The sequence below is a fragment of the Duganella sp. SG902 genome, assembly GCF_013376005.1.
Classification (GTDB): domain Bacteria; phylum Pseudomonadota; class Gammaproteobacteria; order Burkholderiales; family Burkholderiaceae_D; genus Rugamonas.
Window position 1 is genome coordinate 458,043 of record NZ_JABMJK010000003.1, and the last position, 115,343, is coordinate 573,385.

The 115,343-nt window shown below is 64.7% G+C and carries 91 protein-coding genes, 4 tRNA genes and 2 riboswitches (2 of these 97 cut by a window edge); of the genes, 34 read left to right on the forward strand and 61 right to left on the reverse strand.

All coding sequences use genetic code 11. The features are described from left to right. From FHW83_RS08695 to FHW83_RS08720, 6 genes are all read right to left on the reverse strand, one after another. Positions 1 to 254 carry the 5' portion of a MoxR family ATPase gene (locus FHW83_RS08695; protein WP_176645943.1) on the reverse strand. The gene continues 748 nt to the left of window position 1, outside the view, so the window shows 254 of its 1,002 coding nt (coding positions 1–254); the start codon lies at positions 252 to 254; its stop codon lies beyond the left edge, outside the window. 5 nt (positions 255 to 259) lie between these two features. Continuing rightward, positions 260 to 901, reverse strand: coding sequence for a DUF4159 domain-containing protein (locus tag FHW83_RS08700; RefSeq protein WP_373997183.1), 642 nt, complete (start codon positions 899 to 901; stop codon positions 260 to 262). An 88-nt stretch (positions 902 to 989) separates the two neighbouring features. Beyond that, complete coding sequence (locus FHW83_RS08705; protein ID WP_176645944.1) at positions 990 to 2,327, reverse strand: TldD/PmbA family protein; 1,338 nt, start codon at positions 2,325 to 2,327, stop codon at positions 990 to 992. Between the two features lie 3 nt (positions 2,328 to 2,330). Further along, on the reverse strand, positions 2,331 to 3,968 hold the full coding sequence (locus FHW83_RS08710) for a TldD/PmbA family protein (RefSeq protein WP_176645945.1): 1,638 nt from the start codon (positions 3,966 to 3,968) through the stop codon (positions 2,331 to 2,333). Positions 3,969 to 4,080: 112 nt separating this feature from the next. Further along, on the reverse strand, positions 4,081 to 5,418 hold the full coding sequence (locus FHW83_RS08715) for a TldD/PmbA family protein (protein WP_176645946.1): 1,338 nt from the start codon (positions 5,416 to 5,418) through the stop codon (positions 4,081 to 4,083). A gap of 18 nt (positions 5,419 to 5,436) precedes the next feature. After that, positions 5,437 to 7,074, reverse strand: coding sequence for a TldD/PmbA family protein (locus tag FHW83_RS08720; protein WP_176645947.1), 1,638 nt, complete (start codon positions 7,072 to 7,074; stop codon positions 5,437 to 5,439). Between the two features lie 309 nt (positions 7,075 to 7,383). On the opposite strand from FHW83_RS08720, the gene FHW83_RS08725 reads away from it, so the two are divergent. Then, entirely contained in the window at positions 7,384 to 8,196 is an 813-nt protein-coding gene (locus FHW83_RS08725; RefSeq protein WP_176645948.1) for a class I SAM-dependent methyltransferase, read from the forward strand. 12 nt (positions 8,197 to 8,208) lie between these two features. Here FHW83_RS08725 and FHW83_RS08730 read toward each other — a convergent pair whose 3' ends face one another. From FHW83_RS08730 to FHW83_RS08795, 14 genes are read right to left on the reverse strand one after another with little or no spacing between them, the layout of a single operon-like run. After that, positions 8,209 to 9,687, reverse strand: a complete 1,479-nt coding sequence (locus FHW83_RS08730; protein WP_176645949.1) for a methyl-accepting chemotaxis protein — start codon at positions 9,685 to 9,687, stop codon at positions 8,209 to 8,211. A 57-nt stretch (positions 9,688 to 9,744) separates the two neighbouring features. Then, positions 9,745 to 10,488, reverse strand: coding sequence for an ABC transporter substrate-binding protein (locus tag FHW83_RS08735; RefSeq protein WP_176645950.1), 744 nt, complete (start codon positions 10,486 to 10,488; stop codon positions 9,745 to 9,747). Between the two features lie 12 nt (positions 10,489 to 10,500). Then, positions 10,501 to 12,180, reverse strand: coding sequence for a methyl-accepting chemotaxis protein (locus FHW83_RS08740; RefSeq protein ID WP_176645951.1), 1,680 nt, complete (start codon positions 12,178 to 12,180; stop codon positions 10,501 to 10,503). A 10-nt stretch (positions 12,181 to 12,190) separates the two neighbouring features. Further along, a complete protein-coding gene (locus FHW83_RS08745; RefSeq protein WP_176645952.1) occupies positions 12,191 to 12,700 on the reverse strand; it encodes a chemotaxis protein CheW in 510 nt (169 codons plus the stop codon). A gap of 13 nt (positions 12,701 to 12,713) precedes the next feature. Continuing rightward, positions 12,714 to 14,402 (reverse strand): methyl-accepting chemotaxis protein, encoded by a 1,689-nt coding sequence (locus tag FHW83_RS08750; RefSeq protein ID WP_176645953.1) that lies wholly within the window; start codon positions 14,400 to 14,402, stop codon positions 12,714 to 12,716. 30 nt (positions 14,403 to 14,432) lie between these two features. Further along, complete coding sequence (locus FHW83_RS08755) at positions 14,433 to 15,695, reverse strand: EAL domain-containing protein (protein ID WP_176645954.1); 1,263 nt, start codon at positions 15,693 to 15,695, stop codon at positions 14,433 to 14,435. Positions 15,696 to 15,697: 2 nt separating this feature from the next. After that, positions 15,698 to 16,771 (reverse strand): chemotaxis response regulator protein-glutamate methylesterase, encoded by a 1,074-nt coding sequence (locus tag FHW83_RS08760; protein ID WP_176645955.1) that lies wholly within the window; start codon positions 16,769 to 16,771, stop codon positions 15,698 to 15,700. Beyond that, on the reverse strand, positions 16,768 to 17,292 hold the full coding sequence (locus FHW83_RS08765; protein ID WP_176645956.1) for a chemotaxis protein CheD: 525 nt from the start codon (positions 17,290 to 17,292) through the stop codon (positions 16,768 to 16,770). Before FHW83_RS08765 ends, FHW83_RS08760 begins: the two co-directional genes overlap by 4 nt. Further along, positions 17,289 to 18,098 carry a protein-glutamate O-methyltransferase CheR gene (locus FHW83_RS08770; protein ID WP_176645957.1) on the reverse strand — a complete coding sequence of 270 codons (810 nt, stop codon included), beginning with the start codon at positions 18,096 to 18,098 and terminating at the stop codon, positions 17,289 to 17,291. Before FHW83_RS08770 ends, FHW83_RS08765 begins: the two co-directional genes overlap by 4 nt. A 15-nt stretch (positions 18,099 to 18,113) precedes the next feature. Next, positions 18,114 to 18,689, reverse strand: coding sequence for a chemotaxis protein CheW (locus tag FHW83_RS08775; protein ID WP_176645958.1), 576 nt, complete (start codon positions 18,687 to 18,689; stop codon positions 18,114 to 18,116). A gap of 13 nt (positions 18,690 to 18,702) precedes the next feature. Next, a complete protein-coding gene (locus FHW83_RS08780; RefSeq protein WP_176645959.1) occupies positions 18,703 to 20,874 on the reverse strand; it encodes a chemotaxis protein CheA in 2,172 nt (723 codons plus the stop codon). A 10-nt stretch (positions 20,875 to 20,884) separates the two neighbouring features. Then, the gene (locus FHW83_RS08785) at positions 20,885 to 21,181 is read right to left on the reverse strand and encodes a lipid asymmetry maintenance protein MlaB (protein ID WP_176645960.1); all 297 of its coding nucleotides are present in this window, start codon (positions 21,179 to 21,181) and stop codon (positions 20,885 to 20,887) included. 15 nt (positions 21,182 to 21,196) lie between these two features. Continuing rightward, positions 21,197 to 21,565 (reverse strand): response regulator, encoded by a 369-nt coding sequence (locus FHW83_RS08790; protein WP_176645961.1) that lies wholly within the window; start codon positions 21,563 to 21,565, stop codon positions 21,197 to 21,199. Between the two features lie 12 nt (positions 21,566 to 21,577). Then, entirely contained in the window at positions 21,578 to 22,711 is a 1,134-nt protein-coding gene (locus tag FHW83_RS08795; protein WP_176645962.1) for a methyl-accepting chemotaxis protein, read from the reverse strand. 274 nt (positions 22,712 to 22,985) lie between these two features. On the opposite strand from FHW83_RS08795, the gene aqpZ reads away from it, so the two are divergent. Continuing rightward, positions 22,986 to 23,672 carry an aquaporin Z gene (gene aqpZ / locus FHW83_RS08800; protein ID WP_176645963.1) on the forward strand — a complete coding sequence of 229 codons (687 nt, stop codon included), beginning with the start codon at positions 22,986 to 22,988 and terminating at the stop codon, positions 23,670 to 23,672. Here the strand turns inward: aqpZ and FHW83_RS08805 are convergent. Continuing rightward, the gene (locus FHW83_RS08805) at positions 23,669 to 25,258 is read right to left on the reverse strand and encodes a methyl-accepting chemotaxis protein (RefSeq protein ID WP_176645964.1); all 1,590 of its coding nucleotides are present in this window, start codon (positions 25,256 to 25,258) and stop codon (positions 23,669 to 23,671) included. The two genes, aqpZ and FHW83_RS08805, sit on opposite strands and share 4 nt — an antisense overlap. 253 nt (positions 25,259 to 25,511) lie before the next feature. Between FHW83_RS08805 and FHW83_RS08810 the strand changes: the two genes are divergently transcribed. After that, complete coding sequence (locus FHW83_RS08810; protein ID WP_229224088.1) at positions 25,512 to 26,129, forward strand: Crp/Fnr family transcriptional regulator; 618 nt, start codon at positions 25,512 to 25,514, stop codon at positions 26,127 to 26,129. Positions 26,130 to 26,227: 98 nt separating this feature from the next. Here the strand turns inward: FHW83_RS08810 and FHW83_RS08815 are convergent, their stop codons facing one another. From FHW83_RS08815 to panD, 3 genes are all read right to left on the reverse strand, one after another. Continuing rightward, positions 26,228 to 26,818 carry a hypothetical protein gene (locus FHW83_RS08815; protein ID WP_176645965.1) on the reverse strand — a complete coding sequence of 197 codons (591 nt, stop codon included), beginning with the start codon at positions 26,816 to 26,818 and terminating at the stop codon, positions 26,228 to 26,230. Positions 26,819 to 26,827: 9 nt separating this feature from the next. Beyond that, positions 26,828 to 27,172, reverse strand: a complete 345-nt coding sequence (locus tag FHW83_RS08820) for a hypothetical protein (RefSeq protein ID WP_176645966.1) — start codon at positions 27,170 to 27,172, stop codon at positions 26,828 to 26,830. Positions 27,173 to 27,290: 118 nt separating this feature from the next. Further along, a complete protein-coding gene (panD, locus tag FHW83_RS08825) occupies positions 27,291 to 27,650 on the reverse strand; it encodes an aspartate 1-decarboxylase (RefSeq protein WP_155465275.1) in 360 nt (119 codons plus the stop codon). Between the two features lie 170 nt (positions 27,651 to 27,820). Between panD and FHW83_RS08830 the strand changes: the two genes are divergently transcribed. Next, positions 27,821 to 29,536, forward strand: a complete 1,716-nt coding sequence (locus tag FHW83_RS08830) for a diguanylate cyclase (protein ID WP_176645967.1) — start codon at positions 27,821 to 27,823, stop codon at positions 29,534 to 29,536. Positions 29,537 to 29,609: 73 nt separating this feature from the next. Here FHW83_RS08830 and FHW83_RS08835 read toward each other — a convergent pair whose 3' ends face one another. Both FHW83_RS08835 and FHW83_RS08840 read right to left on the reverse strand, forming a co-directional pair. After that, positions 29,610 to 31,190, reverse strand: coding sequence for a serine hydrolase (locus FHW83_RS08835; RefSeq protein WP_176645968.1), 1,581 nt, complete (start codon positions 31,188 to 31,190; stop codon positions 29,610 to 29,612). After that, positions 31,187 to 33,028 carry a M1 family metallopeptidase gene (locus FHW83_RS08840; protein ID WP_176645969.1) on the reverse strand — a complete coding sequence of 614 codons (1,842 nt, stop codon included), beginning with the start codon at positions 33,026 to 33,028 and terminating at the stop codon, positions 31,187 to 31,189. Before FHW83_RS08840 ends, FHW83_RS08835 begins: the two co-directional genes overlap by 4 nt. Before the next feature lie 72 nt (positions 33,029 to 33,100). Further along, positions 33,101 to 33,279: riboswitch (yybP-ykoY riboswitch) on the forward strand. A 16-nt stretch (positions 33,280 to 33,295) separates the two neighbouring features. Here FHW83_RS08840 and FHW83_RS08845 point away from each other — a divergent pair. Continuing rightward, a complete protein-coding gene (locus FHW83_RS08845) occupies positions 33,296 to 33,871 on the forward strand; it encodes a TMEM165/GDT1 family protein (protein ID WP_176645970.1) in 576 nt (191 codons plus the stop codon). Here FHW83_RS08845 and FHW83_RS08850 read toward each other — a convergent pair. Then, positions 33,839 to 42,574, reverse strand: coding sequence for a GH36-type glycosyl hydrolase domain-containing protein (locus tag FHW83_RS08850; protein WP_229224089.1), 8,736 nt, complete (start codon positions 42,572 to 42,574; stop codon positions 33,839 to 33,841). The two genes, FHW83_RS08845 and FHW83_RS08850, sit on opposite strands and share 33 nt — an antisense overlap. Positions 42,575 to 42,736: 162 nt before the next feature. After that, positions 42,737 to 44,821 (reverse strand): aminotransferase class V-fold PLP-dependent enzyme, encoded by a 2,085-nt coding sequence (locus tag FHW83_RS08855; protein ID WP_176645972.1) that lies wholly within the window; start codon positions 44,819 to 44,821, stop codon positions 42,737 to 42,739. Positions 44,822 to 44,920: 99 nt separating this feature from the next. Here FHW83_RS08855 and FHW83_RS08860 point away from each other — a divergent pair, with 99 nt between their 5' ends. The 3 genes from FHW83_RS08860 to FHW83_RS08870 all read left to right on the forward strand — a co-directional run bounded on the left by FHW83_RS08860 (position 44,921) and on the right by FHW83_RS08870 (position 48,495). Continuing rightward, positions 44,921 to 45,397, forward strand: coding sequence for an Lrp/AsnC family transcriptional regulator (locus tag FHW83_RS08860; protein WP_176645973.1), 477 nt, complete (start codon positions 44,921 to 44,923; stop codon positions 45,395 to 45,397). A gap of 38 nt (positions 45,398 to 45,435) precedes the next feature. Beyond that, positions 45,436 to 46,608 carry an HPP family protein gene (locus tag FHW83_RS08865; protein ID WP_176645974.1) on the forward strand — a complete coding sequence of 391 codons (1,173 nt, stop codon included), beginning with the start codon at positions 45,436 to 45,438 and terminating at the stop codon, positions 46,606 to 46,608. 81 nt (positions 46,609 to 46,689) lie between these two features. Continuing rightward, positions 46,690 to 48,495, forward strand: coding sequence for a DUF885 family protein (locus FHW83_RS08870; RefSeq protein ID WP_176645975.1), 1,806 nt, complete (start codon positions 46,690 to 46,692; stop codon positions 48,493 to 48,495). A 65-nt stretch (positions 48,496 to 48,560) separates the two neighbouring features. Here FHW83_RS08870 and FHW83_RS08875 read toward each other — a convergent pair whose 3' ends face one another. Next, positions 48,561 to 48,980 (reverse strand): thioesterase family protein, encoded by a 420-nt coding sequence (locus FHW83_RS08875; RefSeq protein ID WP_176645976.1) that lies wholly within the window; start codon positions 48,978 to 48,980, stop codon positions 48,561 to 48,563. Positions 48,981 to 49,143: 163 nt separating this feature from the next. On the opposite strand from FHW83_RS08875, the gene FHW83_RS08880 reads away from it, so the two are divergent. Beyond that, the gene (locus FHW83_RS08880) at positions 49,144 to 50,496 is read left to right on the forward strand and encodes a sensor histidine kinase (RefSeq protein ID WP_176645977.1); all 1,353 of its coding nucleotides are present in this window, start codon (positions 49,144 to 49,146) and stop codon (positions 50,494 to 50,496) included. Here FHW83_RS08880 and FHW83_RS08885 read toward each other — a convergent pair. Further along, positions 50,477 to 51,091 (reverse strand): ArsR family transcriptional regulator, encoded by a 615-nt coding sequence (locus tag FHW83_RS08885; RefSeq protein WP_176645978.1) that lies wholly within the window; start codon positions 51,089 to 51,091, stop codon positions 50,477 to 50,479. The two genes, FHW83_RS08880 and FHW83_RS08885, sit on opposite strands and share 20 nt — an antisense overlap. A 145-nt stretch (positions 51,092 to 51,236) precedes the next feature. Here FHW83_RS08885 and FHW83_RS08890 point away from each other — a divergent pair, with 145 nt between their 5' ends. Next, entirely contained in the window at positions 51,237 to 52,343 is a 1,107-nt protein-coding gene (locus FHW83_RS08890) for an SGNH/GDSL hydrolase family protein (RefSeq protein ID WP_218106213.1), read from the forward strand. 56 nt (positions 52,344 to 52,399) lie between these two features. Here the strand turns inward: FHW83_RS08890 and rpoC are convergent, their stop codons facing one another. From rpoC to FHW83_RS08955, 13 genes are all read right to left on the reverse strand, one after another. Beyond that, positions 52,400 to 56,629, reverse strand: a complete 4,230-nt coding sequence (rpoC, locus tag FHW83_RS08895; RefSeq protein WP_176645979.1) for a DNA-directed RNA polymerase subunit beta' — start codon at positions 56,627 to 56,629, stop codon at positions 52,400 to 52,402. Between the two features lie 133 nt (positions 56,630 to 56,762). Further along, positions 56,763 to 60,872: a DNA-directed RNA polymerase subunit beta gene (rpoB, locus tag FHW83_RS08900; protein ID WP_176645980.1), complete on the reverse strand. Its 4,110-nt coding sequence runs from the start codon at positions 60,870 to 60,872 to the stop codon at positions 56,763 to 56,765. A 259-nt stretch (positions 60,873 to 61,131) separates the two neighbouring features. Further along, positions 61,132 to 61,509, reverse strand: a complete 378-nt coding sequence (gene rplL, locus FHW83_RS08905) for a 50S ribosomal protein L7/L12 (RefSeq protein ID WP_176645981.1) — start codon at positions 61,507 to 61,509, stop codon at positions 61,132 to 61,134. Between the two features lie 67 nt (positions 61,510 to 61,576). Beyond that, positions 61,577 to 62,098, reverse strand: coding sequence for a 50S ribosomal protein L10 (gene rplJ / locus FHW83_RS08910; protein ID WP_176645982.1), 522 nt, complete (start codon positions 62,096 to 62,098; stop codon positions 61,577 to 61,579). A gap of 252 nt (positions 62,099 to 62,350) precedes the next feature. Continuing rightward, the gene (rplA, locus tag FHW83_RS08915; RefSeq protein ID WP_176645983.1) at positions 62,351 to 63,046 is read right to left on the reverse strand and encodes a 50S ribosomal protein L1; all 696 of its coding nucleotides are present in this window, start codon (positions 63,044 to 63,046) and stop codon (positions 62,351 to 62,353) included. Between the two features lie 2 nt (positions 63,047 to 63,048). Further along, entirely contained in the window at positions 63,049 to 63,480 is a 432-nt protein-coding gene (gene rplK / locus FHW83_RS08920) for a 50S ribosomal protein L11 (RefSeq protein WP_176645984.1), read from the reverse strand. A 122-nt stretch (positions 63,481 to 63,602) separates the two neighbouring features. Further along, positions 63,603 to 64,217 (reverse strand): transcription termination/antitermination protein NusG, encoded by a 615-nt coding sequence (gene nusG, locus FHW83_RS08925; protein WP_092281524.1) that lies wholly within the window; start codon positions 64,215 to 64,217, stop codon positions 63,603 to 63,605. Then, positions 64,217 to 64,600 carry a preprotein translocase subunit SecE gene (secE, locus tag FHW83_RS08930; RefSeq protein WP_176645985.1) on the reverse strand — a complete coding sequence of 128 codons (384 nt, stop codon included), beginning with the start codon at positions 64,598 to 64,600 and terminating at the stop codon, positions 64,217 to 64,219. The genes nusG and secE overlap by 1 nt, the downstream gene beginning before the upstream one ends. Positions 64,601 to 64,635: 35 nt before the next feature. Then, a tRNA-Trp gene (locus tag FHW83_RS08935) sits at positions 64,636 to 64,711 on the reverse strand. A 71-nt stretch (positions 64,712 to 64,782) separates the two neighbouring features. Then, the gene (gene tuf / locus FHW83_RS08940) at positions 64,783 to 65,973 is read right to left on the reverse strand and encodes an elongation factor Tu (protein WP_176645921.1); all 1,191 of its coding nucleotides are present in this window, start codon (positions 65,971 to 65,973) and stop codon (positions 64,783 to 64,785) included. An 88-nt stretch (positions 65,974 to 66,061) separates the two neighbouring features. Further along, a tRNA-Thr gene (locus FHW83_RS08945) sits at positions 66,062 to 66,136 on the reverse strand. Between the two features lie 58 nt (positions 66,137 to 66,194). Further along, a tRNA-Gly gene (locus FHW83_RS08950) sits at positions 66,195 to 66,268 on the reverse strand. Positions 66,269 to 66,325: 57 nt separating this feature from the next. Then, positions 66,326 to 66,410, reverse strand: a tRNA-Tyr gene (locus tag FHW83_RS08955). A gap of 196 nt (positions 66,411 to 66,606) precedes the next feature. Here FHW83_RS08955 and FHW83_RS08960 point away from each other — a divergent pair. After that, positions 66,607 to 69,864 carry an EAL domain-containing protein gene (locus FHW83_RS08960; RefSeq protein WP_176645986.1) on the forward strand — a complete coding sequence of 1,086 codons (3,258 nt, stop codon included), beginning with the start codon at positions 66,607 to 66,609 and terminating at the stop codon, positions 69,862 to 69,864. A gap of 114 nt (positions 69,865 to 69,978) precedes the next feature. Here FHW83_RS08960 and FHW83_RS08965 read toward each other — a convergent pair whose 3' ends face one another. From FHW83_RS08965 to FHW83_RS08975, 3 genes are all read right to left on the reverse strand, one after another. After that, complete coding sequence (locus FHW83_RS08965) at positions 69,979 to 71,562, reverse strand: DUF3369 domain-containing protein (RefSeq protein WP_176645987.1); 1,584 nt, start codon at positions 71,560 to 71,562, stop codon at positions 69,979 to 69,981. Positions 71,563 to 71,639: 77 nt separating this feature from the next. After that, on the reverse strand, positions 71,640 to 72,659 hold the full coding sequence (locus tag FHW83_RS08970) for a J domain-containing protein (RefSeq protein WP_176645988.1): 1,020 nt from the start codon (positions 72,657 to 72,659) through the stop codon (positions 71,640 to 71,642). A gap of 106 nt (positions 72,660 to 72,765) precedes the next feature. Next, positions 72,766 to 73,917: a class I SAM-dependent methyltransferase gene (locus tag FHW83_RS08975; protein WP_176645989.1), complete on the reverse strand. Its 1,152-nt coding sequence runs from the start codon at positions 73,915 to 73,917 to the stop codon at positions 72,766 to 72,768. A 24-nt stretch (positions 73,918 to 73,941) separates the two neighbouring features. Here FHW83_RS08975 and FHW83_RS08980 point away from each other — a divergent pair, with 24 nt between their 5' ends. The 4 genes from FHW83_RS08980 (at position 73,942) to FHW83_RS08995 (ending at position 76,487) form a co-directional block, all read left to right on the forward strand. After that, a complete protein-coding gene (locus FHW83_RS08980; RefSeq protein ID WP_176645990.1) occupies positions 73,942 to 74,721 on the forward strand; it encodes an SDR family oxidoreductase in 780 nt (259 codons plus the stop codon). Between the two features lie 24 nt (positions 74,722 to 74,745). Then, the gene (locus FHW83_RS08985; protein ID WP_176645991.1) at positions 74,746 to 75,144 is read left to right on the forward strand and encodes a dihydroneopterin aldolase; all 399 of its coding nucleotides are present in this window, start codon (positions 74,746 to 74,748) and stop codon (positions 75,142 to 75,144) included. Further along, positions 75,141 to 76,052, forward strand: a complete 912-nt coding sequence (ttcA, locus tag FHW83_RS08990; protein ID WP_176645992.1) for a tRNA 2-thiocytidine(32) synthetase TtcA — start codon at positions 75,141 to 75,143, stop codon at positions 76,050 to 76,052. Before FHW83_RS08985 ends, ttcA begins: the two co-directional genes overlap by 4 nt. Before the next feature lie 78 nt (positions 76,053 to 76,130). Next, positions 76,131 to 76,487 carry a hypothetical protein gene (locus tag FHW83_RS08995; protein ID WP_176645993.1) on the forward strand — a complete coding sequence of 119 codons (357 nt, stop codon included), beginning with the start codon at positions 76,131 to 76,133 and terminating at the stop codon, positions 76,485 to 76,487. Positions 76,488 to 76,496: 9 nt separating this feature from the next. On the opposite strand, the gene FHW83_RS09000 is transcribed toward FHW83_RS08995, so the two are convergent. The 3 genes from FHW83_RS09000 to FHW83_RS09010 are packed head-to-tail and all read right to left on the reverse strand — an operon-like array spanning position 76,497 to position 80,801. Continuing rightward, positions 76,497 to 78,266 carry a M14 family metallopeptidase gene (locus FHW83_RS09000; RefSeq protein WP_176645994.1) on the reverse strand — a complete coding sequence of 590 codons (1,770 nt, stop codon included), beginning with the start codon at positions 78,264 to 78,266 and terminating at the stop codon, positions 76,497 to 76,499. Between the two features lie 36 nt (positions 78,267 to 78,302). After that, positions 78,303 to 79,832 (reverse strand): S41 family peptidase, encoded by a 1,530-nt coding sequence (locus FHW83_RS09005; protein WP_218106214.1) that lies wholly within the window; start codon positions 79,830 to 79,832, stop codon positions 78,303 to 78,305. Positions 79,833 to 79,883: 51 nt separating this feature from the next. Then, complete coding sequence (locus tag FHW83_RS09010) at positions 79,884 to 80,801, reverse strand: LysR family transcriptional regulator (RefSeq protein WP_176645995.1); 918 nt, start codon at positions 80,799 to 80,801, stop codon at positions 79,884 to 79,886. A 98-nt stretch (positions 80,802 to 80,899) separates the two neighbouring features. On the opposite strand from FHW83_RS09010, the gene FHW83_RS09015 reads away from it, so the two are divergent. Next, positions 80,900 to 82,102, forward strand: coding sequence for an MFS transporter (locus FHW83_RS09015; RefSeq protein WP_229224090.1), 1,203 nt, complete (start codon positions 80,900 to 80,902; stop codon positions 82,100 to 82,102). Here the strand turns inward: FHW83_RS09015 and FHW83_RS09020 are convergent. Then, positions 82,099 to 84,798, reverse strand: coding sequence for a TonB-dependent siderophore receptor (locus FHW83_RS09020; RefSeq protein ID WP_176645996.1), 2,700 nt, complete (start codon positions 84,796 to 84,798; stop codon positions 82,099 to 82,101). The genes FHW83_RS09015 and FHW83_RS09020 overlap by 4 nt on opposite strands. 250 nt (positions 84,799 to 85,048) lie before the next feature. Here FHW83_RS09020 and FHW83_RS09025 point away from each other — a divergent pair, with 250 nt between their 5' ends. Then, the gene (locus FHW83_RS09025) at positions 85,049 to 85,900 is read left to right on the forward strand and encodes a transposase (protein ID WP_176645997.1); all 852 of its coding nucleotides are present in this window, start codon (positions 85,049 to 85,051) and stop codon (positions 85,898 to 85,900) included. A 52-nt stretch (positions 85,901 to 85,952) separates the two neighbouring features. Here FHW83_RS09025 and FHW83_RS09030 read toward each other — a convergent pair whose 3' ends face one another. Then, entirely contained in the window at positions 85,953 to 89,513 is a 3,561-nt protein-coding gene (locus FHW83_RS09030) for an indolepyruvate ferredoxin oxidoreductase family protein (RefSeq protein ID WP_176645998.1), read from the reverse strand. A gap of 160 nt (positions 89,514 to 89,673) precedes the next feature. On the opposite strand from FHW83_RS09030, the gene FHW83_RS09035 reads away from it, so the two are divergent. Beyond that, the gene (locus FHW83_RS09035; RefSeq protein ID WP_176645999.1) at positions 89,674 to 90,195 is read left to right on the forward strand and encodes an Lrp/AsnC family transcriptional regulator; all 522 of its coding nucleotides are present in this window, start codon (positions 89,674 to 89,676) and stop codon (positions 90,193 to 90,195) included. On the opposite strand, the gene FHW83_RS09040 is transcribed toward FHW83_RS09035, so the two are convergent. From FHW83_RS09040 to FHW83_RS09055, 4 genes are read right to left on the reverse strand one after another with little or no spacing between them, the layout of a single operon-like run. Next, positions 90,196 to 90,798, reverse strand: a complete 603-nt coding sequence (locus tag FHW83_RS09040; protein WP_176646000.1) for a GNAT family N-acetyltransferase — start codon at positions 90,796 to 90,798, stop codon at positions 90,196 to 90,198. Beyond that, positions 90,795 to 92,045 carry a multifunctional CCA addition/repair protein gene (locus FHW83_RS09045; RefSeq protein ID WP_176646001.1) on the reverse strand — a complete coding sequence of 417 codons (1,251 nt, stop codon included), beginning with the start codon at positions 92,043 to 92,045 and terminating at the stop codon, positions 90,795 to 90,797. Before FHW83_RS09045 ends, FHW83_RS09040 begins: the two co-directional genes overlap by 4 nt. Before the next feature lie 4 nt (positions 92,046 to 92,049). Beyond that, a complete protein-coding gene (locus FHW83_RS09050) occupies positions 92,050 to 92,769 on the reverse strand; it encodes a glutathione S-transferase family protein (protein WP_176646002.1) in 720 nt (239 codons plus the stop codon). 24 nt (positions 92,770 to 92,793) lie between these two features. Next, the gene (locus FHW83_RS09055; RefSeq protein ID WP_176646003.1) at positions 92,794 to 94,761 is read right to left on the reverse strand and encodes a lytic transglycosylase domain-containing protein; all 1,968 of its coding nucleotides are present in this window, start codon (positions 94,759 to 94,761) and stop codon (positions 92,794 to 92,796) included. Positions 94,762 to 94,837: 76 nt separating this feature from the next. On the opposite strand from FHW83_RS09055, the gene FHW83_RS09060 reads away from it, so the two are divergent. Continuing rightward, entirely contained in the window at positions 94,838 to 95,377 is a 540-nt protein-coding gene (locus FHW83_RS09060; protein WP_373997184.1) for a 5-formyltetrahydrofolate cyclo-ligase, read from the forward strand. On the opposite strand, the gene metF is transcribed toward FHW83_RS09060, so the two are convergent. From metF to ahcY, 3 genes are all read right to left on the reverse strand, one after another. After that, positions 95,374 to 96,201 carry a methylenetetrahydrofolate reductase [NAD(P)H] gene (gene metF, locus FHW83_RS09065; protein ID WP_176646005.1) on the reverse strand — a complete coding sequence of 276 codons (828 nt, stop codon included), beginning with the start codon at positions 96,199 to 96,201 and terminating at the stop codon, positions 95,374 to 95,376. The two genes, FHW83_RS09060 and metF, sit on opposite strands and share 4 nt — an antisense overlap. After that, entirely contained in the window at positions 96,188 to 96,544 is a 357-nt protein-coding gene (locus tag FHW83_RS09070) for a phage holin family protein (protein WP_176646006.1), read from the reverse strand. The genes metF and FHW83_RS09070 overlap by 14 nt, the downstream gene beginning before the upstream one ends. Positions 96,545 to 96,654: 110 nt before the next feature. Beyond that, positions 96,655 to 98,082, reverse strand: a complete 1,428-nt coding sequence (gene ahcY, locus FHW83_RS09075; RefSeq protein WP_176646007.1) for an adenosylhomocysteinase — start codon at positions 98,080 to 98,082, stop codon at positions 96,655 to 96,657. Between the two features lie 28 nt (positions 98,083 to 98,110). After that, positions 98,111 to 98,179: riboswitch (S-adenosyl-L-homocysteine riboswitch) on the reverse strand. Positions 98,180 to 98,292: 113 nt separating this feature from the next. Here ahcY and FHW83_RS09080 point away from each other — a divergent pair. After that, positions 98,293 to 98,805: a hypothetical protein gene (locus FHW83_RS09080; RefSeq protein WP_176646008.1), complete on the forward strand. Its 513-nt coding sequence runs from the start codon at positions 98,293 to 98,295 to the stop codon at positions 98,803 to 98,805. Positions 98,806 to 98,930: 125 nt separating this feature from the next. Here FHW83_RS09080 and metK read toward each other — a convergent pair whose 3' ends face one another. Further along, positions 98,931 to 100,097, reverse strand: coding sequence for a methionine adenosyltransferase (gene metK / locus FHW83_RS09085; RefSeq protein WP_176646009.1), 1,167 nt, complete (start codon positions 100,095 to 100,097; stop codon positions 98,931 to 98,933). A gap of 176 nt (positions 100,098 to 100,273) precedes the next feature. Here metK and FHW83_RS09090 point away from each other — a divergent pair, with 176 nt between their 5' ends. From FHW83_RS09090 to dapF, 3 genes are read left to right on the forward strand one after another with little or no spacing between them, the layout of a single operon-like run. Continuing rightward, a complete protein-coding gene (locus FHW83_RS09090) occupies positions 100,274 to 101,134 on the forward strand; it encodes a lysophospholipid acyltransferase family protein (RefSeq protein ID WP_176646010.1) in 861 nt (286 codons plus the stop codon). After that, the gene (locus tag FHW83_RS09095) at positions 101,131 to 102,009 is read left to right on the forward strand and encodes a lipid A biosynthesis acyltransferase (RefSeq protein WP_176646011.1); all 879 of its coding nucleotides are present in this window, start codon (positions 101,131 to 101,133) and stop codon (positions 102,007 to 102,009) included. The genes FHW83_RS09090 and FHW83_RS09095 overlap by 4 nt, the downstream gene beginning before the upstream one ends. Positions 102,010 to 102,011: 2 nt before the next feature. Next, on the forward strand, positions 102,012 to 102,875 hold the full coding sequence (dapF, locus tag FHW83_RS09100) for a diaminopimelate epimerase (RefSeq protein WP_176646012.1): 864 nt from the start codon (positions 102,012 to 102,014) through the stop codon (positions 102,873 to 102,875). 85 nt (positions 102,876 to 102,960) lie between these two features. Here the strand turns inward: dapF and FHW83_RS09105 are convergent, their stop codons facing one another. Then, the gene (locus tag FHW83_RS09105) at positions 102,961 to 104,514 is read right to left on the reverse strand and encodes an SEL1-like repeat protein (RefSeq protein WP_176646013.1); all 1,554 of its coding nucleotides are present in this window, start codon (positions 104,512 to 104,514) and stop codon (positions 102,961 to 102,963) included. A gap of 363 nt (positions 104,515 to 104,877) precedes the next feature. Between FHW83_RS09105 and FHW83_RS09110 the strand changes: the two genes are divergently transcribed. From FHW83_RS09110 to hslU, 8 genes are all read left to right on the forward strand, one after another. Continuing rightward, positions 104,878 to 105,930, forward strand: a complete 1,053-nt coding sequence (locus FHW83_RS09110; RefSeq protein ID WP_176646014.1) for a porin — start codon at positions 104,878 to 104,880, stop codon at positions 105,928 to 105,930. 113 nt (positions 105,931 to 106,043) lie between these two features. Further along, positions 106,044 to 106,712, forward strand: coding sequence for a DUF484 family protein (locus FHW83_RS09115; RefSeq protein WP_176646015.1), 669 nt, complete (start codon positions 106,044 to 106,046; stop codon positions 106,710 to 106,712). Between the two features lie 8 nt (positions 106,713 to 106,720). Further along, a complete protein-coding gene (locus FHW83_RS09120) occupies positions 106,721 to 107,656 on the forward strand; it encodes a tyrosine recombinase XerC (RefSeq protein ID WP_176646016.1) in 936 nt (311 codons plus the stop codon). 112 nt (positions 107,657 to 107,768) lie between these two features. Next, positions 107,769 to 108,821 (forward strand): GTP-binding protein, encoded by a 1,053-nt coding sequence (locus FHW83_RS09125; RefSeq protein WP_176646017.1) that lies wholly within the window; start codon positions 107,769 to 107,771, stop codon positions 108,819 to 108,821. A 57-nt stretch (positions 108,822 to 108,878) separates the two neighbouring features. Next, positions 108,879 to 109,325, forward strand: coding sequence for an RNA polymerase-binding protein DksA (gene dksA, locus FHW83_RS09130; protein ID WP_176646018.1), 447 nt, complete (start codon positions 108,879 to 108,881; stop codon positions 109,323 to 109,325). Positions 109,326 to 109,443: 118 nt separating this feature from the next. Next, positions 109,444 to 110,745 (forward strand): STAS domain-containing protein, encoded by a 1,302-nt coding sequence (locus FHW83_RS09135; protein ID WP_176646019.1) that lies wholly within the window; start codon positions 109,444 to 109,446, stop codon positions 110,743 to 110,745. Positions 110,746 to 110,819: 74 nt separating this feature from the next. Continuing rightward, positions 110,820 to 111,362: an ATP-dependent protease subunit HslV gene (gene hslV / locus FHW83_RS09140; protein ID WP_176646020.1), complete on the forward strand. Its 543-nt coding sequence runs from the start codon at positions 110,820 to 110,822 to the stop codon at positions 111,360 to 111,362. Continuing rightward, complete coding sequence (gene hslU, locus FHW83_RS09145) at positions 111,359 to 112,693, forward strand: ATP-dependent protease ATPase subunit HslU (protein ID WP_176646021.1); 1,335 nt, start codon at positions 111,359 to 111,361, stop codon at positions 112,691 to 112,693. Before hslV ends, hslU begins: the two co-directional genes overlap by 4 nt. Before the next feature lie 42 nt (positions 112,694 to 112,735). On the opposite strand, the gene FHW83_RS09150 is transcribed toward hslU, so the two are convergent. Further along, positions 112,736 to 113,311, reverse strand: coding sequence for an outer membrane beta-barrel protein (locus FHW83_RS09150; protein WP_176646022.1), 576 nt, complete (start codon positions 113,309 to 113,311; stop codon positions 112,736 to 112,738). 166 nt (positions 113,312 to 113,477) lie between these two features. Here FHW83_RS09150 and FHW83_RS09155 point away from each other — a divergent pair, with 166 nt between their 5' ends. The 3 genes in view from FHW83_RS09155 to FHW83_RS09165 are tightly spaced (each overlapping or abutting the next) and all read left to right on the forward strand, a layout consistent with a single transcriptional unit that may run on beyond the window. After that, positions 113,478 to 114,227, forward strand: coding sequence for a helix-turn-helix transcriptional regulator (locus FHW83_RS09155; RefSeq protein WP_176646023.1), 750 nt, complete (start codon positions 113,478 to 113,480; stop codon positions 114,225 to 114,227). Further along, complete coding sequence (locus tag FHW83_RS09160) at positions 114,224 to 114,454, forward strand: hypothetical protein (protein ID WP_176646024.1); 231 nt, start codon at positions 114,224 to 114,226, stop codon at positions 114,452 to 114,454. The genes FHW83_RS09155 and FHW83_RS09160 overlap by 4 nt, the downstream gene beginning before the upstream one ends. After that, positions 114,454 to 115,343: the 5' portion of an alpha/beta hydrolase family protein gene (locus tag FHW83_RS09165; RefSeq protein WP_176646025.1), read on the forward strand. It continues 94 nt past the right edge of the window; only the first 890 of its 984 coding nucleotides appear in the window; the start codon lies at positions 114,454 to 114,456; its stop codon lies off the right edge, out of view. Before FHW83_RS09160 ends, FHW83_RS09165 begins: the two co-directional genes overlap by 1 nt.

The window sequence follows — 115,343 nt, forward strand, 5'->3', positions numbered from 1 at the left end:
AGGTCCGGCGTGAACTGCACGCGGTGGAAGTCCAGCTCCGTCGCCTGCGACAGCGACTTCACCAGCAGCGTCTTGCCCAGCCCCGGCACGCCCTCCACCAGCGCGTGGCCACCGGCCAGCAGGCAGATGATCAGCGAGTCGATCACATTCTCCTGGCCGATAATCACGCGTCCCATACTGGCCTTGAGCGCCTTCACCTTGGCGGTCAGTTCGCCGATTTCTTTTTCGCTCCAGGCGATCGCACCATCAGCCATAATCACTAAGCTCCCAACGCATATTGAATGATATTCACCGCAAAGCGGGTGTTGTCGACCGCGAGAAACCGCTTGTTGCGGAAGTCGTAGTCCCACTCGCAGCCGTAGTCCTTGTTGCTGTACAAAAGCCGCACGCGGCCGCCCACCTCGACCGCCTTCAGGTAGTCGTGCACCAGATCGTCGCCCCAGCCGTTCAGCTCCACGGCGGTATTGGGCGGGCCGTCTTCAAATTTGAAAAAGCTCGAATAGATCGGATGGTTGTTGGGGATCTTGTGCAGCGCCTTCGGCCCGAAGATACGGGCGATTTCGGCCTCGAACGATTTCGCGAACAGTCCGTCGATGTCGTGGTTGCAGTCGTCCACGAACAAAAAGCCGCCGCCCTTGATGTAGCGCTCCAGGTTCTTGCGCTCGGCGGCCGTGAACTGCACCAGCTTGTGGCCGGCGAAATAGCAGAACGGCGCCTCCAGCATTTTCGGGTCGGACAGGGCGACGATGCGCTCAACGGGATCGACGCGCAAGGTCGTGTATTCGACCAGCGAGTTGAGCACGTTGCTGGGCATGCGGACATCCACATCCCAGTCTCCCGACTCGTAGGTCAGGCGCGTGAAGTAAAAATCGTACGAAGCCACGTCATTGTCCTCAGTCACACGTCATTCCGGCGTAGGCCGGAATCCATAGGCCGCGTAATGTCAGGCGCAGCATGGATTCCGGCCTGCGCCGGAATGACGGAGGGTTCTATACCGCGTCCGACAGGGACGTGAAGTTAAAGTCGCGCACCTTCATCGGTGGGATCAGCATCTGGAAGCGCACTTCGTCGCCGCCGATCACCACCGGCTTGCCCAGTTCATCGATGTTGTTCAACATCGTCACCGGGCTTTCATTGAAGCGGAAGTTCTTGATCGGATGCTTGATCTTGCCGTTCTCGATGTAGAACGTGCCGTCGCGCGTCAGGCCGGTCAGCAGCAGCGACTGCGGATCGACCATGCGGATGTACCAGGTGCGCGTGACGAGGATGCCCTTCTTGGTCGAGGCGATCAACTCCTCGGTCGACTTGCCGCCGCCCGCCATGATCATATTGCCGTGGCGGCCCACCGCGCGCTGGCCCTGCTTCTCGGCCCAGTAACGCGTGTAGTCCAGCGAGGCGACCTTGCCGCCCTTGATCACGTCCGCGCGCTCGCGCGCCAGCATGGCCTGGTTATCCCAGGGCAGCACCGGCACGTCGGGATTCCACGGATCGGCCCAGATGTTCACCTGCTCGTCGAACAGCTTTTCGCCGAGGCGATTACCGCCACCCTTCTTCGACAGGAAGCTGCGCCCCTCGTCGGCCTGGCGCGCATCGAAGGCGCCGAACATGCGGCCGATGATTTCCGACGTCGCCGCAGGCTCCAGGATCACCGTGTAGCGGCCCGGCTCCAGCGCCTTGGCGTCCACCGATTTCACCGCTTTTTCAATCGCGATCTCCGAGGACTCGCGTGGATCGAACTTGCGTGCGTCGTTGGCGGAGCGCGTCACCCAGCCGGAGCCACGACCATCCTCGGTGCGGGTGGTGACGGTGAAACCCAGATTGCTCAGGGTCTGGTAGCCGAACACGCCATTCGAGTTGGCCACCGTTTCAAAGCCGGTGGTATCGCTGAAAAAGCCGGCCGCGATCAGGCCCTGCTTCTTCGCCGCGTTGATGCTCATGGCCGCCACTTCGGCGCGGTACTCCGGATCGATGGCGGCGGTGGCTTCGCTGAATGTGGCCGACGGCTTGTACTCCTGCTTCTTGATCGCCGGCTGGAACTCCGGATTCTCCGGCGCCAGGCGCGCCACGTCTTCCGCGCGGCGCACCACTTTTTCCAGCGACTTATCGTCAAACTCATTGATCGACGCCGTGCCCTGCTTTTTTCCGAAGGCCACGCTCACCGTCAGCTGCGTGTTCTGCGTCAGGCCGGCGGTGGACACGGCGTTGCGCGCGTAGCGGATGTTGCCGTTGCGGGCGCCGTTGATCTGCACGCGGCATTCATCGGCCTTGGAGAGCGACAGTACCTTGTCGCAAATGCGCTTTGCTTCATCTTGCATCAGCATCTTCATGGCTTATCCAATCTTGCGTGCAGTGTTGATCACATTGACGCCGTTGAAGCGCGTGGTCGGCGAGCCGTGCGACACGGCGCTGACCTGGCTGGGCTGGCCCTTGCCGTCGAAGAAGGAGCCGCCCATGCGCCAGTCGCGCTCATCGCACAATGCGGTGCAGGCGTTCCAGAATTCCTGTGTGTTCGACTGGTAGGCCACGTCTTCCAGTTGGTTGACGATCTTGCCGTTCTTGATTTCGAAGTACAGCTGGCCGCCGAACTGGAAGTTATAGCGCTGCTGATCGATCGAGAACGAGCCGCGGCCGAGAATGTAGATGCCCTTCTTGACGTCCTTGATCATCTCGTCCGGAGTCAGCTTCTTCTTGCCCGCTTCCAGCGACACGTTGGGCATGCGCTGGAACTGCACGCTGCTCCAGCTGTCCGCGTACGAGCAGCCGTGCGATTCTTTTTCACCGATGACGGCGGCCTGATCGCGCGTGGCCTGGTAGTTCACCAGAATGCCGTTGCGGATTAGATCCCAGCGCTTGGCGGCTACGCCTTCATCGTCGTAACCGACGAGGCCCAGCGAACCTGGTGTGGTCTTGTCGGCCACGAAGTTGACGATGTCCGCGCCATACTTGAAGTTCTTCGACTTCCACTTGTCCAGCGTGGCGAAGCTGGTGCCGGCGTAGTTGGCCTCGTAGCCCAGCACGCGATCCAGTTCGGTGGCGTGGCCGACCGATTCGTGGATGGTCAGGAACAGGTGTTCCGGCGAAAGTACCAGATCGTACTTGCCCGGTTCGACCGTTTTCGCGGTCAGCTTTTCTTTCGCCTGACGGCCGGCCGCGCGCGCGTCTTCGATCAGATCGTAGGCGCCCTTGTACAGCGTGGTGACGCCGCCGGCGGCCTTGATGCGGTTCTCCGGTTTGCAGTCGAAGAATTCATAGCCCATGCTGGATGGCGACGACAGGCCGTCGCGTGTGCGGAACTTGCCGCTGGCCTTATCGACAGCGGTGGCGGTGAACGGCGACCACAGACGATGGATGTCCTGGTCGATGTAGGAGCCGTCGGTGGAGGCGAAGTACTTCTGCTGGTTCACCTGGAACAGCATGGAGCGCATGAAGTTGGCGCCCGCTTCCATGCCGGCCTTGTTGGCGGCCAGGAGCATCTCGGCCTTTTCGGCGATCGGCACCGCGCGCCAATCTTTCTTGAACGGCGTGGCCCAGGCCACCTCGCCCACGCCTTTGACCGGCGCCAGCACCACCGGCTCGGTTTGCAGCTTGGCGTTGGCCTTGGCGATGGCCACCGCCTGGCGCGCGGCGTCGGCCACCGAGTCCAGCGTCATGACGTTGGTGGAGCAGAAGCCGTACGCGCCGTTGGCGATCACGCGCACGCCGACGCCGGAGGATTCGGTGTTGACGATGTCCTCCACGTTCAGATCGCGCGTGGTGATGAATTGGTTCAAATAGCGGCCGATGCGCACGTCGCAGTAAATGGCACCGGCCTTGGTGGCGGCGTTCATGGCGGCGTCGGCCAGCGATTTTTTGAATTGCACAGCCATCGGGTTGAGCAGCTCCTCAGCCGCGATGGCGTTACCGAAGACCGGCACCAGCAGCGCTCCGCCAGCGGCGGCGCTTACTTTTAAAAATGAACGGCGTTCCACAAATTTCTCCTTTAGCCTGAAAGCGTCGCTCCCGCGCAGGCGGGAGCCCATGCCGCGCGGGCGATCAGGCGCAGCATGGATTCCCGCCTGCGCGGGAATGACGGGGATACCTTTACACCGCGTCCGACAGGGAGGTGAAGTTGAAGTCACGGACCTTCATGGCCGGGATCAGCAACTGGAACTGCGACTCGTCGCCCGACAGGATTTCCGGCTTGCCGATTTCATCGATGTTGTTCAACATCGTCACCGGGCTTTCATTGAAGCGGAAGTTCTTGATCGGGTGCTTGATCTTGCCGTTCTCGATGTAGAACGTTCCGTCGCGGGTCAAACCAGTCAGCAGCACCGACTGCGGATCCACCATGCGGATGTACCAGGTACGGGTCACCAGGATGCCCTTCTTGGTGTTGGCGATCAGCTCCTCGGTCGACTTGTTGGTGCCGGCCATGATGATGTTGCCCGGCGTGCCGACGGCGCGCTGGCCCATCTTCTTGGCCCAGAACTGCGAGTAACCCAGCGAGGCGATCTTGCCGTTCTTGATGATGTCCTGACGCTCGCGCGCCAGCATGCTTTGCGCGTCGAATGGCAGCACGGCGACATCCTTGTCCCACGGATCGGCCCAGACGTTGACCTGCTCATCGAACAGCTTCTCGCCGAGGCGGTTGCCGCCGCCTTTTTTCGACAGGAAGCTGCGGCCTTCATCGGCCGAACGCGCGTCGAAGGCATTGAACATATACGCCAGCACGTCGGAAGTGGCGGCCGGCTCCAGGATCACGGTGTAGCGGCCCGGCTCCAGCGCCTTGGCGTCCACCGAACGCAGCGCCTTCTCGATGGCGATGTCGGACGCGGCGCGCGCGTCGAACTTGCTGGCGTCGCCCACGCTGCGCTTGACCCAGCCCGAACCGCGGCCATCCTCGGTGCGCACGGTCAGGGTGAAGTCCAGGCCCGTGTCCTGCTGGTAGCCGAACACGCCGTTGGAGTTGGCGATGGAGGTGAACTGGGTGCTGTCGGTGAAGAAGCCCGCCGCCACCAGCTTGTTCTTGCGCGAGTTCTCGATGCTGTAGGCCGCCACCTGCGCGCGGAATTCAGGATCGATGTCGGCGGTCTTCTGGAAGAAGGTCTGCGAGGCCTTGTACTCCTGCTTCGACGGCGTCGGCATGAACTCCGGATTTTCCGGCGCCAGTCTCGCCAGGTCTTCCGCGCGACGCACGGCCTTTTCCAGCGACTTGTCGTCGAACTCGTTGACGGTGGCGGTGCCCTGCTTCTTGCCGAAGGCGACCGACACCACCAGCTGCGTATCTTCAATCAGGCCGGCGGTGGACACGGCGTTGCGTGCGTAGCGGATGTTGCCCTTGCGGCTGCCGTTGATCGACACTTCGCACTGATCGGCCTTGGTCAGCTTCAGCACTTTGTCGCTGATACGCTTGGTCTCTTCTTGACTCAGGAATTTCATCTTGTCTCTCTCCGGGGCTTAGCCGATTTTGCGGGCGGTGTTGATAACGTTGATGCCGTTGAAGCGCGTGGTCGACGCGCCGTGCGACACGATGGACACTTGCGGTGGCTGGCCCTTGCCGTCGAAGAAGGAGCCGCCCATGCGCCAATCGCGCTCGTCGCAGATGCCGACGCAGGCGTTCCAGAATTCCTGGGTGTTGGACTGGTAAGCCACGTCCTCCAGCTGCTGGCCGATCTTGCCGTTCTTGATTTCGTAGAACAGCTGGCCGCCGAACTGGAAGTTGTAGCGCTGCTGGTCGATCGAGAACGAGCCGTCGCCGACGATGTAGATGCCTTTCTTGACGTCCTTGATCATCTCGTCCGGCGTCATGCGCTTCTTGCCCGCCTTGAGCGAGACGTTAGGCATGCGCTGGAACTGCACATTGGCCCAGTTGTCCGCATACGAGCAGCCGTGCGATTCTTTTTCGCCGATGATGTGGGCCTGGTCGCGGGTGGCCTGGTAGTTGACCAGGATGCCGTCCTTGATGATGTCCCAGCTCTTGCACTTGACGCCTTCGTCATCGTAGCCGACCGCGCCCAGCGAACCCGGGGTGGTCTTGTCGGCCACGATGTTGACCAGCTCCGAGCCGTACTTGAACGACTTGGTCTGCCACTTGTCCAGCGTGGCGAAGCTGGTGCCGGCGTAGTTGGCCTCGTAGCCCAGCACGCGATCCAACTCGGTCGGGTGGCCCACCGATTCGTGGATGGTCAGCCACAGGTGTTCCGGCGTCAGCACCAGGTCGTACTTGCCCGGTTCGACCGACTTGGCTTTCAGCTTGGCCTTGGCCTGCTTGCCGGCCAGGCGCGCGTCCTCGATCAGGTCATATGATTTGGTGTACAGCGTGGTCACGCCGCCGGCCGCCTGCAGCTTGTGCTCGGGGCGCGCGTCCAGGTATTCATAGCCCATGCCGACCGGCGCCGACAAGCCCTGACGGGTGCGGAACTTGTTTTCCTTCTGGTCCACGGCGGTGGCGAAGAACGGCATCCACAGGCGGTGGATGTCCTGGTCGATGTAGGAGCCGTCGGTGGAGGCGAAGTACTTCTGCTGATTCACCTGGAACAGCAGCGATTGCATGAAACTGGCGCCGCCGTCCATGCCGGCCTTGTTGGCGGCGATCAGCAGGTCGGCCTTGTCCTTGATCGGCACCGTGCGCCAATCCTTGACGATCGGCGTCGCCCACGACACCTCGCCTACGCCCTTCACCGGCGCCAGGATCAGCGGCTCGGTTTGCAGCTTGGCGTTGGCCTTGGCGATGGCGACCGCCTGGCGCGCGGCGGCCGCCACGCCGTCCGGCGTCATGTCGTTGGTGGCGGCGAAGCCGTAGGCGCCGCCGGCGATCACGCGCACGCCGACGCCGGCCGATTCGGTGTTGACCACGTTCTCGACGTTGAGGTCGCGCGTGGTGAGGAACTGGTTCAGATAGCGGCCGATGCGCACGTCGCAGTACGAGGCGCCCGCCTGGGTGGCCGCGCCCATGGCGGTATCGGCCAGGGCCTTCTTGAATTTCACATCCACTGGCTTGAGCAGTTCGTCCGCCGCGATGGCGCGGCCGAACGCGGGCAGCAGCATCGTGCCCAGTGCCAGACTACTGATATTGAGGAATGCACGTCGTTCCATGTTCTCTCCAACGTTGTATGTGGGCCAGCCGCCCATGAGCTTCTTTTATATTGTTACTTTACGTTACATCTGAATATCTGTTGCCGCTTCGTGCGGATTGCAAAATGTATGCCAGACGATAATGTTGTGCAAGTGGCTGTTTTTTGACCGAAAAGTGTCCGTTCCGGTGTCCGCAGGGTGTCCGCTGGTGTCCGCGCACTGTGCGGGTGCGCGGCCATCCATTTTGCTTGACCTGCTGACAAGCTTGGCCGATGATCGCGCTGGGCGCGCGCAGGCGTCGCTCCCATCCAACACTTCAGGAGACTGTGCATGAAACGATACGTACTGGCCGCACTGGCCACCACGATGATGTTCGGCGCGACCGGCGCCGTGCAGGCCGACGACGCGCTCAAGGCGGCCATCGCCGCCCCGTCGCGCACGCCGGACAATGTGAAGCGCGACGTTTACCGTCATCCGTATGAAACGCTGAGCTTCTTCGGCATCAAACCCAACATGACGGTGGTGGAGCTGGCGCCGGGCGGCGGCTGGTACACCGAGATCCTGGCGCCCTACCTGCGCGCCAACGGCAAGCTGATCACCGGCGGCAGCGACCTGGCCTCGCCCAACGAGAACGAGCGCAAGAGCGCGGAGCGCTGGATGGCGCGCCTGAACGCCAAGCCGGAGGTGTACAACAAGGTGGCCATCGGCGTGTTCTCGCCGGGCCGCAAATACGAGCTGGCGCCGCCGAACAGCGTGGACATGGTGCTCACCTTCCGCAACATCCACAACTGGATACCGCTCGGCCCGGACAAGATGAAGGAATTGTTCGGCAACCTGTACACGGTGCTGAAGCCGGGCGGCGTGCTGGGCGTGGAGGAGCACCGCCTGCCGGCCTCCAAGACGCAGGACGACAAGGCCAGCACCGGTTACATGCACGAGCAGTACGTGATCAAGCTGGCGGAAGCGGCCGGCTTCAAGTTCGCCGGCAAGTCGGAGGTCAACGCCAACCCGAAAGACACCGCCGATCACAAGAACGGCGTCTGGGCGCTGCCGCCGACCCTCACCAACGGCGAAGAGGACCGCGCCAAGTACCTGGCCATCGGCGAGAGCGACCGCATGACGCTCAAGTTCGTGAAGCCGTAAGCAAACCTTGGTTCAAAAGCGCGTGAACTTGGTTTCATCCGGCGCGCCGTCGGTCGCCAGACCGATGTTGCGCGCCGGCCGGCCGGCGGCGGCGGGCTTCAGCGCCGCCGGCCGCCGCGCCGTCACGCGCGGCCCCTCGTCCGCCACGGCGTACTGCTTGAACACCGCCATCAGCCGCCGCAGCTGATCGGCCTGGGCGCTCATCTCTTCCGCGGTGGCCGCCAGCTCTTCCGAACTGGCCGCGTTGACCTGCGTGGTCTCGCTCAACTGGCTCACCGCGCTGTTAATCTGCCGCACGCCGGAGCTCTGCTCTTCCGACGCCGCCGCGATCTCCTGCACCAGGTCCGAGGTCTTGCGGATGTTCGGCGCCAGCTCGTCGAACATTTCGCCGGCCTGCTCGGCCAGTTTCACGCTGTCGGCCGCCACCTCGCTGATTTCCTGCGCCGCCACCTGGCTGCGCTCGGCCAGCTTGCGCACCTCGGCCGCCACCACCGCGAAGCCCTTGCCATGCTCGCCGGCGCGCGCCGCCTCGATGGCCGCGTTCAACGCCAGCAGGTTGGTCTGGTAGGCGATATCGTCGATGATGCCGATCTTGCCGGCGATCTGCTTCATGGCCGACGCGGTGGCCTTCACCACCTCGCCGCCGCGCCCGGCCCCCAGCGCCGCCTGGGTGGCGATGCCGTCGGTGACCTTGGCGTTCTCGGTATTCTGCGCGATGGAGGCCGTCATCTGCTCGATCGAGGCGCTGGTCTCCTCCACGCCGGCGGCCTGCTCGCTGGACGCCTGCGACAGCGATTGCGCCGTCGCGCTCACCTCCTGCGAGGCGCCCGACAGGCTGCTCACCACCATCTGCACCTCGCGCACGATGCCCGACAGGCTGCGCGTGATCCACACCGCCAGCACACAGCCGGCGATGGCGATCACCACGTCCACCGCCAGGATCATCTGCTTGGCGGAGTCGGTCACCTGGCGCATGGCCAGCGATTCGCGCTGGGTCTCGGCCTCGTTCACCTTGAGCAGCTTGCGGAAGGCGGAGGCGATGGCCTCGTCGGCGCCCTTGATGTTCTTGTCCATCTCCAGCGCCGTCATGCCCTTGTCGTGCATGGCCTCCAGCTGCGTCATGCTGTGCTCATAGCTCTTGACGCCGGCCTGCACCTCGCCCAGCAGCACCTGCTCCTCCGGCGTCAGCGGCCCGGCGTCACGGTAGAGCCCCATCTCCTTGTCGATCATCGCCAGCTCGGCGCGGAACTGGGCATTGCTGTCCGGCCCGCGCAGGATGTAATTCTTGAAGTGACGCACCGCGCGCCCGTGCGCCGTCACGCCTTCCAGCACGGCGTTCTTGCGCGCCAGCGTGACGCTTTCGAAATCGCTCCAGTGATCGTGCAAGGCCGTCAGCTTGGCAAAGGCGATGACGCCCAGCAGTATCACCAGCAGCACGATGCCGCCGAACCCCGCATGCAGCCGGGTCTCCATTTTCATCCGTTTGAACATGGCGCGTCCTCCTCCATAGCATTGTGAACCAATATTGGGACCTAATTCTCACCAAAACTAACGGTGCAGCCAGCGCCTGGTCAGGCGCGCGAAACTGCCGTCCTGCTTCATGCTGTCGAGCGCCTTCTGCCACGGCGCCACCTGGGTGTCCGGCGTGTCCGGCGGGAAGGTCAGGTAGCTCCGGATGTTCATCAGGAACAGTACCGGCACCACCGTGCCGGGCGACACTTTCGCCTGCGCCAGCAGGGCCGGCAACTGCTCGCGATCGGTCACCATGGCCTGGCGGCGGCCGGCCAGCAGCATGGTCAACATGATGCGCGAGGTGCCGACCGGCTCCAGATTGGTGAACCCGGCCTGCGCCAGATATTCATAGGAATAGAATTCGCGCGGCAGCAGGATGCCGTCCAGCGTGCGCGCGTCGTCCAGCGTCCGCAGGTGCAGCCCGGCGCCGCGCAGCGCGTACAGATAAGTGTGGGTCTCCATCACCGGCCCCACCCACTTGAACTTCGCCTCGCGCGCGGGGGGTCGCTTCGGGCAGGCCAGCATGACGTTCTCGCCGGACAGCGCGGTGCGGTAGGCGCGCACCCACGGCACCACCTCGATCGGCGTGCGGTCGCCGATGCGGCGCTGGATCTCCCGCACCACCTCGGCGCAAAAACCCGTGACCGTACCGTCGCGCACGAAGAACAGCGGCACGGCGTCCGAGCCAAGAATACGCAACGGTCCGCGCGCGGCCGCCGCAGCTTGTGGCGCCAACAATGCCGCCAGCGGCAGCGCCACGGCCCAGGTCTTCCAATGCATTACGCGTCCTTGTCAAAACTTGGTGAAATTGGCCTCATCGGGGTCGCTCATTTCCGCCATGCGCCGGGTGGTCACGGCGCCGCCCAGGCGTGTCGGCCTGGCCGGCCGGCGTGCCGGCGTCGCCACCTGCGGCTTGTAGCCCGCGCCGGCCAGCTTGAAGAACGACATCGCCTGCTGCAGTTGCTCGGCCTGGCCGCTCATCTCTTCCGCCGTCGCCGCCAGCTCCTCGGAGCTGGACGCGTTCTGCTGCGTGGTCTGGCTCAGCTGCGTCACGGCCGCGTTGATCTGGCCGACGCCGGCCGACTGCTCCTCCGACGCCGCCGTGATCTCCTGCACCAGGTTGGAGGTGCGGCGGATGTTCGGCACCATCTCGTCCAGCAGCTGGCCGGCCTTCTCCGCCAGCTCGACGCTGCTCGACGCCACCTGCTCGATCTCCTGCGCCGCCACCTGGCTGCGCTCGGCCAGCTTGCGCACTTCCGCCGCCACCACCGCGAAGCCCTTGCCATGCTCGCCGGCGCGCGCCGCCTCGATGGCCGCGTTCAACGCCAGCAGATTGGTCTGGTAGGCGATGTCGTCGATGATGCTGATCTTCTTGGCGATCTGCTGCATCGCCGCCACCGTCGACTTGACCGCCTCGCCGCCCTCCGCCGCTTCCAGCGCGGCCTTGCTGGCGATGCCGTCGGTGACCTTGGCGTTCTCGGTGTTCTGCGCGATCGAGGCCGTCATCTGCTCGACCGAGGCGCTGGTCTGCTCGGTGCCGGCGGCCTGCTCGCTGGCGGCCTGCGACAGCGACTGCGCGGTGGCGCTCACCTCCTCCGAGGCCGAGGCCAGCGCCTCGGCGCCGTTGTTCACCTCCTGCACCACGTGCGACAGCTTCTCGATCATGCCCTTCATCGCCGCCAGCAGGCTGCCGGTGTCGCCGGCCTTGAGCGCCACCTCGGCACGCAGGTCGCCATCCGCCACCTGGCGCACGATGTCGGCCGCGTACGACGGATCGCCGCCCAGCTGTTTCATGATGCCGCGCAGGATGAACAATCCGATCGCCACCAGCAGCGCCAGCGCCACGGCGGCCGCGGTGTACATGCGCGAGGTGGCGGCCGCCGACGCGGCCTCGGCCTCCTTGACCGCGTCGTCGCCATACTTGACGTTCATGTCGACCAACTTGTCGCCCAACGCCTCCACCTCGCGGAAGGCCGGGCGGTTGTCGGCCAAGACCTTGTGCAGCGTGATGAACAGCTCCTTGCGCTTGCCGATGTCGGCGCCCTGGATCTGCGTCAGCAGGCTGCCGAATTCGGCGTCCTTCTGGCGCCAGGTATCCCAGGCCTTGACGAACTGCTTCCACACCACCGCCTCCTCGCTGGTCTGCGGCAGCGGTTCGTAGATTTTCCAGGCATGGTCGATCTCCGCGAAGATTTCGCCGCGGCGCTTGATCTGCTGGGCGATTTCCGCGCTGTCCTCGGGATACATGATGAGCGCATCGGCGGCGCGGTTGGCCGAACGGATGCTGGTCTTGCCCTCGTTGATGGCCATCAGCGCCTGCACCGACGGCATGCGGTTCTCGCCGATCTCTTTGAGCATCTCGCCTTGCTTTTTCAGCCCCTGCAAGGCGATCAGCACCACCAGCAACAGCGCCAGCACGGCGACGCCGATCAGCGCCAGGATCTTGGTCCTGACTGTAATAGTTGAGAACATGATGGTCTCCCTAGTGGATTTGCGCTACGAATTCTTGCAGGTGCAAGGTCGATACCACGTGCCGCACGTTCAACAACAGGACAAAGCGTCCCTGCACCTTGCCGATGCCGTTCAACAGGTCGGCCGTGACCGCGCCGAAGCGCGGCGCCGGCTCGATGTCGGTGGCGAGGATCTCCAGCACGGCGTTGACGGCATCGACCAGGATGCCGATCACGAACGGCCCATCATCGCCCTCCACCTCCACCACGATGATGCAGGTGCGCTTGCCGATGGCGGACGGCTCGCGCCCCAGCCGGCGCGCCAGGTCCAGCACCGGCACCGCCGTGCCGCGCAGGTTGATCACGCCGCTGATGGACGGCGGCATCTGCGGCACCGGCGTCACGCCGGCGTATTCCAGGATCTCGCGCACCGCCAGTATCCCCATCGCGAACATGTCCTGCCCCAGCATGAAGCTGAGGTACTGCGCCGATGCCGCTTGCTGCTGCGGCACGGGTGGATCGGCTACGGTCAAGGCAGTCATGGCTACACCCCCGCTAGAATTTGACGAAGTTCGCTTCGTCCGGTTCGCTCATCTCGTTCATGCGCCGTCCGGCCAGCGCGCCGGCGGGAGCGCCCGGCTTGCGGCCGGTGCGCCCGGGCTTGTGCCGCACCGGCGAACGCACCGCGTGCGAGCCGCCGGCCAGCTTGAAGAAGGACATGGTGTGCTGCAGTTGCTCGGCCTGGCCGCTCATCTCTTCCGCCGTCGCCGCCAGCTCCTCGGAGCTGGACGCGTTCTGCTGCGTGGTCTGGCTCAGCTGCGTCACGGCCGCGTTGATCTGGCCGACGCCGGCCGACTGCTCCTCGGACGCCGCCGTGATCTCCTGCACCAGGTTGGAGGTGCGGCGGATGTTCGGCACCATCTCGTCCAGCAGCTGGCCGGCCTTCTCCGCCAGCTCGACGCTGCTCGACGCCACCTGCTCGATCTCCTGCGCCGCCACCTGGCTGCGCTCGGCCAGCTTGCGCACCTCGGCCGCCACCACCGCGAAGCCCTTGCCATGCTCGCCGGCGCGCGCCGCCTCGATGGCCGCGTTCAACGCCAGCAGATTGGTCTGGTAGGCGATGTCGTCGATGATGCTGATCTTCTTGGCGATCTGCTGCATCGCCGCCACCGTCGACTTGACCGCCTCGCCGCCCTCCGCCGCCTCCAGCGCGGCCTTGCTGGCGATGCCGTCGGTGACCTTGGCGTTCTCGGTGTTCTGCGCGATCGAGGCGGTCATCTGCTCGACCGAGGCGCTGGTCTGCTCGGTGCCGGCGGCCTGCTCGCTGGCGGCCTGCGACAGCGACTGCGCGGTGGCGCTCACCTCCTCCGAGGCCGAGGCCAATGCCTCCGCGCCGTTGTTCACCTCCTGCACCACGTGCGACAGCTTCTCGATCATGCCCTTCATCGCCGCCAGCAGGCTGCCGGTGTCGCCGGCCTTGAGCGCCACCTCCGCCGTCAGGTCGCCATCCGCCACCTGGCGCACGATGTCGGCCGCGTACGACGGATCGCCGCCCAGCTGCCGCATGATGCCGCGCAGGATGAACAATCCGATCGCCACCAGCAGCGCCAGCGCGATGCCGGACGAGAGATACATCGCATTGAGCGCCTTGGCCGACGCCGCGTCGGCGGTGCTCACCGCCTCATCGCCATACTGCACGTTCAGCGCCACCAGCTTGTTCAAGCTGGCCTCCGCGTCGTGAAACACCGCGCTGTTGTCCTTGATGGCGCTGTGCATGGTGGCAAACAACTCCTTGCGTTTCGCCGCATCGGCGCGCAGTATCTGCCCGGCCAGATCGGTCAGGGCGGCGTCGCGCTGTTTCCACGCATCCCACTGCTTGACGAAGGTGCTCCACAGCGCCTCTTCCTCCTTGGTCTGCGGCAGCGGATCGTAGATCTTCCACGCCTTGTCGATGCGCTCCCACCCCTCCTGCTTGCGCTTGAGCTCATGCGCGATATTGGCCTGGTCGTCGGGATACAGCGCCATGGCGTCGATCGCGCGGCTGGCCGAGCGGATCGCGGTCTGGCCTTCGTTGATGACTTGCAGCGCCTGCACCGAGGGCATGCGGTTCCGGCCGATTTCCGCCAGCATTTCCCCCTGCGTTTTCAAACCCGAAAACGCGATCAGCATCACCGTCAGCAAGGCCGCCACGGCCACCGCCAGCAAAATCAAAATCTTGGTTCGCACCTGCAACGTCGACAGCATGAACATCCCCTCCCACCGTGGTTGTCGTTCTTATTCGCCCGCCAGCGCGCGCAGCCTGCGCCTGTCCTGACGGATCCACCCCACCAGCTCTTCGGCCGGCATGGGTTTGGCCAGCAAATAGCCCTGCGCCATGTCGCAACCGAGGTCGCGCAACAGCTTCCAGTCTTCCACCTTTTCCACGCCCTCGGCCACCGTGGCCACGCCCAGGCTCTGGCCCAGGTCGAGCGCGCTTTTCAGCACCTTGTGGCGGTTCGGCCACTGCGCCGCGCCGTTGACGAAGGCGCGGTCGATCTTCAGTTCCGTGAACGGGCAGCGCGCGAACTGCTGCATCGATGAGTAACCGATGCCGAAATCGTCCATCGCCAGCCCGTAGCCGGCCAGCCGCAGGCGCCCCAGGTTGGTCAGCGCCTGCGACAGCTGGCGCATCACGCTGGTCTCGGTGACCTCCCACACCAGCGCGGCCGGCGTCACGCCGGAGGCCGAGACCTGCGCCATCAGGCGGTCGATGAAGCCGCGGTCGGCCAGGTTGTCGGCCGACAGGTTGACCGACACCGTCAGCGGCGGCAGGCCATGGCTTTGCCAGGCCAGTATCCGCTCCAGCACGTGATGCACCATGCCGAGCGTGAAGTCGGCCATCAGCGGCGTGCCCTCCAGCGCGTCGATGAAGTGCGGCGGCGGCAGCACGCCGCGCCGCGGATGCTTCCAGCGCGCCAGCGCCTCCACGCCTTTCAGCTGGCCGTTCCGCATCGCCACCTTGGGCTGGAAGAAGGGCACGAACTCGCGCCGCCCCAACGCCTGCGCGATCTCCTCCAGCGAGGCGTGCGGCGGCGGCGGCGCGGACGGCGCGCAATCGCTGGGACGTCCCTCGGCCTTGCACAGCAGCTGCGACAGCGATTCCAGCTGCACCGGCTTGAGCAAAGTGCCCAGCAGGCCGATGGCGGCGTCCTCGCACGCCATGTTCTCGATGATCTCCAGCAGGCGCGGATCGCGCGCGCTGACCACGATCAGGTTTTCCGTCAGGCGCCGTTCGCGCAGCTGGCAAGTGAGCTCGATGCCGTCCATGCCCGGCATTTCAAGATCGGTCAGCACCAGGAACAGCGGCGCGGCCTGCGCCTCCAGCACCCGCAAGGCCTCGTTGCCGTCGCCGGCCTCGAGGATCTCGCCGAAGTCCAGCTGGCGCAGCAGGCCGACCAGGTAGCCGCGCTGCACCACGCTGTCCTCCACCACCAGCACGCGGCGGCCGCTCCACGGCGGCGCGGCGGCGATGGGGGCGATGGCGGGCGTGGAGGTCATGATCAATACTGCAGCTGCTGCAGGATTTCGCGATAGATCGCGTTCAGCGGCACCGACTTCTCGACGCCGCCCCGTTTCACCGCCTCCTTGGGCATGCCATACACCACGCAGCTGGCCTCATCCTGCGCCACCGTGCGCGCGCCGGCCTTGAGCATCTCCAGCAGGCCGGCCGCGCCGTCGTCGCCCATGCCGGTCATGATCACGCCCAGCGCGTTGGCGCCGGCCGCGCGCGCGGCGGAGCGGAACAGCACGTCCACCGAAGGCCGGTGGCGGTTGACCAGCGGACCGTCCACCACCTCCACGAAGTATTGCGCGCCGTTGCGGCGCAACAGCATGTGCTTGCCGCCGGGCGCGATCAGCACCTGCCCCTGCAGCACGCGGTCGTTGTTGGCCGCCTCCTTGACGCGCACCTCGCACACGCTGTCCAGCCGCGACGCGAAGGCGGCGGTGAACTTCTCCGGCATGTGCTGCACCACCACGATGCCGGGCGAGACGCGCGGCAGCGCCGTCAGCACCTCCTCCAGCGCCTGGGTGCCGCCGGTGGAGGTGCCGATCGCCACCACACGCTCGGTGGTGGCGGTCATCGGCCGCACGTTCTCCGGCGGCAGCACGGCGTCGGCGTTCAGCTTGGCGGTGACCGGCGGCGGCGCCGGGCGGTTGGCCAGCTTGCCGACGTGGGCGCCGGACGCCGCCCGCACCGCCGACACCAGTTCGTCCGCGCTGTCGTGCAGGAACTGCTTGAGGTCCAGGCGCGGCTTGGTGATGATGGCCACCGCGCCGGCGGTCAGCGCCTCCACCGAGGTCTGCGCGCCCTTCTCGGTCAACGTCGAGCAGATCACCACCGGCGTCGGTCGCTCCGCCATCAGCTTGCGCAGGAAGGTGATGCCGTCCATCTTGGGCATTTCCACGTCCAGCACCAGCACGTCCGGCCACTGCGTCTTCATGCGTTCCATCGCCAGCAGCGGGTTGGCCACCGCGTGGGTGACGGTGATGCCGGGCGCCGCGTTGAGCAGGGCGCTCAGCACCTGCCGCACCACGGCGGAGTCGTCGACGATCATGACCTTGATAGCGCTCATGCGTGGGTCCTTGCTCCCGCGTTGCCCCATCCCGGCTCCGGCGGAACCTGGCGGCTCAGCACCTCGCCGCTGCGGATGGTGAAGATCAGTTGACGGTGGCCTTCGCCGAACAGGCTCTCGGACACCACGTGTATGCCATGCTGCTGCAGCAGCGCGCGCGCGAAGTCGCCGTTCTGGGCGCCGATGTCGCGCACCCGGCCGCGCGCGCTGCGCGGGAACATATTGGCGCCGCCGAAAATCTTGCCCTGGCACTGGGCCAGCGGCACGCCCTGGCGCGCCAACCCGTCCAGCAGCAACTGCATGGCGTCGGCGCCGTACATGCCCGGCTTGTCGGCCGGACGGTCGGCCCTGCGGCGGCCATGGCCGGGCAGCAGGAAGTGCGACATGGCGCCGATGCGCAGGCCCGGATGCCACAGCGTGATCGAGACGCAGGAACCCAGCAGCGTGCGCACGCGGTACTGGGCGTCGCCGACGAAGTAATCGCCCGGCATCAGGAAGATGTCGATCAGCTTTTCGCTCATGGCTTGCGATAAATCGAAGGCGCCACGGCGGCCAGGCTGTCGTTGATATCGTTCAGCGTTTCCGAATGGCCGATCAGGAAATAGCCGCCGGGGCGCAGCTGCGCCAGCAGGCGCGCCACCACCTGGCGCTTGGTTTCCAGGCTGAAGTAAATCATCACGTTGCGCAGGAAGATCACGTCGAAGCTGCCGATCCGCGGCAGCGGCGCGTTCAGGTTCAGGTGCTGGAACTGCACGCGCTGGCGCAGGCCGCGCTCGATCAGCAGGGTGCCGGCCTCGCTGCCCTGGCCCTTGAGGCAAAAACGCTTGAGGTAAGCCTGCGGCATCTGCGCCGCGCGCTCGATCGGATAGTGGCCGCTGCGCGCGCGCTGCAGCACGCGGGTGCTGATGTCGGTGCCCAGCACCTCCCACGCGCCATCGATGCCCATCACGTCGGCCAGCACCATGGCGATGCTGTACGGCTCCTCGCCGCTGGAGCTGGCCGCGCTCCACACGCGCAGCGTGCGGTTCTTGTCGCGCGCGTCCTGCGCCAGGTCGCGCAGCAGCGCGAAGTGCTTGGGTTCGCGGAAGAAGTAGGTCTCGTTGGTGGTCAGCAGGTCGACCGCCACCTGCAGCTCGGCCGGCTGGGCGCGGCTTTCCAGCAGGCGCAGGTAGTCGCCGTAGCTGTTCAACTGATAGTGCGCCAGCCGCTTGGCCAGCCGGCCGCTGACCAGCGCCTGCTTGCCGTTGGCCATGGTGATGCCCGCCGCATCGTAGATGAAGCGCTGGAACTGCATGAACTCGCGCTCGGTGATCATGGCCACGGGCATGGGGCACCGCCTTGCCTAGGCGACGGCGGCGGCGGTGCCGCGCGCCATGTCGACGATCTCCTCGCTCGACAGCACGCGCTCGATGTCGAGCAGGATCACGAAGCGGCCGCGATCCTTGTCCATGCGCTTGCCCATGCCGGCGATGAAGTCGGGACGGATGCGGGTGCCGAACGCGGGCGCCGGCTCGATGTCGGCGGCGGCGATCTCCACCACCGCGTTGACCGCGTCCACCAGCATGCCCAGCACCTGCTTGCCCTTGTCATCCTCCTCCGCGCCGGCGGTTTCCACGATGACGATGCAACTGCGCTTGCCGATCGCGCTCTGCCCGCGGCCGAAGCGGGCCGACAAATCCATCACCGGCACCACCGCGCCGCGCAGGTTGATCACGCCGCGCACGCAGTCCGGCATCATCGGCACCGTGGCCAGGCTGCCGTACTCGATGATTTCCTTGATGTGCAGGATGCCGACCGCGTACTGCTCCTCGCCCAGCATGAAGGTCAGGAACTGGCTGGGCAGCGCGGCGCCGCTTTGCAGCGCGTCCAGGGCGCTGCTTCCGTAGGTGACGACATTGGCGTTGATGGCGGTGCTCATGGTCTTCCTTTTTCTATGCGGCCAGCGACAAGGCGCCCTTGCCGCCCACCGTGCGCATCAGGGCGGCCACGTCCAGGATCAGCGCCACCTCGCCGCTGCCCAGGATGGTGGAGCCGCTGATGCATTTGACTTCGCTGAACATGGGGCTGAGCGGCTTGATCACGGTCTGGAATTCGCCCAGCAGCGTGTCCACCACCAGCCCGGCGCGCTGGGTGCCGAACTTGAGCACCACGATGCTCTCGCGCCGCGTGGCCGCGCCGGCGATGCGGAACAGGGAGCGCAGCCGCACCAGCGGCAGCACCTGGCCGCGCAGGTTGGTGTAGTCCTGCCCCGGCTCGGTGGCGTACTCGATGCATTCCTCGATCATGTCGAGCGGGATCACGAACACCGACGCCCCCACCTGCACCAGGAAGCCGTCGATGATGGCCAGCGTCAGCGGCAGGCGCACGGTGACGGTGGTGCCCTGCCCCTCCCTGCTGCCGACGTCCACGCTGCCGCGCAGCGCCTGGATGTTGCGCTTGACCACGTCCATGCCGACGCCGCGCCCGGACAGGTTGGTGATCTTCTCGGCGGTGGAAAAACCGGCCTCGAAGATCAGGTTGTAGATTTCGCTGTCGCTCAGCTTGCGCTCGGGGTCGACCAGCCCGCGCTCGATGGCCTTGGCGAGGATTTTTTCCTTGCGCAGGCCGCCGCCGTCGTCGCTCACCTCGATCACGATGCTGCCCGATTCATGGAACGCGTTCAGCTTGATCATGCCCTTGGCCGGCTTGCCGGCCGCCAGCCGCGCCTCGGCCGGCTCGATGCCGTGGTCCATGGCGTTGCGCACCAGGTGCATCAGCGGGTCGCCGATCTTCTCCACCACGGTCTTGTCGAGCTCGGAATCCTCGCCGTCCACGATCAGGCCGATGTCCTTGCCCAGCTCGCGCGCCACGTCGTGCACCACGCGCTGGAAGCGGTTGAAGGTGGCGCCGATCTTCACCATGCGCAGTTCCAGCGCGGCGTCGCGCACGTCCTCCACCAGGCTGGTGAGGATGGAGGTGCATTCCAGCAGCTCGGCGTTGTGGAGGTTCTGGCCGATCATATTGGCGCGCGCGCCGGCGATGATCAGCTCGCCCACGAGGTCGATCAGCCTGTCCAGCTTGTCGGAGTCGACCCGGATCGAGCGGCTCTCCTGCGCCTTTTGCTCGCTGACCTGCTTTTGCTTGGCCAGCGCCGCCTCCACCACCACCGGCGCCACGTTGCCGGCGCCGACCAGGATGCTGCCCAGCTGCTGGACCGGCGCGTCCTGCGGCAGCTGGTCGCGGTTCGCTTGCCGCTGCAGCGCGCCGTCCAGCTCCTGCTGGGTCACGCTGCCGCAGCGGACCAGCATCTCGCCCAGGCGCGCGCGCTGCTCCGGCAAGGCGCGGATCAGGTTGACGTATTCCGACACCTTGCTGTGCGGCGGGATGATGCGGATCTCGCAGTCGTCCTGCACGAACTCGAACACGCCGGCGATGGCGTCGCGGTCGGCCTCGCTGTCGAAGGAGATCTCGAAGCCGAGGTAGCACAGCTCGGCGTCCATTTCATCGGGCGGCGGCAGGGCGTCCGGCACGGTGGCGATGCCGACCACGCGGCCCAGCTTGCCCAGGTAGCGCAGGAAGGCGATCGGGTCCATCCCGTTCTGCAGCACGCCGCGGCCGAAGCGCAGCGAGATGTGCCAGTAGTCGCTGTCGCCGCGCTCGGCGTCGATGCGCTCCACCCTGGGCCCGGCGTGCAGCGCCGGGACGGCGGCCGGCGCGGCCGGGGCCGCTTCGCCGTCCATGTGGCGGCGCAACTGCTGCTGCAGCATCTCGCCTTCCGGCGCGGTGTCCGGGTCCTGCTCGTGCTGGCCGGCGGCCAGGCCGTTGATCATGCCGGACAGGTAGTCGCAGCACGACAACAGCAGCACCACCATTTCATCGTTGAGCGTGACGCTGCCGTCGCGTACCTTGTCCAGCAGGCTTTCCACCACATGGGTGAAGGCCACGATGTGGTCCAGGCTGAACAGGCCGGCCGAGCCCTTGATGGTGTGGGCCGCGCGGAAGATGGCGTTGATCGCCTCGCTCTGGTCGCCGGCCAGGTCGACGTTGAGCAGGGCGTTCTCCATCTCCTCCAGCAGTTCGCGGCTTTCGGCGATGAATGTCTGTAGCGCTTCGTCCAGGTTCATGGCTTTCCCCTCAAGCGTGGATCAGCACGGCGTCGCCAAAGAAGGCGCCCAGGTCCAGCATTTCAAAAATCTCCACCACGGCCGGGCTGTGCTGCAACAGCCGCAGCTCGCGCTGGTCGGCGGCGGCCGCCTGCTTGGCCAGCATCAGCACCTGCAGGCCGGCGGTATCGAGTTCGGTCACGCCCGACAAATCGATTTCCAGCACGCGCGCCTTGCGCAGCGCCTCCATCACCGTGAGCTTCAAATCGGCGGCGCGGTAGATGGTCAGCTCGCCGTCGAGGGAAATCCGGTTGATCTCATCCGCCATGGCCGCCTCCCCGGGTTATGGCATGACCAGCTTGGCCACCGCGCCCAGCAGCACCTCGGGCTTGAACGGCTTGACCACCCAGGCCTTGGCGCCGGCCGCCTTGCCCTCCTCCTTCTTGCCCTCGGCCGACTCGGTGGTCAGCATGATCACCGGCGTGAACTTGTAGTTGGGCAGCTGCTTGAATTGCTTGACGAAAGTGATGCCGTCCATGTTGGGCATGTTGACGTCGCACACCACCAGATGAATTTTCTGGCCGGTGCACTTGGACAGCGCGTCGACGCCGTCGCGCCCTTCGATCACCTCGTAGCCCGCGCCCTTGAGCGCGATGCCGACCACTTGCCGCAGCGAGGCCGAATCATCGACCACCATGATGGTTTTTGCCATGTCTTGTCCACCTCAGAAAAAAGTGATCTCGTCGGCGTCGGCGGCGGCCGGCGCCGCGTGTTTGACGCCACTATGCACCGCGTGCTCCTCCGCCATCGCGTAGGTCTTCTGCAGCTCGCGCAGCAGGCGCTCGGGATCGAGCGGCTCCAGCACGCCGCTGGCGACGTAGCGGTCGCGGTTCTCGCGCAGCAGCGCCGGCAGGCGCTCCATGTTGTCGCGCACGTGCGCCATCACCTGGCTCACGCGGTCCTGGAACTGCAGCTGCACCAGCGCCTCGCCGACCTCGCCCTGGATGCCGACGCTTTCCTGCTTGAGCTGCTCGGACTGCTGCGCCAGCGCGTCGGTGATCTCGCGGAATTCGCTGAGCACGGCGTCGATCATGCCCTCGGCCGAGGACATCGATTTGTCCTCCGCCTCGCTCGATTGGTCGGCGGCCTGGCTGGCGGCCAGGATGGCGCTGCTGATCAGGCCCACGCGGTTGGTGATTTCCTTGCCGGTCTCGGCCGAGCGCATCGACAGCTGGCGCACCTCCTGCGCCACCACCGCGAAGCCGCGTCCGGCCGGGCCGGCGCGCGCCGCCTCGATGGCGGCGTTCAGCGCCAGCAGATTGGTTTGCGCGGCGATGCTGGCCACGCCCTCGGCCATGCCGCGCAGCTCGCGCGTGAAGCGTTCCAGGTCCTTGATCTGCGCCAGCATGGCCTGCTTGGACGACATGGCCGACTTCATCGAGCTGACCACCGAACCGAGCCGCGTCTGGCTGTGGCTGAAGACTTCCGTGATGGAAGTCCCTCCGGCGCAATCGGCGCTGGAGACGTGCACCGCGTTGTCGAGCCGGTCGACGATGTTGGAGAAGCGCGACGCCAGGTCGGCCACCGCCTCCTCCATCTGGCTGCGCGAGTTTTCGATATGGCGGCACCACACCGGCAGCAGCGCGTCGCCGAAGCGCTCGCGCGCGGCCAGGTAGTCGTCGATCATGCGGTTGTCGCCAGCGCCGCCGCCGGTGCCGAAGCCGCTGTCGCGCGTGAGCCAGAACGCCGCGCCCAGCAACAGCGCCGCCCAGATCAGTGTGTACCAGCCCCAGGCGCTCCAGCCCGCGGCCACCGTCCCCAAAGCGCCCGCGCCGGCGAGGCCGACAGGCACTAGCATTTTGCCACCCACAATACTTGGATTGTTCACTGGATGCCACCTCGTTTGTAGTCCTGCGGTCTCTCGACAAACTACACGCGCGCCGCGTTGTGGCGGGCAAATCCATTGTATCTGTAGTTGCCGATGGCATGCGCAAAATAGCCCGCCAGTTGCGCAACTGCATCAGGCGGACATCGGTGCCGGTGACACGCGCGCGAAGATGCACTCGACTTTTTTCATTTCCGCGGGTAAATTACCAATATTGCAAATTGCGCAATTGAACTTTGGAGATGAAATGAAACAGTATGGTGCGGAATTCTTTGGTACGTTCTGGCTGGTGCTCGGCGGTTGCGGCAGCGCCGTGCTGGCGGCGGCCTTCCCCGGCGTGGGCATCGGCCTGCATGGCGTATCGCTGGCGTTCGGCCTGACGGTGCTGACCATGGCGTACGCCATCGGCCACATCTCGGGCTGCCACCTCAACCCGGCGGTATCGATCGGCCTGTGGGCCGGCGGCCGCTTCCCGGCCAATCAGCTGCTGCCTTACATCGTGTCGCAAGTGTTGGGCGGCATCGTGGCCGGCGGCGTGCTGTACCTGATCGCCAGCGGCAAGGCCGGCTTCGACGTCAGCGCCGGCTTCGCCTCCAACGGCTACGGCGAACACTCGCCGGGCGGCTACTCGCTGACCGCCGCGCTGGTGACGGAAGTGGTGATGACCATGATGTTCCTGCTGGTGATCCTGGGCGCCACCGACGCGCGCGCGCCGAAGGGCTTCGCGCCGCTGCCGATCGGCTTCGCGCTGACGCTGATCCACCTGATCTCGATCCCGGTCACCAACACCTCGGTCAACCCGGCGCGCAGCACCGCCGTCGCCCTGTACGTGGGCGACTGGGCGGTCGGCCAGCTGTGGCTGTTCTGGGTGGCGCCGATCGCCGGCGCGCTGCTGGGCGCGGCGGTCTACCGCTTCATCGGCAAGGCCGACTAAGCCAGCAGGGCCCTGGCCGGCCGGCGCGCGTTGTCTTCCAGCTTGAAGATGCTGACCGCGCCGGCCAGCCTGGCGGCCTGCTCCTGCATCGAGCCGGCCGCCGCCGCGGCCTGCTCGACCAGCGCGGCGTTCTGCTGCGTCACATGATCCATCTGTGAAATCGCCTGGTTGATCTGCTCGATGCCATGCGTCTGCTCGACGCTGGCGTTGCTGATCTCACCCACGATGGCGGTCACGCGCTGGATGCTGGCCACCACCTCGTCCATGGTGCCGCCGGCCTGTCCCACCAGCCGCGTGCCGGCCTCCACCTTCCCCACCGAATCGTCGATCAGCGCCTTGATCTCGCGGGCCGCGCCGGCCGAGCGCTGCGCCAGGTTGCGCACCTCCGACGCCACCACCGCGAAGCCGCGCCCCTGCTCGCCGGCGCGCGCCGCCTCCACCGCCGCGTTCAGCGCGAGGATATTGGTCTGGAAGGCGATGCTGTCGATCACGCCGATGATGTCGACGATCTTCTTGGACGAGGCGTCGATCGAGGCCATGGTCTGCACCACGTCCGACACCACCGCGCCGCCGCGCTGCGCCACCTCGGCCGCGCTGGCCGCCAGCTGGTTGGCCTGGCGCGCGTTCTCGGCGTTCTGCTTGACGGTGCTGGTCAGCTGCTCCATCGACGACGCCGTCTCCTCCAGCGAGCTGGCCTGCTGCTCGGTGCGGGTCGACAGGTCGAGGTTGCCGGCCGCGATCTCCGAGGACGCGGTGGTGATGGTGTCGGTGCCGCTGCGCACGTCGCTGACGATGCGCACCAGTCCGCTCGACATGCGGTTCAGCGCATGCAGCAGCTTGCCCGGCTCATCCTTGCTGTAATCGCCGGGCGCGCGGTGGCTGTGGTCGACCAGGTCGCCCCCGGCCACGCACTCGGCCAGCGCCACCGCCTCGTTGATCGGACGGGTGATGCCGGTGGTCAGCCACCACGCGAACGCCACGCCAAACGCCACCACCAGCACGGCCAGCAACACCAGTTGATTGCGGCTGCTCTCGGCCACGTCCTCGATCTTCCGCGCGGCCGCGTCGATCTCCTTGCGCTGGTGGTCGAGTATGCGTTGCAGCATGCCCTCGTACACCTTGGACGACGGCAGGTAGACCTGCTCCAGCAGGCGCGTGGCCTCGGCGGCGTCGCCGGCCGCCTTGGCCTTCATCAGGCCGTCGCGCGAGCTGACGTAGATCTTGCGCGTCTCCACCAGCTCGGCCATCAGCTGCTTGTCGCCCTCGTTGGCGAGCTCCTCGATCTTCTTGATCAGGCCCTGCGAGTAGGCGGTGGCGGTCTTGGCCTCCTCGGCGAAGAAGGTGGCCAGCGAGGGGTCGGCGCTCTTGGCCACCGCCGTGGTACGGCGGATGCCGGAATACACCATGCGGTACCAGTCCGAGATCAGGCGCTCCTTGGCCAGCGGCAGGTCCATCATGGCGCGGGTGGAGTCGGCCACGCCCTGCAGGCGATAAATGCCGAGGCCGGTGTTGAAGATCAGGATGGCGAGAATGACCGTGAAGCCAAACGACATCCGCCTGCCGATGCTGAGATCAGAGATTTTCATGCCGGTCCCCCTTATCGAATTGTTCTTCAATAGTAACGCCAACCGATGGGCTGCGGCACGCCTTCAACGCTTGTTCAACTATTTTAAGGTTGAAATATATTTTTAATTTGCATTCTAATCCGCAACAATTATTGCGCCACCGCGTGTGAAAAGGTTTACACTTTCGGATTCGCTTTTGTACGGCCGTTTACATAGCGGGATTTAAAATACAACATTATCCGTTCGGCCACCCGTACGCCTAAACCACTGAGTCATGAGCAACGCATTCCTAGAACACCGCGCCAAATACCGCGAAGCCGTGTCCCGCCGCTACGGCGTGACGCCCGAACTGTACGACGAAGCCTCGCGCCTGCTGGCGCCGCTGGCCACGCCCTTCAGCATGCGCAAGGGCGAGTACCTGCAGCGCATCGGCGTGCCGGCGCAATACGTGCACTGGCTGCACAGCGGCGTCGCGCGCACCGGCTTCATCACCGAGTCCGGCAACGAAGTCACGCTGCACTTCCAGACCGACGGCGAGCCGGTGGCCGCCCATGACGACCTGTTGCGTTCCCGCGATGCGCTGCCGGCGATGAACTTCGTCGTGGCCGAGACCGCCATCCACGGCTACCGCCTCGACTGGGCGGAAGTGAGCGCGCTGTACCAGGCCAACAGCCAGTTGCGCGACTACTACCTGGCCGCGGCCCAGTGCAGCATCATCGAGCAAAGCCGCCGCCTGTACCTGAACGCCTCGCCGGCGCAGGGGCGCCTGAACGCCTTCCGCCGCGAGTACCCGGGGCTGGAGCAGCGCATCTCGCAGAAAGTGGTGGCATCCTTCCTGGGCATCACGCCGCAATACATGTCGCAGCTGCTGCGGCAGGATGGCAGCAAGTAACGCGAGTTGTCCGCCTTAGGGTAAGCCTTTTTCGACCACAAACTGATGAACCGTCATTCCCGCGCAGGCGGGAATCCATAGGGCGCATGGTCATAAGTTCAGCATGGATTCCCGCCTGCGCGGGAATGACGGCTATTAACTTCTTCTTGAAAATCCTTCTTCTCGCAACTCGCTTCTTTATATTCGCGGCCATCGAACTTCAGCACCACCCAATACTGTGACAGGGCGTTGTGGCTGTAAACAAGTAGATCGTTATAACCATTTGCGCTGGAAGGCAGCACCCCAACCCCGTCACTTCCGCTCTTGAAAATGGTTCGGTACGCAGCGCCCTTTCCTGTCGCATTCCGCGTGACGAGCCAATACCGGAACAGGTGCGCACCATAAAACGCGGAACAGTAAGGCTTGAGCGCGGGGCGCACGAAGTACGCTTTTTGAGCATCCCTGCTGACAGTTAGCGGCGCGATCAAGAAGAGCGCCGCCTCCTGGCCCTTCTTCAGATCCTGCTCCCGCATGCATTCATGGAGCAGACGCCTGTCGTTCTCATCCTCCCCACTCAAAACGTGTTGAATCAAACCAGCTGGCGCCGGCATAGTCCTCGTCAACTCGGCTTCAGTCTTCGACCAAAAAACTGGCTCAGCCGCGGCGGCGCATGCCGCCGAAAAATACAGGATGAAAAAGAACAGTTTCAACCATCCACCTCATTTGCTGTCCGCTTGCGACTGAAGCTCCTTGAGACGCTTTGAGATCAAGTCCATCTTGCCCTCTGCGTCGAACGCGGCACAGCTTTCGGAAACCATCCTCTCCTTGCCGGCGGCATCTGAGAAGTAAAGCTTCTCACAGTCGCATCGAAGCGCGGCGACGACGCGCTTCTTCTGCCTGAGGCTGCGGACTTCCGCAACCCAGCAGGAATCGGCGCAACCGCAAGAGCGATAGATCAGTTCCTGGCCCTTTACATTCCAATCTAATTTATACGACGCGCCAGACTGCGCGAACACCCCGCCAGTCGCAAGTAGAAGAAACGCGAACGCAACAAACCTCATCATTCAGGCCCCTAACTTGTCAGAGGAACGTGTACGTAGCATTTCGAAACCTAGTGTGAGTGGGAATCGGTGACGGGAGGGCGCGGCGGCGGCGCGGGTGGCGCCGCCAGCCGGTGGGGAATTACTTCTTGATGCTCTTGATCTTGTTGTTCTCGTCGACGAACACCAGCTTCGGCACGTGGGTCTCGACGGCCTCTTCGCTCATCGGGCCATAAGTGCAGATGATCAGCAGGTCGCCCAGCTGCGCCTTGCGGGCGGCCGCGCCGTTCAGCGAAATCTCGCCGCTGCCGCGCTTGCCGGCGATGGCGTAGGTGGCGAAGCGCTCGCCGTTGTTCACGTTGTACAGTTCGATGTATTCGTTGACCTTGATATCCGCAGCTTCCAGCAGGTCCACGTCGATACCGCAGGAACCCTCATAGTTCAGGTCGGCCTGCGTCACCGTCACGCGGTGCAGCTTGGAACGCAGCATCATTCGTTGCATAGACATCTTATTCCCTCGATAGTAATCATTCAAACTTGGCATCCTGTCCAGCCAGAGGCCGCGACGCGAGGGCGGCATTGTACCATCAGCGCCCCATCCGCAGCCGCTTTCTCCCCGCTGGCGCTGGCTTTGTGGCATATTGCTGCTAGTAAAAGTCTTCAACTATTTTCATGAAACTCTCTCGCCTGCTCACCGCGTCCACCGCCGTCCTGGCGTTGCTGGTGGTGGGCATGCTGGCCCACATCACGCGCGACGCTTGGCGCCGCTACGAGGCCACCGACACCGGCCTGCAAGCGCTGCGCCTGACCCAGCGCGCCATGGTGGCGGCCGAAAAGCTGTCGTTCGAGCGCGGACCGGTCAACGCCGTGCTGGGCGAGCGGGAGCCGGCCGACCCGGCGCGGCGCGAAGGGCTGTTGCGCGCGCGTGCCGCCACCGACCTCGCGCTGCTGCAGCTGGAGCGCGAGCTGCAGATCGACCTTGGCGCCCCACGTCCGGTGGAGATGGCGCCGCTTTACCGCGCGCTGGCGGCGGCGCGCGGCACCATCGATCAACTGGCGGCATCGCCGCCCGCAGCGCGCACGCCTGAACAGCTGACCGAGGCGGTCAACCAGATGTTCGCGCTGGTGCCGCTGGCGCAGGACGCGGTGACCGGCTACACCTTCGCTTCCGAGCGCGCCTACCCGCGCATCTCGCGCACGCTGATCAAGGCGCGCTACGCGGTGGAGCTGCGCGAATACGCCGGCCGGCTCGGCTCCGTGCTGACGGTGCCGCTGGCCATGCGGCGGCCACTGGAGCTTGAACAGTACGAGCAACTGCAAACGCTGCGCGGCCGCATCGCCCAACTGCGCCAGCAGATACAACGCCTTGGCGGCGACAACGCGGCCACCCTGGCGCCGGTGATCGCGCGCATGGACGAGGTGTTCTTCGGCGCCGGCCTGCGGCTGGTGACGGAGATCGAGCAGGCCAGCCGCGATGGCCGCGATTACGGCATGGATACCGGCCAGTTCGCGCAACGCTACGTGCCAACCATGACGCCTATCCTGGCGCTGCGCGACGAGTTGCTGGGCGAGGCGCAGGCCCAGGCCCAGCGCGATCACGAGCACGCGCGGCGCGAGTTGATCATCGCCTGCCTGTCCGGCGTGGCGATCCTGCTGGCGCTGACCCTGCTGATGCTGATCGTGCGCCGGCGCGTGATCCTGCCGCTGCTGCGCGCCACGCGCGCGGTGATCCGCCTCGGTGATGGCGACTACTCGCGCGATCCCGGCGGCATGCAACGGCGCGACGAAATCGGCGACATGCTGCGCGCGCTGTCGACGCTGCGCACCAACAGCATCGAGCGCCAGCAGCTGGAGATGGAGCGTCAGCACCTGATCGAGGAGCTGCGGCGGCGCGCCGATACCGATTACCTGACCGGCATCCTGAATCGCCGCGCGTTCACCAAGGCCGGCAACCAGCGGCTGCGCCGCGCGCATGAGCAGGACGAGTCGCTGTCGGTGCTGCTGTTCGATATCGACCACTTCAAATCGGTCAACGATACGCATGGCCACGAGGCCGGCGACCAGGTTTTGATCCAGGTGGCGGCGGTGGTGCGCGATCAGTTGCGCGATGGTGGAATACTGGCGCGCCATGGTGGCGAGGAGTTCGTGGTCATGCCGTCGCACTGCACGCAGGAGCAGGCCTGCCTGCTGGCGGAACGCCTGCGCCAGGCGATTGCCGACACCTCGCTGACGCTGGCCGATGGCCACATTCTGCGCGTGACCGCCAGCTTTGGCGTGGCCAGCGCCAGCGGCCCGCAGGCGGCGTTGGACGATCTGCTGCACGCCGCCGACCTGGCCCTGTACCGCGCCAAGCGCAAGGGCCGCAACCGCGTCGAAAGCGCCAGCTGACAGCCGTTGGCGGCGAATAACCATGTCATTCCGGCGCAGGCCGGAATCCATGCTGAGCCACCACGCCGGCGATCTATGGATTCCGGCCTGCGCCGGAATGACGGGTGGGCGTGAAGTTCAAATCACGGAAGTCGTAGCTGAAATCCGTCTCGGTGGAGATGGGCGCCATTTTCATGCGCTCGATGCTGCCGTCCGGATTGAGCGCGAAGGTCACGTAGGCGTCGGCGTTGAAGTTGCGCTCGCGCCAGCGCACGATGAAGGTGTCGTGCTGGAAGTGCTCCAGCTCTCCGCTCAGGTCCGGCGTGCGCTCGAAGCGCATCACCTGCCTGCCGCCCTCCTCGCGGATGCTGATCTTGCCATACCACGCATCCTCATACTCGCCGTTGTAGGACGCCAGCGGCAAAGACGGTTTCGACGCCACCGCGCGCGCCGTGTGCTCCTTGCCCTGCCGCTCCAGCTCCTCCCTGTGCGCGGCCGCTTCCTGATCGGCGTACAGCTGGATCCAGTCGGACGGCCGCACCTGCAGGTAGTGGTCGAGGATACGGTAGTACAGCGAGGCCATGGCCGGGCTGTTCTCCGCATTGGTCAGGATGGCGATGCCCAGCTTCTCCTCCGGCACCATCAGCACCGTCGAGTAAAAGCCTTGCAGCGCGCCGCCGTGCATGGCGATCTTGCGGCCCTTGTAGTCGCGCAGCTGGAAGCCCAGGCCATAGGCGTAGAAGTTCGGTTTGGTGGCGGCCAGCGCCGGCTTGGGCTCGCGGATGCGCATCGGCGTCTGCTCGGTCCACATCTCGGCCGCCTGCTGGGCGCTGAACAGTTGCTTGCCGTTGTCCATCTTGCCGCTATTGAGCAGCACCGTCATCCAGCGCGCGATGTCCTCCGCGTTGGTGTTGATGCCCACCGCGCCCACCGCGTTCGGCACCGGCATCGGCTTCACCACCGCGATCCTGTCATTGATCTTGCTATGCGGCGCCGAGTAGTCGCTGGTGGCCAGCATCTCGGCCACGCTGGTCTTGGTGCCGGTCATGCCCAGCGGCGACAGGATCTGCTCCTGTATCGCCTCGCCCCACGGCTTGCCCGCCTTGTCCGCGATGATCTTGCCCGCCACGATGTACAGCAGGTTGTCATACGCGTAGCTGGCGCGGAAGCTGGTGGCCGGCTTCACGTAACGCAGCCTGGCGATGATTTCGTCGGTGCTGAAGGTGGTGCTCGGCCACCACAGCAAATCCCCGGCGCCGAGGCCAAGGCCGCTGCGGTGCGTGAGCAGGTCGCGCACCGTCATCTGGCCGGTCACGTACGAGTCGTACATCTGGAAGCCCGGCAGGTGCTTGGTGACGGGATCGTCCCACGCCAGCTTGCCCTGGTCGACCAGCATCGCCAGCCCGGCGGCGGTGAAGGCCTTGGAGTTGGAGGCGATTTCAAACAGGGTCTTGCCGTCCACCGGCGCCGGCTCGCCCAGCTTGCGCACGCCGTAACCCTTGGCCGTCACCACCTTGCCATCCTTGACGATGGCGATCGCCATGCCAGGCACGTCGAAGGTCTTCAAGGCGCGGTTCACGTCCGCATCGAGATTAAACGCGGGCACGCTGGCGGCGTGCGCCGCCACGGCGGTCAGCGTGAACGCGGCCGCCGCAAATGTGTGAGTCAGTTTCATTGTTTTTTGAATGCCTTGTCTACCGCTGCTTGCGTCAGCGGGTGGTAGTGCGAACGCGCCTTGGCGTAGACCGCCTTCGCCCAGTCCTTCTCGTTGGGGTTCTTCAGCAGCGCGGTGTACAGCGGCACCACGAACAGCTTGCGGCCCACGCTGTTGAGGAATTTGCCCAGCGGCTCGCGCACGTTGTAGCCGGCCTTCACCGACGACAGGTAGAAGCGGTAGGCGATTTCGTTGTTGCCGCTCTTGCCCAGGCCGAAGGTCTGGTCGAGTTCCTGCATCTGCGCGGCGCTGGCCTTGCCGTCGATGTCGTTCAGGAAGTGCATCCACTCCAGCGCGATCCAGTTCTTGCCGTTCAGTTCAGCGGTCGGCAGTTCGCCTTTCAGCCAGGCGGCGCGCTGCGTGTCCAGCGCGGCCAGGCGTGGCGAGGCCGCGCGCTTGGCGGTGGCCGGGATGCCGGGCGCGTACAGCCATTCGTCCAGCTCCGAGGCCGACATGTATTCCGGATGCGCGTCCAGCAGGTTCTTTTTAAGGTAGTCAACAAATTCGTCGGTGGTGGCCGACTTGAAGGCGTGCGAATCGAACCAGCCGCGCAGGAAGGGATCGAACACTTCGCGGCCGGCGCGCTGTTCCAGCGTGCGCAGGAACCATGCGCCTTTGGGATAAATCAGGCTGCCGTCCGGATACGCCGACGGATCGTTGTCGGCGCCGCGCGTGGCCAGCACCTGCTTGGCAGCGGGGATGTTGGCCAGCGATGCCAGCGCCTCCTCCTGCTCCACTTGCAGGTTCATCTCCGCCACCTCGTCGCCGTACAGTTTTTCGACGATGCGGGTGGTGACGTAGGTGGTGAAGCCTTCGTTCAGCCAGGTGTACTTCCACGAGGCGTTGGTCACCAGGTTGCCGGACCACGAGTGCGCCAGTTCATGCGCGATCAGGTCGACCAGGCTGCGGTCGCCGGCGATCATGGTCGGCGTGAGGAAGGTCAGGCGCGGATTCTCCATGCCGCCGTACGGGAAGGATGGCGGCAGCACGATCATGTCGTATCGGTCCCAGCGATAGGGGCCGTACAGGCCTTCGGCGGCGCTGATCATCTTCTCGGTGTCGGCCAGCTCGTAGGCGGCGGCCTCGATGCGCGCCGGTTCGGCGTAGACGGCGGAGCGCGGGCCGAGGTTGCGCACTTCGATTTCGCCGATGGCGATCGCCAGCAGGTAGGATGGAATCGGCTGCGCCATCTTGAACTTCCAGCCGCCGGCGCCGGTGGCCTGCTGATCGTTCTCGGCGCTCATCACCACGCGCAGGCCGGCCGGCGCGTCGATGCGGGCGCTGTATGTGAAGCGCACGGCCGGCGTGTCCTGCACCGGCGCCCACGAGCGGGCGTTGATGTCCTGCGACTGGCTGAACATGAACGGACGCTTGCCGGACATGGTCTGCTCCGGCGCCATCCATTGCAGCGCGGCGGCCGACGGCGCGGTGCGGTAGTACACACGCACTTTCTGCGGCTGGAACGGCAGCGCGATGCGCAGCGCGCGGCCCTTCTGGGCGTCGAATTTATCGAGCATGAAGGAGGCGGCGCTCCAGCGGCCGTCGGGGTTCAACACCTGCACCTTGGCGATGTTGAGTTCATTCGTGTCCAGCACCAGCGTGCGGGCGGATTTGTCGATCCAGTTCAGTGTGAGCTCGGCGTAGCCGGACAGGATCTTGTGGCTGAAGTCAGCTTTCAGGTCCAGGTGCAGATCGGTGGTGCGCACCTGATCGTAACGGGCGTAGCTCAGCGGATCGGCGTGGGCGGCGAACGTCAAACATGCGGATAGCACGAACGCGGAAAAAGTCTTCTTGATCATGGTGATACTTTCAATATTGTCTTTAGCGCCAAGGAGAATAGCATAGCCATGTTTCTGGCATGTGTTAGAATCGCGGCCGTAAGTGGGGAGTAGTCGGCTTGCGCCTTCCGGGTGCAAGAACCTGTGTCAACATAATCGGTCCGCAGACCGTGGTGCAGGTGGCTGAAAGGCTGGACGAGACCATGATCATCGCGCGGCCATGTTGGGCCGGAGCCGCGCCTTGGTCATTGGTTTTTTTGTTCCGGCCCCCTAACCTTATCACATCCCATGGAAGCCTTCCTCGTCTCTACCGGCATCGTCGCCCTTGCGGAAATCGGCGACAAAACCCAGCTGCTCGCGTTTGTCCTCGCCGCCCGGTTCCGTCGCCCCTTGCCCATCGTCGCCGGCATATTCGTCGCCACCATCGCCAACCACGCTTTCGCCGCCGCCATCGGCGCCTGGATCACCAGCCTGCTGGGGCCCGAGATCCTGCGCTGGGTGCTGGGAGCGTCCTTCCTCGCCATGGCCGCGTGGACGCTGGTGCCGGACCAGCTGGATGAGGAGGACACCCAGCTCGCCCGTTACGGCGTGTTCCTGACCACGCTGATCGCCTTCTTCCTGGCCGAGATGGGCGACAAGACGCAGGTCGCCACGGTGGCGCTGGCGGCGCGCTATCACGGCATCGTGGCCGTGGTGTGCGGCACCACGCTGGGCATGATGCTGGCGAACGTGCCGGCCGTGTACTTCGGCGACAGGATCGCCAACAAGGTCTCGCTCAAGCTGGTGCACGGCATCGCCGCGGTGATCTTCGCGGCGCTGGGCGCGGCGACGCTACTGGGCGCCGGCGCCAGCCTGGGGGTCTGAGGCCGCCGCCGCCGGCGCTGGCAGCAGCAGTTCCACCTGCCGTTCGCCGCCGCTGTCGCGCAGCTCGATCAACTGGTCGTGTTGCGGCACCCCGTCCACCGTCAGCGAAGGCGGGCCGTTCTCGGCACGCACCACGCGGATCACATACGAAGTGGCGCCATAGCGGTAGGTCAGCGTGAAGCCGGGCCACGCCTCCGGCAGGCGCGGCTCGAGCCTGAGGTGGGTGGCGGTGCGCGTGAGACCCAGCAGCGACTCGATGATCAGGCGGTACATCCAGCCCGACGAACCGGTGTACCAGCTCCAGCCGCCGCGCCCCACGTGCGGCGGCACCGCGTAGACGTCAGCCGTCACCACATACGGTTCCACCTTGTAGACCGCCGCGCCCTCGGCGGTGCGGCCGTGCATGACCGGGTTGATCATGCGCGCCAGCTCCCATGCGCGTTCGGTCTCGCCCAGGCGCGCGAAGGCCATGGCGGTCCAGATGGCGGCGTGGGTGTACTGGCCGCCGTTCTCGCGCACGCCCGGCACGTAGCCACGGATGTAGCCCGGGTTCGGGCCGGCCTTGTCGAACGGCGGGTCGAGCAACTGGATAATCCCGGAATCGCGCCGCACCAGCCGCCGGTTGACCTGCTCCATCGCGCCGCGCACCCGCGCCGGATCGGCGGCGCCGGACAGCACACCCCAGCTTTGCGAGATCGAATCGATCTGGCATTCCTCGTTGGTGTGCGAGCCTAGCGGCGTGCCATCGTCGAAGTAGGCGCGGCGATACCATTCGCCGTCCCAGGCGTTCTGCTCGACGTTGGCGGCGATGCGGCGCGCCTGCTCGCGGCACTCGGCGGCGAATTCGGCGTCGTGACGCAGGTCGGCCACCTCGGCGAAGCGCTTCAGCACTTCGCACAGGAAGAAGGCCAGCCACACGCTCTCCCCTTTGCCATGCTCGCCCACCTTGTCCATGCCGTCGTTCCAGTCGCAGGAACCGATCAGCGGCAGGCCGTGCTGGCCGAAGCGCAGGCCGTTGCGGATGGCGCGCACGCAGTGGTCGTACAGCGTGCCATGCTCGCCGGAGCGGGCCGGCAGGTCGTAGTAGGAATCCTCCTCCGGCTTGACCGGGCGCCCCTCCAGGTAGGGCGCGGTTTCATCGAGGATGGCCATGTCGCCGGTGGTGGAGACGTAGCGCCAGGCGCCCAGCGGCAGCCACAGATAGTCATCCGAGCAGTGCGTGCGCACGCCCCGGTCCGACGGCGGATGCCACCAGTGCTGCACGTCGCCTTCCAGGAACTGGTGGGCGGCGCACAGCAGCAACTGGTCGCGCAGCAGCTGCGGTTGCGTGTGGACGGTGGCCATCGCATCCTGCAGTTGGTCGCGGAAGCCGAACGCGCCGCCGGACTGGTAGTAGCCGCTGCGCGCCCAGATGCGGCAGGCGATGGTTTGGTACATCAGCCAGCCGTTGGCGATGACGTCCAGCTCCGGTTCCGGCGTTTCGATGCGCACCGCGCCCAGCGTCTGCTCCCAGTGGGCGTGCACGGCGGCCAGCGCTTCCTGCGCGGCGCCGGCGCTGCGGTGTTTCTGTACCAGGCTGCTGGCGTCGGCGTTGCGGCGCCCGCCCACGCCCAGCACGAACACGATCTCGCGCTCCTGCCCCGGCAGCAGGTCGAACGGCGCCTGGATCGCGGCGCAGGCATCCAGCCCGGCGCCGACCTTGCCCGACAGGCGCGAACGACGCAGCGCCGCCGGCGCGGCCAGCGTGCCGTTGCGGCCCATGAACTCGGTGCGGTCGCTGGTGAAGGTGCGCAGCGTGGCGTCGCAGTTGAAGAAGGCCACGCGGCCGCCGAACTCGGTGTTGTACGGGTTCTTGGCGAACAGCGCGCCACTGGCCGGATCGGCCTCGGTCAGGATGTGCATGCCCGACTTGGAGCGCATGTCGCCCAGCACCCATTCGACGTAGCCGAAGGCCGACAGGCGGCGCTGCACCAGCGAATCGTTGCGCACTTTCAGCACCGTGTACTTGATCGGCGCGTCGACCGCCACGAAGGTGGTCATCTCGCTGTGGATGCCGGCCTCGATATGCTCGAACACGCTGTAGCCGAAGCCGTGGCGCGTGATGTAGGCGCCGTTGCCGCGCGCCGACAAGGCGGTCGGGGACCAGAACTGGCCGCTCTGCTCATCGCGCAGGTAGAAGGCCTCGCCGCTGGCGTCGCTCACCGGATCGTTATGCCATGGGGTGATGCGGTATTCGTGCGCGTTCTCGTGCCAGGTGTAGGCCTGGCCGCTTTCCGAGATCACCGTGCCGAACTGCGGATTGGCCAGCACGTTGGACCACGGCGCCGGCGTGCGCCGGGTGTCGCTGGTGGTGATGACGTATTCGCGGCCGTCGGCCGTGAAGCCGCCGATGCCGTTCTCCAGCACCAGCCCGCGCGCCGGATGCGTGACCGGGCCGGCGTCGGCGTATTCGCCGCGGCTGTCGGCCAGCAGCGGCGGCATGCGCATGGCCGGCGGCGCGGGACGCTTGATCTGCTCGGCCAGGGTGCCGCGCGCGTCGCTGATGATGACGCGCGCCACCGATTGCAGCAGCACCCGGTCCTCGTTCGCGATCTGGTCCGCCAGCCGCACGAAGATGCCGCCGGGCCGGTCGATGGCCTGGGCGTCGATGCCGGAGGCGATCAGGCCCATGATCTGGTCGTGCAGGGCCTGGCGGTAGCCGGATTGGTCCTCGTACCAGATCACCAGGTCCACCACCAGCCCTTTCAGGCGCCAGTAGGCGTGCGCCTGCACCATCTGGCGCGCCAGCTCGATATTGGCGGCGTCCTTGATCTGCAACAGCACGATCGGCAGGTCGCCCGAAATGGCGTAGGCCCACAGCCCGGACTGGCCGCGCTGGTTCTTGATCAGGGTGGAGGCGTCCGCGCGCAGCGCGGCGTTCGGGTAGATCACCGAGTTGGCCAGGCGGCCGTACAGCTGGCCATCGGCCTCGCTGGCGTTCAGCTGGCGCAGCACCACCTGGCTGTGGGTCCACGCCAGCTCGAACACGCGATCGGCCAGGTGGCGGTCCTGGTACTTGTCGATCAGGTGCAGCGCGGCGTCGCGCTGCTCGGTCATGCCGGTGACGATGTCCACCGTCGCGTACTGGTCGGGCTGCAGCGTGATGGTGTAGCGGATCGCCACCACCGGATCGAGCACCGAACCTTCAGCGCCGCTCAGCGGTTCCTTGTTCAGCATCGCGCCCGGCGCCGCCGCCGTGTTGCCGCGGCCGATGAAGCGCGCGCGGTCGGTTTCAAACGACACGTTCACGGCCGGCGCGTCATGCACCACCATCGCGTGCATCAGCCACGGCATGCTGTCATGGGCGCCGCGCGGACGGCGCGTGCACAGGATGGCGTTTTCATGGCGCAGGATCTCGGTCTGCACGAACAGCTTGCTGAAGGCCGGGTGGGCGTTGTCGGCGGCGGCCGGCGCCATCACCACCTCGGCGAAGCTGGTCACCTCGATGGTGCGTACGCGCTCGCTCTTGTTGGTGATGCGGGTGCGGCGCAACTCGATGTCGTCCTCCGGCGAGACCACGATCTCGGTGTACAGGTCGATGTTGCGGTCGGAGCGGCGGAACTCGGCGCGGCCCTCGGAGAAAATCACCTCGTACTTGCGCGGCTCGACCAGCGTCGGTTGATAGGTGGTGGACCAGAATTCGCCGTCCTCGACGTCGCGCACGTAGCAGAAATTGCCCCAGTTGTCGCGCGTGCTGTCCTCGCGCCAGCGGGTCACCGCCAGGTCCTTCCAGCGGCTGTAGCTGCCGCCGGCGTTGGTGACCATGACGTGGTAGCGGCCATTGGACAGCAGCTGCGTTTCCGGCACCGGCGTCGAATGCTGCGTCAGTATCCGCATCGGCATCGACTGCTCGGCGGGGTTGGCGCGGATCGCCGCCAGCTCGGTGGTGTTGGAGTAGAAGGCCCCGGCCTGCGGGCTGCGCTCCTGCAGCACCAGCAGCGTCGATTGCAGCAGCGGGTCGGATTCGAAGCGGCGCTGCATCGGCCGGTCGTGCAGCAGGTAGCTGAGCGACAGCAGGCCCATGCCCTGGTGGTGCACCATGAAGGAACGGATGATGGCGAAGCTCTGGCCGCGCGGCAGGCGCGAGGCGGTGTAGTCGACCGCCTCGAAGAAGCCGTAGCGTCCCATGAAGCCCAGTTCCGCCATGCGCTGCAGGTTGGCGCAGGACGCCTCCGGCTGCACCATCAGGCCCATCATGCTGGCGTACGGCGCGATCACCAGATCGTCGGCCAGGCCGCGCTTGAGGCCCAGCCCCGGCACGCCGAACGCGCGGTACTGGTAGTTCATGCTGGCGTCCACGGTGTTGTAGCCGGATTCGGAGATCCCCCACGGCACGTTGCGGCGCTTGCCGTAATCGATTTGCGCGTCGATCACCGACTGGTAGGTCTGGTCCAGCAGCGTGCTCGGATAGTTCGGCATCACCAGCAGCGGCATCAGGTACTCGAACATGGAACCGCTCCACGACAGCAGCACCGGCTTGCCGGAGACGATGCACAGCTGGCGGCCCAGCGCGAACCAGTGCTCCTGCGGCAGCTGGCCCTGGGCGATGGCGACAAAGCTGGCGAGGCGCACCTCGGAGGCCAGCAGGTCGTAATAGCTGGCGTCCAGCCGGCGCTCGCTGACGTTGTAGCCGATCGCCAGCAGATTGGTGGTGGCGTTGTACAGGAAGCCGTATTCCATCTGCGCGAAGGCGCCGCAGCGCTGCCCCAGATCGGCCAGCGCGCGCATGCGCTCGTGCGCGGCGGTGCTGCCGCGCTCCAGCAGCTGCGCCAGTTGCTGCTGGCGTTCGCGTTCGGCCGGCGCCAGGTCGGTGACGGCGACGGCGGCGCTGGCGCGCGCCAGACCGGCCAGCTCGCGCAGGGTCGGCATGCGCATCATGTTGGTGTCGAGCACCACGTCGGCCGACAGCGCGGCCCATGGCGTCAGCTGTTCCAGTTCGTCGAGCGCGGCGCGGCATTGCCGCACGAGCGAGGTGGCCCAGGCGGCGCCGGTCTCGCCATGGGCGACGGCGTGCGGCTGCAGGGCGCCGGCCTGCTCCTCCATGCGCTGCAACCACGCGTGCAGCTGCTGCAGGTTGCCGGGGTCCGGCGCCGGCGTCAGCGCGGCCAGCAGCGCGGCGGCTTTGGCGGCCAGCTCGCTGTCGGCGCCATTGGCGCCGGCTTCCGCCAGCGTCTCCTGCAGCACGCGCGCGGTGGTGTCGATGCCGCTGACGATTTGCGGGCCGAGCACCGGCGCGTCATACAGGCCGGTCAGCCCTGGCTGCAAGGTCAGCAAGTGGCCGGCCAGGTTGCCGCTGTCCACGGTGGAGATGTAGACCGGCTGCAGCGGCTTGAGGGTCTGCGTGTCGTACCAGTTGTAGAAGTGGCCGTGGTAGCGTTCCAGCTTGTCCATGCTGTCCAGCGTATTGGCGGTGCGTTCCATCAGCTGCGCCACGGTGATGTAGCCGAAGTCGCTGGCCGTCAGGTTGGCCAGCAAGGCCATGCCGATATTGGTCGGCGAGGTGCGGTGCGCCACCACCTGCACCGGGTGCTCCTGCATGTTATCGGGCGGCAGCCAGTTGTCCTCCGGGCCGACGAAGTGGTCGAAGTAGGCCCAGGTGCGGCGCGCCAGCTTGTGCAGGAACTGCTGCTGGTCCGGCGTGAGCTGCGCGTGGGTGCGCGCGATCGGGCGGCTGATCCAGTCCGCCACCGCCGGCGCCACCAGCCACGCCAGCAGGAACAGCGCCGCCGGCGGCAGGCTGGCCGGACGCCAGCCGAGCAGCGCGCCGCCGACGAACAGCGCCAGCACCGGCGCGAACCACATGGTGCGCCAGGTGCTTGCCGTGCCCTCGGCCTGGCGCGACAGCGCCGAGGCGCGCCATTCCAGCAGGCGGCGATGCGAGATCAGCGAGCGCCACAGGCTGCGCAGGATGGCGTCCATGCTGAAGTAGGCCTCGTACGGCAGGAACACCAGCATCAGGATGGCGTGCGAGAACTGCATGCCGGCGCGCCGCAGCGCCGCCCGGATATGCTGGCTCCACAAGGTGTCGCGCGGACGGCGGCAGGCGTCGTACAGCATGCTGACCAGCGGCGGCAGGAAGATCACGGTCAGCACGGCGGCGGTCCACAGCCACGGTTGCGGCAACCAGCGCCAGGCGGTGATCAGCGACAGCACCAGCGCCGGCGCGGTCAGGCTGCGGCGCAGATTGTCGAACAGCTTCCAGCGCGACAGCAGCGACAGCGGATTTTTCTCGCGCCTGCCGCCGCGGCCCGGCACCCGGCCGGCCAGCCAGCCGAGCAACTGCCAGTCGCCGCGGATCCAGCGCTGGCGGCGCGTCACGTCATCGCTGTAGCGGGCCGGATATTCCTCGTACAGCTGGGCGTCGCTCAGCAGGCCGGCGCGCAGGTAGCAGCCTTCCAGCAGGTCGTGGCTGAGGATTTTGTTTTCCGGCAGGCGGCCGCCCAGCACCTGCTCGAACACGTCGACATCGTAGATGCCCTTGCCGATGAAGGAGCCCTCGTAAAACACGTCCTGGTACACGTCCGACACGGTGCGGGTGTAAGGGTCGATGCCCGGCTCGCCGCCGCACAGCTTCTCGTAGCGCGAGGCGTTCTCGCTCGGCAGGCTGACCGCCACGCGCGGCTGCAGGATGCCGTAGCCCTCCGTCACGCGGCCGCGCGCGGTATCGACGCGCGGCCGGTTCAGCGGATGCTGCATGGTGGCGATGAACTGGGCGGCCGCGTCGCGCGGCAGCTGGGTGTCGGTGTCCAGCGTGATGACGTAGCGGATGCTTTCCAGCTCCGAGGTGTCGCCCGCCACCACCGAGAATTTGTCGCGCGCGCCGCCGCGCAGGAAGCGGTTCAGGTCTTCCAGCTTGCCGCGCTTGCGTTCATAGCCCATCCACACGCCCTCCTGCGGATTCCACATGCGCGGACGATGCAGCAGCAGGAACGGCGGGTGCGGCTGGCCGTTGGCGTACTTGTGATTGAGGTGCGCGACGCCGCGCTTCAGATGCTCGACCAGCGCGTCGTCATTGGGCATCTTCTCGGCGCGCGCGTCGGCAAAATCGGTGAGCAGGCAAAACATCAGGTTGGGGTCGCGATTGGCCAGGAAGCGTACTTCCAGCTGCTCGTACAGGTCGTCGATATTCTCCTTGCTGTACACCAGCGTGGGCACCACCACCATGGCGCGCGCGTCGGCCGGGATGCCTTCCTTGAAGTCCATGCGCGGCAGGGGGTTGGGCCGGGTCACCAGCGTGGCGAACCAGTTCACTAGACTGAGCGCCAGCTGGCTGCTGCCCAGCAGCGCCAGCACGCCCAGCGCGAACAGCACGAAGCCGCGCACGCCGTGGAAGGCCGCGCGCTCCAGCAGCAGCGCGGTGGACACCAGCGCGATGGCGGCGATGGCGCCCAGGTAGGACGTCAGCGGCGAGGCGCGGAAGGTGTACTGCAGGGCCTCCAGCCACGGGCGCCGCATGCCGGTCTGCTTTTCCAGCAGCGGCAGGCCGCCGCCCACCAGATAGAAGCCGACGTGGCCAAGGCGCGAGTCGCCCTTGCCGTGACGCTCGAGCGCCAGCTGCAAGGCTTGCTGCGCCACCTCCACCTCGGTGTGGCGCGAGCGCTTGGCGATTTTCTCGATCGCGTGGCGGTACTGGTCGCGCGTGGAGAAATCCATTTTGCCGTAGACGTCGGCCGGGTCCTGGCGCAGGGTTTGCTCGACCACGCTCATGGTCTCGACGAACTCCTGCCAATCCATGGTGCCGAGGAAGCGCAGGCTGCCGATGCTGTTGGCGATGGAGACCTGCTCCGCCGCCTGCTGCTGGATCTCGGCCTGGATTTGCTGCTCGATGGTCTGGCCGGATTCGGCCAGGCGGTGCGTGATCCAGGTCAGCGCCAGCGTCAGCGCCGGGCTTTGTCCCTGCAGGCGGCGCGCCAGTTCGGCCACGAAGGCGCTGGTGATGGGCGGGTTGGAGCGCGCCATGTCGGCCACCATCAGGATCAGGCCGCTGGGGTTCTTCTCGGCCACCTCGGTCATCTGGTCGGCCCAGGTGTTGGCCAGGTCGCGCTGCAGGCGGTTCTCGGCCACGCGCGCGGCCACGCGGCGCAGGTTCTCGATCAGCGCCAGCCGCAGCATGATGGGAATCGCCCACAGCTCGCCCAGCTTGAGCGTCGCCACCTCCTGGTACGCGTCGACAAAGCGGCACAACGATTCCGGATCGACCCGGCCATCGCCGTGGGCGATGATTTCCAGCGCGATCTTGTACACGCGCGGGCAGCCGTCCGGCGCGCCCTTGCCCAGGCGCGGCAATTCCTTGCTGTAATCCTTGGGCAAGTGGCGGCGGGCGATGCGGATTTGTTCTTCGATTAAATAGAAATTGTCGAGCAGCCACTCGGAGGCGGGCGTGATCTGGCGCCCGGCCTTGACGGCGGCGGTCAGCTCGTCGCAGGTGGAATCGATGACGGCGGCGTTTTCCGCCAGCCGCGACAGCAGGCGGTCGCGGCCGCCGCGCTTGCTCAGTTCGTGATGTTTGGCCAGCGTCTTGCCGTGGGCCGCCATTTGCGCGGCGCTGAACAGCTCGGCCCGCAGCGGCAGGTCTTCGTCCTCTTCTTCCGATTGCAGTGAGCCGGTGGGCGATTCGTGGAAGCCGAGGGCGAGCTCGGGCAGGAGGGGATTGGACTTGTTCAACTTGGACCTCGCTTGAAAGCTGCGATGAAAAATTATGGGCCAAGCAATCGTACGGTGGCGCACGGAAAGGGACTGTACGGTGCCGTACATAACAAAGTCAGCAGTAAGAAAAAGGGCCGCTAAGCGGCCCTGAAAGTGAGGAGAGGAAACTGTTTATATCATTTATGCAGCCAGCGGCAACGGCGTCGCCAGCGCCAGTCCGCCGTTGAGGCTGTAGGCTTGCCGATGGCCGAGACGTCGCATGCAATGCGCCGCTTTCAGGCTGCGGTTGCCGCTGCGGCAGAAGAACAGCAGCGGGGTTTGCTCGGCCTGCAGCCAGACGCTCGCGTGATCGGCGAGCCGGCTCAGCGGCACGCTGTGAGCGCTGCGGCCGGCCCAGGCCGGCGTCACGGCGGCGGCGAATTCATAGGGCTCGCGCACGTCGATCAGCAAGGCATCCGGATGGGCTTGCAGGAAGGCGTCCAGCGCGGCGCTGTCGAGTTGCGCATCGGCAGCCAGCGTTGCCACTGGTTCAGCAATCGAGCAGAACTGATTGTGTTCGTCGCGGGTCGGGCAGAGCAGCGTGCGGCCGGCGCTGACCGCCGCCAGCGCTTGCTGCGCCGGGCGCGCGCTGAAGGCGAAGCGTACCGCGGCGGCCGGCAACCTGCCGTCTTTCGGCGCGCCCAGCAGATAGGCGCGCAGCTCGTCGCCGGCGCCGCACGGCATGCAGGCCAGCGCCTGGCCGCCCAGCGCGATCGCTGGCGCGCTGGCGCCATTGGCCAGCGCGATGGTGGCGGCATGCAGCGGCCAGCCGTACTCGTCCGCGTCCACATGGCGGTTGAAGTGGCGGCCCAGCGCCTCGATCAGCATGGCGCGGCCGGCGTTCGGCAGCGTGCTGACGATGGCTTGCACCTGGTAATTCTGGCAGCGCACATAGGATTCGATGCGCGCCACATGGTCGGGCAGCGGGTCGATGACGATGCAGCCGCGGCTGCCCGCGTCCAGCACCATCCAGCTGCAGGCGCCCTCCACGCCCAGCTGCACCAGGCCGTCATGCGGCACGGCGCCGCGCTCGGACGGGATCAGGCAGCTCGCGCGCAGGGCGGCGCCGCAGCGCTCGATGCGCGCGCAGGCGGCGTCGATGGTGGCCTCATCGGCCAGCGGGCCGAACGACATGCGGATCGCGCCGGCGCTGCGCCACAGCGGCAGGCCCATGGCGTCCAGCACGTAGCTGGGCGCGGCCTTGGACGAGGAGCAGGCGCTGCCGGCGCTGACGCGCACCTCGGCGGCGTCGAACACATCCATCAGCTCGCGGCTGGACAGGCCCGGCACGGCGAAGTTGAGCGTGGTCGGCAACGCCTTGTCGAACGGGTTGTTGAACACCACGCCCGGCAAGGCGGCGCGCAGGCTGTCGGCCAGGCGCGCGCGGAAAGCGCACAGTTCGGCGTTGCCGCGGAAGGTGTCGCCGCGCTCCAGCGCCGCCAGCACCGCGCCCAGCGCCGCAATGCCGGCCATGTTCTCGGTGCCGGAACGCTGGCCGCCCTCCTGGCCGCCGCCCATGATCAGCGGCGTGAACGGCGCGCCGGCGCGCACGTACAGCATGCCGATGCCTTTGGGCGCATACAGCTTGTGACCGGAGAACGGCGCGTAATCGATGCGGGTAGACGACAGATCCAGCTTGAGCTTGCCCAGCGCCTGCACGCAGTCCACCAGCCACAGCGCGCGACTGGCGGTCTGGGCCAGCACGGCCTCGATGCCGGCCAGATCGCTGATGACGCCGGTTTCGTTGTTAGCCGCCATGGTGCACACCATGGCGGCTCGCGGCGCCACCTCGCGCAGCGCCCCCAGGCTATGCGCGCCGTCATGATCGACCGGCAGCTTGTGCAGGGTCAGATTCAGGCCCAGCAGGCGGTTCCAGTGCGCCAGGCTCTCCGGCACGGCCTTGTGCTCGGTCGCGCCATAGACCAGCAGCGAGCCGATGGCCTCGCCAGCGTCGCGGCGCTCGCGCAGCGCCACCAGCGCGGACAACACGGCGGTCTGGATGCCCTCGGTGGCGCCGCTGTTGAACATCAGGCGGCCGTTGCCGACGCCCAGCAGGCGCACGGCGCTGGCGCGCGCCTGGTCGAGGATGGCCTTGGCCTTGAGGCCGGTGGCATGGGTGCTGCTCGGATTGCCGTAGCGCCGGCCCATGGCGTCGTTGGCGGCGGCGATGGCGGCCGGGAGCACAACGCTGGTCGCGTTGCTATCGAGATAGATTTCAGTAGTCATCCGTATAGCTTACGCATTGTGGTGGAAATAGATGTACCAAAGTTTCGCCAAAAAGCCTAAGATGCGGATGATATATACTCTATTTTCTTGATTTTTAGAATGAACCAACTTGACCGCTACGATTACGCCATCCTCGATGCCCTGCAGCGTGACGGCACGCTGTCGGTCGCCCAGCTCAGCGAGCAGATCGGGCTGTCCTCCACGCCCTGCTGGAAGCGCCTGCGCCGGCTGGAGGAGGAAGGGTATATCGAGAACCGCGTGGCCATCGTCAACCGCCGCAAGGTCGGGCTGCCGGTGACCGTGTTCGTCAGCATCCGCATTACCCAGCACGACGAAAACTGGTTCGCGCGCTTTGCCGACGCCGTGGCGGCGCTGCCGGAAGTGCAGGAATTCCACCGCATGAGCGGCGACGTCGACTATCTCCTGAAGGTGGTTACCACCGATATCGAAGGATATGACCGCTTTTACAAGAAGTTAATCAAATCCGTGAAGCTCACCGGGGTCTCCTCGGCGTTCTCCATGGAACAGATCAAGATCACCACCTCGCTGCCGCTGGGTCTGCTTTCGCACCAATAAAGTGCGATAATGCATCTTTTAAATACTTGATTAAACCCATGCGCGCCTTCTTCGCCAGCTGGCTGCCCAGCCCGACCACCGCCAACCGCCGCGAACAGCTGCGCGCCGCCGCCGGCGCCCTGCTCGGCATCATGCTGACCGCCGTACTCAGCAAGGCGCTGCTGCAATCCACCCATGCCGCCGTGTTCCTGGTGGCGCCGATCGGCGCCTCGTCCGTGTTGCTGTTCGCATTGCCGGCCAGCCCGCTGGCGCAGCCGTGGTCCGTGATCGGCGGCAACGTCGTCAGCGGCCTGGTGGGCGCCGCCTGCGTGCGCTGGCTGGGCGATACCCTGCCCTTGCCCCTGCTGGCCGGGGCCGCGTGCGGCGGCGCGATCGCCGCCATGTTCGTCATGCGCTGCCTGCACCCGCCCGGCGGCGCGGTGGCGCTGACCACCGTCATCGGCGGCGGCGTGGTGCAGGCGGCAGGCTTTGAATTCGTGCTGATGACGGTGCTGGCCGACTCGGTGCTGCTGGTGCTGATGGCCATCACCTATAACAACCTGACGGGGCGCGCCTATCCGCATCAGCAGCAACATGCGCACGTCAATCCGCATGCCACCAAGGACGCCGTGCCAACGGTGCGGCTGGGCTTCAAGCCGGAAGACCTGGACGCCGTGCTGCAACAACACAACCAGGTGCTGGACATCAGCCGCGACGACCTGGAATCGCTGTTCATGCAGACCGAGCAGCGCGCCTACCAGCGCCGCTTCGGCATCATCAATTGCGCCGACATCATGTCGCGCGACATCGTCAGCGCCGAGTTCGGCACGGGGCTGGAGGAAGCGTGGCAGCAGATGCGCGCCCACCGCGTGGCCGCGCTGCCGGTGCTGAACCGCGCGCGCCGCGTGATCGGCATCGTCACCCAGACCGATTTCCTGGAACACGGCGGGCTCGACGACTATCGCGGCATCCGCCAGCAACTGCGGCGCTTCCTGCGCAAGAGCGGCGTCACCCATACCGAGAAAGCCGAGGTGGTGGGCCAGATCATGAGCGCCAATCCGACCACGGCGCGCACCGACACGCCGATCGTCGACCTGGTGCCACTGATGGCGGACTCGGGTTTCCATCACATCCCCATCGTCGACCATGAGCAGCGATTTGTCGGCATCGTCACCCAATCCGACCTGGTGGCGGCCCTGTACGAAAGCCGCTTCGCGGAAGCCGCCGCGTAAAAACGCTGATACAAATTTGTCTCCGCGGCGACTGCCCGATGGCTTATGCTATCGGGCAGTTTTTACTTCAGGGAAGACAATATGACGTATCGCACCCTCCTCGCTCCGCTGGCCGCCGCTATCGCGCTGGCCTTCGCCCCCGTCGGCGCCGTTACCGCCGCGCCGGCCGCCAAGGTGAGCGCAGAAGTCGCCGCGGCGGCCCACAAGGCCTTGCTGAACATCGCCGACCAGTACTATGACGCGGTCGCCCGCTTCGAGCCGATCGGCGCCACCGAAAATGGGGACAACCGCTTCGACGACCAGCTGGGCCTGAGCATCGCGCCGGCCAAACGCGCCGCGCAATTCAAGCTGTACCGCCAGTTCGCGCTGCGCCTGAAAGCCATCTCGCGCGAGCAGCTGACCGCGGCCGACCGCATCAACTACGACATCCTGCAATACGAGCTCAACGGCCTGATCGCCATGGAGCGCTTCCCCGAGCACCTGCTGCCGATCAACCAGATGGACAGCATCCCGGTGACGCTGGCCAATTACGCCGGCGGCGAAGCCTCGCAACCGATCGGCACCGTCAAGGAATACGAAGCCTACCTGAGCCGCGTGGCGCAGATGCCGGCGTGGATCGACCAGGCCATCGCCAATATGCGCGCCGGCATCAAGCGCGGCGTGACCCAGCCCAGGGCCATCATGATCTCGGCGCTGCCGCAGTTCCAGAAACTGGTGAGCGCGACGCCGGAAGCCAGCATTTATTACACGCCGATCACCAAGCTGCCGGCCGGCTTCTCCGACGCCGACAAGCAGCGCCTGACCGCCGCCTACCGCCAGACCATCAACGACAAGGTGATGCCGGCGCTGGCGCGCCTGTCCAGCTTCCTCGAAAAAGAATACATCCCGGCCTGCCGCACCTCGACCGGCCTGGGCGCGCTGCCGGACGGCGCCGCCTGGTATCAGGCCCGTGTCGCCAACGCCACCACAACCTCGCTTAAACCCGACGAAATCCACGCCATCGGCCTGAAGGAAGTGGCGCGCATCCAGTCCGAATTTGAAAAGCTCGGCCCGAAGCTGGGCTACACCGGGCCGGCCGCCGGCCTGCCGGTGTGGGTGGCGGCGCAAGCCAAGTTCTACCCGTTCAAGACCGAGGATGAGGTGCAGGCCGTCTACCACAAGCTCAGCGACGTGCTCGACACCAAGCTGCCGCAAATGTTCACCCTGCTGCCAAAGGCCAAGCTGGACCTGCGCCTGGAACCGGAACTGAGCCGCGCCACCGCGTCCGACCACTACACCGCGCCGGCCGCCGATGGTTCACGTCCGGGCGTGTTCTGGTCGGTGGTCAACGATCCGACCAAATATGGCAGCACCGGCATGACCACCCTGTTCCTGCACGAAGGCAAGCCGGGCCACCACTTCCACATCGCCCTGACGCAGGAGTTGAACTTGCCGAACTTCCGCAAGTTCGGCGGCAACAACGCCTTCACCGAGGGCTGGGCGCTGTACGCCGAAACGCTGGGCAAGGAAATGGGCTTGTTTGACGATCCGGCCCAGTACTTCGGCCACCTCAACGACGAGATGCTGCGCGCCGTGCGCCTGGTGGTGGACACCGGCATGCACGCCAAGGGCTGGACCCGCGAGCAAAGCATCCAGTACATGAAGGACACGCTGGGCTACGACGTGGTGGCCAAGACCGAGACCGAGCGCTACATGGCGTGGCCAGGCCAGGCGCTGGGCTACAAGGTCGGTTCGCTGAAGATCCAGGAACTGCGCAAGCGCGCCGAGCAGGCGCTGGGCGACAAGTTCAGCCTGCCGGCCTTCCATGCGGTGGTGCTGGGCGACGGCACCGTGCCGCTGGCCCTGCTGGAGCAAAAAGTCGATCATTGGATCGCCAGCCAGCAATAACGTCGTTCCCGCGCAGGCGGGAACCCATGCTCAGTATGGGTCCCCGCCTGCGCGGGGACGACGTGTTAGCGGGTCAGGGCGTATTGTTTGACCCGCTCTATGACGGCGGCGGGCAGCGCCGTGATCTGCTTGGCGTGGTTGGCAAACACGATCTGCTGGCGTCCGACCGAGACCGGCTTGCCATCCGCATAAAAGCGGAACTCCAGCCAAAACGAGCACTTCCTGACGTCATAAGCGTTCAACTCGCACGAAACTTCCTGGAACGGGAAAGTCTCCCGCAAATAATCCTGCTCCGCGTGCTTGGTGATGAACACGCCCTCCGCCTGCAACATGTCGCGCGATATGCACTCGAAGAACCACTTTTCGCGGCAAATGCCCTGCCATTCGAAGTAACGCGCGAAGTAGGTGTTGCCGTAGGCATTGGAATCCTTGAGGTAAATGGTCAGGGAGTGGACAAAGGTCTGGGTGGTGACTTGCATCAGCATGGGATTCTCCTGAAAGTTGGGTGCCCGACAGCCGGGCAGGACCACTAAAAGGGCGAACCACTGAAAGATGTTTGATCTGGCGCAAAGGCCGTTGCGATAAACAAGCGAGCTCCTTCAGCCCGCGCAATACTGGCCGGACCTGCCAACTCGTCCGGACAGCCCCATGCACTCCCTCTTGCCCGCGGTGGTCTCCCTGCTCTTCCTGTGCTACGGCGGCTACGTGCTGCGCTCGCGCGGAGTGAGCCGCATCAGCCTGACCTTTTTCCTGCTGTGCGGCACCACCTTCTGCTGGCAATTCACCTGGGCCATCCTGTTCCAGATGCATGACGAGCGCGCGGCCTTGTCGCTGGCCAAGCTGGGCTATCTGCTGATCCTGTTCCTGCCGACCACGCTCTACCATTTCATCGCCGAATTGACGGCGCAACAAGGCGAGGGCCGCTGGGTGGCCTTGTCGTACGCCGTGGCCGGGCTGCTGGGCGTGTTGCTGCTGACCAGCGACTGGCTGGTGGCCGGCCTGTACCGCTATTTCTTCGGTTTTTACCCCAAGGCCGGGCCGCTCCACCCGCTGCACCTGGTGCAAACCGCGCTGGTGGCCGGGCGCGGGCTGTGGCTGCTGTACCGGCGCCAGCGCATGGCGGTGTCCATCGAGCGCACGCGGCTGCGCTACTGCCTGGTCAGCCTGCTGATCTACTTCTTCGCCTCGGTGGATTACCTGTGCAACTACGGCGTGGCCTTCTACCCGCCGGGCGTGCTGTTTGTCGCCACCAGCCTCGGCCTGATCGCCCAGGCGATGGTGCGCTACAAGCTGCTGGCCGATCCGCTGGAGGTGGCGGCCACCATCGCCCACGAAATGCGCACGCCGCTGGCGACGATCCGCAACCAGTCGCGCGTCCTCAGCCGCTGCCTGCCGGACTTGCTGACCGGCTACCAGCGGGCGGTCGAGCAGCGCCTCATCACGCCGACGCTGTCCGCCGCGCAGTTGCAATACTTGCATCAACTGCATCAGCACATCGAAACCGAGATCAGCCGCTCCAACTTCATCGTCGACATGATGCTGGCCTCGGCGCGCTCGGGGGCGCTGGCGCGCACCGACTTCGCCAACCACTCGATCAAGAAATGCGTGGACGAGGCGCTGGCCAGCTATCCGTTTGAAAGCTCGATGCGGGATAAGGTGAAGGTGCGCGGCAACGAGGATTTCACCTTCTTCGGTTCCGACGTGCTGCTGGTGTACGTGCTGTATAACCTGTTCAAGAACGCGCTGCACGCGATTAAATCGGCGGGTCGCGGCGAGGTGGAGATTATGCTGGCGGGCCGCCAGTTAATGGTGATGGATACCGGCCCGGGTATTCCCGACGATGTTTTGCCGCACGTATTCGAGCCGTTTTATAGCACCGGCGGCACCGGAATGGGATTGGCGTTTTGCCAGAAAGTGATTACCGCGTTTGGCGGCAAGATTCAATGCGAATCGAAAGCCGGGCGATATACCTGTTTTTTAATCAGCCTGCCAGCTGATTAAAGTCCTCGCCGCTGACCTTTTCCAGATCGGTTTCATCGCCCAATACATAAATCTTTTGACCGCGTAAAACTTCGAGAATAAACGGCTGCTGTTCGCGCAGGCGGCGTTTAAAATCGGGAATCGAATAAAGATTGGGATTGATTTTACGGCGCAATAAACGCTCCGCCACCGGCAGGCGGGATAATAACTCACCGTAGCTGGTGTTATCCCCGATCAGCAGCAATTCCACCGCCGTATCCATGCCCTCTTGTTCCTTGGCGGTGGCGCCATACACGAAGGCCACATTCAACACATGCTGCAGCGGCGCCAGCGCCGAATTCAACACGCTGACCAGGCCGAAGGTTTTCTTCACCAGGCCGCTCAATTCCCCGAACACGATGCAATCCTTGTTGGGCTTGAAGCGGCGCACATTGCCGATCCGCTCAGACACGATCACGCCCGACTCGTGCAGCCGCTTCAGCTCGCGTTGCGCCGATGCGCTACCCAGTCCGGTCAGGCGCATGATCTCATTCAAGTGGAATCCTTGATTGACACGTACAAACAGCAAGCCCAGCAGTTTCTGCTGGGCGGGAGTGAAGAGGGCTTGGGCGATCATGAGCCAAATCTTAGCATGAACACACTGCCGGCTGGCATGTTTCACACCATGTTTAGCTATCAGTCATGCGCGGCCCCACCCATCCCCGATGCACGGTGATAACATCATCGCACACCAACGGAGGATAGGAAGTATGAGGAAACGTATGATGACCGCGCTGATCGGCGCATTGATAGCAAGTTCCGCGATGGCGGAAGAAACCCGCGTCGCCGCAATAAGCAACGCTCCCGCCAACCTGACCGCGCTGCCGGCATCGACGGTTGGCCGCGTGCTGAAGGACGCCGCCAAGGGCTATCAATACCAATGGCCCGGGGTTTATTTCGACGCCGCGTTTGAAGGGCGACAGGTATATTTCAACGTCGGCGCGGGCGATGTCATATTGCGCGTGCTGGTCGATTCCGTTGAAAAAGCCAGGCTGGTTAAGCCGGCCGCCGGCTGGTATCTGGTCGATGGCTTGGATAATGCGGCCCATACCATACGCGTGGAAGCCGTTTCAGAAAGCCAGGCCGGCCCCAATATATTCGGCGGCTTCGCACTGGGTAATAGCGGCAAGGTATTACCCCTGTCGCAACGCGCGCGCCAGATCGAGTTTATCGGTGATTCGCACACTGTAAGTTACGGCAATACCTCGGCCTCGCGCGACTGCACCGAGCAACAGGTTTGGGCCACCACCGACACCTCGCAGGGATTTGGCGCGGTCACCGCGCGGCATTATGGCGCCGATTATCGTATCGAGGCTATTTCCGGACGCGGCGTGGTACGCAATTACAATGGCTTTGCCGCCGATACCCTCCCCGCCGCTTATCCCTATATCCTGTTCAATAAGGCCGACCGGGATAACTCGTCCAATTGGTGGCCCCAGCTGATTGTCATTGCGCTGGGCACCAACGATTTCTCCACACCGCTCAACCCCGGGGAAAAATGGCAGACCAGAGCGGCGCTGCAAGCCGATTATGTGGCCAGCTATGTCGATTTCGTGCGTTCGCTGCGCGCCAGGAATCCGGACGCCTACTTCGTCCTGTGGGCCACGGACGGCGCCAACGGCGAAATCCAGGCCGAGGTCGGCAAGGTGGTGGCGAAACTCAAAGCGGCCGGCGAAGAGCGCGTGCACTTCATGCCGGTCAATGGACTGACCTTCGGCGGCTGCCACTGGCACCCCTCGGTGGCCGACGACCGCACCATCGCAGCCGGCCTGACCGCCTTTGTCGACGCGCATCCGGAAGTGTGGGCGGCAAGAAAAAAGCCGCAATAAACGGGCCCTGAAAAAAAAACGGCACCCGAAGGTGCCGTTTTACGAGGTGTTGAAGCTTACGCTTCGCCGTCGTGCGGAGCCGTTTCGGTGGCTTCCACGTCGGCGCCGGCCATGGCGGCTTTTTCAGCCGCCAGCAGCGCTTGACGCTCTTCCACTTCCCACTGCTCTTTCTCCTTGCGGGCGCGGTGGAAGGCCAAACCGGTACCGCCTGGGATCAGGCGGCCAACGATCACGTTTTCCTTCAGGCCACGCAGACCGTCGCGTTTGCCCATGATCGCCGCTTCGGTCAGCACGCGGGTGGTTTCCTGGAACGATGCGGCCGAGATGAACGAGTCGGTCGACAGCGATGCCTTGGTAATACCCAGCAGCACGTTTTCGTAGGTGGCTGGCAGTTTGCCTTCCGCGGTGACGCGGTCGTTCTCTTCCAGCATCTCCGAACGTTCCACCTGCTCGCCAACGATGTAGTTGGTGTCGCCGGCATTGACGATCTGAACACGACGCAGCATCTGGCGAACGATCACCTCGATGTGCTTGTCGTTGATCTTCACACCCTGCAGACGGTACACGTCCTGCACTTCGTCAACGATGTAGCGCGCCAGCGCTTCGATACCCAGCAGACGCAGGATGTCTTGCGGATCGGCCGGGCCGTCCACGATCATCTCGCCCTTGTTCACCACCTGGCCGTCGTGCACCAGCACTTGCTTGTCCTTGGTAATCAGGAACTCGTGCTTGTTGCCGTCCATGTCGGTGATTTCCAGACGCTGCTTGCCCTTGGTTTCCTTACCGAAGGCAACGGTACCGGTGACTTCCGCCAGCATGCCCGCGTCTTTCGGCGAACGTGCCTCGAACAGTTCGGCAACGCGTGGCAGACCACCGGTAATGTCACGGGTTTTCTGCGATTCGGTCGGGATACGCGCCAGAACCTCACCCACGGACACTTGCTGGCCATCTTTCACCATGATCAGCGCGCCAACCTGGAAGCCGATCGCCACGGCGTGTTCGGTGCCGGCGATCTTCACTTCGTGGCCATCTTCGTTCAGCAGTTTCACCTGCGGACGCATGGTCTTGGTCAGCGAACCGCGACGTTTCGCGTCGATCACCACCAGGGTCGACAGACCGGTCACCTCGTCCACCTGACGGGCTACGGTCACGCCTTCCTCGACGTTCTCGAAGCGCACCGTACCGGCGTACTCGGTAATGATCGGACGGGTCAGCGGATCCCAGGTCGCCAGGGCGGTGCCGGCTTTGACAGTCAGGCCATCCTTGACGATCAGGGTCGCGCCGTACGGCACTTTGTGGCGCTCGCGCTCACGGCCGTGGTCGTCGGTGATCAGCACTTCGCCCGAACGCGAGATGACGATCTGCGCGCCCTTGCCGTTGGTCACATAACGCATGGTCGAGGTGAAGCGGATGGTGCCGTTCGACTTGGCTTCCACCGACGACGCCACCGCCGCGCGCGATGCCGCACCACCGATGTGGAAGGTACGCATGGTCAGCTGGGTACCCGGCTCGCCGATCGACTGCGCCGCTACCACACCCACCGCTTCGCCGGCGTTGACCAGCAGGCCGCGGCCCAGGTCGCGGCCGTAGCACTTGGCGCACAGGCCGTAGCGGGTGTCGCAGGTCAGCGGGGTGCGTACTTTCACCTCGTCGATGCCCAAGCGCTCGATCTCTTCCACCATGTCTTCGTCCAGCAGGGTGCCGGCTTCGTACAGGGTTTCCTGGGTTTCAGGATTGATGACGTCGGTGCCCGCCACGCGGCCCAGAATACGGTCGCGCAGGGCTTCGATCACTTCACCACCCTCGACCATCGCCTTCATGACGGTGCCGTTGGCGGTGCCGCAATCGTCCTCGATCACCACCAGATCCTGGGTCACGTCGACCAGGCGGCGGGTCAGGTAACCCGAGTTCGCGGTCTTCAGTGCCGTATCCGCCAGACCTTTACGAGCGCCGTGGGTCGAGATGAAGTACTGCAGAACGTTCAGGCCTTCGCGGAAGTTCGCGGTAATCGGGGTTTCGATAATCGAACCGTCCGGTTTCGCCATCAGACCACGCATACCGGCCAGCTGGCGGATCTGCGCGGCCGAGCCACGCGCGCCCGAGTCGGCCATCATGTAAATCGCGTTGAACGATTCCTGGGTCGACTTGGTGCCGTCACGCTTGATGACGTCTTCCACTTTCAGCTGGTCCATCATGGCCTTGCCGACTTCGTCGGAGGTCTTGCCCCAGATGTCCACCACCTTGTTGTAGCGTTCGCCGGCGGTCACCAGACCGGAGGCGTACTGCTGCTCGATCTGCTTGACTTCCGATTCGGCGGTCGAGATCAGGGTTTTCTTCTGAGGCGGCACCAGCATGTCGTCCACGCAGATCGAGATACCGGCGCGGGTCGCCAGGCGGAAGCCCGACTGCATCAGCTGGTCGGCGAACACCACGGTGGCGCGCAGGCCGCACTTGCGGAACGAAGTGTTGATCAGCTTGGAAATCTCTTTCTTCTTCAGGGCGCGGTTCAGCACCGAGAAAGGCAGGCCTTTCGGCAGGATTTCCGACAGGATGGCGCGGCCAACCGTGGTCTCGTAACGGGTCACGGTGCGAACGAACTCGCCCGTCGCTGGATCTTTTGGATGCTCAACGATACGTACGGTGATACGGGTGGTCAGTTCCACTTCCTTGTTGTCGTAGGCACGGATGACTTCCGACACGTCAGGGAACAGCATGCCTTCGTTTTTCGCATTGATCGCTTCGCGGGTCGCGTAGTACAGACCCAGCACGATATCCTGCGAAGGAACGATCGATGGTTCGCCGTTCGACGGGAACAGGATGTTGTTCGAAGCCAGCATCAGGGTGCGGGCTTCCATCTGTGCTTCGATCGACAGCGGAACGTGGACCGCCATCTGGTCACCGTCGAAGTCAGCATTGAATGCCGCGCAGACCAGTGGGTGCAGCTGGATCGCTTTGCCTTCGATCAGGACTGGCTCGAACGCCTGGATACCCAGACGGTGCAGGGTTGGTGCACGGTTCAGCATGATCGGGTGTTCGCGGATCACGTCTTCCAGGATGTCCCAAACGACAGGCTCCTGGATTTCGACCAGCTTCTTCGCTGCCTTGATGGTCGTGGCCAGACCCATCAGTTCCAGCTTGTTGAAGATGAATGGCTTGAACAGTTCCAGCGCCATCAGCTTCGGCAGACCGCACTGGTGCAGTTTCAGCTGCGGACCCACCACGATGACCGAACGGCCCGAGTAGTCGACGCGCTTGCCCAGCAAGTTCTGACGGAAGCGGCCGCCCTTACCTTTGATCATCTCAGCCAGCGATTTCAGCGGACGCTTGTTGGCGCCGGTCATCGCTTTGCCGCGACGGCCGTTGTCCAGCAGCGAGTCCACCGCTTCCTGCAGCATGCGCTTTTCGTTGCGCGTGATGATCTCTGGAGCGCGCAGCTCCATCAGGCGTTTCAGACGGTTGTTACGGTTGATGACGCGGCGATACAGGTCGTTCAGGTCCGAGGTCGCGAAACGGCCGCCGTCCAGCGGCACCAGTGGACGCAGTTCCGGCGGCAGCACCGGCAGCACTTCCATGATCATCCACTCAGGCTTGATGCCCGAACGCTGGAACGCTTCCAGCACTTTCAGACGCTTGGCGTATTTCTTGATCTTGGCTTCGGACTTCGATTCCTTCAGTTCCACGCGCAGGGTCTCGGCATCGCGGTGGATGTCGATCGAGCGCAGCAGTTCGCGGATACCTTCAGCGCCCATGAAGGCGGTGAAGTCGTCGCCGTACTCTTCGTACTTGGCGGCGTAGTCGTCTTCCGACATGATCTGGCATTTCTTCAGCGGGGTCATGCCTGGATCGGTCACGACGTACGCCTCGAAGTACAGCACGCGTTCGATATCGCGCAGGGTCATGTCGAGCACCATGCCCAGACGCGACGGCAGCGATTTCAGGAACCAGATGTGGGCGGTCGGCGAAGCCAGTTCGATGTGGCCCATGCGCTCGCGGCGCACCTTGGCCAGCGTGACTTCCACGCCGCATTTTTCGCAGATCACGCCGCGGTGTTTCAGGCGCTTGTACTTGCCGCACAGGCACTCGTAGTCCTTGATCGGGCCAAAGATCTTGGCGCAGAACAGACCGTCGCGCTCAGGCTTGAAGGTGCGGTAGTTGATGGTTTCCGGCTTTTTGACTTCGCCGTAGGACCACGAGCGGATTTTTTCAGGCGAGGCGAGACCGATCTTGATCGCGTCAAAGGTCTCGTTCGTCTGTACTTGCTTGAATAGATCGAGCAGGGCTTTCATGTATCACTCCAGGTAGTGATTAAATTCAATGTCGTCGTCCCGGCGCACGCCGGGACCCATGCTGAGCGCGCATCACGTTCGCTCAAAATCAGCATGGGTTCCGGCTTTCGCCGGAACGACAGCGGCTGATGTCTTAGTTGCGTTCCAGGTCGATATCGATACCCAGGGAACGGATCTCTTTCACCAGCACGTTGAACGATTCCGGCATGCCGGCATCGATCACGTGATCGCCCTTGACGAGGTTTTCGTACACTTTGGTACGGCCATTCACGTCGTCGGACTTCACGGTCAGCATCTCTTGCAGCACGTACGAGGCGCCGTACGCTTCCAGTGCCCACACCTCCATCTCACCGAAGCGCTGGCCGCCGAACTGGGCTTTACCACCCAGCGGCTGCTGCGTCACCAGCGAGTATGGACCGGTCGAACGCGCGTGCATCTTGTCGTCGACCAGGTGGTGCAGTTTCAGCATGTGCATCACGCCCACGGTGACCTTGCGCTCGAACGCTTCGCCGGTGCGGCCGTCGTACATCGTGACCTGATTCTTCGACGGCGTCATGCCCAGGTGGTTGGCGATCTCGTCCGGGTAAGCCAGGTCCAGCATGCGGCGGATTTCTTCCTCATGCGCACCGTCAAACACCGGCGTCGCGAACGGCACACCACGCTTCAGGTTGTGCGCCAGCTTCATGATCTCTTCGTCGTCGAACTGGTCCAGATCTTCCGGACGGCCGGTTTCGTTGTAGACGGTGGTCAGATACTTGCGCATCTCTTCCACTTTGATCTGCTGCTGCAGCATCTCGCCGATACGGATGCCCAGGCCCTTCGCCGCCCAGCCCAGGTGGGTTTCCAGGATCTGACCCACGTTCATACGGGACGGAACACCCAGCGGGTTCAGCACCACGTCGGCCGGGGTACCGTCCGCCATGTATGGCATGTCTTCCACCGGCACGATACGCGAGACCACACCCTTGTTGCCGTGGCGGCCCGCCATCTTGTCGCCCGACTGCAGGCGGCGTTTCACGGCCAGGTAAACCTTGACCATCTTCTGCACGCCAGGTTGCAGCTCGTCGCCCTGGGTCAGCTTCTTGCGCTTCTCTTCGAAGGCCAGGTCGAACTGGTGGCGCTTCTCGTTGATCGATTCCTTGATCGCTTCCAGCGCGGTGGCGGCGGCGTCGTCCGCAGGGCGGATGTCGAACCAGTGGTACTTGTCCAGATCGTCCAGGTATTCCTTGGTGATCTTGGCGCCTTTCGCCAGCTTCTTCGGACCGCCGTTGACGGTCTGGCCGATCAGCATCTTCTCCAGACGCTGGAAGGCGTCGCCTTCGACGATACGCATCTGGTCGTTCAGGTCCAGGCGGAAGCGCTTCAGTTCATCGTCGATGATCTGCTGGGCGCGCTTGTCGCGCACGATGCCTTCGCGGGTGAACACCTGGACATCGATCACGGTGCCGACCATGCCCGAAGGCACGCGCAGCGAGGTGTCTTTCACGTCCGACGCTTTTTCACCGAAGATGGCGCGCAGCAGCTTCTCTTCCGGGGTCAGCTGGGTTTCGCCCTTCGGCGTCACTTTACCGACCAGGGTGTCGCCGGCCTGCACTTCGGCGCCGATGTACACGATGCCCGATTCGTCCAGGCGCGCCAGCTGGTTCTCGGCCAGGTTCGAGATGTCGCGGGTGATTTCTTCCGCGCCCAGCTTGGTGTCACGCGCAACCACCGACAGCTCTTCGATGTGGATCGAGGTGTAGCGGTCGTCCTTGACCACGTTTTCCGAGATCAGGATCGAGTCTTCGAAGTTCAGACCATTCCATGGCATGAAGGCCACGGTCATGTTCTGGCCCAGCGCCAGCTCGCCCAGGTCGGTCGATGCGCCGTCGGCGATCACGTCGCCACGGGCCACGCGGTCGCCGCGCTTGACGATAGGACGCTGGTTGATGTTGGTGTTCTGGTTGGAACGGGTGTACTTGATCAGGTTGTAGATGTCCACGCCGACTTCGCCCGCTTGCGCTTCGTCGTCGTTCACGCGGATCACCACGCGGCCCGCATCGATGTAGTCCACGATACCGCCGCGGACCGCCTGCACGGTGGTGCCGGAGTCGACCGCCACGGTGCGCTCGATGCCGGTGCCGACCAGCGCCTTTTCAGGACGCAGGCAAGGCACGGCCTGACGCTGCATGTTGGCGCCCATCAGTGCACGGTTCGCGTCATCGTGTTCCAGGAATGGAATCAGCGAGGCTGCCACCGACACGATCTGGCCTGGCGCCACGTCCATGTACTGCACGCGCTCCGGCGACACCAGGATGGTTTCGCCGGCTTCACGCGACGACACCAGTTCGTCGACCAGCTGGCCTTCGTCGTTCACCTTGGCATTCGCCTGGGCGATGATGTAGCGGCCTTCTTCGATCGCCGACAGGTAGTCGATCTGGTCGGTGACCTTGGAGTTCTCGACCTTGCGGTACGGGGTTTCCAGGAAGCCGTATTCGTTCAGGCGGGCGTACAGCGCCAGCGAGTTGATCAGGCCGATGTTCGGGCCTTCAGGCGTTTCGATCGGGCACACGCGGCCGTAGTGGGTCGGGTGCACGTCGCGCACCTCGAAGCCGGCGCGCTCGCGGGTCAGACCGCCAGGGCCCAGGGCCGAGACGCGGCGCTTGTGGGTGATTTCCGACAGTGGGTTGGTCTGGTCCATGAACTGCGACAGCTGCGACGAACCGAAGAACTCGCGGATGGCGGCCGAGATCGGCTTGGAGTTGATCAGGTCGTGCGGCATCAGGTTGTCGGCCTCGGCCTGACCCAGACGCTCCTTGACGGCGCGCTCAACACGCACCAGGCCGGCGCGGAACTGGTTCTCGGCCAGCTCGCCCACGCAACGCACGCGGCGGTTGCCCAGGTGGTCGATATCGTCGACCTCGCCGCGGCCATTGCGCAGCTCGACTAGGATCTTGATCACGGCCAGCACGTCTTCGTTCGACAGCGTCATGGCGCCGGTCAGTTCATCGCGGCCGATGCGGCGGTTGAACTTCATGCGGCCCACGGCCGACAGGTCGTAACGGTCGGCGCTGTAGAACAGGCCGTTGAACAGGGCTTCCACCGACTCCTCGGTTGGCGGTTCGCCAGGACGCATCATGCGGTAGATGGCGATGCGGGCGGCGGTCTGGTCGGCGGTGTCGTCGATGCGCAGGGTCTGCGAGATGTAGGCGCCCTGGTCCAGATCGTTGGTGTACAGGGTCTGGATGTCGGTCACGTTGGCTTCGCGCAGGCGGCCCAGTACCTCTTCGGTCAGCTCATCGTTGGCGTTGGCGATCACCTCGCCGGTGTCGGCGTCGACGATGTTCTTGGCCAGCACGCGGCCCACCAGGTAGTCTTCCGGTACCGAGATGTGTTTCAGGCCGGCGGCGTCAATGTCGCGTACATGCTTGGCATTGATACGCTTGTCCTTCATGACGATGGTCTTGCCGGTCTTCGGATCGACGATGTCGAAGCGCGCGACTTCGCCGCGCAGGCGTTCGGCCACGAATTCCATCTCCGCGCCTTCCGAGCGCAGGTGGAAGTTGTCGAATACGAAGAAGTTGGCCAGGATCTGCTCTGGCGTCATGCCGATCGCCTTCAGCAGGATCGACACCGGCATCTTGCGGCGGCGGTCGACGCGGAAGTACAGGATGTCTTTCGGGTCAAACTCGAAGTCCAGCCACGAGCCGCGGTAAGGAATGATGCGGGCCGAGAACAGCAGCTTGCCGGACGAGTGGGTCTTGCCGCGGTCGTGCTCGAAGAACACGCCGGGGGAACGGTGCAGCTGCGAAACGATCACGCGCTCGGTACCGTTGATGACGAACGAACCGGTGGAGGTCATCAGGGGCAGCTCGCCCATGTAGACTTCCTGTTCCTTCATTTCTTTGACGACCGGCTTGGTCGGCGATTCCTTGTCCAGGATCACCAGGCGCACCTTGGCGCGCAGCGGCGACGCGAAGGTCAGGCCACGCAGTTGGCATTCCTTGACGTCAAAGGCGGGGTCGCCCAGCACGTACGACAGGAATTCGAGACGCGCAAAACCATTGTGCGAAACGATGGGGAAAATCGAGGTGAAGGCCGACTGCAGGCCATCGTTCTTGCGCGCGGACGGGGCAACGTCTTCTTGCAGGAAGCTGTGGTAGGACTCGAGCTGGGTAGCCAGCAGGAACGGAACGTTGTGAACGTTGGCGCGCTTCGCGAATGATTTGCGAATGCGTTTCTTCTCAGTAAATGAGTAGTGCATGGACACTCCGTGAGTGACAGAAAGGGAAAAAATTTCAGGTTTAGCCTGTGTGGCGTAGGCTGTCTGTCACACAGACGAAACCTGAAACTTCTACCATTTCCAGCTGATTCAATTGGGACTGCAACGTCAATACAACGCTACAAATACGACACAGACGACAAAGGAGCCAAAGCCGAAAGTTTCCCCTCTTTCAAGGGGAAACTTCCGCAGCTTTGGCTCGTGGCGCTAACTATGAGCTGTTAGCGGCCGGTACAACGAATTACTTCAGGTCGGCCTTGGCGCCAGCTTCTTCCAGCTTCTTCTTAGCGGCTTCAGCGTCAGCTTTCGACAGGGCTTCTTTCACGGTCTTCGGTGCGCCGTCAACCAGGTCTTTGGCTTCTTTCAGGCCCAGACCGGTGATTTCGCGAACGGCTTTAATCACGCCAACTTTGTTTGCGCCAACTTCCGACAGAACCAGGTTGAACTCGGTCTGTTCTTCAGCGGCGGCAGCACCGGCAGCGGCGCCGCCAGCAGCTGGAGCGGCCATTGCAGCAGCCGAAACGCCGAACTTCTCTTCGAATGCCTTCACCAGTTCGTTCAGGTCCATCACGGACATTTCGCTCACTGCGTTCAGGATGTCTTCTTTGCTAATTGCCATTTGAAACTCCAATAATTTTTTGATTCGTTAATTCAGAATGCTACTTGAGAAAAAAACCGGCCGGCAATTAAGCGGCTGGAGCTTCTGCTTCCGCAGGAGCGCCTTCGGATTTTTTCGCTGCCAGAGCAGCCAGACCACGTGCAAAGCCCGACACCGGAGCCAGCATAACGCCCAACAGCTGCGAGATGAGGACTTCACGGCTAGGAATGCTCGCCAACGCGGCAACACCAGCTTTATCCAGCTGCTTGCCTGCGTAGTTACCGGCGGTGATGACCAGCTTGTCGTTGGTTTTAGCGAAGTCAGCGATGACTTTAGCTGCAGCAACGGCGTCGTCCGAGATCGAGTAGATCAGCGGACCGGTCATGGCATCTGCCAGCGGGGCGAACTGCGTGCCTTCAACGGAGCGACGAGCGAGGGTGTTTTTCAACACTCGCAGGTACACGCCTTGAGCGCGCGCTTTGGCACGGAGTTGCGTCAAGTGAGCAACCTGGATGCCACGATACTCGGCCACGACGATAGTTTGCGCAGTTGCTACTTTTGCGGAAACTTCGGCAACAACGGCCTTTTTGTCATTCAGATTGAGACCCACGGTCAATCTCCTTAAATAATGACCAGCTTGAGTGCCGGCCATCGGTTCGAACAACGGCGTCCGAGGTTAGGAGTCCAATGGACTGCAAAACTTGATCGGGAACACCATCTGCGTTGGGTGAGACATTCAATTAACCTCATGCCTACCAGATGCACTTGGCCCAACGGTCTTTGATTGCGGCCGCCGCTTGCGCGGCAACCATCCCAAAGAACTGCGCCGGGCGGTTCAGCCCAGCGACTTGATACTTGAAACTTAAGCTGCCAGGGTCGCCTGGTCGACACGGACGCCAGCGCCCATGGTCGACGAGATCGACACTTTACGCAGGTACACGCCTTTGGACGAAGCTGGTTTAGCCTTGTTCAGGGCGTCGATCAGCGCGTTCAGGTTGGTCTTCAGGTCGGCGTCCGAGAACGACTTGCGGCCGATGGTCGCGTGGATGATACCGGCTTTGTCGGTACGGTACTGAACCTGACCGGCTTTGGCGTTTTTCACGGCGGTGGCGACGTCAGGGGTCACGGTGCCGACTTTCGGGTTAGGCATCAGGCCGCGCGGGCCCAGGATCTGACCCAGGGTACCAACGATACGCATGGTGTCTGGCGAAGCGATGACGATGTCGAAAGGCATGTCGCCAGCTTTGACGCGCTCGGCCAGGTCTTCCATACCGACCACGTCGGCGCCGGCCGCTTTGGCGGCTTCGGCCTTGTCGCCCGAAGCGAACACGGCCACGCGAACGGTTTTACCGGTGCCGGCTGGCAGAACCACGGAACCACGAACAACCTGGTCCGATTTCTTAGGATCCACGCCCAGCTGTACCGACACGTCGATCGATTCGTTGAACTTGGCGGTGGCCAGTTCCTTGATCAGCGCGACGGCGCTGTCGAACGAGTAGTTCTTGGTGGTGTCAACTTTGGCCTTGATGGCTTGTGCGCGTTTGGACAGTTTTGCCATGATTACAGACCTTCCACGGTGATGCCCATCGAACGTGCGGAACCAGCGATGGTGCGTACGGCAGCATCCAGGTCGGCAGCGGTCAGGTCAGGGGTTTTCAGTTTAGCGATTTCTTCAGCTTGCGCGCGGGTCAGCTTGCCTACCTTGTCGGTATGCGGCTTGCTCGAACCTTTTTGCACGCCCGAGTGCTTCTTGATCAGGAAGGTCGCTGGCGGGGTCTTCATCACGAAGGTGAACGACTTGTCCGCGAAGGCGGTGATCACCACAGGGATCGGCATGCCTGGTTCCATACCTTGGGTCTGCGCGTTGAACGCTTTGCAGAATTCCATGATGTTCAGACCGCGCTGACCCAGTGCCGGGCCGATCGGTGGGGATGGGTTTGCTTTACCAGCTGGCACTTGCAGCTTGATAAAACCAATGATTTTCTTTGCCATGATGGCTCCTGTCTTGGATATGAGTAGTAGCGCCCCACCATGCGAAAAATGCAGGGCGGGGCTCCTCTTGTGCCAGATTAACTAGGGTTTTGACACCGTCGCCCGTTCTGGCGAACGGTTGTTTATACTTTTTCGACCTGGCCGAATTCGAGCTCGACTGGCGTTGCGCGGCCAAAAATGGTGACCGAGACGCGCACTTTCGATTTCTCGTAGTTGACTTCCTCGACATTGCCGTTGAAGTCGGTGAACGGACCGTCCTTGATGCGGACTTGCTCGCCCACCTCGTACAGCACCTTAGGCCGTGGCTTCTCGACGCCTTCCTGCATCTGCTGCATGATCTTGTCGATCTCGCGCGCCGGAATCGGGGTCGGCTTGTTCGACTTGCCGCCGATGAAACCGGTCACCTTGCTGGTGTTTTTCACCAGGTGCCAGGTCTCGTCGGTCATTTCCATCTCGACCAGCACGTAGCCAGGGAAGAAACGACGTTCGGTGACCGACTTCTGGCCATTGCGCACTTCGACCACTTCTTCGGTCGGCACCAGGATCTGGCCAAACTGGTCTTGCATGCCGGCACGCTCGACGCGCTCGGTCAGCGCGCGCTGCACGCTCTTCTCCATGCCGGAATACGCATGTACAACGTACCAGCGCTTGTTGCTCACCGGTACGCTGATTGGCGCTGCGCCAGCGTCTTGCTCAGGGACCGCGCCCTGAGCGTCGTCTTGCACATTTTCGCTCATTATTTTCGTATACCCAGAAGGATGTCGTATAACAGGAATTCCAAGGTCTTATCCGTGCCCCACAGGAACACCGCCATCACCAGCACAAAGGCAAACACGATGCCGGTGATCTGCATGGCTTCGCGACGGGTAGGCCACACGACCTTTTTCGTCTCGCGAACGGCCTCTTTGGCGAAATTCAGGAAATCACGGCCAGTCGACGAAGTCCACAAGATCAAAACGGCAAAAGCCAAACCAGCCACAAGTGCGCCTGCGCGTACCAGAGCTGGTTTGTCCGACAGGTAGTAAAACCCTATCACGCCTGCGATTGCCACGACGATTGCCGCTACAACCTTAATCTTGTCATTCGACGTGCTGACGGTCTGCACGGATTGATTAGACATTTATATTTACTTTCGGTGCCCTGCACCAGATTCGGTGGCAGGGGCGGAGGGCCTCGAACCCCCAACCTTCGGTTTTGGAGACCGACGCTCTGCCAATTGAGCTACGCCCCTACATAAACCTCAAAACTACAAAGGAGTCGGATTATACCACCCGGACACCCGGGTGGCAATCTTACTTCCTATTAGGCGATGATCTTGGCGACCACGCCTGCGCCCACGGTACGGCCACCCTCACGGATAGCGAAACGCAGACCTTCTTCCATCGCGATCGGGTTGATCAGCTTGACGGTGATCGACACGTTGTCGCCTGGCATAACCATTTCTTTGTCCGCTGGCAGTTCGATCGAACCGGTCACGTCGGTGGTACGGAAGTAGAACTGTGGACGATAGTTGTTAAAGAACGGGGTGTGACGGCCGCCTTCATCTTTCGACAGAACGTAGATCTCGCCGGTGAAGTGGTTGTGCGGCTTGATCGAACCTGGCTTGGCCAGAACCTGACCACGCTGAACGTCTTCACGCTTGGTGCCGCGCAGCAGCAGACCAACGTTGTCGCCGGCTTGACCCTGGTCCAGCAGCTTGCGGAACATTTCCACGCCGGTGCAGGTGGTTTTCACGGTGTCGGTGATGCCCACGATTTCGATCTCTTCGCCGACCTTGATGATGCCGCGCTCAACACGACCGGTCACCACGGTGCCGCGGCCCGAGATCGAGAACACGTCTTCCACTGGCATCAGGAAGGTGCCGTCAACTGCGCGCTCTGGGGTCGGGATGTACGAATCCAGGGCTTCGGCCAGTTGCATGATGGCCTGTTCGCCCAGCGGGCCGGTGTCGCCGTCCAGCGCCATACGGGCCGAACCTTTGACGATCGGCAGGTCGTCGCCTGGGAACTCGTATTTCGACAGCAGCTCGCGCACTTCCATTTCCACCAGTTCCAGCAGCTCGGCGTCGTCCACCAGGTCGCACTTGTTCAGGAACACGATGATGTAAGGAACGCCAACCTGACGCGCCAGCAGGATGTGCTCGCGGGTCTGTGGCATTGGGCCGTCAGCGGCCGAGCACACCAGGATCGCGCCGTCCATCTGCGCGGCACCGGTGATCATGTTCTTGATGTAGTCGGCGTGGCCTGGGCAGTCAACGTGAGCGTAGTGACGGCCGGCGGTTTCGTACTCGACGTGGGCGGTGTTGATGGTGATGCCGCGTGCTTTTTCTTCTGGAGCAGCGTCGATCTGGTCGTAAGCTTTAGCTTCGCCGCCGAATTTTTTCGACAGAACGGTTGCGATCGCAGCGGTCAGGGTGGTCTTGCCGTGGTCGACGTGGCCGATGGTGCCGACGTTAACGTGCGGCTTGGTCCGCTCGAATTTCTCTTTTGCCATTTTAGACTCCTAACGATTTGGTGTGATTGGCAGGGAACCCTGCCCAACTGTCTTTGATAGTGCTGCCGTACTGCCGTATTGCGTATTCTGGTGCCCTTGACGTGGATTGAACACGTGGCCTCTCCCTTACCAAGGGAGTGCTCTACCACTGAGCTACAAGGGCTTATTGGTACTGCGCTTTACTGCCTGTCGATGCTTGCGCATCTGAATTGCAACAACACTGGAGCGGGTGAAGGGAATCGAACCCTCGTCATAAGCTTGGAAGGCTTCAGCTCTACCATTGAGCTACACCCGCGAGGTATTGGTTCAATTCAATTCATCTACTGCGCCACTCAGTCTTCTTGCAAAAACTTGGTGGAGGGGGCTGGATTCGAACCAGCGTACTCATAGAGAACGGATTTACAGTCCGTCGCCTTTAACCACTCGGCCACCCCTCCGCGAGGAACCGCAGAGTATGAAGCAATTTTTCTGAGCTGTCAACATCTTTTTCATCTTGTCGATGCGGCGTTGACAGTTCGTCTGCTTCGGGGCGAGATTTTAAACGCACCAACTGCAAAAGTGCAAGTGTTGTTTTTACGTTGCATGTTTTCCTATACAATCGTCCGCACCCACCGGACTTTTGGAGCCCTGCGTTTGAACAATCGAAGCGGTCGCTGGCAAACCCTCCTGCTCGCCAATCTGGCCCTGTGGGCCGTGTATTTCGTCGCCGGCCGCCTGGGTCTGCTGCTGGCCCTGCCGCCGGGCTACGCCTCCCCCATCTTCCTGCCCGCCGGCATCGCGCTGGCCGCCTGCGTGGTGGGCGGCGCCCGCCTGCTGCCGGCCGTGGCGCTGGGCTCGCTGGCGGTCAACCTGGTGATGCCCTTCCTCAGCCATGACGGCCTCACCGGCCTGGCGCTGGCCGGGGCCTGCGCCCCGGCCGCAGGCGCGGCGCTGCAGGCCTGGGTCGGCAGCACCCTGTTCAACCGCTACATCGACCAGGCCATCGGCTCCGGCCGCGACGTGGTGCGCTTCATCCTGCTGGCGGCCTGCGTGACGGTGGTGTCGAGCACGGTGTCGCTGTCCGGCATGCTGCTGCTGGGCATCCTGCAGCGCGAGACGCTGGCCAACGACTGGCTGGCGTGGTGGATGGGCGACACCATCGGCATCCTGCTGGCCGCACCGCTGAGCTGGATCGTGATCGGCCGCCCGCGCACCCTGTGGGCGCGCCGCCGCACGCTGGTGGGCCTGCCGCTGGTGCTGTCGGCGGCCGCCTTCATCGCCATCTACCTGCAGGCCGACCGCTGGGAAAGCAGCCAGCAGCTGCAGACCTTCCGCCTCAAGGCGCAGCAGACCGGCGACCTGCTGCAGGCCCAGTTCAGCGAGCACGAACGCTTCATCTACGCCATGGCCAAGGCGCTCAACGACCCGCGCCGCTCGATCTCGGCCGACGACTTCGGCAACCTCGCGCACGGCTACCTCGACCAGCGCCCCGAGCTGCTGTCCATGGGCTGGCTGATGCCGGTGGCCGGCGGCGAGCGCGCCGCCTTCGAGACCTGGGCGCGCCAGCAGGTCGCGCCCGGCTACGCCATCCGCGAGCGCGTCGAGCCGGGCGGCCAGCTGCGCGCGGCCGGCCAGCGCGCGCGCTACTTCGCGGTCACCTTCGTCGAGCCGACCGAGGCGCGCGACTACGTCGGGCTCGACTTCCTGTCCGAGCAGCGCCGCCGCGACGCGCTGGAGCGCGCCATCCAGTCCGGCCAGCCGACCGCCACCGCGCCGCTGCAGTTCGCGCGCACCCTGCCCGGCAGCGGCCTGCTGCTGCTGCAGACCGTGCACCCGACCAACAACCACCGCCAGGCGGTGGGCGCGCTGCTGATCGCCATGCAGTTCGAGGCCTATCTCGACCAGGCGCTCAAGCGCACCGAATTCCCGCACTTCCTGCTGCGCTTCGAGGACACCGACGACGACCAGCGCCGCGTGGTGCGCGACACGCTGCGCCGGCCGCCGCAGCCGGGCGACTTCCAGCGCCAGCTGCATTTCGGCGGCCGCATCTACGAGCTGACGCTGGCGCCGACCCCGGCCTACCTGCAACAGCAGCGCGGCTGGCAGAGCTGGACCGTGCTGACCTGCGGCCTGCTGCTGACCGGCCTGCTGGGCACGCTGATGATGCTGATCAGCGGCGAGCGCGCCCGCATCCAGGCCGAGGTGAAGGATTCCACCTCGCGCCTGCGCCAGCGCGAGGCGCGCCTGCAGGCCATCCTCAACAAGGCAGCCGACGCCATCCTCACCATCGACAGCAACGGCACGCTGATGTCGGCCAACGCCGCCGCCGGCCGCCTGTTCGGCTACGCGCCCGAAAAAATGAGCGCGTTGCCGCTGGAAAGACTGCTCCCGGTCGGCGTCGGCGAGGCGGCCGGGCTGGACGCGGCCGGCCTGCTGCGCATGATCGCCTGCGGCGTCACCCACGAGTACGAGATCCCCGGCTGGCGCAGCGACGGCACCGAATTCCCGCTGGCGATGTCGGTGTCGGAAGTCGAGCTGCCGGACGAGCACCTGTTCGTCGCCATCCTGCACGACCTGACCGAGCAGCACCTGGCGCAGGAACGCATCCACCGCCTGGCGCACCACGACACCCTGACCGGGCTGGCCAACCGCCTGTCGCTCAACCTGCGCCTGGAGCAGTTGCTGGCGCAGACCCGCCGCGGCGGCGGCCACGCGGCCGTGCTGTTCATCGACCTCGACCACTTCAAGAAAATCAACGACACCCACGGCCACGCCACCGGCGACCTGCTGCTGGTGGCGGTGGCCCAGCGCCTGCAGGAACTGCTGCGCGAGGTGGACACCATCGCGCGCCTGGGCGGCGATGAATTCATCGTGGTGACCGATGGCGCGGTGACGCCGGACGACGCCTCCAACATCGCCGTGCGCATCGTCGACGCGCTGAGCGCGCCCTATCACCTGCAGGGCAAGACCGTGCACAGCGGCGCCAGCGTGGGCGTGGCCATGTTCCCCAACGACGGCGAGGACGCCGGCACCCTGATGCGCCACGCCGACACCGCCATGTACGCCGCCAAGAGCCAGGGGCGCGGCAACTTCCAGTTCTTCTCGGAAGCCATGAACACCGCCACCCACGAGCGCCTGATGCTGGAAAACCGCCTGTGGCAGGCGCTCGAGCAGAACGAGTTCGAGCTCTACCTGCAGCCGCAGGTGGAGCTGGCCACGCAGCGCATCATCGGCGCCGAGGCGCTGCTGCGCTGGCACCATCCGGAGCTGGGCATGGTGGGGCCGGACCGCTTCATCCCGATCGCCGAGGAGTCCGGGCTGATCCTGCCGCTGGGCGACTGGGTGCTGCAGCGCGCCTGCGGCCTGCTGCACTCCTGGCGCACGCCGGAGCTGGCGCATTTGCGGCTGGCGGTGAACCTGTCGGCGCGCCAGTGCCACGGCCCCGGCCTGCTGCCGCACCTGGACCGCATGCTGCACAGCCATGGCATCGATCCGGCGCTGCTGGAGCTGGAGATCACCGAGTCGGCCGCCATGCAGGACCCCGAGCGCAGCCGCGCGCTGCTGATCGAATTGCGTTCGCGCGGCATCAAGGTGGCGATCGACGACTTCGGCACCGGCTATTCCTCGCTGAGTTACCTGAAGCTGTTCGAGATCGACCGCATCAAGATCGACCGTGGTTTCGTGAAGGATATCGAGAGCGATCCGGACGATGCGGTGATCGTGGCGGCCACCATCGGGCTGGCCCACTCGCTGGGGCTGGAGGTGATCGCGGAAGGGGTGGAAACCCAGGCGCAGCGCGACTTCCTGCGCTCCAAGCAATGCGACGAGGGACAAGGCTATCTGTTCGCGCGGCCGATGCCGGTGGCGCAATTCGAAGCCATGGTGCGCAGCGCCATCACCGCCGCCGCCTAGCCGTCATTCCGGCGAAAGCCGGAATCCATAGAACGCCAGCTCAGCATGGATTCCGGCTTTCGCCGGAATGACGCGGGTGTGGACGCGGGTCTAGTGGCGGGTGTGGACGCGGGTCTAGTCGGGGGTGTGCCCGATCGACGGGTCGCGCTCGATCATGTCCAGCAAGGCCGCCACCACCTCCGGATCGAACTGCTTGCCGGCGCGCTCCTTGATGTAGCTCACCGCCTCGGTGTGCGGCCACGGCTCCTTGTACGGCCGCTCGTGCAGCAGCGAGTCGAACACGTCGATCACCGCCACGATGCGCGCCGCGATCGGAATCTCGCGCTCCTTGAGCTGGTTCGGATAACCATTGCCATCCCAATGCTCATGATGGCCGCCGGCGATCTGCGCGCCATAGGTCAGGTAGCTCACGCCATCGACCATGTTGGCCGCGCGCTCCAGAATGGTCCGCCCCACCGCCGCGTGCTGCTGCATCTCGGCGCGCTCCTCCGGCGTGTGGAGGCCGGGCTTGAGCAGGATGTGGTCCGGCGTCGCCACCTTGCCGACGTCGTGCAGGATCGACGCCAGGCCGATCATCTCCAGCAGCTGCGGCGTCACCTCGTCCGGATAGGCGCCGCGCTCTTCCAGCCGCTGCGCCAGCGTGGTCGACAGCAGCTGCACGCGGCGCACGTGGCCGCCGGTGCCGCTGTCGCGGAACTCGGCCAGGTCGGCCAGCGCCACCACCGTGGCCTCCTGCGCCTTGCGCAGCTGGCCGAACATGTACAGGTTGTCGAACGCGGCCGCGATGCGCTGGCAGAACACCTCCAGCAGGTCGCGCTGGATCTGCGCCAGCGGCCACGGCGGCGTCACCGAAATCGCCACCTCGCGGTTTTCCTGGGTGTGGATGAACAGCACATTGGCCGGATGCTCGAACTGCGATTTCTTTTCGTGGAAGGCCTTGACGATGGTCGGCCACAGCGGGTGCGTGGTCGGCATCAGCTCCGACTCGTTGAGCGCGGCGTAGTTGCCGGTGGCCGCCACCACGGTGGTGACGCCGGTGTCGCCCTGCATCAGGCACAGCACGCCGTCCGAGCCGACGTCGAGGATAGCGCTCACCTGGTTCAGCACGCCGGAGGCGAACTCGCGCAGCGAATGGATCTGGTACAGATTGGTGGCGCCGGCCAGGATCTTGCCCAGCCCGACCCGGCTGCGCTCCAGCATGTTCAGGCTCTCGTAGGCGCGCAGCGCCGAGATCACCGTGGTGAACAGCTTTTGCGTGGTCAGCTCGGTCTTGGCCTTGTAGTCGTTGATGTCGTATTCGATGATGACGCGCTGCTCGGGCGCCTGGCCCGGCTGGCCGGTGCGCAGCACCACGCGCACGATGGAATTGTGGAGCTCCTCGCGGATGCGGCGCGCCAGCAGCAGGCCGGCGTCGTCGGTTTCCATCACCACGTCCAGCAGCACCAGCGCGATGTCGGGCGTGTCGCGCAGGATGTCGAAGGCCTCGCGCCCGCTGTAGGCCGAGAACAGCTCCAGCTCGCGCCCCTTGAAGCTGACGTTGCGCAGCGCCAGCCGCGTGACGGCGTGGACGTCGACGTCGTCGTCGACGATCAACACCCGCCACAAGCGCTGGTCCGGCGCACCGAGACCGCTGGCTGGAAGCTCGTCCTCGTCTTCGTCGATCAGCCAGTCGTCGTCGGCAGCGTTGGAATCGGTCATACGTCATCTCCTGTTGTTACCTTAGGATAATCAGATTCCCCCACGGTGACAACACTTATCGAAGATGCACGACGGCACTAGTTGTTGACGGGTGACGCCCCCAGTTCGGCCGCCGCCGTGGCCGTGCGGTTGGCCGCCGCGCACGCGCCCGGGTTGGCGCCCGCGTCCAGGTTCTGGTAGCGGATCTCGTACTTGCCGTTGGTCAGCTTGTCCACCAGCAGCTTGTCGTGCGCCTGCACATAGGCGTAGCGCACGTTGGCGCGCCGCTCCATGTCGTACACCTTGATGAACACCGCCGAGTTATTGCCGGCGTTGTCCAGCGTCAACTGCATGTCATCGCCCCGGTTGCCGATGGGGAAGCCCTCCATATAGCCGGAACGCGCCGGCCACGGCTCGCCGTTGGGCGCCACCAGCGTCTGGGTCGGGGTTTCGCTGTCGCATTCGGCGCCGGCGCCCGGCAGCACCACCTGCGACATCGACACCACCTTGATCGGCGCCGGCTTCACCGCGTGCGCCTCGCTCAGGCGGGTGGTGGCCCAGGCCTCGCGCAGTTCGTTCCGGGCGTCGGCGCGCGGATCGTGCGCGCTGGGCGGCGCCGCGGTGTCGGCGGTGGCGGCGTTGGCGTTGATGCCCTTGCCGCCCCAGGCCGAGCTCAGGATCGACGACACCAGCTGCGGCTCGGCCACCATGGTGGCGCCGCCGATCCAGCCCAGCGCCAGGCACACCGCCAGCCCGCCCCAGATGCGCCAGTCGCGCCGGCGGAGGCGCGCGCGCGGCGCCTCGTGCACGTGCTCCGGCTGCCACTCGTGCTTGTGCTTGTCCACGCGGTGGCCGTCCTCGTTGCGGGTGCTCTCCAGCCACTCGATCTCCCACTCCTCCGAGGCGATCCACTCGTCGTGCTCCTTGCGGCGCTGGGGGTCGGACAGGGTCTCGTAGGCGCTGTTGAGAATCGCCATGATGCGCGCAGCCTTCTCGTCACCCGGATTCTTATCGGGGTGGTATTTTTGGCTGAGCGCCTTGTAGGCGGCACGTATGACCTCCTGTGGCGCCATGCGCGACACCTTCAGGTTGTCATAGTGTGTGTGTATCTTGGCCATAGCACGAAATCGACGCGGAATCAGTCATCATAGCCCATCTTACCCCATCAAACTCGACGCCCATGCAAGGAATTGACTTGCTTTTTCGGCCATTGTGTTTTTCTGTCTACAGTCGATGGGTGCGATCCTGCCGGACGATGGCCTCCGGCAGCTCGACCGCCTTGCCCACCGCCAGCACCTTGAACAGCTCGCCCATTTCCGCCGGCGACACCAGCTTCTGCATGGCGCGCGCCTGCGGCAGGTAGGCGGCGGCGTCGGCCGGGTCGGTGCGCAGCAGCAGGTCGCCGATGCCGGCGCCCAGCAGGAAGCCGGACTGGTTCAGATAGCCCAGCACCTCGGCGCCGGCGTCCTGCGCCGCCAGCGCCATGGCGGTGAAGTCGACGTGGGCGGTGATGTCCTGCAGGCCCGGGTAATAGAACGGGTCCGGATGGGCGTGGTGGCGGTAGTGGCACATCAGCGTGCCGGTGGCGCGCTGGTCGAAATAATATTCGCGCGCCGGGAAGCCGTAGTCGAACAGGAAGGCGGCGTTGGCGCGCCCCGCGGCCAGCATGCGGGCCAGGGTGGCCATGAAGCCGCAGGCCACGCCGTGCAGCTCGGTCACGTAGCCGACCGGCAAATGCTCATGTTCGGGGATCTGCCGGTCCACCTGCGCCAGCAGCTCGGCGCTGGCCGGCGCCTCCAGATACTGGAAACGGCCGGCGCTCACCGTCACCTGCAATTCCTGCCAGCCTTGCGGATTCTTGATCACCAGGCGCACCGGCATGGCGTCCAGCACCTCGTTGCCGAACACCACGCCGTCAAACGTTGCCGGCAACGCGTCCAGCCACTCCACCTGCGGGAAGTCGCGCAGCTTCTCCCGCTGGCGCTGGCGCAGCTCGCCGGACAGCTCGACGATGCTGTAGCGCTCCACCGTGACGCCGGCGGCGCTCAGCTCGGTCAGGATGTCGAACGCCAGCTTGCCGGTGCCGGCGCCGAATTCGAGGATGTTGGGCGCGCTTTGGGCGATAATAGCGGCTGCGACCCGCGCCAGCGCCGCGCCAAACAGCGGCGACAGCTCGGGGGCGGTTGTAAAATCGCCATCTTTGCCGAGTTTGGCGGAGCCGCCGCTGTAGTAGCCGAGGCCGGGCGCGTACAGGGCCAGCTCCATGTAGCGGGCGAAGGAAATGGCACCGGCGTTGCTTTCGATGTCGGCGGCGATCAGGTGCTGCAAGGCGTGGGACGCGGCCAGCGCGTCGCTAGAAGGTACGGGTAAGGACATCCCGGCATTATATCCAGTTCAAACATGATGACAGCTAAGGACAATTCCGGGCCCCGTGTGGCCCTCGTTACGGGCGCCGGACGGCGGCTCGGCCGCGCCATCGCGCTCGGCCTGGCCGGCGCCGGCTGGGACGTGGCCGTGCACTACCGCGCCTCCGAGGCCGAGGCGCGCGCCGTGGCCGACGAGATCGCCGCGCTGGGCCGGCGCGCCGTCACCCTGCAATGCGAGCTGGCCGACGAGGCCGACGTGCGCCAGCTGCTGCCGCGCGCGGTGGCGGCGCTGGGCGCCGTGCATTGCGTGGTCAACAACGCCTCGCTGTTCGACTACGACAGCGCCACCGAATTCAACCCGGCCCTGCTGGACGCCCACATGCGCGCCAATGTGGCGGCGCCGCTGCTGCTGGCGCAGGCGCTGCACGCGGCCACGCCGGACGGCCGGCAAGCCGCCGTCATCAATCTGCTGGACCAGAAGCTGTACAATCTCAACCCTGATTTCTTGTCGTACACCCTGTCCAAGGCTGCGCTGCACACCGCCACCACCATGCTGGCGCAGCAGCTGGCGCCCAAGCTCCGGGTGGTGGGCGTGGCGCCCGGCCTGACCATGGTGTCGGGCGACCAGACCGAGGCCGGTTTCGCCAACGCCCACCAGCAAACGCCGCTGGGCCGTTCCAGCACCCCACAAGACATCGTCGACGCCGTGCTGTACGCGGCCAGCGCGCGCGCCGTCACCGGCACCACGCTGCTGGTCGACGGCGGCCAGCACCTGATGCCGCTGCCGCGCGACGTGATGTTTTTGGCTCAATAATTTATATCGAAAGAAGGTTCTTCCATGCTGTCCGCTTTGATACACCCGCAACTGAACGACTGCCGCCGCCTGTTCCTGCGCAACTACGAGGTCATGATCAACATCGGCGTCTACGAGTTCGAGAAAAAAGGCGAGCAGCGACTGCTGATCAACGTCGACCTGTACATCCCGCTGGCGGTGTCGTCGCCGCGGCACGATCAGTTGGAGGAGGTGGTGGACTACGACTTCATCCGCAACACCATCGCCCAGCGCATGGCGCGCGGCCACGTGCAGCTGCAGGAAACCCTGTGCGACGACATCGTGCGCGAAATGCTGGCGCATCCGAGCGTGCGCGCGGCGCGCGTGTCGACCATGAAGCCGGACGTCTACCCGGATTGCGAAGGCGTGGGCGTGGAAGTATTCAAGATCAAGGAAGCGGCATGAACGCGGTCATCGACAATGTGAAAGCGGCCGAGAAACAGGCCCACGAGAACAACAAGCTGCACAAGCGCCTGTGCCGCCTGGTCGGCCAGGCCATCGGCGACTTCAACATGATCGAGGACGGCGACAAGGTGATGGTCTGCCTGTCGGGCGGCAAGGACTCCTACGCCCTGCTCGACATCCTGATGACGCTGCGCGAGCGCGCGCCCATCCATTTCGACATCGTGGCCGTCAACCTGGACCAGAAGCAGCCCAACTTCCCGGCCGACATCCTGCCGGCCTACCTGGAAAAGCTGGGCGTGCCGTTCCACATCGAAAACCAGGACACCTACAGCATCGTCAAGCGCCTGATCCCGGAGGGCAAGACCACCTGCTCGCTGTGCTCGCGCCTGCGCCGCGGCATCCTGTACCGCGTGGCCGACGAGCTGGGCTGCAACAAGATCGCCCTCGGCCACCACCGCGACGACATCCTCGAGACCTTCTTCCTCAACATGTTCTTCGGCGGCAAAATCAAGGGCATGCCGGCCAAGCTGGTGTCGGACGACGGCAAGCACATGGTGATCCGTCCGCTGGCCTACGTGAAGGAAGAGGACACCGAGCGCTACGCCGAGGTGAAGCAATTCCCCATCATCCCGTGCGACCTGTGCGGCTCGCAGGAAAACCTGCAGCGCAAGCAGATCAAGGCCATGATGCGCGACTGGGAAAAGAAATTCCCGGGCCGCGTGGAAAACATCTTCTCGTCGCTGTCGACGGTGGTGCCGTCGCACCTGATGGACCGCGACCTGTTCGGCTTCAAGGACATCAAGGCCGACGGCCTGGCCAACCCGCTGGGCGACATCGCCTTCGACGAGGAACCGTGCTCGACGCCGGCCAGCGTGCCGGGCATCATTCCGCTGCAGCGCGATAATTAACTATTTTTTGTAACCGATAGTTTTACCTCCGCCCCCGGCTAGTATCATGCGTTATTCACTAACGGTAGCGGAGACAGCATGACGATCAAGATAGAAATGCGGGCCCTCGGCGATGCCTTCACGGCCTTGTCCGAGCAGGTGAAGCGCAACGGCAAGGGCGGCGATTTTGGCTCGGTGCTCAAGCATGCCGAGACCAGGCAGTCCGACACGGCGGCGGAGCTGGAGAAATACCTGAAGATGTCGCCCGAGGAGCGCGTGGCGCTGGCCATGCGCAAGCAGCTGGGCATTTCGGAGGAAGAGTACGCCGCGATGACGCCCGACGAAAAGAAGGCGGTGGACGCCCAGATCGCCGAGCTCATCAAGCAAAAGATGAACGAGGCGATCGCCAAACAGCAGGCGCAGGCCGCCGGACTGAAGTCCGGCGTCGCCTTCTAAGCGTTCACCTTAAAACTTCTGCGCGGTGCGCAGCACGGGGTACAGGTTGTAGCGCTCGTCCCACGAGGCGTGGCGCCTGGCGAAGAACTCCAGGCGCTTCTCGGGGCTCTTGTTGAACTCGGCGTCGGTGTCGAGCTTCTTGCGGAACTCCTCGCGCAGGGCCGGATTGGCTTCCAGCTGGTCGCGCGCGACCTCCTCCGCCACGTAGTCCTCCATGTACTCCTTGCGCTCGAAGGCGTTGTTGAATTCGCCCCACGCCAGCAGGCCATCGGCGCCGCGCGGCTCCAGCATGGTCATCACCAGGCGCGCCTTCGGCTGCGCGATCGGCACGAACAGCGCGCCCTTGCCCACCGGACGGCGCTCGCGCGCCCACTCGCCTTCCACCGCCAGCGACTGGCGGCCCTCGAACGACTGCTTGCCGAAGGTGGTCTTGGTGGCGCGGAAGGCCTCCACCTCGGCCGACATCTGGTCGGCGTTGATCACCTTGAAGCTGATGCCGTGCTGTTTCAGCTTGGCGCCGACCCAGCCGGCGTCGGCCGCCGGCACGATGTAACCGCCCAGCGGCGCCGCCACCTTGAAGTCCGGCACGATCTCGTCGCGCAGCGGCACGTTCCAGATTTGCGGCTTGGACTCGTCATAGCGCGTCCACAGGCCGCCCGAGATCTCCGAATGCTCGCGCGTGTAGGCGTAGCCGGGGAACTCGATGGTCTTGGCGTTGTAGGTGGTGCGATAGCTGAGCGGGAACTCGCTGCCGCCGAGGTTCAGCGCGCGCGCGTCGGCCTCCTGCGTCAGCTTCTGCCACTCCTTGCCGTGCTGCGCCACTTGCGACAGCAGCGACACGATGGTGTTGCGGGTGATGCGCACGCGGGTCGGGTAATCCTTCCACGAGTGGGTTTCCACCAGCATGGCGAAGCGGTTGCGCATCGGGAAATAGCCGGTCGAGAAACGTGGCGGCGCCATGGCGTCGATGAAGCCGGAGGACGGGTCATCCTCCTTGGCGAACGACATGTAGAACTGGCGCGGATCGGAACCCTGCGCCTTCAGGTCGGCGATCACGTTTTTCTGCAGCGCCGCGCCGGCCGCTTTCAGGGCCTCGTCGCCGCCGTGCACCGGTTCCACCTGGATCGAGATATCGGGCTGGAACTTGGCGCCATCGGTCACGTGCAGGTCGACGTAGGCCAGCGGATCCCAGCTGTTCACCAGCGCCAGCATGGCCTGCATCTCGGGCGCGTCGGCCTTCACGTAATCGCGGTTCAGATTGTAGTTCTGGGCCGTGGTGCGCCAGCCCATTTCCACCGGGCCGCGCTGGTTGGGGCGGTTGTTCTTGCCGAAGCGCTCATGGCCGTCGACGTTGAACACCGGGACGAACAACAGCACCTGCTTGTCCAGCGCGCCCGCCGCCGCCTTGTTCTCCAGCGCCTCGCGCAGCGCCAGGAAGCCGGCGTCCTTGCCGTCGATCTCGCCGGCGTGGATGCCGCCTTGCACCAGCAGCACCGGCACACCCTTCTTCTTCGCCTGCTCCGCCGTCAGCGCGCCGGTGCGCGAGACGGCCAGCGCCAGCATCGGACGGCCTTCCGGCGTGCGGCCGAATTCAAAGCAGCGCACCTGCTTCGGATAGGCTTTCTGGAACTGCGCGCACAGCGCGATCACCTCGTCGTAACGGCCGGTGGCCTGGAAGCCGGAGCGCTCGGAGATGGTGGTCAGCGGCGCGGCGGCGGGTGCGGCGTGGGCCAGCGCGGAACTGGCGGCAAAGGCAAGCAAGACGGCGGAACGTATCATGAACAAGCTCCCAGCATAGGGTTGAATGAAAATTTATTATCGGATCGAGATTTCCTGTACCTCATGACGCCAGGGCGTCAGGGGGCCGGCGGCCGCGCCGCTGCGCAGCGCCTTGGGCGCCGCCGGGCACATGCCGGTGCTACGGTAGCTGAGCGCCGCCGCCAGCAAACCTTCGGCGGGATCGCCCTGCGCGTGCGCGAGGTCATCGCTGACGCGGCAAGTCGGGATGAAGCCGTCGGCGTAATCGCCGAAACCCTTTTCGTTCACGCCCTGCAGCTGGATCGCAAAATATGTGGTGCCGCAGTTGGCGGCCGGCGTGAAGGCGTATGGCTTGCCGCAGGTCTCGCCGCCGATCAGGTTCACGGTCACATCGACGCCGCGCAAGCCGTTGATCACCGACTCGCTGGCCGAGCAGGTGCCGGCCGACGTCAGCACCGTCACGCGCTTGAGGTTCAGGTAAGGCAGCAAAGTGCCGGCCTTGATGGTGTTGTCCGACTTGTAGCCCAGCGCCGCCGCCTGGAACATCAGCGGCGCTTGCGGCGTGGTCTTGTCGTTGTAGATCGGCTTCTCGAAAATCCGGCCGACCGTGGCCTGCGGACCGGCGATCATGTACGCCAGCTCGCTGGCGATCGCCAGCAGGCCGCCGCCGTTGTAGCGCATGTCCAGCACCAGGTCCTTGACGCCGGCGTCCTTGAAGGACTGGAAGGCCTTCACCAGTTGACCTTCGGCCACGGCGTTGTGTTCGTTAAAGTGCAGATAGCCGACCTTGCCGTCGTCGGTATCCAGCACCTTGGCCATGCGCACCGGCGGGATGGTCAGGTTGCTGGCGGCCAGCGTGGCCTGCATCACCGTGCCGTTGCGGCGCCATGCCAGCACATGGCTCTCGCCAGCCGCCTTCGGCGCCAGCGCGGCGTTGACCGCGGCCACGGAGGCGCTGCTGGTGTCGGTGACCGACACGCCGTCGGCCGACACCAGGCTGTCGCCGCGCTGCATGCCGGCCAGCGCGGCCGGCGATCCCGGTTCCACCATGCCGACGGTGAGGATGCGCGACAAAGCGGCATCGTTATTGCGCAACCAGGTCAGGCCATACCCCAACGCCACGCCGGAGGAGTTCAACGCTTCCCAGGCGGCGCTCGGGTAGGTGAAGTGGAAGCGGTCCTTGGGCCGGCCGGAGGCGGTGACGGCCGAGGTTTTCAGCTGCATGAAATAGTCGATCGCGGTGCTGTAGTCCGCCATATTCAGGTTGGCCGGAATCTCGCGATACCACAGGTAAGTGGCGTCGAAGAAGGAATGCAGCCAGCGCATCTCCTCGTTCAGCGTTCCCTGCACGTCCGGATAGCCGGCGCCGCGCGGCGCGGCGCAGTGATTGAGCAGGGTATGCCATTCCGGCAGGGACGGATCGGCGGGCGTCACCGGCGGCGTCACCGGTGGTTCGGGCGGCGTGACGGGCGGCGTCACCACCGGCGGCGTGACCGGCGTTTGCGCCGTATCGGACGAACCGCCGCCGCAGCCCGCCAACAATGCGGCCGTTACCGCCGCGCCAGACAAGAGGATGTGAAATTTCATCAAAGCATTATATGCGCGCGGCCGGCGCTGCTGCCAAGTTCGCAATATTTCTTACAATTTCACCTGCAGATCGGGATCGGCCCGCACCAGCGCGGCCAGCCAGTCGGCGAACACGCGCAGGCGCGGCGACGACATGCGGCCCTGCGGATAGAGCAGCGAGATCGGCATCGGGGTGGGCGGCGTGGCGGCCAGCACCTCGACCAGCGCGCCGCTGGCCAGGTGGTCGCGCGCCTGGTAGCGCGCCACCTGCGCCAGCCCCATGCCCTGCAGGGCGCAGCTGAGATTGGCCTCGGCGTCGCTGACGGCGATGGCGGCGCGGATTTCGGTGGCGACCACGCTGCCGTCCACCACGAAGTCCCAGTCATACGGCCGGCCGGTGCGGCCGGAAAAATGCAGCACGCCGCGATGCTCGCGCAACTCGCTCCATGCCTGCGGCGTGCCGTGCGCCGCCAGATACGCCGGCGAGGCGCAGGTCAGGCAGGCCATGCCGCCCAACGGACGCGCGATCATCGCCGAATCCTGCAGCACACCAACGCGCAGCGAGCAATCCAGCCCCTGCTCCGTCAGATCCTGAAAGCGCTCATTCAGGCTGACCACCAGATCCACGTCCGGATAAGCGCGGCAAAAGTCGGCCAGATGCGGCACCACCACCCGGCGGCCAAAGGTACCGGGCAACTCCACCCGCAGCTTGCCCCGTGGCTGACCGCCGCCCTGCCCGCGATACGTGCCTTCGGCGTCCTCCACCGCCTGCAGGATGGCCAGGCACTTGCGGAAGTAATCGGCGCCGTCCGGCGTCAGCGACAAGCGGCGCGTGGTCCGCTGCAGCAACTGGGTGCCGAGGAAGGCTTCCAGCTTCTGGATGGTGGCGGTGAGCGCGGCGCGCGGCAGGTCCAGCGTCTCGGCGGCCTTGGTGAAGCTGTTGGCCTCGACGATGCGGACAAAGGTCTGCATGGCTTTCAATTTGTCCATTGTTCACATAATGTGAAAAGTATAGAAGCATTATGCCCTAATTATCTTTGCCCACCTCTTGCCTAAAATTGGCTCATCAATTCCCACCGGAGCACAACATGAGCAATAAAGACATCAGTACCGGCATGGTCACCCTGCTGGCCACGGCGACCGGCCTGATCGTGGCCAGTCTGTATTACGCGCAAACGCTGGTCGGCCCGATCAGCGCCTCCACCGGCCTGTCGCCCGGCGCGGCGGGCCTGATCGTCACGCTGACGCAGATCGGCTACTGTCTCGGCCTGCTGTTCATCGTGCCGCTGGGCGACCTGCTGGAAAACCGCCGCCTGATCTTCACCGGCCTGCTGTTCACGGCCGCCATGCTGGTGCTGGCCGCGATCAGCGGCAGCGCGTGGATGTTCCTGACGGCGGCGCTGGGCATCGGCCTCGGTTCGGTGGCGGCGCAGATCATCGTGCCGTTCGCGGCCCACCTGTCGCGGGAGGCGACGCGCGGCGTGACGGTCGGCAAAGTGGTCAGCGGCCTGCTGCTGGGGATCATGCTGGCGCGTCCCGCCGCCAGTCTGATCGCCGACGCCACCAGCTGGCACGTGGTGTTCGGCGGCGCGGCCGTGGTGGTGCTGATCGTGGCCTTCGTGCTGCGCGCCAAACTGCCGACGCGCGTGCCGAACCACCACATCACCTATCCGAAACTGCTGGGCTCCTTGTGGCACCTGTTCCTGCAAACGCCGGTGCTGCGCCGCCGCGCGGCCTACCACGCCGGCCTGTTCGGCTCGTTCAGCCTGTTCTGGACCGTGACGCCGCTGATGCTGGCCGGCCCGGTGTTCCACCTGTCGCAAACCGGCATCGCCATTTTCGCGCTGGTGGGCATGGCGGGCGCGGTGGCCTCGCCGGTGGCCGGCAAGCTGGCCGACAAAGGCCATACGCTGATGGCGACCGCCGCCGCGCTGGCGCTGGGTGTGGTGGGTTTCGCGTTGCCGATGATCGTGCCGGGTTCGCGCAACGTGGCGCTGGCGGTGCTGGTGATCGCGTCGATCGTGCTGGACATGGGTGTCGCGGCCAACCTGGTGCTGGGCCAGCGCGCCATCTTCACGCTGGGCGCGGAAGTGCGCAGCCGCCTGAACGGCGTCTACTTCGCGCTGTTCTTCGCCGGTGGCGCCCTGGGTTCGGCGCTGGGTGGCTGGATGTTCGCCACCCACGGCTGGCACGCCGCGCTGCTGACCGGCATGGCCTTCAACGGCGCCGCGCTGCTGTACTGGCTGACCGAATACATCGGCCACGCCAGTGAGCGCAAAGTAGCGGCTTAACCGCCGAAGTGGTAATTCAGCTCGACCCAGGCCTGACGGCCCACCGGGCTGTAATTGCCGACCGGGTAGTACGGCCAGCCGGCGCTGCTGTCCACCTTGACCTGGTTGAACAGGTTATTCACCGCCATCGACACGGTGGCGCGTTCATTCAGGCGGTACACCACGCTGGCGTTGACCAGGGTGGTCGGCGTCAGCCAGGCGTCGCCGGCGGCGTTGGGCACCTTGCCGTAGCGCTGGAAGAACACGGTGTTCGACCACTTGCCGACATTCCAGGTCACGCTGGCGTTGAGCTTATCGCGCCAGTCGTAATTGGTCAGGTCTTCCAGATCGTCGTTGAGCGGATCACCGGTGAACTGGCGCGAGTGCTTGTTCAGCGTCTTCGAGTAATTGGCCTTGGTGATGAAGTTGCCGTACTCCTTGGTGCGGAACACATACTTGCCGGAGATGTCGACGCCGTCCACGCTGGTGGTGGCCGCGTTGATCGGGTTGACCAGGATCGACTTGATCTCGCCCGGCTTGTTCAGCGCGTTCTCCGGATAGCGGGTGATGCGCGCGATCGCGTCGGCGCAGGTCGGCGAGGTCAGGTCGCCCCTGATGCGGCAATCGGCCTCGTCGCGCAGCAGATTGTCGGCGCTCAGATTGGTGACCAGATCGCTGATCTTGATGTTCCAGTAATCCACCGTCACATCGAAGTCCGCGCTAGGCGACCAGACGATACCGAGACCGCTGGAGCGGCCCTTCTCCGGGCGCAGGTCCTTGCTGCCGGTCTGCACGTAATCGGCGCCCGGCGCGTAGTTGGCGAACTCGCAGTCGGCCACCGGCTGGCCGGCCTTGGCGCAGCGGTAGTAATCGGTGGTGGACGAGTAGTAGCCGGTGCCGCGCGCCTTGAAGATGTAATTCATGTCGGGCGCGCGGAAGCTGGTGGCGTAATTACCGCGCACCAGCAATTGCTGGACCGGGCGCCACTCCACGCCGCCGTTGTAGGTGAACTTGCCGTCATCGCGGCCGGCGAAGCTGTACTTGTCGTAGCGGCCGGCCAGCGTGGCGTTGACCGTCTTGATGACCGGGATATTGGTCTCCACGCCCAGCGCGTAACGCTTGCGGGTGCCGGCGGTGACGTCGGCGCCGGTGGCGGCGTTGAAGTAACCCTGATTGATGCGCGCGTCCGGCGCATTCGAGAAGCCCTGCTTGCCCAGCTCCGCGACCGCGGCCACCTTCACCGGACCGGCCGGCAGCGCGAAGGCGTCGCCGTTGGCGGTCAGGCTCAGGGTATTGGTCCACGACTTGTCGTCGCTGACCGAATTGCCGGTGATGGAATCGAACTCCCGCGGCGTCAGGCGCCGCGTCAGGCGGGCCGGATCGGGCGCGTAGATCGCCACGCCGTTCTTGTCCACACCCAGGTGCGGGCCGAGGAAGAAGCTGTCGATGTTGGCCAGCGCGCGCGGGCGGTTGTCCTGGCTCTTGTACAGCGACGCGGTATAGCCGGCTTCATAGTTCCAGCTGGTGCCCGGTATCACGCCGCGCGCGCCGAACGACAGCGAGCTGGCCTGATCGTCCCAGTATCGGTTATAGCGATCGACGCCGCCGATTTCCTCCGGCGAGATATAGCGGTTCCAGGCCTCGTAGGCGTTGGTGTTCTGGTTCCAGAAATAGCTGTCGGTCAGCGAGCGCGAAGTCCACGACGGGCCGCGGGTATTCTGGGTGCTGCGGTTCTGGCCGAACAGCGCTTCCGCGTACAGCGTGGTCTCCGGCGACAGCTCGTAATTGGCGCTGCCGAACAGATTCTGGCTGCTGTTCCTGGTCTGCGTGGTCCAGTAGGTCGGGCCGACCTTCGGACTGGCGCAATAGCTGCCCGCCTTGGCGGTGTATTTCACCGTGCTGCCGCCGAACAGATCGCCCAGCGACGAGCAGGTGTCGCCCAGGTCGACATACTTGCCGGTGCTGACGTTCTTGCGGCCGAGGACGGAGGTTGGCGCCACGCCGGTCTTGGCCGCCATGAAATCGCGGTCGGCGCTCCACAGCGGATCGCGTTCCAGCAGCTCCGCGCTGAACAGGGTATTGAGCTTGCCGAAGCTCTTGCCGCCGGTGAGCTGCAGGCGCTGGTCGCCGGCGCCGCCGCGCGAGGCGCCGCCGGCCTTGAGATTGATATCGACGCCGTCGGCCTGCTTCTTCAGGATGATATTGACCACGCCGGCGATGGCGTCCGAGCCGTAGACGGCGGAAGCGCCGCCGCTCAGGATCTCGATGCGATCCACCACGCTGGACGGAATATTGGCCAGGTTGGTGAAGTTGACCGTGCCCTCATAGGCGATCGGGAAATCGGCCATGCGGCGGCCGTTGAGCAGCACCAGCGTGTGGTTCGGCCCGAGGCCGCGCAGGCTGATGGCGTTGGCCGACGGGGTAAAGGTATTGCCGTAGTCCGCGCCCTGCACAAAGCCGCTGTTCTGGGTTTGATTGGTGAGGGCGTCGAAGACATTGCGGTAGCCCTGCTTGGTGATGTCCTCGCCGGTGAGGACGGTGACCGCCGACGGTCCCTCGGTGCCGGCGCGCGGGATGCGCGAGCCGGTGATGACGACAGCGGGCGGCGTGGTGGCCGCCACCGAGTCCTGCGCCAGCGCCGTGGTCGGGCCGGCGGCGCCGCACAGCAGCGCGATAGCGCCTGCCGCCAGCGGGTTCAATTTAAATTTTATTTGCATTGAAGTGGTCCAGGTTTGAAAAGGCTGCCACCTTAACAAGCCGGACCACAATACTGAACGAATGTTTTCTTACTAGCTTATACATTAATGCACTATTTCGGTGCAATCAACAATTCGGGGTCAGCTCTGACATTCGGACACGCACGCACGATATTTGAGACATATCAATACGGTCCGCAAAACCTCTGTTAATTGAATCTTATTGTGGCAGCGCAATCACTCGGCAAGCAGCCGAGCCTAAACTCGCTAAATGAGCCGTCCACTACGCATCGAACACAGCGGAGCCCTGTACCACGTCACCGCCCGGGGTGACAGGCAGGACCGTATTTATCGCTCAGATAACGACCGCCTGGTGTGGCTATCGATTTTGGGCGAAACCTGCGCGCGCTTCAATTTCGTGATTCACGCCTATTGCCAGATGACCAATCACTATCACCTGCTGGTGGAAACGGTCGGCGGCGGCTTGAATCGCGGGATGCGCTACCTCAACGGCAACTACTCCCAGTATTTCAACCGCACGCACAGTCTGGTAGGCCATGTCTACCAAGGCCGGTACGACGCCATCCTGTGCCAGCGCGATAACTACCTGCTGGAACTGTCGCGATACATCGAGCTGAATCCCGTACGCGCCCGAATGCGATCGTTGCCGGAAGAATGGCCCTGGAGCAGCTACCGCACAAAGATGGGCATGCAACATTCCCCGGTATGGCTACGGCCGGAAGCCGTGCTGCTGCACCTCGCCAGCAACCAGGAAGAAGCGCGACAAGCTTATCGGCAATTTGTTCTGGCGGGGATACATGGCCCCAATCCACTTCGCGCCGTGAAAAACCAGATGTTCCTTGGCGACGAGGCATTTTGCCAACGTGCCGTTGATACAGACGTGCCGGGGGATATGTTTGAAATAAAGCGCGATCAGCGAAAGGTGCTCGTCGCGCCCTTATCGGAATACTTCAGCCAGTGCCGGGATCCCAAAGAGGCTATGGCGCGCGCTTACCTGTCACTCGGCTACACGATGTCGGAAATTGCCCTGTTTGCGCGGGTTTCGGTCAGGACCGTTAGCAGGGCGGTAAAAAGCTTCGTCGACCAGCAGCGAGCACCTTGAGAAATATCAAAAGTGCTCGCTGCGTGTCCGAATGTCAGAGCTGACCCCGAATTCAGGCGGCGGTGGCGTGTTTTCCGAACGCTGCCAGCAGGGCCGCTTCTTTTTGCTTGGCGGCCTTCAGGTGACGTTCCTTGACGTGGCCGTAGCCGCGGATGTCTTCCGGGATGCTGGCGATCGCCACCGCCTGCGGCAGATTCTCAGCGGTCAGCCTGGGCAGCAGTCCGGTGATCGTCTCGCGGTATTCACCGATCAGCGCGCGCTCCATCTTGCGCTCTTCGGTGTAGCCGAACACGTCCAGCGCGGTGCCGCGCAGGCCTTTGAATTTGGCCAGCACGCCGAACGCTTTCATCATCCATGGACCGTATTCTTTTTTGATCAGGCGGCCCTGCGCGTCGTGCTTGGCCATCAGCGGCGGCGCCAGGTGGAATTTCAGCTTGACGTCGCCGTCGAACATGCCGGCGATTTTCTGCTGGAACGCGCCGTCGCTGTACAGGCGCGCGACTTCGTATTCGTCCTTGTACGCCATCAGCTTGTAGTAGTAACGTGCCACGGCTTCGGTCAGGCGGGTGGTCTTGCCCAGCTTGACCTCTTCCGCCCGAACCATGTCGACAAACGATTTATACTGTTTAGCATAATTCGCGTCCTGATAGGCGGTCAGCAGCTCCATGCGTTTGGCGATGATGTCGTCCAGCGTCTGGATGCGTTTGAATTCGATGACCTTGGCCGGCGTGGTCAGCTTGGTCACCGAGCCCAGGTCGTGCGCCGCCGTGCGGCCCCAGTTGAAGGCTGCCTTGTTGAAGCCGACCGAGACGCCGTTCAGTTCAATCGCTTTCACCAGCGCCGCCTCGCTCAGCGGCACGTGACCTTTTTGGAAGGCGTAGCCCAGCATGAACATGTTGGTGGCGATGGAGTCGCCCATCAGCGCGGTGGCGATCTGGCCGGCATCGACGAAGTCGACGTTGTCGTTGCCGCAGGCGCGGATGATTTCGCCGCGCGAGCCGGCGTCCGGGAATTGCCAGTCCGGGTTTTTCACGAACGCCGCCGTCGACGAGCCGGTCGAGTTGATCATCGCGTGCGTGCGGCCCTCGCCCATGCGCGACAGGGCGTCGCGCGAGGCGGTGACGATCAGGTCGCAGCCGATCACCAGGTCGGCGCTGCCGGTGCCGACGCGGGTCGAATGCAGGTCTGACTGTTTGTCCGCCAGCCGCACGTGCGACATCACCGGGCCGCCCTTCTGCGCCAGGCCGCTCATGTCCAGCACGATGGCGCCCTTGTTTTCCACGTGCGCGGCCATGGCCAGGATCTGGCCGACGGTCACCACGCCGGTGCCGCCGATACCGGTGATCAGGATGCCGTACGGCGTTTCGGTCGAAGGCAGCACAGGCGTCGGCAACGCCGCCTGCGGCCCCTCGCCCACCGCCGCTTTCTTCGGCTTCTTCAGCGCGCCGCCTTCCACCGTCACAAAGCTCGGGCAGAAGCCGGTGGTGCAGGAGAAGTCCTTGTTGCACGAGGATTGGTTGATCTGGCGCTTGCGCCCCAGGTCCGTCTCCAGCGGCTCCACCGACAGGCAGTTGGATTGCACCGAGCAGTCGCCGCAGCCCTCGCACACGGCTTCATTGATGACCGCGCGTTTGGCGGGATCGGGATATTCGTTGCGTTTGCGGCGGCGGCGTTTCTCGGACGCGCAGGTCTGGTCGTAGATCATGGCCGACACGCCCGGCTTGTCGCGCAGCTCGCGCTGCACGTCCATCAATTCGCTGCGATGGCGCACGGTGACGCCCGGCGCCCAGTTGTAGTCCGATGGGTATTTATCCGGTTCGTCGGTGACCACGATGATCGGCGTCACGCCCTCCGCCGCGATCTGGCGCGAGATCATGCCCGGATCCAGCGGACCGTCGAACTGCTGGCCGCCGGTCATGGCCACCGCGTCGTTGAACAGGATCTTGTAGGTGATGTTGACCTTGGCCGCGACGGCGGCGCGTATCGCCAGTATCCCCGAGTGGAAGTAGGTGCCGTCGCCAAGATTGGTGAAGACGTGCTTCTCGTTGGTGAACGGCGCCTGCCCCACCCACGTCACGCCTTCCGCGCCCATGTGGGTGAAGGTGGAGGTTTCGCGGTCCATCCACAGCACCATGTAGTGGCAGCCGATGCCGGCCAGTGCGCGCGAGCCTTCCGGCACTTTGGTCGAGCTGTTGTGCGGACAGCCGGAGCAGAAGAACGGCGTGCGGTCGGTCTGTGGATTGGCCTTGGCCGGCAGGGTTTTCAGCGCCGCTTCTTTCGCTTCCAGGTAGGCCACGCGTTCCTGCACGCGCTTGGCGACAGGATGGCCGTCGCAGTAGTGCGCGATGCGCGAGGCGATGGCGCGCGCGATCTGCGCCGGATTCAGTTCATAGGTCGCTGGCAGCAGCCAGTCGCCGTGGCCGGTCTTGCCGTGGTTGCTCCACTCGCCGGTGTCGTCGAATTTGCCGACCACGCGCGGACGCTGCCCGTCCGGCAGGTTGTACAGCTCCTCCTTCAGCGCGTATTCAAGGATCTGGCGCTTCTCTTCCACCACCAGGATCTCTTCCAGGCCCTTGGCGAATGCCTGCACGCCTTCCGCCTCCAGCGGCCAGGTCATGCCGATCTTGTACAGGCGGATGCCGATGTCGGCGGCGGCTTGCTCATCGATGCCCAGGTCGGCCAGCGCCTGACGCGTGTCGAGATACGATTTGCCGGCGGTGATGATGCCGATCTTCGGTTTCGGCGAGTCCCAAATAATCTTGTTCAGCTTATTGGCGCGGCAGTAGGCCAGCGCGGCGTACCACTTGTAGCTGTTCATGCGCACTTCCATGTCCAGCACCGTGTCCGGCCAGCGGATATTCAGGCCGCCCTCCGGCAGTTCGAAGTCGGTCGGCAGTTCGATCCGCACGCGGTCCGGATCGAAGTCCACCACCGCGCCCGATTCGATAATATCGGTCACGCATTTCATCGAGACCCACAAGCCGGTGTAGCGGCTCATGGCCCACGCGTGCAGGCCGTAGTCGATGTATTCCTGCACCGACGATGGATACAGCACCGGGATGCCGCAGGCATTCAGGATGTGGTCCGACTGGTGCGCGGTGGAGGAAGATTTGGCCGCGTGGTCATCGCCAGCCAGCACCAGCACGCCGCCGTGCTTCGCGCTTCCCGCATTATTTGCATGCTTGAAGACGTCGCCGCAGCGGTCCACGCCCGGGCCTTTGCCGTACCACATGGCGAACACGCCGTCGTACTTCGCGTCTTTAAACAGATTGGTTTGCTGCGTACCCCACACGGCGGTGGCCGCGAGATCCTCGTTCATCCCGGGATGGAATTTGACGTGATGTTCGTCAAGGTACTTCTTGGCCTTCATGGCCGTCATGTCGACGCTCGTGACCGGCGAACCGCGATAGCCGGTGATGTAGCCGGCGGTGTTCAGGCCCGCTTTCAGGTCGCGCTCGCGCTGCATCATCGGCAGGCGGATCAGCGCCTGGGTGCCGGTCATGAAGGCGCGGCCGCGCTCCAGCGTCCATTTGTCGTCGAGGGTGATGGCGGCCGGCTCAGTGATCGACTGGGCGGCCGGATCCAGCTGCGTACCCTTGTGAGGTGCATTCATGTTGTCTCCAATAATCTCGGCCGGTGCCCCGTCTAGGCGCGGTGCTACCGGAATACGGCCAGTATAGACCTGTGCCGGCGGCAGATAATTGCAAACAATTCGCGTGCGCGAGCGATTTGAGCAATAATATTGCCCTCAACACCGAATTTCCGAGGTATTTATGACCAAAATCGCGCTGGACAAAACCGATCGTAAGATTCTGTCCATCTTGCAGTCCGATGGCCGCCTGTCGAATCAGGACGTGGCCGAGCTGGTCGCTCTGTCGCCGTCGCCCTGCCTGCGCCGCATCAAGCGGCTGGAGGAGGCCGGCGTGATCCGTCAATACGTGGCCCTGCTGGACCCGGACAAGATCGGCCTCGGCCTGCTGGCGTATGTGAACGTGCGGCTGGAAAAGCACAACGAGGCCTCGGCCCACAGCACCGCGCGCGTGCTGGGCGCGCCCAACACCCAGCCGTCGCCGCGCGCCGACTTCGCGGAATCGGTGGCGCAGTGGCCGGAAGTTGTGGCCTGCTATGCGATGACCGGCGAGATGGATTACCTGTTGCGCGTGCACGTGGAGGACATGGAGCACTTCTCGCGCTTCATGATGGCGACGCTGCTGCGCCACCCGGCCGTGCTGGATGTGAAGTCGTCCTTCGCCCTGCAGCGCGTCAAGGACACCACGGCGCTGCCGCTGGTGTGATTATTTGCGGCCCAGCAGGCGGTTGAACCATTTGCTGGCGATGCGCTTGTTGGCCTTGAGGGTATAGTCCAGCACAGCGATCTGCTCGTGCAGGGCTTCCTGCAGCACGCTGGCCGGATCGGCCGGCAGCAGTTTGAGGTAGGCGTCGGCCTCGCCGTAGTCGCGGTGGATTTCCATGCCGGCCTTTTTGGCGATGTGCATCATGGTCTTGTTGGACGACAGGCAGTGCATGTACAGTGTGTCGACGTCGTTGTTGCGGCAGGAAATGGCGGCGCGCTCGAACAGCTTGGAGCCGACGCCCAGCCCGCGCGCCGAACGGCTGACCGACAGGCCGAATTCCGCCACCCGCTCCTTTTCGGTGACGCTGCTGTTTTCATCGCGCGGCGCGAACGCCAGGTGGCCCACCGCCACCAGCTTGAACATGCGGTTGTAGACGCCGAACACCATGTCGCGCGCGAAGTCGATGCGGTTGACGTAGTTGGCCACCTGCTCGTCGGGCAGCACGGAGCCGAAGCGCAACAGGCGGTCGCTGTCCTCCAGGTCGAGAAAGTGTTTGAGCATGCGGCGGCGGTCGCGCTGGCGCAGCTCCTTCACCAGTATCATGCCTCGTCTTCCTCGTCGGCGACGTTCAGCGCCAGCTTGACGGCCTTGACGCGCGCGCTGTGCACGCGCTCGGGAATGCGCTGCGGATTGTCGGCGCACGATGCGGCGATCTCGCCGGCGTTGACGCCGCGCGCGGCCGCCAGCGTTTTTTCCAGGTGCTCCAGTTGCGGGAACGGCGCGTCGGCGTAGCTGGCGTTCGGACCGATGCGGCCACGCGAGTCGCATTCGGTCGCCAGCAGCATTTGCGTGAAGCGCGTCGGTTTGCGGAAGGCGTCGCAACGTTCGAACAGGGTGACGATGGTGTTGGCGCGCAGTTGCAGGGCGCGGCCGACGTTGCCATGTTCGCGCGCGGTCATCACGGCCAGGTCGCGGCATTCGGTGGGCACGCGCAGGCGCTTGCATACCTGCTCCACCAGCTTGACGCCCAAGCCTTCGTGGCCGTGGTGCGCGGGCCAGTTTTCCGATGGCGTGGCGGCCTTGCCCAGGTCGTGCATCAGGCAGGCGAAACGGGTCGGCAGGTCGCGCTCCAGCCGCGCCGCGCAGTCGATCACTTGCAGCACGTGGATGCCGGTGTCGATTTCGGGATGCCATTTCTCCGGCTGCGGCACGCCCCACAGCGCGTCCAGCTCCGGCAGGATGCGCGCCAGCGCGCCGCAATCGCGCAGCACTTCCAGCATGCGCGATGGTCTCTGCTCCATCAGCCCGCGCGACAGTTCCTGCCATACGCGCTCCGGCACCAGCGCGTCGACTTCGCCGTGTTCCACCATCTGCTTCATCAACTCATTGGTCTCGGGCGCGACGCGGAAGTCGGCGAAGCGCGCGGCAAAGCGCGCCACGCGCAGGATGCGCACCGGGTCTTCGGCGAACGCCGCCGACACATGGCGGAAGATGCGCTGCTCGATGTCGCGCTGGCCGCCGTAGGGGTCGGTCAGCGTGCCGTCTTCGGCCCGGGCGATGGCGTTGATGGTGAGGTCGCGCCGGATCAGATCATCTTCCAGCGTGACGTCGGGCGAGGTGTGGAACACAAACCCTTTGTAGCCGGGCGCGGTCTTGCGCTCGGTGCGGGCCAGCGCATACTCTTCCTGCGTTTGCGGATGCAGGAATACCGGGAAGTCCTTGCCGACCGGACGGAAGCCCTTGGCCACCATCTCGTCCGGCGTGGCGCCGACCACCACGTGGTCATGGTCCTTGACCGGCAGGCCAAGCAGCGCATCGCGCACGGCGCCGCCTACGACGTAAGTCTGCATGTTCTCAGTCCGGCATTTCCGCGTCGTGCTTGGGCGCCGTTTCGGTTTCGGCCAGGGCCTCCTCCACCCAGCGCGCCACGGCGGGATGGGCCAGCACGCGCTGGCAGTAGGCGTCCAGCGCCGGCGCCAGCGCCACGCCATAGGTGCGGAAACGGCAGACCACCGGCGCGAAGTAGGCGTCCGCGATCGAGAACTCGCCGAACAGGAACTGGTGATGGCCGAAGCGCGACAGGCACTCTTCCCAGATTTCGCTGATGCGGCCGATGTCGGCCTGCGTGCCCGGCGTGCGGCCCTTGCCCGGATAGCTGGCGCGGATGTTCATCGACATCGAGTTGCGCAGGTCGCTGAAGCCGGCGTGCATCTCGGCGCACACGGAACGCGCCATGGCGCGCGCGGCCACGTCCTGTGGCCACAGATGCAGCTCGGGGAATTGTTCGGCCAGATATTCGCAAATCGCCAGGCTGTCCCAGATGGTCATCTCTTCGCCGGCCAGCAGCACCGGCACGCGGCCGGAGGCCGAGTAGCTGCAGATGCGGTTGGCGGTGTCGTCCTGGTCCAGCAGCACGCGCACTTCCTGGAACGGGATGCCGAAGGCGGTCATCGCCACCCAAGGGCGCATCGACCACGATGAATAATTCTTGTTGCCGATGACGAGCGTCAGGCCGGGCGAACGCGCCGCGGCCAGGGTTTGCGACAAGCTGGGATCAAGTTGGGTGGTCTGCATGATGAGTCGTCCTGTATGGGGTGATCAGCGCGGCACGAAGCTGGTTTCCTGTTCCTCGGCTTCGGTATAGCCTTTCGGCGCGACGTTGCCGAGGCGCGCCTTGAGCGATTGCGGCCGCCCTTCAAACAGCGCCGCGTAGTAGGTGGCGTTCGACATCACGTTCTTGACGTAGGTGCGCGTCTCGACGTACGGAATCGATTCGATGAACACGGTGCTGTCCATCGGCTTGGTCAGCGTGGCGCGCCAGGTGCGCAGGCGGCCCGGCCCGGCGTTGTAGGCGGCGGTGGCCAGCACCTGCGAGCCGTCCATGTTCCCCAGCACCATGTTGAGGTAGTTGGTGCCCAGGAGGATATTGGTGCGCACGTCGCTCAGCATCTCCTGCGCGAAATCGGTGAGGCCGATTTTCTTGGCGATCCAGCGGCCGGTGGATGGCATCACCTGCATCAGGCCCGAGGCCCCGGCGTGCGATTGCGCGTCCATGATGAAGCGCGACTCTTGCCGTATCAGGCCGTACACCCACGCCTTGTCGAGACCCAGCGTCTGCGTGGCCGGATGCATGACGTCGTTGTGCGGCGACGGGAAGCGCTGCGTGTAGTCGACCTGGATGCGCGTGCGCTCGGAGGTGTTGACCATGCGGTCGAGGATATTGTTCTGGCGCGCGAATTCGGCGGCGGCCAGGTGTTCGCGTTCGCTCAGGCCGCGCAAGCCCCAGTTCCATTCGCGCGTGCCTTCGAAGCGCAGGCGCATGCTGAAGAATTTCAGCGCGCGCTGGAAATTCGGGTTGGCGGCGATCGGCACGATTTCGGCTTGCGAGATCGGCGCGCCGGCGGTTGGAATGGTAATCAGCTTGCCGGTTTCCTCCAGCGCCAGCTGGCCGTAGTAGTTGGACTGGTCCGAGATGCTGCGGAACAGTTGCAGCGCTTCGCCGGTGGGCTGGCTGGTCACGCCATCGCGCGCCATCAGCGCGCGGCCCAGCCAGTAGACCCAGGTCGGCTCGCCGCGCAGCGCGGCCGGCATGGCGCGGATGGTGTTCTCGACCAGGCGCCAGTCGCCATTGCGCAGCGCGATGCGCGCCTTCCACTGCGCCTGGTCGATCGACAGCGGCGCGCCGTTGGAGCGCTTCCAGTAATCGGTGGTCTCCGGCGCCAGCGTGTACGACGATTGCAGCGCGATCGCGGCCCAGCCCTGCTGCTGTTCCTGCGGCGTCATTTTCGGCAGCGCCTTGTTCAGCGCCAGCGTCGCCAGCTTGACGCTGGTCTTGGCCAGGCGGCCGATGGCGACGATGTAGATCTGGTGTTCCACCTTGCTCGGCCCCATGCCCTTGGCCACCGCCACCGTCGGCAAATCAACCGCTTGCACGGCTTTCTTTTCCGGGCCGTCCAGCAGCGCGACGATGCGGCGCGCCTGGCCGGTGGCGTTGTACTCGCCGGACAGGCGCAGTTGCGCGTACAGGTCTTCGGTGTTGAACTGGCCGTTCTGGTACAGGGTGGCGATCAGGCCGGCGCAGGGCTCGCCGTAGACGCTGGGCGCGGTCAGCAAGGCGCGCGCCTCGTCCGCGACCTTCTGGCCCTTCAGCGCGCGCGCAGTGAGCGCGTAGCATTTGACTTGCGTGTCATCGTTCAGGACAAACAGCGGATACTGCTCGTCGAAGGTGGCCCAGTCGCGCTTGCGGCCCAGGTCCAGCAGCCAGTCGTTGCGCAGGCGGTCGACGATGGCCTGGCCGTCGTAGCGTTTGAAGAAGTCGCGGATTTCGGACTGCGGGACGTCCTTCAGGCGTGATTTCAGCCGATAATAATCGACGTAGGATGGAATGGAGTAGTTGGGCAGGCGGGCGGCGTAGAAATCCGCCTTGGCCGCGTCGTCCTGGCGTACCGCGTCGCGCAGCAGCAGGAAGGAGTCGTCATCCCTGCGGCTATCGGCGTCGTCGGCGTGGGCAAGCGAGGTTAAGGCAACGACGAGGGCGCCGGCTATCCATTTCGAAGCAGAAATCAATGTGCAACTCTCTTAAGACTTGAATCAATATATGACCAGCATTCCTAGAATACCACGCAGCGACGCCGGATCACCAGTGGGTAAGGCGGATTTAAGGAAGCAGCTGCTGGCCGCAAGGCGTGCTATCGACAGCGCCACGCGCGCCGCGTGGGACCGCGCGATCGGGGAGCAGGTGGTGGCCTGGTGGAAGGCCGAACAGCCGGCCGCGCTGGGGGTGTATTGGCCGCTGCGCGATGAGCCGGACCTGCACGCAGCCTACGCCGAACTGGCGCGCCTTGGCGCGCGCCTGCTGCTGCCGGTGGTGGTGCAAAGGGATGCGGCGCTGGAGTTTGCCGAGTGGTCCATCGGCGAGGAAATGGTGAAAGATAAAATGGGCGTGGCGGTGCCGGCCGCGTTACGCCTGCAGACGGCGTATCCGCCGGCGCTGCTGGTGCCTTGCCTGGGTTTTAACCCGCAAGGTTATCGGCTGGGCTATGGCGGCGGGTTCTACGACCGCACGCTGGCACGCCATGCACCGCGCCCGCGGACACTGGGAATCGCTTACCAGTGCCTGCAGGTGCCGTTTGCCAGCGACGATCATGATGTGGCGCTGGACCGCATCATCACCGAGGCTTAGATCAAGCGTTGCCACAGGGCGGTGGTGGCCGCCGCCTGGTTCATGCTGTAGAAGTGCAGGCCTGGCGCGCCGCCCTTCAGCAGACGCTCGCCCAGCGCCGCCACCACGTCCAGGCCGAAGGCCTTGATCGATGCGGTGTCGTCGCCGAAGCTGGCCAGCTTGAGCCGCACCCAGCGCGGGATCTCGGCGCCGCACATGTCGGAGAAGCGCATCAACTGCGTGTAGTTCGTGATCGGCATGATGCCCGGCACGATCGGCACGTTGATGCCCAGCTTCTGCGTCTGCTCGACGAAGTTGAAGTAGGCGTCGGCGTTGTAGAAGTACTGGGTGATGGCGGCGTTGGCACCAGCCTTCACCTTGCGTTCGAACGCCAGCAAATCATCCTGCGGCGACTTGGCTTGCGGGTGCACTTCCGGATAGGCCGCCACTTCGATGTGGAACCAGTCGCCGGTCTCCTGGCGGATGAATTCCACCAGCTCGTTCGCATAACGGAATTCGCCGGCCGCGCCATAGCCGCTCGGCAGGTCGCCGCGCAGCGCGACGATGCGCTTGATGTTGTGCGACTTGAATTCGGTCAGGATCTCGCGGATCGACTCGCGCGTGCCGCCCACGCAGGACAGGTGGGGCGCGGCGTCTTCGCCGGCGGCGAGGATCTCGACCACCGTGTCCAGCGTGCCGCGCTGCGTGCTGCCGCCGGCGCCGAAGGTCACGGAAAAATATTTCGGTTTGAGCTCGGACAGCTTGGCGCGCGTGGCGCGCAGCTTCTCCGCGCCTTCCGCCGTCTTGGGCGGGAAGAATTCGATACTGAAGTTAGGATTGTCCATCTGGGGTCTTCAAAAGTAAGGTCGACAAAGCCCAGGAAATCACGCTGTACAACACCGCGCCGCCGACCGCCGACAGGAAGCTGTCGACATGGAAGCCGTCCACCCATTGCGCCACCAGCCAGAACATGAAGCCGTTGACGATGAAGATGAACAGGCCCAGTGACAGCAGCGTCACCGGTAAGGTCAGCAACAGCAGGACGGGACGTATCAGCGTATTGACCAGGCCCAGTACAAGAGCCGCGACGAGGGCTGCGCCTATGCTTGTGACATCGACGGAATGCATCAGGTAAGGCACTGCCAGCAAGGCAACGGCATTGATTAACCAGGTAAGGACCAAACGCATAAGAAGTTCTCGCTGCAAGAGCCGTCATTCCGGCGCAGGCCGGAATCCATGCTGAGCATGCTGCCCAGCGTTGTATGGATTCCGGCTTTCGCCGGAATGACGCGGTGGTTTTAGTAACGGTAGTGGTCTGGCTTGTACGGACCTTCCTTGGTCACGCCGATGTAGGCGGCCTGCTCGTCGGTCAGTTCGGTCAGTTGCGCATTCAGTTTTTTCAATTGCAGGCGCGCCACTTTCTCATCCAGGTGCTTCGGCAGCACGTACACGCCGACCGGATACTTGGCGGTGTTGGCGAACAGCTCGATCTGGGCGATGGTCTGGTTCGCGAACGACGACGACATCACGTACGAAGGGTGGCCGGTCCCGCAACCAAGGTTCACCAGACGGCCTTCGGCCAGCAGGATGATGCGCTTACCGTTCGGGAAGATCACGTGATCGACCTGCGGCTTGATGTTCTCCCAGGTGTACTTCTTCAGCGCGGCGACGTCGATCTCGTTGTCGAAGTGGCCGATGTTGCAGACGATGGCCTGGTCCTTCATCTTGAGCATGTGCTCTTCGGTCAGGATGTGGTAGTTGCCGGTGCAGGTGACGAAGATGTCGCCATGTTCGGCGGCGTAGTCCATGGTCACCACGCGGTAGCCTTCCATCGCGGCCTGCAGGGCGCAGATCGGATCGATCTCGGTCACCCACACTTGCGCCGACAGCGCGCGCATGGCCTGGGCCGAGCCCTTGCCGACGTCACCGTAGCCGGCGATCACGGCGATCTTACCGGCGATCATGACGTCGGTGGCGCGCTTGATGCCGTCCACCAGCGATTCGCGGCAGCCGTACAGGTTGTCGAACTTCGACTTGGTGACCGAGTCGTTGACGTTGATGGCCGGGAAGGCCAGCTTGCCTTCCTTGTGCATCTGGTACAGGCGGTGCACGCCGGTGGTGGTTTCCTCGGTCACGCCCAGGATGTGCGGCAGGCGCTTGGAGTACCACGACGGGTCTTTGGCCAGGTGGGCCTTGATGGCGTTGAACAGGCAGATTTCCTCTTCCGAGCCTGGTGCGGCCAGCACCGAGATGTCCTTTTCAGCGCGCGCGCCCAGGTGCAGCAGCAGGGTGGCGTCGCCACCGTCGTCCAGGATCATGTTCGAGTAGACCGGGTTGCCGGCGGCGTCGTTCGGCCATTCGAAGATGCGGTGGGTGTAGTCCCAGTACTCGTCCAGGGTTTCGCCCTTGATGGCGAACACCGGGGTGCCGTTGGCGGCGATGGCGGCGGCGGCGTGGTCCTGGGTCGAGTAGATGTTGCACGAGGCCCAGCGCACTTGCGCGCCCAGCGCTTCCAGCGTCTGGATCAGCACGGCGGTCTGGATAGTCATGTGCAACGAACCGGTGATGCGCGCGCCTTTCAGCGGCTGGGCGGCGGCGAATTCCTCGCGGATCGCCATCAGGCCAGGCATTTCGGTTTCGGCAATCTTGATTTCTTTGTTGCCCCATGGCGCCAGGGAGATGTCGGCGACCAGGTAGTCTTGAGCGGATTTGAGTACGGCGTTCATCACGCCCTCCTTTCATAAGTTGAAAAAAGTAACGTGAGCGCGGTTGGGGATCTCCGAGCCTGGCGAATGAACATTCGTCGCAGCGCTCCTCGGAAGGCGCATTCTAGCATCGTTAAGTCCGGATGGCGACAAAATCGTTTTCGTTTGAACTCGCTCAACCCTCACTTTGCGCTGGTCTTATACGCTGGCTTTTTTTATGCGGAGCAGGCTATGACTATCGATCCACGCGATGTCATTTGGGACGAGGCACAGGCCCTGCTGTACCACGTAAGCTATGCGGAAACACTGATAACAGCGCTACTTGTGCGCTGGGTATGGCTGGATACGATCACCAAAATCCTCGTGGCAATTTCATCCGGCGGAGCTGCGTTGGCAGGCCTCGTATTCTGGAAAAGTAGCGACTATACTTTTTTATGGCCGATGTTTACGTCTGCCAGTACCTTGCTCGCAATCGTATCAAGTCAACTCGATGTAGCCGAAAAGCTAAAGAGGCATTCAACCTCGACAGTTGAGCTACGCAATTTGAGTATGGAAATCGGGTCCTTGATTGTGCGCATGAAAATCAATGACAGCTTTGCCATCGCGGAGTTTGAGGCGCAATTGTTGGACCTGCGCAGAAAATATGGTCTGGAAACAGGTAAATTTTTGCACGACTTGCTATTGACCCGACGCTTGCGCAATGCCGCGCAAGTAATGACAAATCAAAAACTGGATATATCATGATCCCGACCGACGACCCTCGCCGCAAGTACCTCCCCCCCAACCCGATACCGCCCTTGCCCAAGCGCCCCAAATGACAACGCCCCGGAGTCCGGGGCGTTGGCGTTTTCAGCTACGGCCGAGCTTGATTATTTCAGGCCGGCGGCGTCGCGCAGGATGGCGGCCTTGTCGGTGCGTTCCCAGCTGAACTCCGGCTCCTCGCGGCCGAAGTGGCCGTAGGCGGCGGTCTTGCCGTAGATCGGACGCAGCAGGTCCAGCATCTGCACGATGCCTTTCGGACGCAGGTCGAAGTGTTCCATCACCAGCTGGGCGATTTTCTCGTCCGGGATGACGCCGGTGCCTTCGGTGTAGACCGTGATATTGATCGGACGGGCCACGCCGATCGCGTACGACACCTGCACCTGGCACTGGCGCGCCAGGCCGGCCGCCACCACGTTCTTGGCCACGTAACGCGCGGCATACGCCGCCGAACGGTCCACCTTCGATGGGTCCTTGCCCGAGAACGCGCCGCCGCCGTGCGGCGAGGCGCCGCCGTAGGTATCGACGATGATCTTGCGGCCGGTCAGGCCACAGTCGCCCTGCGGGCCGCCAATCACGAAGCGGCCGGTCGGGTTGACCAGGTATTTGGTGTCCTGCAGCCACTCTTTCGGCAGCACCGGCTTGATGATTTCCTCGATGACGGCTTCTTCAATCGCCTTGTGCTGCATTTCCGGCGCGTGCTGGGTCGACAGCACCACGGTGTCCACCGCCACCGGACGGCCGTTGACGTAACGCAGCGTGACTTGCGATTTGGCATCCGGACGCAGCCATGGCAGACGGCCATCCTTGCGCAGCTGCGACTGGCGCTCGACCAGGCGGTGCGCGTAGTGGATGGCGGCCGGCATCAGCTCGGCGGTCTCGTCGCAGGCGTAGCCGAACATCAGGCCCTGGTCGCCGGCGCCCTGGTCCAGATCGATACCGGCGCCTTCATCCACGCCCTGGGCGATGTCCGGCGATTGCTTGTCATACGCCACCAGCACCGCGCAACCACGGTAGTCGATGCCGTAGTCGGTGTTGTCGTAACCGATGCGCTTGATGGTTTCACGCGCGACTTGAATATAATCAACGTTGGCGTGGGTGGTGATTTCACCGGCCAGCACGACCAGACCGGTATTGCACAGCGTTTCGGCGGCAACACGGGCTTTCGGGTCCTGGGCCAGAATCGCGTCGAGGATAGCGTCGGAAATTTGGTCAGCTACCTTGTCCGGGTGACCTTCCGAGACGGATTCAGAGGTGAAAAGATAATCGTTCGACATCGCAAGCTCCTGATATGGTTTGAAAAACGGTCGCATACCAACACGGCTTGCGACGCTTTAGCGACATTTATATCCCGCATCGCAAGTTGTCATTAACTCAGCGGTTACTGCTACTACTCATGGTATTTTACGCCTTTTTGAAAAAACTTGCTCCCTAACACAGGTAGAAACGCCACATGCTGGTTCCACTTTTTCGCTTTTTATCGATTTTCCCCTTGCCGCTGTTGCACGCCGCCGGCGCCGCGCTGGGCTGGCTGGTGTACTGGGCCTCGCCGTCCTACCGCCGCCGCATGCGCGACAACATGCGCCAGGCCGGCGTCGCGCAGCACCTGAACGCGGCCATCGCCGAAGCCGGCAAGAGCATCATCGAGCTGCCCTTCATCTGGTGCGCCGACCCGGCCCGCGTGTCGCGCCACGCCACGCTGGAGAACTGGGAGCTGGTGCAGGCCGAGCTGGACGCCGGGCGCGGCATTGTGTTCATGACGCCACACCTGGGCTGCTTCGAGATCGTGGCGCAGGAGATCGCCCTGCGCACCGAACTGATGGTGATGTACCGCCCGCCGAAAAAAGAGGCGCTGAAACCGCTGATCGAGGGCGCGCGCGCGCGCAAAAACCTGCTGCTGGCGCCGGCCAATATGTCGGGCGTGCGCATGCTGGCCAAGTTCCTCAAGAAGGGCCAGCCGGTGGGCGTGCTGCCCGACCAGGTGCCGCAGGAGGGCGAAGGCGTGTGGGCCACCTTCTTCGGCCGCGACGCCTACACCATGACCCTGCCGGCCAAGCTGGCCCTGCTGGGCGACGCCACCATCATCATCACCTACGCCGAGCGCCTGCCGGGCGGACGCGGCTATGTGGTACGCTTCGTGCCCTTTGACGGGACCCTGGACGGCGACAGCGCCGCCCAGGCGCAGGCCATCAACAGCGCCATGGAGCGCCTGATCGTCCGCAGCCCGTCGCAATATTACTGGAGCTACAACCGCTACAAGGTGCCGCACGGAATCGAGGCGCCGGCGGCGGCCAAGGCCAAGGAAAACGCATGAAACTGATGTTGGGATTGATGTGGCTGCTGCACTGGCTGCCACTGCCGCTGCTGGGCCGCTTCGGCGACGCCGTCGGCAGCCTGTTGTTCATGGCGCTGCGCTCGCGCCGCCACATCGCGCTGACCAATCTGCGCCTGTGCATGCCGGAACTGACCGAGGAGCAGCGCGTCGACATCGCGCGCCGCCACTTCCAGGCCTACTCGCGCAGCGTGTGGGAACGCGCCGTGCTGTGGTGGGCGCCGGAGGCGCGCCTGAAACGCCTGATCACCATCGATCCCGGTGGCGTGATCCCGGTGGCGGCGATGACCGAGAAGCCGACCATCCTGCTGTGCCCGCATTTCGTGTGCCTGGACGTGGCCGGCGCCGCGATCGCCATGGAGGCCAGCGCCTCCTCGATGTACGTGACGCAGAAGAACGCCGCCTTCGACCGGGTGCTGCGCGCCGGCCGCGCGCGCTTCAAGCCGGTCAAGCTGTTCACGCGCCAGGACGGCATCAAGCCCATCCTGCGCGCGCTGCGCGACAAGCTGCCCTACTTCATGCTGCCGGACATGGATTTCGGCGAGAAGGACGCCGAGTTCGTGCCCTTCTTCGGCATCCAGGCCGCCACCCTGACCGCCACCGCGCGCATCGCCGCCACCACCGGCGCCCAGGTGATGCCGGTGATCGCCACCTTCCTGCCCGATTACCGCGGCTGGCGTGTGAAATTCTATCCAGTGTGGGACAATTACCCCGGTGACGACATGGTGGCCGCCACCCGCCGCATGAACCAGTTCATCGAGGAACGCGTGCGCGAGGCCCCGGCCGAATATTTCTGGACCCACAAACGCTTCAAGACGCGCCCGAATGGCGAGCCCTCGCTGTACAGCAAACAATAAACATGAAACTCAAATTCACCAAAATGCATGGCGCCGGCAATGACTTCGTCGTGATCGACGGCGTCAACCAGCATATCGACTTCACGCCAGCGCAGTGGAAGCTGCTGGGCGACCGCCGCTTCGGCGTCGGCGCCGACCAGATCCTGCTGGTCGAGAAGCCCAGCGAGGCCGGCTGCGATTTCCGCTACCGCATCTTCAACGCCGACGGCGGCGAGGTCGAGCAATGCGGCAACGGCTCGCGCGCGTTCGTGAAATTCGTGTCGGAAAAAGGCCTGACCGACAAGCGCAGCATCAGCGTGCAGACCAAGGCCGGCGTGATCGCGCCGCGGCTGGAGCTGGACGGCAGCATCACGGTGGACATGGGCGCGCCGGTCCTGGAGCCGGGCCGGGTGCCGTTCGACGCCGAAGGCCTGCAAGGCCAGCCGCAAGGCCGCGACACCCTGTGGCCGCTGGTGCTGGAACTGGGCGGCGCGCGCGAGAGCGTGCTGATCTCGGCGGTGTCGATGGGCAACCCGCACGCGGTGCAGGTGGTGGACGACGTCGACGCCGCGCCGGTGGAACTGACCGGCCCGCTGATCGAGCACCATGTGCGCTTCCCCAACCGCGTCAACGCCGGCTTCATGCAGATCATCAACCGCCAGCACGTGAAGCTGCGCGTGTTCGAGCGCGGCGTGGGCGAGACGCTGGCCTGCGGCACCGGCGCCTGCGCGGCGGCCGTGGCCGGCATCCGCCGCGGCTTGCTGGACAGCCCGGTGCGGGTCGATGCGCGCGGCGGTCAGTTGTCGATCGCGTGGGCCGGCGAAGGCCAGCCGGTCTGGCTGACCGGCCCGGCCGTGACCGTCTTCGAAGGCGAGATCGAGATTTGATCGTCGCTCCCGCGCAGGCGGACGCCGATGCGAGCTATGCCAGACACGCTCCATGGATTCCCGCCTGCGCGGGAATGACGGCGGGTCACGCGGCCAGCAAGTCGTCGCCGCCGACATTCGGCAGCCAGGTCTTGAGGCGGTACAGGCGCTGGCGGTAATTGCCTTCCAGCCCGTCCGGACCGCTGTCGATGGACTCGAACAGGCGCACGATGCGGTCCAGCGCCTGACGCTCGCGCGCCGTGCGCAGCAGCACCAGCCTGCGCTTGCTGCGGCCGTAGCTGGCGCGGATATCGACCACCAGGCAATGGCCCTGGTCGGCCGCCTTCACATCCAGCAGCAAGGCTTCCGCGCGGCTCAGGCCGAACAGCGCGGCCAGTTCCAGGCGCGCCGCCAGCAGCGGCTGGCTTTCCAGCAGCTCGCGCGTCAAACAGGTCACGATGCTGGCCATCCAGCCCGCCTCCTTGGGCGCGGCCGCCACGCGCGCCAGCGCCGTCTCCGCCTCCTCGCAACCTTGCGCCGCCGCTTTCTGCAGCCAGTAGGCGGCGCGCACGTCGCTCTGCTCGTCGGTGCGGCGGTTGCGCCACGCGTACATGCCGCATTCCAGCTGCGCGCCGCAGTGGCCCATCTCGGCCGCGCGCTCCAGGTAGCTTTGCGCCTCCGCCACGCTGCGCTGCGAGAACTCCGGCTTGAGGTAAATCCGCGACAGCGCGAACCAGGCCTCCGCCAGCCCCTGCTCGCCGGCCAGCGTCAGCCAGCGGATGGCGCGCTTGAAGTTGACGGCGGCGATGCCGTTGCTCTGGCGCTTGCCCTCGCCATCCATGCGCGCGAACCACAGGCCCAGCGCCAGCTGGGCATTGCGGTCGCCGCCATACGCGGCCAGCTCGCGGCACTGCTGCAGCTCGGCGTCGGCGGCGGACGGCGGCAGCAGCTCGGCGCAGCGCGCCAACAGCAGCAGTTGCGGCGGGCCGGGCAGCCAGTCGGTGGCGCGCGCCGCCTCGGCGTCGGCCGGCGCGCCGGCCAGCAGGCGGCGCAACAGGGGCCGCGCCTGTTCGAGGAAGGCGTTGTGGTCTTGTTGCCACAGCAGCTCCAGCCGCGCGTGATCGGCGGCCGGGATCAACTGGTCGGCGTTGTCGGCGCGCCACAGCGGGCGCGCCGCCCGGCGCGGCGCGGGCTGGCGCGCCTGCCGTTGTACCGGCGGCGCAACATGCAATGGCCGGCCGGCGGCGCGCTGCGCCAGCAGCCACTGCGCCTCTGGCAAGCCGGCGTGCGCGGCCGCCTCCAGCGCCTGCCGGGCCTTGTTCGTCAGGGCGGAACTGTCGCGCGCGGCGCCGTGCTGGAACACCAGTTGCGCCAGCGTCAGCCCGGCCTGCAGGATGCCGGCGTCATGGGCATGCTCGTACCAGCGCAGCACGTCGGGCAGCGCATGCCTTGCGGTGTCGGCGGGGATGTGGCTGCCGATCAGGCGCCACGCTTCGTCCAGCCCGCGCTGGGCGGCGCGCCCCAGCCAGTGCAGCGCGGTCGGGACGTTGAGCGGCAGGCCGGCGCCGCCGAACAGGTACAACTTGCCCAGCGCCAGCTGGCAGTCCGCGTCGCCGGCGCGGGCGCCGCGTATGATCCCTAACTCTTCTCGATTAGCCATCGTCTCTGTGTTATCTACGGACCTTTTATGAACCTCAGTGTAGCGTGCCATCCGCGCCACACCCTAGACAATATGCGCCGCGGTTTGATCTGGCACAAGCGGCGCCCCCCTGTCCCGCCTGTACGCTAGAGCTGTTTTGATGCCCGAATGAAAGCAAATCGGGCCCAAAACGGGACAAATAACGTGCCTGACAAGCGTTTCAAAAATACAACAAGAAGCCCGGGTTCTGCGGCTTTCGACCAAAACAAGCCGTCCCAATCGACCATTCCAGCGCAATTGAAGCAACGACCAATTAAGGTTCTTAGCAACCGGCGGTCACGCGGCGGCGAGGGGATGCGAAATACACTTATAAAGGAAGAACAAATGAAGAAATCATTGTTGGCTCTGGCACTCATGGGCGCTTTTTCCGTCGCCCAGGCACAATCGTCCGTCACCATCTATGGCACGCTGGACGCGGGTGTTTCCCGCCGCACCGATACCGACGTGACCGCCGTGGGCAAGCGCGACAACAACAAGCTGGGCTTCCGCGGCGTGGAGGATCTCGGCAGCGGCCTGAAAGCCTTGTTCCAGCTGGAGATACGCTACGAGCCCGACACCGGCGCCATCGAAAGCACCGTGCGCCCGCTGTTCCAGGGCCAGAGCCGGGTCGGCCTGCAGGGTGATTTCGGCACCATCCGTCTCGGCCGCGGCCTGACCGCCTTCCAGGAAACCAGCACCGCCTACGAGCCGTGGTCGGGCATGCCGGCCGTGGCCGGCTACCAGACCGACCTGCAGGTGGCCGGCTACACCTCGGACCCGTTGAGCGTGGCCGGCAACTCGGCCAACCGCTTCTCCAACGCCGTGTTCTACAACACCCCGGTGATCGGCGGCGTGTTCCAGCTGAACGTCACGGTGGCCACCAAGGACGCCAACAACAATCCGGTCATCATCGGCCGCGGCACCGCCGCCGCGCCGCAGTTCCCGGCCAACAGCATGGCGCCGGTCAATCCCTACTCGGTCAGCGCCACCGCCACCCAGGGCCCGTTCTCGGCCTACGCCGCCTACGAGCGCAACGCCGTGTCGACCAAGCTGTGGTCGGTGGGCGCCTCGTTCAAGCCTATCCCCGACCTCAAGCTGATGGGCTCCTACCAGCGCCAGGACCAGAACTACAGCGTGCCGATCAATCCGATCACCAAGGCCTGGCTGGTCGGCGCCAACTACACCGTGGGCGCCGGCCTGATCCGCGCCGGCTTCGGCCGCAAGACGCCGGACAACGCGCTCAACGTGCCGACCATCGCCAAGACCAAGCAGTTCTCGCTGGGCTACGACTACAACCTGTCGCCGCGCACCTACCTGTATGTCGACGGCACGCGCCGCAAGGCCACCGCCGCCGCCACCTTCAATTTCTACAGCGTCGGCATCCACCACAACTTCTAAACGGCGCAGTCGCAAGAACTGCCAGCGTGAGTTGGGGAATGACGGGCATGGGACACCATGTCCGTTTTTTTTCGTTTAGAATTGCACTTCAATCTAGCCTATCAAGTACCTCAATGACTTCCCCACTGGACTCCAACGCCGTCGCCCAATACCTGACCGATCATCCGCATTTCTTCGAACAGCACGCCGAGCTGCTGGGGGAAATCAAACTGACCAGTCCGCTGACCGGGCGCGCCGTGTCATTGCAGGAGCGCCAGATGGAAGTGTTGCGCGACAAATACAAGGCGCTGGAATTGCGCATGCACAACCTGATGCGCGTGGCGTCGGAAAACGAGGCCATCGCCAACAAGTTCCACCGCTGGACCCAGATCCTGCTGCAGTCGGAGGACGTGGGCTCGATGCCGCACGCGGTCACCAGCGGCCTGAAGAGCGCGTTCGACGTGCCACAGGTGACGGTGCGCATCTGGAACACCGCGCCGGACTACCTGGACGAGTGGTTCGTCAAGGGCGTGTCGGAGGACGCGCGCATCTTCGCCAACAGCCTGCTGGCCCCGTACTGCGGCGCCAACAAGGACTTCGAGGCGGTGCGCTGGCTGGACGACCCGTCGGCCGTGGTGTCGACCGTCATCATCCCCTTGCGCAAGCCGGGCGACAAGCAAGCCTTCGGCCTGCTGATCATGGGCTCGCAGGACGCCAACCGCTTCACCTCGCTGATGGCCACCGACTTCCTGGTGCACATCGGCGAAACCACCAGCACCGCGCTGGCCTGGCTGCTGGCCTGAGCCGCGCCATGAGCGACGCTCCAGACAGCAAGCTGGCCTGGATCGACGCCTATCTCGCCCATCTGCGCGGCGTGCGCCAGCTGTCGCCACACACCGCCGCCGCCTACGCGCGCGACCTGCGGGAGCTGGCGACGCTGTCCGGCGCGCTGGACTGGGACCGGCTCGACCAGCACGCCATCCGCCGCCTGACCGCCAAACTGCACGCGCAGCAACTCGATCCGCGCTCGATCGCGCGCAAGCTGTCCAGCTGGCGCGGCTTCTTCCGATGGCTGAGCGAACAAACCCCGCTGGCCGCCAATCCGGTGCAGGGCGTGCGCGCGCCCAAGCGCGGCAAGAGCCTGCCGCGCGCGCTGTCGGTGGACGACGCCGTGCAACTGGTGGCGCCCCGGCGCCCCAGCGCCGGCGCCACGCCCACACCGGCCGAGCTGTGCAACCGCGCCATGTTTGAATTGTTGTATTCCAGCGGCCTGCGCGTCTCCGAGCTGGCCGGGCTGGACCTGACGCCGGGCAAGGACAGCCTGGGCTGGGTGGAGGCCGGCAACCGCGAGGTCACCGTCACCGGCAAGGGCAACAAGCGCCGCACGGTGCCGGTCGGCAGCGCCGCGCTGGAGGCGCTGCGGGCCTGGCTGGCGGTGCGCCCGGCCCCCAGCGACGGCGGCAACGCCCTGTTCCTGAGCGCGCGCGGCACCCGCGTGTCGCCGCGCGTGATCCAGCAGCGGCTGCAGGCCCATGGCGTGACGCACGGCGCGCCGGTGCACGTGCACCCGCACATGCTGCGCCACTCGTTTGCCTCGCACGTGCTGCAATCGTCGGGCGACTTGCGCGCGGTGCAGGAAATGCTGGGCCATTCCAGCGTCAGCTCGACCCAGGTCTACACCGCGCTGGACTTCCAGCACCTGGCCGAGGTGTACGACAAAGCCCATCCACGCGCTAAACTGAAGTAAACCCGGGCGGCGCGTGCTGATATTGCTCAATCAGGCGAATTGCTAGCGCCGGAAAAATTCCGGCATAATCGCCCGATTGCATTTGCGCATTTTGAGATTACCCACTACCACCATGGCTATGATTCCCACCACCATCCTGACCGGCTTCCTCGGCGCCGGCAAGACCACCCTGCTCAACCGCATCCTGCAGGAGGAGCACGGCATGCGCATCGCGGTCATTGAAAACGAATTCGGCCAGGAAAACATCGACAATGAAATCCTGGTGCAGGACACCGGCGAACAAATCGTGGAAATGAACAACGGCTGCATCTGCTGCACCGTGCGCGGCGACCTGATCGTCGCCCTCGGCAACCTGGCGCAAAAGCGCGAGGCCGGCGAGATCCAGTTCGACCGCGTGGTGATCGAGACCACCGGCCTGGCCAACCCCGGCCCGGTGGCGCAGACCTTCTTCGTGGACGAGGAAGTGGGCGCTCACTACATGCTGGACGCCGTGGTCACCGTGGTGGACGCGCGCCACGCCATGGACCAGCTGGACCAGCACGAGGAAGCCCAGCGCCAGGTTGGCTTCGCCGACAAAATCCTGCTGTCCAAGACCGACCTGGTGAGCGAGGAACAGCTGGCGGCCCTGACCGCGCGCCTGACCCGCATGAACCCGCGCGCGCCGATCAGCAAGTCGGACTTCGGCCGCGCCCCGATCGGCGAGGTGCTGGACCTGAAGGGCTTCAACCTCAACGACAAGCTGGAGCTGGACCCCGACTTCCTGCTGACCGAGCAGGCGCACGAGGAAGGCCATGTGCACGACGAGCACTGCGGCCATGACCATCACCACCACCATGATCATCACGACCACCACCACGGCCACCACACCGACGATATCGCCGCCTTCGTGTTCAAGAGCAACCGCCCGTTCGACACCGCCAAGCTCGATGAATTCCTCGGCGGCCTGGTCAATGTGTACGGTCCTCGCATGCTGCGCTACAAAGGCGTATTGTTCATGCAGGACGCCGATCGCAAGGTCGTGTTCCAGGGCGTGCACCAGATCATGGGCAGCGACCTGGGCGCGAAATGGGGAGAAAACGACGTTCGTGGCAGCAAAATGGTATTTATTGGGAAAAATCTTCCCAAAGACATCTTTATTAGCGGTTTAGAACAATGTCTGGTATAAACTATCCGGGTTTTGTATGTTGATGACAACTCTGTCGTATCGAAGGTAAGCGAAGTTATGACCAAAACTAATAAATCGACCCCCGCAGCCCCTGAGCGCATCCTGACCGAGGAAGAAATTCTGGCGATGGATGACAAGGATTATATGAATCCTGCGCAAATGGCTTTCTTCAAGGCAAAGTTGCAAGCTCTGGAAAAAGAACTGCTGAAGAATGCCGGTGAAACCACCGAGCACCTGCGCGAAACCGTGCTGGTGCCGGATCCGGCCGACCGCGCCACCATCGAAGAAGAGCACGCGCTGGAACTGCGCACCCGCGACCGCGAACGCAAGCTGCTGAAGAAGGTGCAGCAATCGATCGTGGCCATCGACAACAATGACTACGGCTGGTGCGAGGAAACCGGCGAACCGATCGGCATTCCGCGCCTGATCGCCCGCCCGACCGCCACCCTGTCGCTGGAAGCGCAGCAACGCCGCGAACTGAAGCAAAAGCTGTACGGCGACTGATCCCGCCGCCGCCCAAAAAGCACGCGCCTCACACCGCGTGCTTTTTTTACGCAAATTTGCGTTTCCCTTCCGACAGGTAATACGGCAAACCTCCCGCTTGCGGCTACACTATGTCGCTATGGGATTGTTCTCACTCTTCAAGAAGGCCGGGACCCTGCCGCCGCTCACCGACGACGAGCAGGCGCGGCTGGCCGCCAACAGCGAGGCGGAGCGCCAGAGCCAGGCGGCGCGCCAGCGCGAGATCGCGCGCGCCACCGCCATGAAGATCGACGCCATCGAATCGGCCATGGCGGCCGACATCTTCAACCTGCCGGAACCGGCCTGGGGCAGCCAGCGGCCGCCGCGCCCGCCACGCGCCAGCGCCGACGACGCCGAGCTGGCCGCCATCCCCACCACCTTGTTGCTGAGCGACGACGACCTGCCGCTGGCGGCCGCCGACGAGCACACGCCGGCGGTGGAGGAAATCGCCATCCTGTACGCCAACGGCCAGGCCGACGTGGCCCGCCAGATGCTGCTGGCCGCCGTGGCCGAGGCCAACCACATCAACAGCGAGCGCAGCGCCTGGTGGATGCTGTTCGACCTGTACCAGGTGACCGGCCGGCAGGACGATTTCGACAATCTGTCGATCGACTACGCCAGCACCTTCGAAACCTCGCCGCCGTCGTGGCAGGCGCCGGCCGCGCTGGCGGCCGCCTCGCCGGACTGGGCCGGGCTGACGCCGACCGAGTCGTTCAGCGGCGTGCTGGGCGCGCACATCGCGCCGCAGCTGGAACGGCTGCGCCAGCTGGCCGGCGGCCATCCGGTGCTGCGGCTGGAATTCACGCGGGTGGCGGCGGTGCACGCCGACGGCGCGGCGCCGCTGCTGGAGACCCTGCGCCAGCTGCAGCGGCTACAGCGCGAGCTGATCCTGGTGGGCGCCGCCGCGCTCACGGCGCAGTTGCGCGCCAACCTCGTGATCGGCCGCCGCGACGAGGGCGAGGCCGTCTGGCTGCTGCTGCTGGAGCTGCTGCAGCTGCAGCAGCGCGAGAAGGAATTCGAACAGGTCAGCATGGATTACTGCGTGACGTTCGAAGTGTCGCCGCCGCCGTTCACGCCGCCGCACAAGGTGGCCATGGCGCCGGCGCAACACGTGTCGGCATCGCCCGACCGCTTCATGCTGCCGCCGCTCATCGAACACCAGCTGGGCGCCCTGCTGCCGGCCATCCAGCGCTACGCCGAGCAGTATCCGGCGCTGGTGTTCGACTGCTCGCGCCTGACGCGCATCGACTACGCCAGCGCGCTGCAGCTGCACGCCGCCTTGCAGGCGCTGCCGGGGGAACGGCGCAAGATCGCCTTCCGCGACGTCAATCACCTGGTCGCCGCGCTGCTGCGATTGCTCGGGTATGCTAATTTAGCAAGAATCTATCCCCACAAATACTGACGTAACTTGCAATCCGCGTTTCCAGCCCCACTTTTCAGTCCTGAGGCAGCCTGCATCATTACTTTGAGGTAACTATGGAACAATTTCACGGCACCACCATCCTGTGCGTGCGTCGCGGCAAGCAAGTCGCGCTGGGCGGCGACGGCCAGGTCACGCTGGGCAGTATCGTCATGAAGGGCACGGCCCGCAAGGTGCGCAAGGTGTACCAGGGCAAGGTGCTGGTCGGCTTCGCCGGCGGCACCGCCGACGCCTTCACCCTGCTCGACCGCTTCGAGGGCAAGCTGGAAAAGCACCAGGGCAACCTGCTGCGCGCCTCGGTGGAGCTGGCCAAGGACTGGCGCACCGACCGCGTGCTGCGCCGCCTGGAGGCCATGCTGCTGGTGGCCGACGCCGACTCCACCCTGGTCATCACCGGCAACGGCGACGTGCTGGAGCCCGAGGATGGCGTGGGCGCCATCGGCTCCGGCGGCACCTACGCGCAATCGGCCGCCAAGGCCCTGGTCGAGAACACGGAACTGTCGCCGGCGGAGGTGGTCAAAAAATCGCTGACCATCGCCGGGGAGCTGTGCATCTACACCAACCTGAACCACATCATTGAGACACTGGATCCAGCATGAACATGACCCCGCAGGAAATCGTCGGCGAACTCGACAAACACGTGGTTGGCCAGGCCAAGGCCAAGAAGGCGGTCGCCATCGCGCTGCGCAACCGCTGGCGCCGTCAGCAGGTGGAGGAACCGCTGCGCCATGAGATCACGCCGAAAAACATCCTGATGATCGGTCCGACCGGTGTCGGCAAGACCGAGATCGCGCGCCGCCTGGCCAAGCTGGCCGACGCGCCGTTCATCAAGATCGAGGCCACCAAGTTCACCGAGGTCGGCTACGTCGGCCGCGACGTCGACACCATCATCCGCGACCTGATCGACATCGGCGTCAAGCAGACGCGCCAGTCGGAAATGGCCAAGGTGCGCACCCGCGCCGAGGACGCGGCCGAGGACCGCGTGCTCGACATCCTGCTGCCGCCGGCGCGCGACTTCGGCTTCACGCCGCCGGGCGGCGAGGCGCCCAAGGACGACAGCACCCGCCAGACCTTCCGCAAGCGCCTGCGCCAGGGCGAGCTGGACGACAAGGAAATCGAGATCGAGCTGGCCGAGGCCGGCCCGCAGATGGAAATCATGGCCCCGCCCGGCATGGAGGAGATGACCGAGCAGATCAAGTCCATGTTCTCCGGCATCGGCGCCCAGCGCAAGAAGGCGCGCAAGGTCAAGATCAAGGAAGCCATGAAGGTGCTGATCGACGAGGAGGCCGCCAAGCTGGTCAACGAGGACGAGATGAAGCAGAAGGCCATCCAGAACGTCGAGCAGAACGGCATCGTTTTCCTGGACGAGATCGACAAGATCGCGTCGCGCTCGGAGGTGGGCGGCGCCGACGTCTCGCGCGCCGGCGTGCAGCGCGACCTGCTGCCGCTGGTCGAGGGCACCACCGTCAACACCAAGTACGGCATGATCAAGACCGACCACATCCTGTTCATCGCCTCGGGCGCCTTCCACCTGGCCAAGCCATCGGACCTGATCCCCGAGCTGCAGGGCCGTTTCCCGATCCGGGTCGAGCTGGAATCGCTGTCGATCGCCGACTTCGAACGCATCCTGACCAGCACGGACGCCTGCCTGACCAAGCAGTACGAGGCGCTGCTGGCGACCGAGGACGTCAAGCTGGAGTTTTCGCCGGAGGGCATCAACCGTCTGGCGGAGATCGCCTACTCGGTCAACGAGCGCACCGAGAACATCGGCGCGCGCCGGCTGTACACGGTGATGGAAAAACTGCTGGAGGAGCTGTCCTTCACGGCCAGCCAGGACAGCGGCAAGACCATCGTGATCGACGCCGCGTATGTGAATGCGCGCCTGGACGCGCTGGCGGTCAACGAAGACCTGTCGCGCTACGTGCTGTAATCAAACCCTCGGCGGGCGCCGGTGGTGGCGCCCGCGCTCAGGTTAAAAGTTGTAACGCAAGCCGGTGCCCAGCGTCGGCTTGGTGTTTTTCTCATAGCGGTTCAGCCGGATCGGCATGTAACTCACATCCACCGTCAGCGACACGTTCGGATTGAGCTTGTAGGCCACGCCCACGTCCGCCGTCACGCCGCCGCGGGCGTAGGTGTCGCTGTCGGCGCCGTAGCGGTAGCTGGTCGAGGCCCAGGCATAGTTGCCGCCCAGGCGGCCGGTCAGCGACCACTTGTCGTCCAGCTTGAGCGCCGTGCTCCAGTTGATGCCGATACCGCTGGCGCGCACCGGGTTGCCGCCGGCGTAGCCGTAGTCAAAGAAGCGCACCGTTTTCGTCTCGGTGCCCAGCGTGAACAACATCACCTCCACCCCGTGCGTCTGCTGCAGGCCGAACAGCGTATTGCCGCCCACGTTGTAGCCGGCGTAGGCGCGCACCAGGCTGGAGTTGTGACTGAACTGCGTGCCCACGTCCGCCCCCACGTAGACGGGCGAGAGCTCGGCGCCGACGGCGCTGCCGCAAGCGGCGGCGATCAGGGCGGCGCTCAGGGCGTTGAACATCTTGTAGAACATTGTTTCTCCGATAGTGGTGGTGCCAGGCGCCGTCTCTTCTGCGAGAGACAGCCTAGGCAGTGTGGCCCACTTCGCGCGAATGTACTAATAAATTATTCCGCAGAGCAGTTTCTACGCCGACGGGTATCGTGTTACGATACCTTTTGTTTTTTTAGTAAGGCGACATATGAGCTCACCGGAATTGCTGCTGCAAGTGCTGCGGACCCAGATGCGGGCCGCCGGCGTCACCTACAAAATGCTGGCCGAGCGCATCTCGATGAGCGAGTCCAGCGTCAAGCGCATGTTCGGGCAGCAGGACATGTCGCTGTCGCGGCTGGCGCAGATCTGCAAGGCCGCCAGCATTCCGATGGAAGACGTGCTGCGCGGCGCCGCCGACGCCACGCCGCAAGCCGACTGCCTGACACTGACGCAGGAAAAATCGCTGCTGGCCAATCCGCACCTGCTGCTGATGGCGATCTGCTGCCTCGGCCACTGGACGCTGGAACAGGTGCTGGAAACCTACCAGCTGACCGAGCCGGAATGCATCGTCCTGCTGGCCGAGCTGGACCGGCTGGGCCTGATCGAGCTGAAGCCGCTGAACCGCTACCGCCTGCGCGTGTCGAACGCCTTCCGCTGGCTGCCGGACGGCCCGGTGCAGCAATTCTTCCGCGAGCACGTGGTGGACGACTATTTCAGCGGCAGCTTCAACGCCGCCGGCGAAACGCTGCTGTGCCTGCCGGCTCGGCTGTCGCAGCCCAGCGCGCAGGAACTGGTGGGACGCATCCAGCAGCTGGCCGGCGAACTGGCGCGCCTGCACCAGGGCGACCGCCGCCTGGCGCCAACCGAACGCGATGGATTCACATTACTGGTAGGATTCCGCTCCTGGGAATTCGCAGCCTTTACCGCGCTGCGCCGCACAGCAAGCAAACCGACATGAAAATCGCAACCATCATCAGCCTGGCCGGCACCGTCACCAGCTCCGGCATCTTCACCGCACAAAAACAATGGGTGCTGGCCATCGCCTTCATCTGCCTGACGGTCTACACCATCCTGGAAAGAGTGTTCCACATCGGCGCCATACCGCCGATCGTGGTGGACGCGCTGCCTGTCATCGCGCTGGTGCTGATCCTGTACGAAGTGCTGCGCAAAGTGGTGGCCAAGTAATGTACGTCACGGCCGATATCGACAGCGCCGTCCTCGCCGACAATCCGCTCGGCGATCCGGCCCTGCGGCGCGTCGGCATCTACCTGCCGCCCGGCTACGCGGCAGGCGCGCAGCGCTATCCGGTGACGTATGTACTGGTCGGCTTCAACAGCCGCGGCGCCATGCTGATGAACGAGGCGGCGTGGGACGAGAACATCGCGCAGCGCATGGACCGCCTGATTACCAGCGGCGCCGTGCAGCCGATGATACTGGTGATGCCCGACTGCCTGACGCGCTACGGCGGCAGCCAGTACATCAACTCCAACGCCACCGGCCGTTACGAGGACCATCTGCTGCGGGAGGTGGTGCCCTACATCGACCGCAACTACCGCACCATCGCGCAGCGCGGCTTCCGCGCCGTGGTGGGCAAGAGCTCCGGCGGCTATGGCGCGCTGATGCTGGCGATGCGCCACCCGCAGGTGTTCGGCCTGGCCGCGTCGCACAGCGGCGACATGTATTTTGAGCTGTGCTACAAGCCGGCCTTTATCGCCTGCGTGCGCGAGCTGCAGCGGCGCGATGGCGGCCTGGCGGGCTTCCTGCGCGACCTTCACACCATCCGCCCGCGCGATGGCGCGTATCACACGCTGCTCAACACCGTCGCCATGGCCAGCTGCTATTCGCCGTCGGCGGATGGCTTCGACCTGCCTTTCGATCCGCGCACCGCCGAAATCATCGACGCCGTGTGGCAGCGCTGGCTGCAATGGGATCCGGTGCATCTGGTGGCGCGGCACACGGAAGCGCTGCGCTCACTCAAGCTGCTGTATCTGGATGCCGGCCTGCGCGACGAATTCAACCTGCAATACGGCGCCCGCATCTTCAGCGATAGGCTGAAGCAGCACGGCATCGCCCA

Bases quoted from the DNA above. Each gene is read 5' to 3' on its own strand.
- FHW83_RS08705 (WP_176645944.1), bottom strand. From the start codon at position 2,327: ATGAAGATGCTGATGCAAGATGAAGCAAAGCGCATTTGCGACAAGGTA.
- FHW83_RS08715 (WP_176645946.1), bottom strand. From the start codon at position 5,418: ATGAAATTCCTGAGTCAAGAAGAGACCAAGCGTATCAGCGACAAAGTG.
- FHW83_RS08720 (WP_176645947.1), bottom strand. From the start codon at position 7,074: ATGGAACGACGTGCATTCCTCAATATCAGTAGTCTGGCACTGGGCACG.
- FHW83_RS08725 (WP_176645948.1), top strand. From the start codon at position 7,384: ATGAAACGATACGTACTGGCCGCACTGGCCACCACGATGATGTTCGGC.
- FHW83_RS08730 (WP_176645949.1), bottom strand. From the start codon at position 9,687: ATGTTCAAACGGATGAAAATGGAGACCCGGCTGCATGCGGGGTTCGGC.
- FHW83_RS08735 (WP_176645950.1), bottom strand. From the start codon at position 10,488: ATGCATTGGAAGACCTGGGCCGTGGCGCTGCCGCTGGCGGCATTGTTG.
- FHW83_RS08740 (WP_176645951.1), bottom strand. From the start codon at position 12,180: ATGTTCTCAACTATTACAGTCAGGACCAAGATCCTGGCGCTGATCGGC.
- FHW83_RS08745 (WP_176645952.1), bottom strand. From the start codon at position 12,700: ATGACTGCCTTGACCGTAGCCGATCCACCCGTGCCGCAGCAGCAAGCG.
- FHW83_RS08750 (WP_176645953.1), bottom strand. From the start codon at position 14,402: ATGCTGTCGACGTTGCAGGTGCGAACCAAGATTTTGATTTTGCTGGCG.
- FHW83_RS08755 (WP_176645954.1), bottom strand. From the start codon at position 15,695: ATGACCTCCACGCCCGCCATCGCCCCCATCGCCGCCGCGCCGCCGTGG.
- FHW83_RS08760 (WP_176645955.1), bottom strand. From the start codon at position 16,771: ATGAGCGCTATCAAGGTCATGATCGTCGACGACTCCGCCGTGGTGCGG.
- FHW83_RS08765 (WP_176645956.1), bottom strand. From the start codon at position 17,292: ATGAGCGAAAAGCTGATCGACATCTTCCTGATGCCGGGCGATTACTTC.
- FHW83_RS08770 (WP_176645957.1), bottom strand. From the start codon at position 18,098: ATGCCCGTGGCCATGATCACCGAGCGCGAGTTCATGCAGTTCCAGCGC.
- FHW83_RS08775 (WP_176645958.1), bottom strand. From the start codon at position 18,689: ATGAGCACCGCCATCAACGCCAATGTCGTCACCTACGGAAGCAGCGCC.
- FHW83_RS08780 (WP_176645959.1), bottom strand. From the start codon at position 20,874: ATGAACCTGGACGAAGCGCTACAGACATTCATCGCCGAAAGCCGCGAA.
- FHW83_RS08785 (WP_176645960.1), bottom strand. From the start codon at position 21,181: ATGGCGGATGAGATCAACCGGATTTCCCTCGACGGCGAGCTGACCATC.
- FHW83_RS08790 (WP_176645961.1), bottom strand. From the start codon at position 21,565: ATGGCAAAAACCATCATGGTGGTCGATGATTCGGCCTCGCTGCGGCAA.
- FHW83_RS08795 (WP_176645962.1), bottom strand. From the start codon at position 22,711: ATGCTAGTGCCTGTCGGCCTCGCCGGCGCGGGCGCTTTGGGGACGGTG.
- aqpZ (WP_176645963.1), top strand. From the start codon at position 22,986: ATGAAACAGTATGGTGCGGAATTCTTTGGTACGTTCTGGCTGGTGCTC.
- FHW83_RS08805 (WP_176645964.1), bottom strand. From the start codon at position 25,258: ATGAAAATCTCTGATCTCAGCATCGGCAGGCGGATGTCGTTTGGCTTC.
- FHW83_RS08810 (WP_229224088.1), top strand. From the start codon at position 25,512: ATGAGCAACGCATTCCTAGAACACCGCGCCAAATACCGCGAAGCCGTG.
- FHW83_RS08820 (WP_176645966.1), bottom strand. From the start codon at position 27,172: ATGATGAGGTTTGTTGCGTTCGCGTTTCTTCTACTTGCGACTGGCGGG.
- panD (WP_155465275.1), bottom strand. From the start codon at position 27,650: ATGCAACGAATGATGCTGCGTTCCAAGCTGCACCGCGTGACGGTGACG.
- FHW83_RS08830 (WP_176645967.1), top strand. From the start codon at position 27,821: ATGAAACTCTCTCGCCTGCTCACCGCGTCCACCGCCGTCCTGGCGTTG.
- FHW83_RS08835 (WP_176645968.1), bottom strand. From the start codon at position 31,190: ATGAAACTGACTCACACATTTGCGGCGGCCGCGTTCACGCTGACCGCC.
- FHW83_RS08840 (WP_176645969.1), bottom strand. From the start codon at position 33,028: ATGATCAAGAAGACTTTTTCCGCGTTCGTGCTATCCGCATGTTTGACG.
- FHW83_RS08845 (WP_176645970.1), top strand. From the start codon at position 33,296: ATGGAAGCCTTCCTCGTCTCTACCGGCATCGTCGCCCTTGCGGAAATC.
- FHW83_RS08855 (WP_176645972.1), bottom strand. From the start codon at position 44,821: ATGACTACTGAAATCTATCTCGATAGCAACGCGACCAGCGTTGTGCTC.
- FHW83_RS08860 (WP_176645973.1), top strand. From the start codon at position 44,921: ATGAACCAACTTGACCGCTACGATTACGCCATCCTCGATGCCCTGCAG.
- FHW83_RS08865 (WP_176645974.1), top strand. From the start codon at position 45,436: ATGCGCGCCTTCTTCGCCAGCTGGCTGCCCAGCCCGACCACCGCCAAC.
- FHW83_RS08870 (WP_176645975.1), top strand. From the start codon at position 46,690: ATGACGTATCGCACCCTCCTCGCTCCGCTGGCCGCCGCTATCGCGCTG.
- FHW83_RS08875 (WP_176645976.1), bottom strand. From the start codon at position 48,980: ATGCTGATGCAAGTCACCACCCAGACCTTTGTCCACTCCCTGACCATT.
- FHW83_RS08880 (WP_176645977.1), top strand. From the start codon at position 49,144: ATGCACTCCCTCTTGCCCGCGGTGGTCTCCCTGCTCTTCCTGTGCTAC.
- FHW83_RS08885 (WP_176645978.1), bottom strand. From the start codon at position 51,091: ATGATCGCCCAAGCCCTCTTCACTCCCGCCCAGCAGAAACTGCTGGGC.
- FHW83_RS08890 (WP_218106213.1), top strand. From the start codon at position 51,237: ATGATGACCGCGCTGATCGGCGCATTGATAGCAAGTTCCGCGATGGCG.
- rpoC (WP_176645979.1), bottom strand. From the start codon at position 56,629: ATGAAAGCCCTGCTCGATCTATTCAAGCAAGTACAGACGAACGAGACC.
- rpoB (WP_176645980.1), bottom strand. From the start codon at position 60,872: ATGCACTACTCATTTACTGAGAAGAAACGCATTCGCAAATCATTCGCG.
- rplL (WP_176645981.1), bottom strand. From the start codon at position 61,509: ATGGCAATTAGCAAAGAAGACATCCTGAACGCAGTGAGCGAAATGTCC.
- rplA (WP_176645983.1), bottom strand. From the start codon at position 63,046: ATGGCAAAACTGTCCAAACGCGCACAAGCCATCAAGGCCAAAGTTGAC.
- rplK (WP_176645984.1), bottom strand. From the start codon at position 63,480: ATGGCAAAGAAAATCATTGGTTTTATCAAGCTGCAAGTGCCAGCTGGT.
- nusG (WP_092281524.1), bottom strand. From the start codon at position 64,217: ATGAGCGAAAATGTGCAAGACGACGCTCAGGGCGCGGTCCCTGAGCAA.
- secE (WP_176645985.1), bottom strand. From the start codon at position 64,600: ATGTCTAATCAATCCGTGCAGACCGTCAGCACGTCGAATGACAAGATT.
- tuf (WP_176645921.1), bottom strand. From the start codon at position 65,973: ATGGCAAAAGAGAAATTCGAGCGGACCAAGCCGCACGTTAACGTCGGC.
- FHW83_RS08965 (WP_176645987.1), bottom strand. From the start codon at position 71,562: ATGACCGATTCCAACGCTGCCGACGACGACTGGCTGATCGACGAAGAC.
- FHW83_RS08970 (WP_176645988.1), bottom strand. From the start codon at position 72,659: ATGGCCAAGATACACACACACTATGACAACCTGAAGGTGTCGCGCATG.
- FHW83_RS08975 (WP_176645989.1), bottom strand. From the start codon at position 73,917: ATGTCCTTACCCGTACCTTCTAGCGACGCGCTGGCCGCGTCCCACGCC.
- FHW83_RS08980 (WP_176645990.1), top strand. From the start codon at position 73,942: ATGATGACAGCTAAGGACAATTCCGGGCCCCGTGTGGCCCTCGTTACG.
- FHW83_RS08985 (WP_176645991.1), top strand. From the start codon at position 74,746: ATGCTGTCCGCTTTGATACACCCGCAACTGAACGACTGCCGCCGCCTG.
- ttcA (WP_176645992.1), top strand. From the start codon at position 75,141: ATGAACGCGGTCATCGACAATGTGAAAGCGGCCGAGAAACAGGCCCAC.
- FHW83_RS08995 (WP_176645993.1), top strand. From the start codon at position 76,131: ATGACGATCAAGATAGAAATGCGGGCCCTCGGCGATGCCTTCACGGCC.
- FHW83_RS09000 (WP_176645994.1), bottom strand. From the start codon at position 78,266: ATGATACGTTCCGCCGTCTTGCTTGCCTTTGCCGCCAGTTCCGCGCTG.
- FHW83_RS09005 (WP_218106214.1), bottom strand. From the start codon at position 79,832: ATGAAATTTCACATCCTCTTGTCTGGCGCGGCGGTAACGGCCGCATTG.
- FHW83_RS09010 (WP_176645995.1), bottom strand. From the start codon at position 80,801: ATGGACAAATTGAAAGCCATGCAGACCTTTGTCCGCATCGTCGAGGCC.
- FHW83_RS09015 (WP_229224090.1), top strand. From the start codon at position 80,900: ATGAGCAATAAAGACATCAGTACCGGCATGGTCACCCTGCTGGCCACG.
- FHW83_RS09020 (WP_176645996.1), bottom strand. From the start codon at position 84,798: ATGCAAATAAAATTTAAATTGAACCCGCTGGCGGCAGGCGCTATCGCG.
- FHW83_RS09025 (WP_176645997.1), top strand. From the start codon at position 85,049: ATGAGCCGTCCACTACGCATCGAACACAGCGGAGCCCTGTACCACGTC.
- FHW83_RS09030 (WP_176645998.1), bottom strand. From the start codon at position 89,513: ATGAATGCACCTCACAAGGGTACGCAGCTGGATCCGGCCGCCCAGTCG.
- FHW83_RS09035 (WP_176645999.1), top strand. From the start codon at position 89,674: ATGACCAAAATCGCGCTGGACAAAACCGATCGTAAGATTCTGTCCATC.
- FHW83_RS09040 (WP_176646000.1), bottom strand. From the start codon at position 90,798: ATGATACTGGTGAAGGAGCTGCGCCAGCGCGACCGCCGCCGCATGCTC.
- FHW83_RS09045 (WP_176646001.1), bottom strand. From the start codon at position 92,045: ATGCAGACTTACGTCGTAGGCGGCGCCGTGCGCGATGCGCTGCTTGGC.
- FHW83_RS09050 (WP_176646002.1), bottom strand. From the start codon at position 92,769: ATGCAGACCACCCAACTTGATCCCAGCTTGTCGCAAACCCTGGCCGCG.
- metF (WP_176646005.1), bottom strand. From the start codon at position 96,201: ATGGACAATCCTAACTTCAGTATCGAATTCTTCCCGCCCAAGACGGCG.
- FHW83_RS09070 (WP_176646006.1), bottom strand. From the start codon at position 96,544: ATGCGTTTGGTCCTTACCTGGTTAATCAATGCCGTTGCCTTGCTGGCA.
- ahcY (WP_176646007.1), bottom strand. From the start codon at position 98,082: ATGAACGCCGTACTCAAATCCGCTCAAGACTACCTGGTCGCCGACATC.
- FHW83_RS09080 (WP_176646008.1), top strand. From the start codon at position 98,293: ATGACTATCGATCCACGCGATGTCATTTGGGACGAGGCACAGGCCCTG.
- metK (WP_176646009.1), bottom strand. From the start codon at position 100,097: ATGTCGAACGATTATCTTTTCACCTCTGAATCCGTCTCGGAAGGTCAC.
- FHW83_RS09090 (WP_176646010.1), top strand. From the start codon at position 100,274: ATGCTGGTTCCACTTTTTCGCTTTTTATCGATTTTCCCCTTGCCGCTG.
- FHW83_RS09095 (WP_176646011.1), top strand. From the start codon at position 101,131: ATGAAACTGATGTTGGGATTGATGTGGCTGCTGCACTGGCTGCCACTG.
- dapF (WP_176646012.1), top strand. From the start codon at position 102,012: ATGAAACTCAAATTCACCAAAATGCATGGCGCCGGCAATGACTTCGTC.
- FHW83_RS09105 (WP_176646013.1), bottom strand. From the start codon at position 104,514: ATGGCTAATCGAGAAGAGTTAGGGATCATACGCGGCGCCCGCGCCGGC.
- FHW83_RS09110 (WP_176646014.1), top strand. From the start codon at position 104,878: ATGAAGAAATCATTGTTGGCTCTGGCACTCATGGGCGCTTTTTCCGTC.
- FHW83_RS09115 (WP_176646015.1), top strand. From the start codon at position 106,044: ATGACTTCCCCACTGGACTCCAACGCCGTCGCCCAATACCTGACCGAT.
- FHW83_RS09120 (WP_176646016.1), top strand. From the start codon at position 106,721: ATGAGCGACGCTCCAGACAGCAAGCTGGCCTGGATCGACGCCTATCTC.
- FHW83_RS09125 (WP_176646017.1), top strand. From the start codon at position 107,769: ATGGCTATGATTCCCACCACCATCCTGACCGGCTTCCTCGGCGCCGGC.
- dksA (WP_176646018.1), top strand. From the start codon at position 108,879: ATGACCAAAACTAATAAATCGACCCCCGCAGCCCCTGAGCGCATCCTG.
- FHW83_RS09135 (WP_176646019.1), top strand. From the start codon at position 109,444: ATGGGATTGTTCTCACTCTTCAAGAAGGCCGGGACCCTGCCGCCGCTC.
- hslV (WP_176646020.1), top strand. From the start codon at position 110,820: ATGGAACAATTTCACGGCACCACCATCCTGTGCGTGCGTCGCGGCAAG.
- hslU (WP_176646021.1), top strand. From the start codon at position 111,359: ATGAACATGACCCCGCAGGAAATCGTCGGCGAACTCGACAAACACGTG.
- FHW83_RS09150 (WP_176646022.1), bottom strand. From the start codon at position 113,311: ATGTTCTACAAGATGTTCAACGCCCTGAGCGCCGCCCTGATCGCCGCC.
- FHW83_RS09155 (WP_176646023.1), top strand. From the start codon at position 113,478: ATGAGCTCACCGGAATTGCTGCTGCAAGTGCTGCGGACCCAGATGCGG.
- FHW83_RS09160 (WP_176646024.1), top strand. From the start codon at position 114,224: ATGAAAATCGCAACCATCATCAGCCTGGCCGGCACCGTCACCAGCTCC.